This window comes from Kitasatospora sp. NBC_01539 (assembly GCF_045040525.1).
Classification (GTDB): domain Bacteria; phylum Actinomycetota; class Actinomycetes; order Streptomycetales; family Streptomycetaceae; genus Kitasatospora.
The window spans coordinates 1605378-1716935 of sequence record NZ_CP109390.1 but is presented as its reverse complement, the minus strand read 5'-3'; the positions used below and the strand labels follow the sequence as shown (position 1 = coordinate 1716935).

Genomic DNA, 111558 nt, shown 5'->3' with positions numbered 1-111558 from the left:
ACCGCATGGCCGACTGCGACGACACCGCCGACGGCGTGCAGGTCAGCTACCACCTCAACCGGCTCCTCGGCCTCGACACCGCCGAGGACTACCTCGTCACCCTCAACGAGGACCGCCACCCCGTCGCCGACGACCACGTCGTCTCCCGCACCGTCTACGAACACCCGATCTACACCGGCACGAGCGTCGCCGCCCAGCGCCGCCTGCCCGCCCTCTCCACCGGCCGCACCGCCTTCGCCGGCGCCTACCACGGCTGGGGCTTCCACGAGGACGGCTGCCGCTCCGGCGTCCAGGCCGCCGCCGCACTGCTCGCCGCGGGCCTCCGCACCGCCGACACGCACCACGCGGGCGTGCGATGAACCCCGCCCCGCCCGGCCCCTGGGGCGCCGCCCTCTACGAGTGCCGGATCACCCACGTCCGCACCACCCCGCTGCGGCACGCCTTCCGCCACCGCACCTACCTGTGGCTGATCGACCTCGACCGGCCGCCGCAACTGCCCCGGGCGCTGCGCCCGCTCGCCCGCTTCCGCGCGGCCGACCACCCCGGCGACCCCGCCGCCGGGCTGCGCGCCAACCTCGCCCGCCACCTCGCCGCGCAGGGCATCGACCTCGGCAACGGCCGGGTGCTGATGCTGACCCAGGCCCGCTCCCTCGGCCACGTCTTCAACCCGCTCACCGTCTACTGGTGCCGGGACGCCGACGGCCGGCCGCTGTGCACCGTCGCCGAGGTCCACAACACCTACGGCGGCCACCACCGCTACCTGCTGCACCCCGACGCGGACGGCCGGGCGGAGACCGCGAAGGAGTTCTACGTCTCCCCGTTCCTCCCCGTCGACGGGCGCTACCGGATGACCCTCCCCGAGCCCGCCGAACGGCTCGACCTGAGCATCCGGCTGGACCGCGACGGCGGCAGCCCGTTCCTCGCCACCGTGCACGGCCGCCGCACCCCCGCCGGACCGCTCGCCCTGCTGCGGGCCGCCGCCCGGCACCCCTTCTCGACCCTCGCGGTCAGCCTGCACATCCGCTACCAGGGCATCCGGCTGTACCTGCGCGGCCTGCCGGTGCACCCCCGGCCGCCGACCGGCCCCGCCCCCCGCACCACCGAGACCGACGTCCCCGCATCCCCCGAAGAGGTGTCCGCCCCGTGACCCGGCCCGCCCTCCAGACCGTCCCGACGACCGTACCGCCGCAGCCCGCGGCGCCCGCCGAGACCGCCACGCACGCCGTGGACCCGGACCGCTGGCCGGACGTCGCCCGGGTGCCCCGCGGCCCGCTGCGCGCCGCCGTCGCCGAACGCCTGCTGCGCCGTGTCGCCCGGCGTCGCGGCCTGCGCGTCGAGATGCCCGACGGCAGCCTCCTCGTGCCGGCCCCGGCCGACGCCCCCGTGCTGCGCCTGCACCGGCCCGAGGCCTTCCTGCACCGCGTCGGCGCCACCGGCCTGATCGGCTTCGGCGAGTCGTACCAGGCCGGCGACTGGGACGCCCCCGACCTCGTCGGCCTGCTCACGGTGCTCGCCACCGCGCCCGAGACCATCGTGCCGACCGGCGCCCAGTGGCTGCGCCGCCTCTACGTGCAGCGGCCCCCCGCCGAGGAGCTCGGCACCGCCGACAACGCCCGCCGCAACATCCACCACCACTACGACCTCTCCAACGACCTCTTCGCGCTGTTCCTCGACCGCACCATGACCTACTCCTCCGCGCTCTTCCCGGAGGACCCCGACGGCACCGTCACCGCCGCCTGGGACGGCCTGCCCGAAGCCCAGCACCGCAAGATCGACCGGCTGCTCGACCTCGCCGCCGTCGGCCCCGGCAGCCGCGTCCTGGAGATCGGCACCGGCTGGGGCGAACTCGCCCTGCGCGCCGCCGCCCGCGGCGCGACCGTCGTCAGCCTCACCCTCTCCGAGGAACAGCTCCACCTCGCCCGCCGCCGCATCGCCGACGCCGGCCTGGCCGACCGCGCCGAGGTCCGCCTCTGCGACTACCGCGCCGTCGAGGGCGAGTACGACGCCGTCGTCAGCGTCGAGATGATCGAGGCGGTCGGCCGGCCCTTCTGGCCCGTCTACTTCCGCACCATCGACCGCGTGCTCGCCCCCGGCGGCCGGGTCGCGATCCAGGCGATCACCATGCCGCACGACCGCATGATCGCCAGCAGCAACACCTACACCTGGATCCTCAAGTACATCTTCCCCGGCGGCCTGATCCCCTCCGTGCGGGCGATCGACCAGACCACCGCCCGGCACACCGCGCTGCGCGTCACCGGCGCCCACGGCTTCGGCCCGCACTACGCCGAGACGCTGCGCCTGTGGCGCGAGCGCTTCACCGAGCGCGCCGCCCCGGTCGGCGCGCTCGGCTTCGACCAGGTCTTCCGCCGCACCTGGGAGCTCTACCTCGCCTATTCCGAGGCCGGTTTCCGCACCGGCTACCTCGACGTCCAGCAGCTCCTGCTCACCCGCGAGGAGGACGCCCGATGACCGCCGCCGCGCTCCTCGCCCCGCTGCTCACCGACCTCCTCGGCGCGCCGCTGCCGTTCCGCCTCCGCGCCTGGGACGGCTCCACCACGGGCCCCGACGACGCCCCCACCGTCGTGCTGCGCAACCGCCGCGCCCTGCGCCGACTCCTCTGGCAGCCGGGCGAACTCGGCCTCGCCGACGCCTACATCACCGGCGAACTCGACGTCGAGGGCGACCTCGCCACCAGCCTCGGCGCCGTACGCAACGCCCTCGTCGGCCGCGGGCCCGTCCGCCCGTCCCCCGGCGACTGGCCGCGACTGCTCGCCGCCGCCGCCCGCCTCGGCGCGATCGGGCCCCGCCCCGCCCCGCCCGGCGGCCGGGCCGCCGTCACCGGCTCGCCGCACAGCCGCCGCCGCGACCGGGCCGTGATCAGCCACCACTACGACCTCTCCAACGCCTTCTACACGCTGCTCCTCGGACCGGCGATGGCGTACTCCTGCGCGTACTACACGGCCGACGGGCAGAGCCTGGCCGACGCCCAGGCCGCGAAGTTCGACCTGATCTGCCGCAAGCTCGGCCTGCGGCCCGGCGACCGGCTGCTCGACGTCGGCTGCGGCTGGGGCGCCCTCGCCCTGCACGCCGCCCGCCACCACGGCGCCAGGGTCACCGGCGTCACCCTGTCGAGCCGTCAGCACGCCTACGCCACGGCCGCGGTGGCCGAGGCCGGCCTCCGGGACCGCGTGGAGATCCGGCTGCGCGACTACCGCGACATCGCCGACGGCCCGTACGACGCGGTCAGCTGCGTCGAGATGGGCGAACACGTCGGCGACGCGCAGTACCCGGCGTTCGCCGCCCGCCTCTTCGGCCTGCTGCGCCCGCAGGGCCGGCTGCTCGTCCAGCAGATGTCCCGCGGGGCCTCCGCCCCGGGCGGCGGGGCGTTCATCGAGACGTACATCGCCCCGGACATGCACATGCGCCCGGTCGGCCGGACGGTCGACCTGCTGGAGGACGCCGGACTGGAGGTGCGCCAGGTGGAGGCCCTGCGCGAGCACTACGCCCGCACCATCGACGCCTGGCACGACACCCTCCGCGAGCGCGGCGCCGAGTTCACCGCGCTCGTGGGCGAGCCCACCGTGCGGCTGTGGCAGCTCTACCTCGCGGGCAGCTCGCTGGCGTTCGCCGAGCGGCGGATGGGCGTCGACCAGATCCTCGCCGTCCGGCCCGACGACACCGGCGCGGCCGGAGCACCCGCCACCCCGGCCGGCTGGTACGCGGCGGTGCCGACGTGAACGGCGCGGCCTTCGCGGTGAACCTCGCGGCGAGCCTGGGCGCCGTGCTGGTGGTGATGCTCGCGGCGTTCGCCGTCGGCGTCCGCACCGGCCGGCACCGGGGCGTGGACGTCGCCTGGGGCCTGGCGTACGCCGCCGTCGCCCTGACCGGGTACGGGCTCTCCGCCGGGCACGGCGACGACGGCCGGCGCCTGCTCGTCACCCTGCTCGTCGTGGTGTGGGGCTTCCGGCTCTCCGCGCACATCGGCCTGCGGGCCCGGGGCGCCGCGGAGGACCCGCGCTACGCCCGGATGCTCTCCCGCGCCCCGGCCGGGCGGCCGCGCACCTGGTTCGCCCTGCGCACGGTCTACCTGCTGCAGGCCGCGATCGTCTGGTTCGTGTCGCTGCCGGTGCAGGCCGCGCAGTACCTGCCCGACGCGCTCGGGCCGCTCGCCTGGGCGGGCACCGCGCTGTGGGCGGTCGGGCTGTTCTTCGAGGCGGTCGGCGACCGGCAGCTGACCCGCTTCAAGGCCGATCCGGCGCACCGCGGGCAGGTGATGGACCGCGGCCTGTGGCGTTACACCCGGCACCCGAACTACTTCGGCGACGCCTGCGTCTGGTGGGGCCTCTTCCTGCTGGTCGCGCAGGCACCGGTCGGCTGGGCGTTCGTGCCGAGCCCGGTGTTCATGACGTACCTGCTGGCCTTCGGCAGCGGCAAGCCGATGCTGGAGCGCCAGATGGGGTCGACGAAGCCCGGCTGGGACGCGTACGCGGCCCGGACGAGCGGCTTCCTGCCGCTGCCGCCGCGCCGCCGGTCCCGCGCCTGACCGGCCGCGCCCGGCAGGTCAGGGCCCTGCGGGTCAGGGCACGGTGCGGGCGAGTCGGCGGAAGGCCGCCGCGGTGCCGGCCGCGGCGGCCATGGCCGGGAGCGCCGCCTCCGGGACGCCCGCGGCCGCCAGGAGGACGCAGCCGGCGGTGGTCGCGGCCAGCGCGGCGATCACCGCGGCGAGTACGCGCGGCCGCCACAGCAGCAGGGCCGGGCGCCCGCGGTGGCGCCGCATCCTGCGGTCGAGCGCGGGGTCGGCGAGGCGGGCGCGGCGTTCGATCTCGGCCAGGGCCGACCGCTCCTGCGCGGTCAGAACGGCGACGGTCACGGCGGACGACCTCCTCGCGCCGCCCCGGACTTCCACGGACCGCCCCGGGCGGCGCCGGGATGTCCACCGCCCGGGGGGTTTGCCCCCACCGTCCGTCCGGGCCGCGCCGGCCGCGTCTCGCAGCGCCTGTGCACCGTTCGTGCGTGTTCCGCCCCGGCGGGGGTGCCGGCAGGCGTACGGTGCGGGCGTGGAGACTTCCAGCGACCTCTCGACCTCCCTGGCGGAGGCGAGCATCACGACCGGGGGAGTCGCCCGGCGGCTCGGCGTCTCGCCCACCACCGTGCGCTCCTGGGAGCGGCGGTACGGCATCGGGCCGACCGGTCACGAGGCCGGCCGGCACCGGCGGTGGAGCCCGGGCGACGTCGCCGTGCTGGAGGCGATGTGCCGGCTCACCGCCCGCGGGGTGCCGCCCGCCGAGGCGGCCCGGCTGGCCCTGGAGGGCTTCGCCCCGGCGGCTCCGGAGGGCACGGGCTCGGGCTCGGGCACGGGCGCGGGCACGGGCCCGGAACCGCGGGAGTCCGGCGGCAGCCGGGCGCTGCCGCTGGGCACCGTACGGCCCGAGTGCCGCGGACTCGGACGGGCCGCGGTGCGGCTCGACGCCCCGTCGGTCGAGCGGATGCTGGACCGGGCCGTCGAGGACCTCGGGCTCGTGACCGCCTGGGACGAGGTGATGATGCCCGCGCTGCGCGCGGTGGGCCGCAAGTGGCTGGCCGAGGGCGAGCGCTACGTCGAGGTGGAGCACCTGCTGTCCTGGCACGTCTCCGGGGCGCTGCGGCGGATCACCCGCTGCACGGATCCGGCGGTGCCGACGGCCCCGGTGCTCCTGGCCTGCATGCCGGGCGAGCTGCACTCGCTGCCGGTGGAGGCGGTGGCGGCGGGGCTGGCGGGCCGCGGGGTGCCGTTCCGGATGTTCGGGCCGGCGGTGCCGGCGGACGCGCTGACCGAGGCCGTCCGGCGGATCGGCCCGTCGGCGGTGCTGGTGTGGTCGCAGTCGCGGGGGACGGCCGACGTCCGGCTGGCGCAGCTCGCCGCGGCGACCGCCTGGGGGCCGCGCGGTGCGCGGGCGCGCCCGGCGGTGCTGCTGGCCGGTCCCGGCTGGGCGGGTACGGGCCGCATCGCCGGCACGGTGCGGCCGAGGACCCTCGCGGACGGGCTGGCCGTGCTGTCGTCCCTGGCGCTGTCCTGACGCGCGCCCGGTGGTGTCTCGACGTGCCCGGCGGACCTCGTGGTCCGGGCCGGCCGTTCAGCGGGCCGGTGCGCGGGCCGGGGGCACGAGCGCGAGCCCGTCGAGGGCCGTGGCGAGGCGGTCCAGCAGCGGGGTGTCGGCGACCGCCTCCAGCACGGTGAGCAGGGCGTCGACCCGGCGTCCGTCGCCGGTGCGCACCGCCCGGCATATGAGCTCCACGAGGGCCTCGCGGCCGGCGCGTGCGGTTCGTTCGTCCATCGTGTCCACCTCCCTTCCTCTCTCCTCGGAGCGGTGCCCGGGACCGGACCGGTGGGCGGCGCGACAGGCCGGAAACGATGCGCCACCGGTGCGACTGAGGCTTCGGGTGCGTGCCACTCAGGATGGTCACGGGACGGCGCGTCCCGCATCCCGAAGGGAGCACGGCCATGGATCTCCGCGACGAACTCCCCGTCGACCACCGGCTGGCACAGGTCTACCGCATCGGCGCCGGGCTCTGCGGAGCGGTGCTGCTGGTCTTCGGCTGCCTCGGCCTGGCCGACGGCCTGTCCTTCTTCAGCACCAGCGGCGAGCAGGTGGCCGGACTCTCCAGCAACGGCCTGCTGAGCCTGATCTCCGTGGTCTTCGCGGTGGTGCTCATCGCCGGCGCCGTGATCGGCGGCAACACCGCCTCGACGATCAACATCGTCGTCGGCGTGCTCTTCGTGCTCAGCGGCTTCGCCAACCTGGCGCTGCTCGACTCGGACGCCAACCTGCTGGCGTTCCGCATCCCCAACGTGATCTTCAGCTTCGTGATGGGCTTCGTCATCGCGACCTTCGGCATGTACGGCCGGGTGAGCAGCAAACTGCCGCACGACAACCCGTACTGGCGCACCCGCCACGCCGACACCGAGCACGCGGCGGCGGCGCGGGCCGCGGCCGGCCCGGCGGTGCCCCGGCTGAGCGGCCGCACGCCCTGACCGCACGCCCTGACCGCACGCCCCTGACCGCACCCCCTGACCGCCTCCGACCGCCGTACCCGGACCGCCTGCACCCCGGCCACCGCCGGGGTACAGGCGGTCCGGGCGGTTCAGGCGCCGCCGGTTCCGTGGACGGCGGGGGCCGGCCCCGCGGCCGTCGGCCGCGCGAGGTCGGCCAGCACCTCGCGGGCCGCCCGGGCGCCGGAGGCCATCGCCCCCTGCACCGAGCCCGTGCCCCGGTGGTCGCCGCACACGTACCGGCCGGGCCCCACCCGGGTCGTCCGGCTCAGCGGGTGCGGGGCCGGCATCGCGGGCAGCGCGTAGGGGATGTGACGGTCCGCCAGGTGCTCCCAGCCCGCGGTGTCCGTGCCGTACAGCTCCGCGAGGCGGGCCCGCACCCGCGGCTCGTCGGCCGGCCCGCCGAGCACCGAGGTCGACACCAGCGCCCGCCCGTCGGCCGAGTAGCCGGGCACCACCTCGGTGAGGACGACGGTGTCGAGCACGAGGCCGTCCGTGTCGACGACCAGGGTCGGCTCGGCCAGCGGGGACGCCGGGGCCGCGTGGTAGAGCGTGGTGACCGCCCGGCCCGGCGGCACCGGCAGGCCCGGCAGCAGCCCGGCCGCGGCGGGGGCGTCCGCGGCGACGACGACGCGCGGCGCCGCGACCTCCGAGCCGTCCGCGAGCAGCACCCCCGCGTCGGTCAGCGCGGCCACCGGCGCCTCCAGCCGCACCGTGCCCGGCGGCAGCGCGGCCGCGAGCTGCTCCGGCACGGCGCCGATCCCGGCCTGCGGCAGACAGAGGGTGCCGCGCAGCATGCTCCGCCACACGAGGTGGAAGACGCGGCCCGAGGTCTCCAGGCCCTCCTCCAGGAAGACCCCGGCCAGGAACGGCCGCAGCACCGCGTCGACGGTGGCGTCGGAGAGGCCCGCCGAGGTCAGGGCGGCGTGCACCGGCACGTCGCGGCCGCGCCGCAGCAGGGCGGCGGGCGCCAGCATGTCGCGGGCGCTCAGCAGACCGAGCGCCACGGTGTCGCGCAGCGGTGCGATCCGGCCCGGCAGCAGGTCGGCGGCCTGGCCGGGCCGGCGCGTCGGGTCGGCGAAGCGGTACCGGCCGCGGGAGCCCGCGAGCACGAAGCCGGGCGTGAACGCGTGCAGGCGCAGCGCCCGCAGGTCCGCACGCCGCCGCACCTGCGGGTAGGAGGTGTTGAACACCTGGAAGCCGCGGTCCAGCCGGAAGCCCCGCACCAGGTCGGTGCGCATCCGCCCGCCGACGCCGTCCGAGGCCTCCAGGAGGCGGACGCGCAGGCCCGCCGAGGTCAGGTCCTGCGCGCAGGCGAGCCCGGCGACACCCGCGCCGACGACGACCGCGTCCACCGAGGGCTCCGTCGCCACCGGTCCTCCTCTGTCCGTACGGTTGCGCGGCGTGCCGTGCACGTCCGCGGGTCGGGTGCGCGGGAGCGGTTGGGCTCCGTGGTCCCGGTGGCTCCAGTCATAGCGCCTCGGGCCCGGGCGGCGGGGTTGCCGCGCGCAGGGCCCGGCCCGGCGGGCACCCGGTCCGCGGCGAACGCTGCGCCATCGATGCGGGCTGCCGGTGCGCGGCGGCGGAGGCAGGCTGGCGGTGGGTGAGGGCCCGTACGGAGGGGCGCCGGCGCGCAGCGTCCGCGCCCTTCCCCCGGCAGCGGAGCCGGGTTTCCGGGACGGGTCCGGAAGTGGGTCGTACGGGCCCGCGCTGCGGATGGCGCGGGCCCGTTCCCGTGCGCCGGTGCGGGCGGTCCGGTGCGGTGGGGTGAGAGGCCGGGTCGGGAGCGGTTGGACGGGGTGGCGGGGGAGCGGCGTATGGTCTGTACCCGCTGCTCGCGCGGACCGGTCCCGGTACCGGTCCGCGCACCCGCTCCCGGCGGCGGGCTTCTGGAGGAAGCCTGCCGGTTGTGTTTACTGTGTGAAGGTATGGCAATCCTTCCGGGTGGATCGGGGTCGGGGTGTCTGAGCCCGAAAAGGCCGGGCACACGAGCCGCCGACGACCCCACGGAAGGAATGGCCATGGCAGTGATGAGTGAACGGTCCACGATCGCGCCCGGACCGACCCCGGCGGGTACGGGCTCCGACCACGCCGGCGCAGCCGTCCCGGCGCCGCGCGGACCCCGCATCGAGGACCCGTCGGCGGTCGCACCGGCCGACGCCAAGGCACTCTCGGCAAGCCTCTTCGCGCGCCTCCGCACCCTGGAGGAGGGCACCGCGGAGTACTCGTACGTCCGCGGCACCCTGGTCGAGCTGAACCTCTCGCTCGTCCGCTACGTCGCCAAGCGGTTCCGGCAGAGCAGCGAACCGATGGACGACATCGTCCAGGTCGGCACCGTCGGCCTGATCAAGGCGATCGACCGGTTCGACCCGGACCGCGGCGTGGAGTTCGTGACCCTCGCGGTGCCCACCATCCTCGGCGAGATCAAGCGCTTCTTCCGTGACACCACCTGGGCCGTCCACGTGCCCCGGCGGCTCCAGGAGCTGCGCCTGGCCCTCGCCAAGGTCGGCGACGACATGGAGCAGTCGCTCGGCCGCCCCGCCACGCCCGCCGAGCTCGCCGAACGCCTCGGCCTCACCGAGGACGAGGTGCGCGAGGGCATGATCGCCCGCAACGCGCACACCGCGGGCTCGCTCGACCTCGGCGCCGAGGGCGAGGACGGCGACGGCTCCCTGCTGCAGCGCCTCGGCCGCCCCGACCCCGGCCTGGAGAAGGTCGAGAACATCGAGGCGCTCAAGCCGCTCGTCGGCTCCCTCAAGGAGCGCGACCGCGCCATCCTGCACATGCGCTTCGTCGAGGAGCTCACGCAGGCCGAGATCGGCACCCGGCTCGGCGTCTCCCAGATGCAGGTCTCGCGCCTGCTCGCCCGCATCCTCGGCACGCTGCGGGAAGGCCTGCTCGGCGCCGACGCCTGATCCCCGACGCCTGATCCCCGACGCCCGCACCCGGACCGCGTTTGCACCCGGGTGGCGTCGCACCCGCACCACCCCGGTCCCCGGACGGCCCGCGCCGTCCGGGGACCGGCGCGTTCCCGGGCGGCGCGGGAGCCGGCGGTCAGAAGATCCGCCGCAGGAACTCCTCCGGCGTGGCCGGCCAGTCCACGTGGTCCGACTCGGTGCCGGGCGGCACCGCCAGGAAGGTGGACTCCAGGAACACGCCGAGATCGGCCGCGCCCAGCCGCACCACCTCGACCCCGCCGGACGAGAACCACTCCAGCACCACGCCGTCCGGCCCGTCCGGGCGCACCCGTACGTCGCCCTCGCCGGAGTACCGCCGCCGCCCGTCGGCGAGCAGGTCCCGGCCGACCGTCCAGCGCCGTCCGTCGTCGGCCGCGCCGCCGTCCGCGACGACCAGGTGCTCCGTCAGCCGCGCGGGCCCGGGGAAGCAGAGCCCGACCGCGTACGGGTCGTCCGTGCGGTAGCGCAGCACCACCCGGACCCTGCGGGGACGCAGCTCGCCGAGCCGTGCGGTCGTGTGCCGTTCGATGGTCTCCACCATGGCTGCCGTACTCCTCCGATGGGCGTGGCGGTGCGGGTTACCCCGGCGCCTGCCCGGGCCGTCCGTGTCCATGCGGTCGGTCCTCGCGCATCCCGGGCGGCGCCCGGAAACCGCCGGACCGACGCGTTTGCATCCGCCCGCAGCGGCAAGGCGGCTGACGAGCCGGCACCGCACGGTGCACGGCTCCGCACCCGGGACACCCGGAGCAGCCCGCAGGTACCCCGGACGAACCCGAAAGGGAAAGGAGCGCCCATGTCACCCGTGGTCATCGCCCTCGTGGCCCTCCTCGCCGTCGCCGCGCTCGCCGCGGTGCCGCCCGCCCGACGCCGGCTCAGGTCGCGCCGGCTGCGGGCCCGCTTCGGACCCGAGTACGACCGGGCCGTCAGCAGTCACGGCGGCGACGTCGCCCGCGCCGAGCACGAACTCGCCGACCGGCTCGCGCTGCACCGCGGGCTGAAGCTCACCGCCCTCCCGGCGGCCGAGCGCACCGCCGCCGAGGCGGAGATCCGCAGCCTCCAGAGCCTCTTCGTCGACGACCCGATGCGGGCCGCCGCCGAGGCCGAACGGCTGCTCCACCGCGTCCTCGACCGCATCGGCTACCCGGAGAAGGGCCGGATCGAGGCCCTCTCGGTCGACCACGCCTCCGGCGTCGCCGACTACCGGGCGGCCCGCGCCGCCTCCGGGACCCCCGCCGACACCGCGGAGGGCACCGCCACGGGCACCGAGGAGCTGCGGGCCTCGCTGCTCGCCACCCGCGCACTCACCCGCGAGGTCCTGGAGCAGGGCCACCTCCCCCGTCCGGCCGCCGGCCGGACGGACTCCCCGACCGCGGACGACGCGGCGCCGGGCGCCGCCGAGGCGACCCGCCCGGCGCCGGCCGCCCCGCGCGGCCGACGTCCCGTCACCCACTGACCACCCACCCCGCGCCGACCGAAGGAGCGACATGAACGACGACCGCTCGACCTCCGAGGAGACCGACCGCACCCGGACGCAGCCCGCACCCGGCCGCTTCGCCGAGGCCGCGAACTCCCGTACCGCCGACGGACGCACCACCGACCGTGCCGACCGCCCCGACCGTGCCGACCGCGCTGCCGGGAGCTCCGAGCCGACCGGGACCGGACGCGCCGACACCACGCGCGCCGACACCACGCGCACCGACGCCGAGCGCCATGGCGCGGGCCGTGACACCACCGGCCGTGGGGCCGTGGCCGATCCCGCCCGCCGGACCGCCGACGGCGCCGGACGGGAGACCGGGCCCGACGCCGCGCACGGTACGTCCCGGGAGGCCGAGCGGGTGCCGTCGCCCCGCGGGCCGGGCGCGGACTCGCCGTCGGCGGACCAGCCCCAGGCCACGGCCGCGCTCCGCAAGCCCGCTGTCGTGCCGGCCCCCCGCAGCCCCGTCACCGCGCCCGCCGCAGCCGCCGGGGCCACCGCGGCGACCGGGTCCACCGGGTCCACCGGGTCCGGCCGCTCCGCGATCGCCGTCGGCGACCGGCAGGACGGCCGCGGCTTCGGCGGCTGGCTCGACCCGGAGCGGGTCGACGTGATGTCCGCCGAGTGGGAGGCCGTGCAGTCCGGGTTCGTCGACGATCCGGCCGGTGCGGTCGAACGGGCCGACGCCCTGGTCGCCAAGGTCGCCGACCTCGTCACCGAGGCCGTCCGGCGCCGCCGCGAGAGCCTGCACGCGGAGGAGGGCGCCCCGGTCGGCACCGGGTCCGACACCGAAGAACTGCGGCTCGCCCTGCGCGACTACCGCACCGTGCTGGACCGCCTCCTCGCGGCCTGACCCGTCCGCGTTCCACCCGGCCCGCGTCCCCGGCACCGATCGCCGGGGTGCGCGGGCCGCCGCTACGAGAGGAGAACCATGCCGCTGTGGACCGTCCTCCGCCCGGTCGTCGTGCTGGCGGCGGTGGTGCTCGCCGTCGTCCTGCTCGACCGCGTCGTGCGGCTGCTCTCGCGCCGCCGTGCCGCCGGCCCGCTGCTCGGCCTGCTGCACCCCTGCCGGGTGCCCGTGCTGCTCACCGCCGGGGCCCTGCTGCTCCTCGCGGCCGAACCCGCCTCCGGCCTGCCGCGCGCCGTGCACGGGCCGCTGCGCCACGGGCTCGTGCTGCTCGCCATCGTCGCCGGGGCGTGGTTGCTGGCCCGCGTGGTCGCCCTGCTCATCGACACCTCGACCGCCCGCTACGCCACCGAGCGCCGCGACCCCGCGCGGATACGCCGCGTGCGCACCCAGACGGGCATGGTGCGGCGGCTCGCCGAGGCGGGCATCGCCGTGCTGGCGCTGGCCGCCGCGCTGATGACCTTTCCCGCGGTGCGCTCGGTCGGGGCGAGCCTGCTCGCGTCCGCGGGCATCCTCGGCCTGGTCGTCGGCGTCGCCGCGCAGAGCACCCTCGCCAACCTCTTCGCCGGCGTGCAGCTGGCCTTCGGCGACATGGTGCGACTCGGAGACGAGGTCGTCGTCGCGGGCGACTGGGGCACCGTCGAGGAGATCACCCTGACCTACGTGGTCATCGCCACCTGGGACGAGCGGCGCATCGTCATGCCGGTCTCGTACTTCGTCGGCAAGCCGTTCGAGAACTGGTCGCGTCGCGACCCGGCGATCACCGGCACCGCCCTGCTGCACCTCGACCACCGGACGCCGATGGGCGAGCTCCGCGCGGAGTTCGAACGGGCGCTGAAGGAGTGCGCCTGGTGGGACGGCCGGGGGAGTGCGCTGCAGGTCGTGGACACCACACCGAGCACGATCGTGGTGCGGGCCCTGATGACCGCGCGGAGCGCCTCCGACGCCTTCGAACTGCGCTGCTGGGTGCGCGAGCGCCTGATCGGCCACCTCCGCGAGCACTACCCGGAGGCGCTGCCGCGGGTGTCGCTCGACCGGGTCGACGCCTGATCCGCGCCGCCTGACCCGCGCTGCTGCACCCGCGCTGTTGCACCCGCGCACGACGGCCGGGGGCCGCCGACCGTCGTGGTCGGCGGCCCCCGGCCGTCGTCGTGCGGTTCCGCCGCCCGCTCAGGGGGCGGCCGCGGGCCCGGCCGCCGCACCCGCCTCCACGAACGCCTTGAAGTCCGCGAGGCCGTCCAGGGCCCGCCGGTGCACGAAGCCGAGCACGTCGCCGACCCGGTCGACCAGGCCGTGCGGCTCGACGTAGAGCTGGAGCATCAGCCTCGTGCGGTCGTCCTCCAGCTGATGGAACGTCACCACGCCGGCCTGTCGCAGATCGCCCGCCACGGACGCCCAGGCGACCCGCTCGTCCGGTATCAGCTCGGTGATCCTGGCGTCGAACTCCCGGGTCGACCCGCCCGCGCGGACCGTCCAACGGGTCAGGTCCGGCTCCGGCCGGTCGACCTGGAGGACGCCCCGGACGAAGAGCGGGAACTCCTCGAACCGCGTCCACCGGCCGAACACCACCGGCACCGGCGCGCCGACCTCGACGGACTCCTCGACCATCGTCATCCCTCGTCACCTCCGCACCACGCCTGCGGTCACCACGCGGTGACCGTCCGTCCGTCGTCTGTCCGCGCCCGCGCCGCGCACACCTCCCCGGCCCGTACGTCCCCGCGCCGCACCTCCGCGCCGTGCCTGCGCGCGCGCCGGAAAGGCCGGGATTTCCCGCGCACCGACCGGGTGCGGCCGCGGACCGGGGGTAGACGAGCCGCGCCGGCACGCCGCGGACGGCGGGCCGTACGGAGCAACGACGGAGGACACCACCATGGGTATCGGCGGATGCATCATCCTGTTCGCGGTCGGCGCCATCCTCACCTTCGGGGTGGACTGGCACCTCTCCGGCGTCAACCTGGACGTCATCGGCGTCGTGCTGATGGCGGCCGGACTCCTCGGCGTCGTCGTCTACGCCGGGGTGCTGCGCCGCCGCCGGCTCGTCGTCGGCCGCCCGCTCGACGAGACCCTCATCGAGGAGCGCCGCACCCGCGGCCTGTGACCCGCGGCGCCCCCGCCGCTCGGCCCGGGCACCCGGAGGAAGGACCACCGATGGACACCGAGAACCGTCCCGCCGCACGGTACGACCGCACCTTCGGCTGGCAGCTGCGCGCGGCCTGCCGGGAGCGCGACTCCGCACTCTTCTTCCACCCCGCCGGTGAGCGCGGCGAGCCGCACGAGGCCCGCGACGCCGCCGCCAAGACGGTCTGCACCCGCTGTCCCGTGCGCCGCCAGTGCCTGGAGTACGCGCTCGCCGCGGGCGAGCAGTACGGCGTGTGGGGCGGCACGACCGAGGACGAGCGCCGCGCCCTGCGCTCCCGGCGCCGGCGCGCCGCACGGACGGCGCCCGCGGCCGGGGCCCCGCCGCGCCGGTCCTGACGGTGCGCCCGCAGGCCGCGGCAGGCCGCCACGGGCCGCCACGGGCCGTCGCGGCCCGCCCGCCACGGGCGGGAACGGCGGCGCATGAAGGCGGCCGGCCGGGGCAGACGGTGGCCGTCCCCGAACGGAACAGGGACCGGATGAGAGGTGGAGTGACATGACGATCGTCTGGGCACTGGTCGCCGGCCTGATCGTGGGCCTGCTCGCGAAACTGGTCCTGCCGGGCCGTCAGCCCGTACCGCTGTGGCTGACCGTGCTGATCGGCGCCGTCGGCGCGCTGCTGGGCAACGCCCTGGCCTCGTACCTCGGGGTGCGGCACACCGGTGGCATCGACTGGGTGCGCCACCTGCTGCAGGTGGGTGTGGCGGCCGTGCTGATCGCCGCGGCGACGCCGATGTACAGCGGCCGCCGGCGCTGACACCGCCGGGCCGACCGGCACCGGGCGGGACGAAGGAGAAGAAATGGACAGGAACCTGTGGAGCCACAGCCCCGGGAGCGGCCACCGCGCGGGCGCCGATCTGATCGGCTACGCCGTGGAGGCCGTCGACGGCCCGATCGGCAAGGTCGACCGGCACTCCGTCGAGGTCGACGCCTCCTACCTGGTGGTGGACACCGGGCCGTGGATCTTCGGCCGGCAGGTGCTGCTCCCGGCGGGCACCGTGCTGCGGATCGACCACGACACCCGGGTCGTCCTGGTGGACCGGTCGAAGGACGAGATCAAGGGTGCGCCGGAGTTCGTCCAGGCGGAGTCCGCCGGCGTGGAGCCGGGATACCTGCACACGCTCGCGGGGTACTACGGCTTCGGCCGGATGATCTGACGCCCCGCCGGGGCGCAGGCGGGCCTGCGGCGGGGCCACGGCTCCGTCGCCGCCCGGCCGACGCGCCGTGGCCCCCCGGAGGTTCGGGCCCGGGCGTCAACGGGTACGGTGCAGGTCGGCCGGCGGGATCGTCGGCCGACCGTGGTGGGAATACCGACGACCGGCCGGCCGGAAGGCAGCCGGGGCGTCTGCGGAGGACCTGGAGACATGAGCAGCGGTGAGCTGGGTACGGGGTCGGCGGCCGACCGCCCCGCGGGCGCGGATTCGGCGCTGCGGACGGTGACCGGTCCGGACGGGGCGCTGATCTGCGCGCTGACCGGGGACCTCGACCTGGACAGCATGGTCGAGGTGCAGGGCCCGTTGCGGGAGGTCGTGGCGTCCGCGCCGGACCTGCTGTGCGTCGACCTCTCGGGCGTGGGGTTCTGCGACTCCACCGGTCTGAACCTTCTGCTCCAGCTCCGGCTGGACGCCGAACAGGCCGGGGTGCCGCTGGTGCTGGCGGAGCCGAACCCGCAGATGAGCAGGCTCTTCGAGCTGACGGGGGCCGGTGCGGTCTTCCGGGTGTTCGAGTCGGTGGAGGAGGCATGCGCTGCCGGGTGAGGACGGCCCAGGGCCGCTCCGGACGGACGGCCCGGGGCGGGGGCCGACAGGGACGTTCCGGAATTCCAGCAGGGTGAGGACATGAGCAGCAGTTGGCAGACCGCCGAAGGGCCCTTCGTGGGGCAGCGGCGTCGATGCGTCTTCGGCTCCACCGGCCAGGTCAGGCTCGGTCGGGAGTTCACCTCCAAGGTGCTCCTCGACTGGGGGCTGTCCACCGAGGAGCTCGTGGACGAGGACGTGCGCCTGATCGTCTCCGAGCTGGTCTCCAACGCGTGCCTGCACGCCGGTGGTCCGGAGGAGCTCGTCCTGGTGCTGGCGGAGGACCGCATCCGGATCGAGGTGCTGGACGAGGGGGAGGGCTGCCCGGAACCGCGCAGCCCGCACAACTCGTCGCGGCCCGGCGGCCACGGCCTGCACATCGTCGGGCGGCTCAGCGCCGACTGGGGGGTGACCCCGCACGAGGGCGGCAAGGCGGTGTGGGCCGAGGTGGAGCTCCCCCCGCGCCTGGGCTGAGACCCACGGGGCAGGACGCCCGGAGGGCGGGACTGTCCGGCTCGTGCATGCCGGGCCGGATCCGGGGCAGGCGGCGACCGACCGCTACGGACCTCCCCGGGAGACGAACGTGATCATCGCGCAGTCCGGTGCCGCCTCCATACCCGCCCCCGTCCCCGGTGTCGTGCCGATGGTGCTGCGCTACGACTCCGACGACCCCTACGCCGTGGTGCTGGAGTTCCCCGACCCGGCGGCCGACGAACCGGGCGGCGGAGACGCCCCGGTGCGCTGGCGGGTCTCCCGCGACCTCCTGCTGGACGGCCTCGCCGGGCCCGTCGGGGCGGGCGACATCCGCCTCGCCCCGCGCGACGGCCGGTACACCGAGGTCGAGTTCCACAACCGCAACGGCTCCGCCCTCGTGCAGGTCGAGACCGCCGAGTTGCGGGCCTTCCTCGGCGCCACCGCCGACGCGGTGCGGCCCGGTGAGGAGCGGGTGGCGCTGCCCGACACGCTGGAGGACTTCCTGCGGATGACGGACGCCTGACCCGGGCGCCCCGGCCGGTGCCGGACCCCGGGGTCCGGGGCCGGGGGTCCGCCGGGGCGCTCACCAGCCGGCGGTGCCGGGGCCGCCCTTGAACGGTCCGGCGACCCACGAGGTGATCCACCCGCCGTAGAAGTCGCCCTCCTGGGCGGTCACGACCTCGCCGTCGACGGTGCAGCGGTCGACCCGCGACGGGTGGAACGCCAGGTGGTCCCTGATCCGCTCGAACCCCGGCGACGGATCCGGATAGCTCCAGGCGGCCCCGGGGCAGCGCAGCCCGTCCACGACGAGGTCCCAGTACACGGCGGTGCCCTTCCACTCGCACCAGGTGCGGCGCCGGGCCGGCACCAGCAGGCCCGGGGTCACGGCCTCCATCGGCAGGTAGTACACCGGGGGGTGGTGCGTCTCCAGCACCCGGAGCGCGTCACGGGTGGAGGCGACCCGGCGGCCGCCGTGCCCGACCGTCACCCGCCGCCCGTCCGCCTCGACCCGCGGGGGCCGCGGGTAGTCGCGGACCGACTCCACCGCGGTGCCGGGGCCGTTCGTCGCCTGCCGCATCGCCGTCTCCTCTCCCCGGTGCCGGCATGCCGCCGACCCCTCTGCGATGCATTCGGAGCGGCGGGCCGTCCGGACGGCGGCACGGGCCGGCGGATCGCCCGCCCGGACCAGTCCGGCGGCCCGGCGGCTCCGAATACGGGACGTCGGACCCGGCCGGGCCCGCCCGTCCCGGGCGCCCGCACAGCGGAGAGGAAGAACGGCATGGTCGCCGTACGGAGGATCATCACCGTGGCACGCCCGGCGGACGCGGTGGCCGCCTACCTGGCGGACTTCGCCCGCACCGAGGAGTGGGACCCGGGCACCGTCAGCTGCACCCGCACCGACGACGGCCCGGTCGGCGTCGGCGCGCGATGGCGCAACGTCTCACGGTTCCGGGGCCGGACGACCGAGCTGTCGTACCGGCTCGTGCGGCACGACCCGGGCCGGCTGGTCTTCGTCGGGGAGAACCGCACGGTCACCGCGACGGACGACATCACGGTGACCGCCGACGGCCCCGGCACGGTCGTCGACTACCGTGCCACCCTGGAGTTCAAGGGCCTCGCCCGGCTCGCGGCGCCGTTCCTGCGCGCCGAGTTCGAGCGGCTCGCCGACGGCGTGGCCGAGCGGCTGCCGGAGGTGCTCGCCGCCCGCAGCCCGCGCGGCTGACCCGGCCGACGCGCCCGGGCCCGGTGCCGGCCGACCGCTGCACGAGCGGTGCGAGCAGGCACCGCACGGCGGCCCGGGGAAGGTTCCCCCCGAAGGAGGTGCGCCATGCCGAACGGCGGACCCGGACCGGGCACGACCCTGCCCGCCGACGGGCTCTTCGGGCCCGACAGCATCTCGTGGCGGGTCCACGCGGACCCGTCGATGGCCCTCGGCGGCCTGCGGGCCCTCCTGCTGCAGGCCCTGCACCCGCTGGCGATGGCCGGGGTGGCCCAGCATTCCGCGTTCCGCGAGGACCCCTGGGGCCGCCTCCACCGCACCGCCTCCTTCATCGGCGCGGTCACCTACGGCACGGGCCCGGAGGCACAGCAGGCGGTCGACCGGGTGCGGCGGGTGCACGTCCGCGTCCGCGGCACCGAACCCGTCACCGGCCTGCCCTACCGCGCCGACGACCCCGAGCTGCTCCTCTGGGTGCACTGCAGCGAGGTCGGCTCGTTCCTCGGCACCGCCCGGCGGGCCGGCCTGGCCCTCACGGACGCGGAGGCCGCCACCTACCTCCGCGAGCAGGCCGCCGTGGCCCGCCTCGTCGGTGTGCCCGGCACCGTGCCCGTCCCGGAGACGCCGGCCGAACTCGACCGGTACACCGCCCGCGTCCGGCCCCGGCTGCTCGTGACGCCCGCCGCCCGCGAGGCCGTCCGCTTCGCGTTCCTGCCGCCCCTGCACGGCCTCGCGCTCGCCGCCACCCCCGCCTGGGCCGGCCTCGCCGGGCTCGCCCTCGCCCTGCTGCCCGGCTGGGCCCGCCGGATGTACGGGCTGCCCGGCTGGGCCCTCACCGACCGCACCGCCACCCTGGAGGCCCGCGCCCTGCGCACCGCGGCCCTGCGCCTGCCGCGCTCCTGGCGGGAGGGCCCGCACCTGGTGGCCGCCCGCGAACGGCACGGCGTCTGACCGGGCACCCTGCGGCGACCGGGTGCGGGCGCCCGGTCCGGCAGAATGTGCGGCATGCCAGAGGAACACCGCATCCGGGGCCGCCGGGCCGCCGACATCGCCGCCGACGTCGAACGCGCCGTGGCGGACGGCTCCCTGGCCCCCGGCAGCGCCCTGCCACCGCTGCGGGACCTCGCCACCGAGCTCGCCGTCAACCCCAACACCGTCGCCGCCGCCTACCGCCTGCTGCGCGACCGCGGCGTCATCGAGACCGCCGGCCGCCGCGGCAGCCGGGTGCTCCCCCGGCCCTCGCACACCCCGCGCGAGCAGCGCCACATCGAGGTGCCCGCCGGGGCGCGCGACCTCGCCGACGGCAACCCCGACCCGGCCCTGCTCCCGCCGCTGGAGGAGGCCCTCGCGTACGCCGCCGCCGAGCAGCGCCGCGACCCCGTGCTCTACGCCCGCGCCACCGTGGACGAACGGCTGCTCGCGCTGGCCCGCGCGGACTTCGAGGCCGACGGGCTGCCCGCCGGCTCCGTCGCGGTGCTCTCCGGCTCGCTCGACGCGATCGAGCGGGTGCTGCTCGCCCGGCTGCGGCCCGGCGACTCCGTCGCCGTCGAGGACCCGGGCTGGGGCAGCCTGCTCGACCTGCTCGCCGCCCTGGGCCTGCGCACCGTCGCCGTCCGGGTCGACGACGAGGGCCCGACCGTGGCCGACACCGCGCGCGCCCTGGCCGGCGGCGCCGCCGCCCTCGTCGTCACCTCCAGCGCGCAGAACCCCACCGGCGCCGCCGTCAGCGCCCGCCGCGCGGCCGAGCTGCGCGCCGTGCTCGCCGGCCACCCCGGGGTGCTGCTCGTCGAGGACGACTTCGGGCACGCCATCGCCGACGAGCCCTACCAGCTGCTGTGCGTCGACGGCGCCGGCCGCCCGGTCGTCGACTCGTGGGTGCTCGTCCGGTCCGTCACCAAACTGCTCGGCCCGGACCTGCGGCTCGCCCTCGTCACGGGCGACACCGCGACCGTCGACCGGGTGCGCGGCCGGCAGCGCCTCGGCGCCGGCTGGGTGAGCCACGTGCTGCAGCGGGCCGTCGCGCAGCTGTGGTCCGGCGGCGCGGCCTCCCGCGAGCGGGCCGCCGCGCACTACGCCCTTCGGCGGGGCGCGCTCGTCAGCGCACTCGCCGGGCTCGGCGTGCCCGCGCACGGCCGCAGCGGCTTCAACGTGTGGGTGCCCGTCCACGACGAGACCGCCGCCGTGGTCGGGCTGCTGCAGCGCGGCTGGGTCGTGACGGCGGGCGCCCGCTTCCGCATCGCCTCCGGCCCCGGCATCCGGATCACCGTCTCCCGGCTGTCCGAGGAGGAGATCCCGAGGCTGGCCCTGGACATCGCCGCCGTGCTGCGCACCGACCTGGACGCCGCCCGCGGCGGCTGACCGGCCGTCAGGCCGCGTCGGCGTCCAGCAGGTCCCGCAGCCGGGCGAGGGTCTCGCGCAGGTTCGGCTCCCCGGCGCGGGCGAGCGCCTCGTCGACGGGCAGCCAGCGCAGCCGCGCCGCAGGGTTCTCCGGCCGTGCCGCGTCCGGTACGCCGGTGGCGAGCACGAACCGCAGGTCCGCGTGCTCGTGCGCGGGCTCCCGGTCGTTCGCGGGTACCGGCAGCACGGCGACGTGCACCAGCGCCTCGGCCGGCCAGAACACCAGGTCGGGCAGCCCGGTCTCCTCCCGCGCCTCCCGCAGCGCCACCGCCGACGGATCCGTCTCGCCCGGGTCGCCGTGCCCGCCGACCTGCAGCCAGTCCCGCATCCGCTCGTGCCAGCGCAGCAGCACCCGGCGCCGCGCCCGGTCGACCACCAGGGCCGACACCGTGAGGTGCAGCGGGAGCCCGCGCGTCCACGGGTCGTCGGCCGCCAGCAGCGGCAGGATGCGGGCGAGGTCGGCCGCCTCGGTGTCCGTCCGCGGCCGGTACCCGTCGAGCAGCTGTGCCGGTGTCGTCGCCATGGCGGCAGCCTAGGCGGCGGGCCCGGTCACGTCCTCCCGTTAAAGGCGTCCAGGATCTGCTGGGCGGCGAGCGTGGCGGTGAGCGTGCCTTCGCGGACCCGGCTCTCCAGCCCGGGTGCCAGGCTCCGTACGTCGGGGTGCTCGCGGAGCGCGGAGAGCAGTTGGTCGTGGACCATGGCCCAGGTCCAGTCGACCTGTTGGGTGCGGCGGCGTGCGTCGAGGGCGCCGGTGGCGTGGAGGGTCCGCCGGTGCTGTTCCAGGCGTTCCCACAGGGTGTCGAGGCCGGTGTTGTCGCGGCCGCTGCAGGTGAGGACGGGTGGGGTCCATTCGGCGTCCGGTGGCGTCAGCAGGCGGAGGGCGCCGGTGAGTTCGCGGGCGGCGGTTTTGGCGTCGTGTTCGTGGGGGCCGTCGGCTTTGTTGACGGCGATGATGTCGGCGAGTTCGAGGATGCCTTTTTTGATGCCCTGGAGTTGGTCGCCGGTGCGGGCGAGGGTGAGGAGGAGGAAGGTGTCGACCATGTCGGCGACGGTGGTTTCGGACTGTCCGACGCCGACGGTTTCGACGAGGACGATGTCGTAGCCGGCGGCTTCCATGATGATCATGGATTCGCGGGTGGCGCGGGCGACGCCGCCGAGGGTGCCGGAGGTGGGGGAGGGGCGGACGAAGGCGTTCGGGTCGGTGGCGAGTTTCTCCATGCGGGTCTTGTCGCCGAGGATGGAGCCGCCGGTGCGGGTGGAGGTGGGGTCGACGGCGAGGACCGCGACGTGGTGGCCGCGGCCGGTGAGCATGGTGCCGAGGGCTTCGATGAAGGTGGATTTGCCGACGCCGGGGACGCCGGTGATGCCGATCCGGGTGGCCGCGCCGCTGTGCGGCAGCAGGTCGACCAGCAACTGCTGGGCGAGCGCGCGGTGGTCGGGCCGGGTGGACTCGACGAGGGTGACGGCCCGCGCGATCCAGGCGCGCGAGCCGTCGAGCACCCCCTGCCGGTACTGGTCGGGGTCGATCGTCCGGGGTGGCATGGGGTCAGCGGCTCACAACTCGTGTCCGAGGTCGGCGGCGAGGGACTTCAGCAGGCCGTACGCCGCGTCCGGGATGACGGTGCCGGGTGGGAAGACGGCGGCGGCGCCCATGTCGAGGAGGGTGGGGATGTCCTGGGGTGGGATGACGCCGCCGACGACGATGGTGATGTCCTCGCGGCCGGCTTCGGCGAGTTCGGTTTTGAGTGCGGGGACGAGGGTGAGGTGTCCGGCGGCGAGGGAGGAGACGCCGACGATGTGGACGTCGGCTTCGACGGCCTGGCGGGCGACCTCGGCGGGGGTCTGGAAGAGGGGGCCGACGTCGACGGTGAAGCCGAGGTCGGCGAAGGCGGTGGCGATGACCTTCTGGCCGCGGTCATGGCCGTCCTGGCCCATTTTGGCGACGAGGATGCGGGGGCGGCGGCCTTCGGCCTCCTCGAAGCGTTCGACGAGTTCGCGGGTGCGCTGCACGCCTTCGGAGGGTCCTGCTTCGTCGCGGTACACGCCGGAGATGGTACGGATCTGGCCGGAGTGGCGGCCGTAGACCTTCTCCAGGGCGTCGGAGATCTCGCCGACGGTGGCCTTGGCGCGGGCGGCGTCAACGGCCAGCGCCAGGAGGTTGCCGTCCAGGGAGCCGCCGCCCGCGGGACCCTCCTGGGCGGAGCGGGTGAGGGCGTGCAGGGCGTTCTGGCAGGCGGCTTCGTCGCGTTCGGCGCGCAGTCGGCGGAGTTTGTCGATCTGCTGGGTGCGGACGGAGGTGTTGTCGACGGTGAGGACGTCGATCTGTTCGTCGGTGGCGGTGCGGTATTTGTTGACGCCGATGACGGGTTGGCGGCCGGAGTCGATGCGGGCCTGGGTGCGGGCGGCGGCTTCCTCGATGCGGAGTTTGGGGATGCCGGCGTCGATGGCTTTGGCCATGCCGCCGGCGGCTTCGACTTCCTGGATGTGCTGCCAGGCGCGGGTGGCGAGGTCGTGGGTGAGTTTTTCGACGTAGGCGGAGCCGCCCCAGGGGTCGATGGAGTGGGTGGTGCCGGATTCCTGCTGGAGCATGAGCTGGGTGTTGCGGGCGATGCGGGCGGAGAAGTCGGTGGGCAGGGCGAGGGCTTCGTCGAGGGCGTTGGTGTGCAGGGACTGGGTGTGGCCCTGGGTGGCGGCCATGGCTTCGACGCAGGTGCGGGTGACGTTGTTGAAGACGTCCTGGGCGGTGAGGGACCAGCCGGAGGTCTGTGAGTGGGTGCGCAGGGACAGTGATTTGGTGTTCTTCGGGTTGAACTGCTTCACCAGCTTCGCCCAGAGGAGGCGGGCGGCGCGGAGTTTGGCGATCTCCATGAAGAAGTTCGTGCCGATGGCCCAGAAGAAGGAGAGGCGGGGGGCGAAGGCGTCGACGTCGAGGCCGGTGTCGAGGCCGGCGCGGAGGTATTCGACGCCGTCGGCGAGGGTGTAGGCGAGTTCGAGGTCGGCGGTGGCTCCGGCTTCCTGGATGTGGTAGCCGGAGATGGAGATGGAGTTGTAGCGGGGCATCTTCTGGGAGGTGTAGGCGAAGATGTCGGAGATGATCCGCATGGAGGGCTGCGGGGGGTAGATGTAGGTGTTGCGGACCATGAATTCTTTGAGGATGTCGTTCTGGATGGTCCCCGCGAGTTTCTCCGGCGGTACGCCCTGTTCTTCGGCGGCGACGATGTAGAGGGCGAGGACGGGCAGGACGGCGCCGTTCATGGTCATGGAGACGGACATCTTGTCGAGGGGGATGCCGTCGAAGAGTTGGCGCATGTCGTAGATGGAGTCGATGGCGACTCCGGCCATGCCGACGTCGCCGGTGACGCGGGGGTGGTCGCTGTCGTAGCCGCGGTGGGTGGGGAGGTCGAAGGCGACGGAGAGGCCCTTCTGGCCGGCGGCGAGGTTGCGGCGGTAGAAGGCGTTGGATTCCTCGGCGGTGGAGAAGCCGGCGTACTGGCGTACCGTCCAGGGCTGGTTGACGTACATGGTGGGGTAGGGGCCGCGGAGGTAGGGGGCGATGCCGGGGTAGGTGTCGAGGAAGTCCAGGCCGGTGAGGTCGTCGGCGGTGTAGAGGGGTTTGACGCCGATGCCTTCCGGGGTCTCCCAGACCAGGTCGTCGACGTCCTTGCCGGTTTCCTGTTGCCAGGCCTGGCGCCACTGTGTGCCGGTCACCGCCGGGGCGGTGCCGTCCGGGTCCAGCCCGATCGTGGTGAAGTCGGGGATCATCGGGCCACTCCCATCTCGTCGAGCAGCGAGGTCAGGGTCGTGACGACGTCGACGCCCACGAAGACGAACTCGTCGACCCCGGCCTGCCGGTACCCATCCTCCGCCTCGCCGGGGCGGCCGGCCAGCAGCACCTTCACGGCGCCCGCGGCCTTCAGCGCGGCGGCCACGGCCTCCGCGTGCTCGGCGTACACCGGGTCGCTGGAGCACAGGCACGCCACGGTGGCGCCGCTCGCCGCGAACGCCTCCGCCAGCGCCGCCGGGTCGGTGCCCTCCGCGCCGGCCGTCGCGATGCCGCCGGCCTGGAACAGGTTGGCGGCGAAGGTCGACCGCGCGGTGTGCGCGGACGCCGACCCGAGGGAGGCCAGGAACAGCAGCGGACGGCTGCGGTGCACGGCCAGGTGCGCATCCGAGCGGGCACGGAGCTCCTCGTACGCGTCCGCGCGCCGCACCCGTGGCAGGCCGCCGCCGGGCGCGGCCGGGGCCGGCTTGCGGACCAGCGGCTGCTCGGCGAGGTTCGGGAATTCGCTGACGCCGGTGACGGGTTCGCGGCGCTTGGCGATCGCGGTCGAGCGTGCCGCCCAGGTCGCTGCGGTCTGTTCGGCGATCAGGCCGGAGGTGAGTGCGGTCCGCTGGCCGCCGGCCGCTTCGATCTCCTGGAACCATGCCCAGGCGGCGTGCGCGAGTTCGTCGGTGAGCCGCTCGACGTACCAGGAGCCGCCGGCCGGGTCGACGACCCGGGCGAGGTGGGACTCCTCCAGCAGGATCGACTGCGTGTTGCGGGCGATCCTGCGGGCGAAGGCGTCCGGCAGGCCGACCGCCTCGTCGAAGGGCAGCACCGTCACCGCGTCCGCCCCGCCCACCCCGGCGGCCAGGCAGGCCACGGTGGTGCGGAGCATGTTCACCCACGGGTCGCGGGCGGTCATCATCACACTCGACGTCACCGCGTGCTGGCGCTGCGCGGAGGACTGCGGCGCCACCCCGGACACCTGCGCCACCCGCGCCCACAGGCGGCGCGCGGCACGGAACTTGGCGATCGTCAGGAACTGGTCCCCGGTGGCCGCGAAGCGGAACTCCAGCTGGGCGGCGGCCGTGTCGACGGGCAGTCCGGCCGCGGTCAGCGCCCGCAGGTAGGCCACGCCCGTGGCCAGGGCGCAGCCGAGTTCCTGCGCGGGTGAGGCGCCGGCTTCGTGGTAGGGCAGGGCGTCGACGGTCAGGGCGCGCAGGCCCGGGTAGGTCTGCGCGCAGCGGGCCGCGAGTGCGGTGGCGTCGGCGAGCAGTGTGTCGGTCGGGTCGTCGTCGCCGGTGCGGGCGAGCAGGCCCAGCGGGTCGGCGCCGAGCGTGCCGGAGGCGGCGTCGGCGGGCACGTCGCGGGCGGTCAGCAGTGCGAAGAGCTGCTCGGCGGCGGCCCGGAACTCCGCTCCGGCGTCGAGGGCGACGGCGGCGAGGTCGAGGTAGACGCCTTCCAGCGCGTCCGGCAGTGCCGTGAGGGGCAGCCGGCCGGAGCCGAGCGCGAGCCAGAGCGAGGTGACGCCGTTCTCCAGGTCGGCGAGGACCGCCTCGTTGGTGCGGCGCGGGTCCGGGTCGGCGTGCAGCTGGCGCACGTCCCAGCCGGAGACCGTGGCTCCCTGGGGCCGGCCGCCGCGCACGAACGGCGGGAAGCCGGGGAAGCCGGCGTCGGCCGGGGCGTCCTGGGCGGTGTACAGCGGGCGGGCGCGGAGCCCGTCCTGGAGCTGGGTGGTGAGCGCGTCCTCGGCCTGCTCGCCGGTCACGGACTGCGAACCGGATTTGCGCAGCACGCCTTCGACAAGGCGCTGCCACTGCTCACGGGTCGCATCCGGGAACTCGGCGGCCAGAGGAAGCCCTTCGGGCGGGACCGTCATGAGGAGAGGTTAAGGGCCGTTAGCATCGCCGCAGCAGAGGACGCGGGTGTGATCTCCCACTCGTTGCACTTCACGCCCTGTGAGGTGCCGCACACGGCCGCCGGGGCCCGTCGGCAGGCCCCCGTTTCGGCGGCGCCGGAAGCGGTGAGAAGAGGAGGAGTGGCACGACGGGCCGACCCCGGGCAGTGCCGCGTGACACCTGGGCCGTGCCCGCCGGCCGCCGCCTGACGGGCACTCACGCCCCTCCACCGCACGGCGGGGGTTCGACGGGCGGGCCCGTGAGCCAGCAGGGTGAGGACATGAACAGCAGCGCGCAGACGGTCGGCGGCCCCGTCACGGGCCGGCGGCGCAGGCTCCGTCTCGCCGGACCCGGCCAGGCCCGGGCCGGCCGGGAGTTCACCGCCGCGGCGCTCCGCGGCTGGGGGATCGCCGACGGCGGGGAGTTCGGGAGCGACGTCCGCCTGGTCGTCTCCGAGCTCGTCGCCAACGCCTGCCGGCACGCCGACGGCGCGACCGGCCTGCTGCTCGTGCTCACCGACCGCACCCTGCGCATCGAGGTCGCCGACGAGGGCGCCGGCCTGCCGGAGCACCGCGCCCCGCACAGCCCTGACCGGCCCGGCGGCCACGGACTGCACCTGCTCGACCGGCTCGCCGACACCTGGGGCGTCGCCCCGGCCACCGTCGGCAAGACCGTCTGGGCCGAGATCACCCGCCCCGCATCGTCCGGCTGACCCCTCCCGCCGGACGATGCCGGAACCGCCGCGTGGAAACCGCGGCACCGGGTAGCCGAGCGGCGATCCCGCGACCGCGGGCACCGCGCCCCCAGGAGGGGACCATGCCGCTCATCGGTGACGCGCCCGTCGTTCGCGAACCCGCCGCACCCGCCCCGTACGCCGCACCGGACGCCGCACAGAGGGCCGCACGGCTGCGCCGCCGGCTGGAGCGCCTCATCGGCATCGCCGCCACCGAGGGCAACGCCCTGCAGCCGCTGCGCAACGGCGACGAGATCTTCCCCGCCATGCTGGAGGCCGTGGCAGCCGCCGAGCGCACCGTCGACATGATGACCTTCGTCTACTGGCGCGGCGCGATAGCCCAGCGCTTCGCCGAGGCGCTGGCCGAGCGGGCCCGCGCCGGGGTGCGCGTGCGCCTGCTGCTCGACGGCTTCGGCGCCCGGCTCATCGAGAGCCGGCTCCTCGACCTGATGGCCGCGGCGGGCGTCGACATCGCCTGGTTCCGGCGGCCGCTCCGGCTCTCGCCGTTCAAGCAGAACCACCGCTGCCACCGCAAGGTGCTGGTCGTCGACAGCCGGCTCGCCTTCACCGGCGGCGTCGGCATCGCCGAGGAGTGGTGCGGCGACGCCCGCGACGAGCGCGAGTGGCGCGACACGCACGTGCGGGTCGAGGGCCCGGCGGTCGACGGGATCGCCGCCGCCTTCGCCCAGAACTGGGCCGAGTGCCGGGAGGTGCTCTTCGACGGGGCCGACCTCTTCGACGGCCACCGGCCGGCCGGGAAGGCCGTCGTGCAGGTCGTCCGGGGCTCCGCGTCGGTCGGCTGGCAGGACCTGCAGACGCTGCTGCGGGTCGTGCTGGAGTCCGCCGAGGAGCGGGTCCGCCTGACGACGGCGTACTTCGTGCCGGACGAGTTCTTCGCGGGGCTGCTGGCCGCCACCGCCGAGCGGGGGGTGGAGGTCGAGATCCTGCTGCCGGGCCGGCACACCGACAAGCGGGTCTGCCAGGTCGCGGGGGAGCGCTACTACGAGCAACTGCTCGCCGCCGGCGTGCGGATCCACCACTTCGAGCCGACGATGATGCACGCGAAGATCATGACCGTGGACGGCGTGGCCGCGCTGGTCGGCTCGTCCAACCTCAACCGGCGCTCGCTCCAGCACGACGAGGAGGTGGTGCTCACCGTCCTCGACGAGGACTTCACCGCCGAGCTCGACCGGGACTTCGACCACGACCTCACACGGAGCACGCCCATCGAGGAGTCGCGCTGGCGGCACCGCCGCAACCGCCAGGTGCTGCTCGAACTCCTGACGGCGCCCGTCCGCCGGTTCCTCTGACCGCCCCGCCGCTCGGGCCCGCACCCCGGCAGGTGCCGGCCCGGCGGCTCAGGCGGCGGCAGGGCCGGCCGCCGGGCGGCCCAGCCGGACCGTGGCGTGCACGATCTTGCCGGGCCGGGCGGCGCGGACGCCCCACTCCTGGGAGACGGCCTGCACGAGCGCCAGCCCGCGGCCGGACACCGCCTCGGGGTCGGGGCCGCGCAGCACCGGGCTGCCGGGGCCGCCGTCCTGCACCTCGATGCGCAGGCTGCCCCCGGCGATGCGCAAGCGCAGCCGGACGGGCGGGCCGCCGTGCCGGAGCGCGTTGGTGACGAGTTCGGACACCGCCAGTTCGGCGTCCGCGACCGCGTCCGCGACGTCCGCCCCGGCCCCGCCCGCGCCCGTACGGCCGTCGGCCCCGGCGTCCGTACCGCGCAGGGCGGCGTCGACCGTCCGGCGCACCAAGGTCCGCGCCGCGTGCGGGGCCCACGGTGTCGCCGGCACCGCCACCGCGATCCGGCAGGCTCGTTGGTTCCTGGTCATCCCCGGTCCACCCTTCCCGTCGTGTCAGGTCTCCACGGGACTCTGCTTGCCGCGTTCCGGGGCCTCACACGTGCGCCGCACCGACCGGCTGCCGCGCCGTGCCCGCGCCGGGGTCCGGCCGGGCCGCCGCGGGGCCGGGGCCGGGGCCGTCAGGGGCGCCAGCCGAGGTGGAGGATGGCCAGGTCGTCGGAGTGGCGGCCGCGGTTCAGCGAGTCGGCCCGCAGCACCAGGTGGTCGAGCAGCCGGTCGGCCGGCAGCGGGCCGGCCGTGCCGATCAGGCCGAGCAGGCCCTCGGTGCCCAGGCGTTCGCGGCCCTCGTCGACGTGACCCTCGATCAGCCCGTCGGTGAACATCATCAGCGCGCCGTCCGCGGGCAGCCCCAGCCGGGTCGCCTCCCACTTGCCGAAGCCCGGCAGCATGCCGAGGGCGATGCCGTGCGCGGCGTCGGCCGTCGCCCAGGCCGTTCCGGTCCGCAGCAGCGGCGCGTGATGGCCCGCCAGGTGCACGGTGGCCGTGGTCAGGTCGGCGGAGAGGGTCAGGGTCGTGCAGGTCGCGAAGACGTCCGGTCTGGTCCGCTCGGCGACCAGCACCTCCTCCAGGAGGGCCAGCAGCTCGGTGTCGCGGTGCCCGGCGAGGGTGAGGGCGCGCCAGGTGATGCGCAGGCACACGCCGAGGGCGGCCTCGTCGGGGCCGTGCCCGCTGACGTCGCCGATGACGGCGTGCAGGCGGCCGTCGGAGGTCTGCACGACGTCGAGGAAGTCGCCGCCGAGCAGGGCCCGTTCACGGCCGGGCAGGTAGCGGCTCGTCACCTCCACCGCGGTCGAGGTGAGCAGCGGGGCGGGCAGCAGGCCGCGCTCCAGGCGGGCGTTCTCCTCCGCGCGGATCTGGTTCTCGCGGAGTTCGGCGGTGGCCCGTTCGGCCTGCTTGCGGTGCACGGCGTAGCGCACCGCGCGCTGCAGCAGCTGGGCGTCGACGCGTCCCTTCACCAGGTAGTCCTGGGCGCCCGTGGCGACCGCCCGGGAGCCGGCGCCGGCGTCGACCAGGCCGGTCAGCACGATGACGGCGGCGCCGGGCGCCGCCTGCTGCACGGCCGCGACCCCGCCGATGCCGGAGGCGTCGGTGAGGTGGAGGTCGAGCAGCACGCAGTCCGCCCGGTGGGCGGCGAGGTGCGCCCGGGCGGCGGCCATGGTGGTGCGGTGCACCAGCGTGTAGTGGAGGTCGCTGTCGGTGAGCATCTCCTCGACGAGGAGGGCGTCGCCGGGGTCGTCCTCGACGAGGAGCACCCGGTAGTGCTCCTCCTCGGGTGCGCTGCGCTGCGGCGGGGCGGCGGCGGCCCGGCGCACCTGCACGGGCAGCGTGCGGTCGCCCGGGGTCACCGCGGCACCCCCGCCCCGGCGGCCGCCGCGTCCGTGGCGCCCTCGGGCTGCAGGTCGTCCGCCGCGTCGTCCCGTGCGGGCAGGGTGAAGAGGATCCGGGTGCCGGGGGTGTGTCCGCGGTCGATGCCGATGGTGCCGCCGTGGAACTCGACGATCTTCTTGCACATCGCCAGCCCGATGCCGTTGCCCGGGTAGGCGTCGCGGGTGTGCAGGCGCTGGAAGATGACGAACACCTTCTCCTCGAACTCCGGCGCGATGCCGATGCCGTTGTCGGACACGGCGATCTCCCAGCTGCGGCCGGTCCGGGCGACCGAGACGTGGACCTGCGGCGGGCGGTCGGGGGAGCGGAACTTCACCGCGTTGCTGACCAGGTTCTGCAGCAGGATGCCGAGCTGGGTGCGGTCGCCCTGCACCGTCGGCAGCGGGTCGTGCGTCACCACGGCGCCGGCCTCCTCCACCTGCACGCCGAGGGTGTCCTCGGTGGAGCCGAGCAGCGCCTCCAGGTCGACCGGGCTGTGGCTCTTGTGGACGCGGCCCACCCGGGAGAAGTCCAGCAGGTCGTTGATGAGGGTCTGCATGCGGTTGGCGCCGTCCACCGCGAACGCGATGTACTGCCGGGCCCGGTCGTCGAGCTGCTCGGCGTACCGGCGCTCCAGCAGCTGGCAGAAGCTCGCCACCTTGCGCAGCGGCTCCTGGAGGTCGTGCGAGGCGACGTAGGCGAACTGCTCCAGCTCGGCGTTGGACCGCTGGAGGTCCGCGGCCTGGTCGGCGAGCCGGGCGCGGGCGCGGTCGGCGGAGGCGATCTCGTCGACCAGCCGGTGCCGCATCGCCTCGACGCTGCGGGCGAGCCTGCGCAGGTCCTCCGGGCCGGTCGCGCCGATCTCGCGGTCGAAGTCGCCGCCCGCGACGGCGTCGGCGTCCTCGTTGAGCCGGCCGAGCGGGCCGGTCACCCCGCGGCGCATCGCCTCGAACACGAGGGCGGCGAGTGCCACGATCACCGCGGCGATCGAGCCGAAGACGAGGTCACGCTGGGCGCGTACGTCGTCGAGCGCCCGCCGGTCGTGCACCCGGTCCTCCTGCAGCCCCGCCTGCAGCCGTCCGGTGGCCGCGCGCACGGCGTCGAAGGACCGCTTGGCGTCCTCCGCGGTCCGCCCGTCCACCGGCACCGGGGCGCCCGGCGGCGTGGCCGCCACCGGGACGGCCACCTGCCGCTGCCACGCGGCGGCGGCGCGGTCCAGCGCGTCCAGGACCGCCGCGTCGTCGTCGCCGGCCAGGAGGCCGCGCAGGGTGCCCTCCTCCTGCCGCTGGTCGGCGAGCCCCAGGGTGTACGGCTCCAGGAACTCGGAGCGGCCGGTCAGGCTGTAGCCGCGGATGCCGGACTCCTGGTCGACGAGGGCGGTCTCCAGCCGGCCGGCGGCGATCAGCGCGGGGGAGGTGCGGTCGACGAGGCGGGTGCTCACCTCGCCGGAGTGCACGAACGTGGCCGCGCCCAGCCCGGCGAGCGACGCGAGGACGGCCAGCGCGGCCGTGACGCCCACCCGCAGCCAGCGGCGGGTCGTCCACCTCCGTGCGTTCCCGGAGGACGTGTGGGGGTGACGTGCGTCACCGATGCCGCCGGCATCCGCACCCGAGGACTGGGCCAAAGCCGTTCGCCTTCCGATCGTCGCTCGCCCCGGGCCCGGGTGCGAGAGCCCCGCCGGCCGGTCCGGCGGCGCACCACACGTTAGCGCCTCGCCCGACGGCGCTTGTCGGGCGAGACGGTGGATCAATAGAGTTGCCGTATGCCGGGTACCCGCAGCGCTCGGATTCTCACGGGTCAACCCGGAGAAAAGATCGGCGGTACCGTTCGGGTACGGCGGCGCCCCGCACGGCGCCGTCCGGGGACGGACCGTCCGGCGCCACTCCCCGCGGCCTGGCCGGCCGGTGCCCCACCGCCGTCGGGGTGGACCCCCGCGCACCGCCCGCCGACCTCGGCCCCCGAACACCGGAGCAGACACATGACCGCCGCCGTGCCTTCCGCCCCCTACCATGTGCTGCTCGTCGAGGACGACGCCGCGGACGCCATGCTCATCGAGGACGCGCTCCTCGACGGCGGCGCCGTCCGCACCATCAGCCAGGTCTCCGACGGCATCGCCGCCCTCGACCACCTCCGCTCGGCGGACGAGGCGCGGCCCGACCTGATCGTCCTCGACCTCAACATGCCGCGGATGAGCGGCACCGAGCTGCTGTCCGTGCTGAAGAACGACGACGACCTGAAGACCATCCCGGTCGTCGTCCTCACCACCTCCGCCGCACCCGACGACGTGTCGACGGCCTACCGCCGGCACGCCAACGCGTACGTCACCAAGCCGGTCAACCTCGACGACTTCACCCGCGCCGTCCGCAGCATCGAGACGTTCTACCGCGAGACGGCGGTGCGCCCCGCGGACTGACCTGCACGCGCGGCCCGCCCGCACGCACGGCCCGCGCGCGATGGGCGGTGCGCGACGGGCCGGCGCCACGGCCACCCGATCGACCGGCCGCATGTGTGGAACCCGCAGGACCGGGCAGACGCGGTGTCGACCGCGGCCTGCCCGGGCCGCAGGAGAGAGGAGCCGACCATGAGTGGCAGCGACAAGGTCCAGAACCTCGCACAGAAGGCGAAGGGCAAGGCCGACGAGGCGACCGGCAAAGCCGTCGGCAACGAGCGGCTCACCGCCAAGGGCAAGGCCGAGCAGACCGGCGCGGACCTCAAGCAGGCCGGCGAGAAGGTCAAGGACGCCTTCAAGGACTGACACGCGGCACGGGCGGGGCGTCACCGGACGCGGTGGCGCCCCGCCGCCGTGCCCGGACCCCGGGCGGCCGCCGGACACCCGGTTCGGCCGGGCCGCAGAGGGTAGCCGAGACCCATGCTGACCCTGGGAGTCGAGGAAGAGTACCTGCTGGTGGACCCGGCGACCGGAGCACCGGTGCCGCGGGCCGAGGCCGTGCTGGGCGCGGCCGACCTGAGACCCGCGCTGCAGCCCAGCGAGGCCCAGCCCGAGCTGCTGCAGGTGCAGGTCGAGACCGCCACCCCGGTCTGCGAGGACCTCGCAGCGGTGCCCCGCCACCTGGCCCGGATGCGCGCCGCCCTCCAGGCGTCCGCGGCGCAGCACGGCTGCCGGATCGTCGCGGTCGGCGCGGCACCGTTCGGCACCGGCGGGCCCGTGCCCGTCACCCGCGGCGATCGCTACCGGACCGCCCGCAGCGAGGCCCCGCACCTCGTCGACGACCTCATGCTGAACGGCATGCACGTGCACGTCGGCATCGACGACGAGGAGGAACGCGTCGCCGCCCTGGTGCGGATCCGGCCCTGGCTGCCCGTCCTGGTGGCACTCTCGGCGAACTCGCCGCTGTGGCAGGGGACCGACACCCGCTTCGCGAGCTGGCGCACCGTGCACTTCGACCGGTGGGCGGTGAGCGGGCCGCCGCCCGCCTTCCACGACGCCGCCGACCACCGGCGGCGGCTCGACGCGCTGATCGCCTCCGGCGCCGTCCGCGACCTCGGCCAGCTGTACTGGCATGCCCGGCTGTCCGAGCGCTACCCCACCGTCGAGGTGCGGGCCGCCGACGTGCAGCTCACCGTCGCCGACGCCGAACTCGTCGCCGGGATCGTCCGCGGCCTCGTCACCACCGCCGTCCTCGACGAGCGCCGCGGCGCACCCCGCACCGACCCGCCCGAGGAGATGCTGCGCGCCGCGACCTGGCACGCCGCACGCACCGGCCTGCACGGCGAGCTCATCTCCCCCCTCGACGGCCGGGGCCACCCCGCGGCCCACGTCGTCGGCGAACTCCTCCACCACATCGGGCCCGGCCTGCGGGCCGGCGGCGACGAGGAACGCGTACGGGCCGGCTGGGCGCGGACCGCCGCCGAGGGCAACGGCGCCGACCGGCAGCGCGCCTGGTTCGCCGACGGCGGCCGCGACGGCCTGACGGCGGGCCTGCTCGCCGCGGCGGTGACGGGATGAGCCCGGACCCGCCGTGAACCGCCCGCCCGCCCCGCACACCCGCCCCGGGTCACCGCCCCGCCGGGCGGCCGGGGTGCTGCGGGCCGCGTGGCGGCGCGGCCGGCAGATCGAACTGCTGCACCGCTCGATGGCGTTCGCCGCCCTGTGCTTCGTCACCGTCGTACCGCTGCTCGTGGTCGTCGCCGCCGCCTCCCCGACCCGCGGCGCCGGCATCGCCGACCGGATCATCGACGGCCTCGGACTCTCCGGGGCGTCCGCCCGCGCCGTGGACGAGCTCTTCGTCTCCCGCCGGGAGGTGCTCAGCACCACCACCGCCCTCAGCCTGGCCGCCCCCGCCGTCTTCGGCGTCCCGTTCCTCGGCGCCGTGCAGAACGCCTACGAGCGGATCTGGCTGCGCACCCCCGGCACCTGGCACGCCGCCTGGCGGCAGGTCGTCGGCCCGGCCGCCTTCGTCGCCAACGCGTTCTCGTACGGCGTGATCGGCACCGTGCTGGTGGTGCAGTCCTGGCTGCTCGGCGTCGGCTTCTGCGTGTACGGCGGCGCCCTCGCCGGGCACGCCCTGCACGGCGCGGCCCGGGTGCCGCGGCGCCGCGGCCCGCGCTGATCCGCCGGTCCGGGGCGTGAGCCGGGCCGACCGGGGCAGACGGCCGACCCACGGGTGAGCGACCGCGCCGCCCGCGACGGAAGGGGACCACCGTGGCATCACTGCCGTTCGCCCGGGCCTCGCACGGAGGCCGGCCGTCCGCCGCCCCGGGCGGCCGGGACGCCCTGCGGGCCGCCGGCAAGGCCGGATTCGCCGCCCGCGGCGTCGTCTACGTCCTGGTCGGCCTGCTGGCTGTCGGGATCGCCGTCGGCCGGGAGGCCGACCAGGCCGACCGGCAGGGCGCCCTGCGGGAGATCGCCGCCCGGCCGTTCGGCACCGTCCTGCTGTGGCTGCTCGTCGCCGGGTTCGCCTGCATGACGCTGTGGCGGGCCTCTACCGCCGTCCGCGGCGAGGCCGGGGAGAAGAAGACCGGCAAGCGGCTGCTCAACGCCGGCCGCGCCGTGTTCTACGCCACCGTCTGCTGGGGCACCGCCGCCTTCGCGCTCGGCAGCGGCAAGCAGTCCAGCAGCGACAGCAACTCCAAGGACTGGACGGCCACCGCCCTCGGACTGACCGGCGGCCGGTTCCTCGTCGGCGCCGCGGGCGCCGTCCTGATCGGCGTCGGCACGGGCATCGCCGTCCGCGCCGTGCAGCGGAAGTTCCTCCGCAAGCTGCGCACCGGCGAGATGGGCCGCCGCACCCGCCGCGCCGTCACCGCCAGCGGCATCGCGGGGAACACCGCCCGCGGCACCGTCTTCGCCGCCGCCGGCGTGTTCCTGGTGGTCGCCGCCGTGCGCTTCGACCCGGACCGTGCCAAGGGCGTCGACGACACGCTGCGAAGCTTCGCCTCCACCCCCGCCGGACCGTGGCTGCTGATCGCCGTCGCCCTCGGCCTGCTGCTCTTCGGCGTCTTCTCCCTCGCCTGCGCCCGCTGGCGCCGCACCTGACCCACCCAGCACCCCGCGCCCACCGACCGGAGGCCCTCGCGTGTCCGTCCTCGTCCTGCTCCTCGCCCCGCTGCTCCTCGCCGGCATCCTCGCGCTCGGCGCACTGCGCCGCCGACCGCCCCGCTACGGGGCCGCCGGGCCGACCTCCGTCGGCGCGACCCGGCGCCGCCTCGCCCGCCGGCACGCCCGGCCCGACGGCGCACGGCAGGACCGGACCGCCCGCCCCTGAGCAGGCGCCCACCCACGACCCGTCCCGCACCGCCGGTGGCCCACCGGCGAACCGACCCACGGAGGACTCCCATGACCCGCCCCAGGATCGTCGTGGTCGGCGGAGGCTTCGCCGGCGCGGAGTGCCTGCACCGGCTCGAACGCCGGCTCGCCCCCGCCGACGCGGAGCTGACACTCGTCTCCCCGACCGACTACCAGCTCTACCTGCCGCTGCTGCCGCACGTCGCCTCCGGCATCCTCACCCCGCAGTCCGTCGCCGTGTCGCTCCGCCGCCGCCTGCGCCGCACCGGCATCGTGCCCGGCACCGCCGAGACCGTCGACACGGCCGCCCGCACCGTCACCGTGCTCCCGCCCGCCGGCGAACCCTTCGCCCTGCCGTACGACCACCTCGTGCTCGCCGCGGGCAGCACCACCCGCACCTTCGACATCCCCGGCCTGACCGACCACGCCTTCGGCATGAAGACCCTCGCCCAGGCCGCCTACCTGCGCGACCACGTGATCGCCCAGCTCGACCTCGCCGCGGCCGCCACCGACGAGGCCGAACGCGCCGCCCGGATGCGCTTCGTCGTGGTCGGCGGCGGCTACGCCGGCGTCGAGACCCTGGCCGCCCTGCAACGCCTCACCGCCGCCGCCACCGGCCGGTTCCCCCGGCTCGACCCGCACCTCCTCGCCTGGCACCTCGTCGACGTGGCGCCCGCCCTGCTGCCCGAACTCGGCGACCGCCTCGGCCGCAAGGCCCTCGACACGCTGCGCCGCCGCGGCGTCGAGGTCTCCCTCGGCACGTCCGTACGCCGGGTCGCCCCCGACGCCGTCGAGCTCACCGACGGCCGCACCCTGCCGACCCGCACGCTCGTCTGGACGGCGGGCGTCGCCGCGAGCCCGCTCGTCGCGACCCTGGGCACCGCGACCCTGCGCGGCCGCCTCGTCACCGCCGCCGACCTCACCGTGCCCGGCGCGGACGGCGTGCTCGCCGTCGGCGACGCCGCGGCCGTGCCCGACCTCGCGGTCGGCGGCGACGCCGTCACCCCGCCGACCGCCCAGCACGCACAGCGCCAGGGCCGCGCCGCGGCCGACAACCTCGTGGCCCTGCTCCGCGGCGCCGCCCCGGCGCCCTACCGCCACCGGGACCTCGGCCTGGTCGTCGACCTCGGCGGCACCGAGGCCGTCGCGAAGCCGCTCGGCGTGGAGCTCTCCGGGCTGCCCGCGCAGGCCGTCGCCCGCGGCTACCACCTGCTGGCGCTGCCCACCGTGACCGCCCGCACCCGCGTGCTGGTCAACTGGCTGCTCAACGCCACCACCGGCGACGACTTCGTGCGCACCGGCCTGCAGCAGGGCCGCCCCGCGACGATCCCCGACTTCGAGCCCACCGGCCGACCCGCCCGGCCCCGCGCCGCGGAGCAGCCCAGCGCCGACGGGCAGCCCCGGCCGGAGGAGCACGGGGAGACGGCGCCCGCCGCGGACCGGGACGATGCGGACCGGGCCGACGCGGACAGCACCGACCGGGCCTACGCCGGCCGGCCGTGACCGGCCCGCCGGCCGATCCGCCGGCCGATCCGCCGTCCGGGGCCCGGGGCGGGGCTTCCGGCCGGTGTGGCGGTCCGCCGTCCGGGGCGTCGCGGCCCGCATGATGCTGCGCAGCGGCGGGCCGTGACGCCTGGCACGGCGAACCGCCCGCACCCTTCGGAAGGCGGAGCGATGACCACCCTGCACGACGTCCTGGCCGCGCACGTCCGTCCGGGCGGCCCGCCCGGTGCGGTGGCCCTGGTCGCCCGCGGCGGCGCGGTGGAGGTGGCGGCCGTCGGCCGCACCGAGGCCGGCGGCCCGGTGCCGATGGCGCGGGACACGCTCTTCCGAGTGGCCTCGCTCACCAAGCCGGTGATGGCCGCCGCCGTGATGGTGCTCGTCGAGGACGGCGCGCTCGCCCTGGACGCGCCGGTCGCCGAGTGGCTGCCGGAGCTCGCGGCGCCGAGGGTCGTCCGCACGCCGTCGTCGCCGGTCACCGACACGGTGCCCGCCGCCCGGCCGGTCACCGTGGCCGACCTGCTCACCTCCCGCGCCGGGTACGGCTTCCCGGCGGACTTCTCGCTGCCCGCGCTGGCGCCGCTCTTCGCCGAGCTGAAGCAGGGCCCGCCGCAGCCGCAGGCCGTCGCGGCCCCCGACGCGTGGACGGCCCGGCTCGGCCGCGTCCCGATGCTGCACCAGCCGGGCGAGGCGTGGCTCTACAACACCTGCTCCGACATCCAGGGCGTGCTGGCGGCCCGGGCCTCGGGCCGCCCGCTGCCGGAACTGCTCGCCGGGCGGCTGTTCGGGCCGCTGGGCATGGCGGACACCGGCTTCGCGGTGCCGCCCGCGGAGCTCGGCCGGTTCACCGGCTACTACCGGTCGGGACCGTCCGGCGGTCTCGACCTGGTCGACGCCCCCGACGGGCAGTGGAGCAGCCCGCCGGCGTTCCCCTCCGGTGCGGGCGGCCTGGTCTCGACCGTCGACGACCTGCACGCCTTCGCCCGGATGCTCCTCGCGGGCGGCGAGGCCGCCGACGGCCGGCGGCTGCTGTCGGCGGAGTCGGTGCGGCAGATGTCCACCGACCACCTGACGGCGGCGCAGCGGGAGGCCGGGTCGCTGTTCCTGGAGGGCCAGGGATGGGGGTTCGGCGGTTCGGTCGACGTCGCGGCCCTGGACCCGTGGAACGTCCCGGGCCGCTACGGCTGGGTCGGCGGCACCGGAACGGCCCTGCACGTCACGCCCGCCACCGGCGCCGTCTCCGTGCTGCTCACGCAGCTGGAGCTGGCCGGGCCGACGCCGCCCGCGGTGATGCGGGACTTCTGGCGGTACGCGGCGGCCGCCTGAACGCCCCCGCGAAGGCCCGGCCCCGGCCCGACCGGGGTCCGGGCCGGTCCCGGCCCGGACTCAGGACGGCCCGGCGAGGCCGAACAACCGCTCCAGGACGGCCGCGACGCCCTCCTCGTCGTGGCCGGGTGCCACCTCGTCGGCGACGGCCTTCAGCGTGGGGTGCGCGTCGGCCATGGCGACGCCGTACCCGGCCCACTCCAGCATCGGGGCGTCGTTGGGCATGTCGCCGAAGGCGACGGTGTCGAGGCCCCGCAGGCCGAGCCGCCGGGCGGCGAACGACAGCCCGGTGGCCTTGCTGAGTCCGGCCGGGAGGATCTCGACCTCGCCCGGTCCCGCCGTCGTGATGCCGACGAGGTGCCCGGCGGCCTCCCGGGCGGCCGCGGCGAGCTCGTCCTCGCCGAGCCCGGCGCACTGGGCGTAGAACTTGCGCACCGGTTCCGCCCAGACCTCGTCGGCGTGCCGGGCGTGGACGACCGGCAGGCCGTCGGCCGGGTCCGGGCGGTAGCCGGGGGCGGCCACCACCCGGCCGTCCAGGCCGTCGCGGTCGGCGGCCAGCAGCAGCGGGCCGACCTCGGCCTCGATCCGGTCGACGGCGAGGCGGGCGAGCCGCCGGTCGAGGGTGACGGACGCGAGCTGCCGGTGCGCGGCCGCGTCGTACACCTGGCCGCCCTGCCCGCAGACGGCGAGGCCGGTGTAGCCGAGGTCGTCGAGCACGTGCCGGGTCCAGGCGACGGACCGGCCGGTGGCGACGACGTGCCGGGCGCCGCGCGCGGCGGCCCCGGCGAGGGCCGCCCTGGTGCGCGCTCCGACGGTGCCGTCGGAACGCAGCAGCGTGCCGTCGAGGTCGGTGGCGATCAGGGCGAACGGCGGCCGGAGGATGCCGGGGGAGGTCACCGGGTCACCCGCCCGTGCTCCGGTAGTGGCGGAGGTTCCAGTTCCACAGCCGCTTGGAGCCGAGGAACAGCAGCAGGCACACCGCCGGCGACCACTCGGCGAGCCAGGCGCCCGGTCCGTGCTGCGGCGCCCGGTCGAGCAGGACGAGCACGGGGAAGTAGGCGACGAACGCGAGCGGCAGCACGAAGGTGAACACCCCGCGCAGGGCGGCCGGGAGGATCGACAGCGGGTAGTTGCCGATCGTCGCCATGATGTCGTCGATCCACTTGCCGATGCCGTGCGCGAACGGCGAGCGCAGCAGCAGCGCCGCCAGCGGCAGTTGTACGGCGGCCTCCAGGAAGACGCCGCCGACGATCGCCGCGCACAGGTAGAGCACGTGCGCGAGGGTCCAGTCGACCGGCGCGGACGACACCGCCATCGCGCACACGGTGACGCCGACCGAGAAGTCGCCCAGGGCGTTGATGTTGAAGCGGCTGATCAGGATCTGCGTCAGCACCGACATCGGGCGCAGGAAGTACCCCTCGACGCGGCCCTCCTCGACCAGCTCCAGCAGCGCGTCGGAGAGGTTGCCGAAGACCATCGTGAAGAGCCCGTGCGACATCAGCCGCATGCCGACGATCAGCAGCACGCCGCCCGCCGGGAAGTCGCCCAGGCCGTTGAAGCGCATGAGCAGCACCGCGGCGAAGGCGAGGGTGGAGCTCTGCCACAGGATGCCGAAGACGATCTCGAACGCGAAGTCGCCCGGGTACTCCAGGCGGCCGCGGATGTTCACGGCCGTCGTCCGGAGCACGATCCGCAGGGTGCGCGCGGTGCGGGCCGCGCGGCCGCGCCGTACGGGCTGCCGAGGGCCGTCGAGGGTGGTGGTGGTCATGGCTCAGCCTCCTTGCGAGGTCACGCGCCGGGCCGCGCGCGACCAGACGAACTTGGTCAGGACGGCGAGGGCGACGACCCAGCAGAGCTCGCGGACCAGCGTCGCGGGGGCGTCCGAGAGCGGGATCCGTCCGACGTAGAGGGAGATGGGGTCGTTGATCGTCGCCGCGAAGGGCAGCACGGAGGCCGTCGTCAGCAGCCAGCCGGGCAGGAACCACAGCGGCACGAAGACCCCGGAGAGGAGGTCCTGCACGAAGCCGTACATGCGGGTCAGGCCGGTGTTGGAGACCAGCCAGAACGTCGCGAGGTCGACGAGCTGGCCGAGGTAGTAGAGGATCATCTGGCCGAGCACCAGGCTGACCGCGAACACCGCGCCGACCGCGGCCGAGGCGGGCGGCCGGACGACGCCGGTGGCCAGCACCACGAGGTAGCCGAGCAGCGCCCAGGCGGCGCCGTACCCCATGTCGCCGATCGCGCGGAACATGTAGTAGCGGCCCGGGGAGATCGGCCTGAGGAACCAGTAGATGATGGTGCCCTCGCGGGTGCGCTGCGGCAGCGAGTCCTTCGAGACCATGCGGTTCGTCCACCGGATGCGGCCGATCAGGATCGCCAGCGTCGCGTAGCCGACCGCCTGGTCGACGTCGAGGCCCGCGACGGGGCCCCGGCCGGCGTACACCGCCGTCCACAGCAGGTAGTAGATGTAGACCTGCACGCCGAGCATGAACGGCGCGAGGAAGAACCGGCCGCGGTAGGCGATCGTCTGGTAGAGCGGGATGATCCGCCAGATCCGCCAGGCGCGGCCGCTGCGGCCCGCCCGGGCGGGCGCGGGGGCGACGGCGGCGCTCATGCGAAGAGGCTTTCGTTCTTCGCCTCGTACGCGGCGCGCATCAGCTCCTCCAGGTCGGTCTCCTCGACGGTCAGCCCCACCACCGGGAACCGGGCGATCAGGGCCCGCACGACGTCCTCCGGGGTGTGGTCGCCCACCGGGGCGACCACCGCCTGCGCGCCCTCGTGCGACACCACCCGGGCGCCCTGCACCTCGACGCGGGCGACCGGCTCGCCGAAGGTGACGTGGACGACCCGCCCGGCGCCGTGCCGGCGCTTCATCTCGTCGAGGGTGCCGTCGAACATCAGCCGGCCGTGGTTGATCAGCAGGACGCGCTCGCACAGCCGCGCGACGTCCGTCATGTCATGGGTCGTCAGCACGACCGCCCGGCCGCGCTCGTGCACCTGCTGGAGGAGGAAGGCACGGGTGCGCTCCTTCGCCACGACGTCCATGCCGATCGTCGGCTCGTCGAGGAAGAGGATCGCCGGGTCGTGCAGCACCGCCGCCGCCATGTCGCAGCGCACCCGCTGGCCGAGCGACATCAGCCGGACCGGCGTGTCCCAGAACTCCGAGATGCCCAGCACCTGGTCGACGTCGCGCAGCTGCCGGGCGTAGTCGGCGGCCGGGATGTCGAAGATGTCGCGGATCAGGCCGAAGGAGTGCCGGGCGGGGAGGTCCCACCACAGCTGGGTCTTCTGGCCGAACACCGCGCCGATGGAACGGGCGTTCGCCGACCGGTCCTTCTGCGGCACCCGGCCGTCCACCCACACCTCGCCCGAGGTCGGGGTGAGGATGCCGGTGAGCATCTTGATCGAGGTCGACTTGCCGGCGCCGTTCGGCCCGAGCAGGCCCACCAGCTCGCCGCGGCCCACGGAGAGCGACAGGTCGGAGACCACGGTGAGCTCGTCGCGCGCCCGGTCGACGAGCGAGCGGACCGCGGCGAAACGCCCGGTCACCGGGCGCCTGACCCGGTACGTCTTCGTCAGGCCGCGGGTCACGATCGCGGCGGATGTGTCGGGCATTCCTGGTCCCTTCGAGTGCGGAGCCGGACGCGGATCGTCCGTGGGTACGTCAGCGCGCGTACAGCGAGCTCAGGGTGGGGATGTCCGGCAGCGCGTCCGGAAGGCCCGGACGCTCGACGGCGGCCAGACCGGTCTCCCAGGCCTCGCACGCCTCCCCGGCCGGGCCGGGCAGGGCCTCGGGCCCGGGGGGCTGTCTGCCGACGCCGTCCCAGGTGAGACCGTGGAACGGCAGGCCGAGCCGGGCGCAGACCGAGCGCACGGCGCTCTCCGCGGCGAGCGGCGCGAGCGTCAGCTTCGACGGGCTCGTCACCACCGCCCGTCCGCCGAGGAGGTCACGGCTGAACTCGTGCGCCACCGTGCCGCTGCTCGGCAGCAGGCCCGACTTGACGGCCGCGTACCCCGACACCGCCCGGACCTCCGCCAGCACCGGCGCGTCCACCACCCGGCGCAGCGTCGTCAGCAGCCGGTGCGCCCACCACCCGGCGAGCTGCCGGGGGTCGCGGTGGCCGCCGTCGAACGACTGGAAGTCGGAGACCAGCCAGGTGGTGCCCGCCGGGTGACCCGTACGGCTGGCCAGGAACAGGCCGTGCTCCTCCCGCTCCGGGAAGACCGCGCCGACCACCGGCAGCGCGCCGCGCAGCACCAGCATGAACGACCTGCGGCAGTACACGACCGGCGGCAGGCCCGACCGGGCCAGCAGGGCCGGTGACCCGGCGCCCGCCGCGACGACCACGGCCCGGCCGTGCACGGCGACGCTGGTGCCGTCCGGCCGGACGAGCTCCGCCCGCACCCCCGCCGGCTCCTCCGCGACCGCCGCGATCCGGCCCGGCACGGACGCCACGCCCGCGGCGGCGGTGCTGCGGCCCAGGCAGCGCAGGATGTGGCCGAAGTTGTAGGTGAGTTCGTCGCTGCGGAAGCACGAGGTGAAGCCCGGCCCGAGCCAGCCGGGGGCGGGCACCGGCCGGACCGGCAGCCCGGAGGCCTGCCAGTACCGCTCGGCCCGCAGCCGGGCCGCCTCGTTGGAGAACGCCACCGTCGCCCCCGCCGTCTCCGGCGCCAGACCGCCCGTCAGCTCCTGCCAGTGCGCGCGGGCGCGCCGGAACAGCGCCGGGAGCTGCGGCTCGTCCGGCCCGTACGCGTAGCCCTGGTGCAGGTAGCCGTGCGACTGCCCGGACTGCCCGCCGCCCAGCCGGTGCTGCTCGACGAGGAGCACGTCCAGCCCGCGCCCGGCCAGCGCGAGGGCCGTCAGCACCCCGGCCATGCCGGCCCCGGCGACCACGACGTCCGTACGGAGCGCCGCGGGTCGCCCCGGCACGACCGGACGCCCCTCAGCGGACGACATCGAGCGACTCCACCAGTCCGGACGCCTCGGAGATCCGCAGACGCCACCGCGCGCCGTCCGCGGTCTCCAGCAGCAGACCCGCCGGGCCGTCGGGCACGGCGGAGCGCAGCGGACCCAGCCCGGCCAGCAGCAGCCGCTCCCGCGAGCCGGCGGACGGCGCCACGACGTCGCCGGTGGCGAGGTCGACCCGGACGTCGATGAAGAGCGGGACCGCGACCTCCGCGGTGCTAGGCGGCATCGTCGTCCTCCCCGAGGAGCGCCAGGGCGGCGAGCGTCGCGGAGTCCTGGACGCCGCTGCGGCGCGCCAGGGCGAGCAGCTCGCGGCGGGTGAGCACCCGGACCGCCAGCCCCGCCTCGAACGGGTCGTCACCGGACGGGCCGGCCGCCCCGGAGAGCCCGTCCGCGCCGGCCGCCCCGCCGGCCGCCCCGCCGGCCGCCCCGCCGGACGGCTCGGCAGCGTCGGCCGTGAACACGTGGCAGGAGGTGGTCGCGAAGCCGTTGCTCTCCGCGAACGAGCCGCGGTGCCGCAGCCCGGTCACGTGCAGACCGGTCTCCTCCAGCGCCTCCCGGCGCGCGGCCTCCTCCGGCGACTCGCCCGCCTCGATCCCGCCCTGCGGGAACTCCAGGCCGGGCACGCCGCCGAACGTCGGCCGCCGCAGCTCGACGAGGACGAGACCGCCGCCGCGCCGCACGACGACCAGCACCGAGTCGGGCTTGCTGACCATGTAGTAGGGGTGCAGCCCGCCCGCCGGGTCCTCGTACCGCCGGCACACCACGGAGAACCACGGGTTGCGGTGCACGGTCTCGCTGTCGATCTCTCGCATGGCGGGCCGGCTCACGCCAGAGGGGTGAGGTAGGTCTTCGCGAGGGCGTGCTCGCCGCGGCACAGCCGGGCGTACTCCTCGGCGAGGGCGCGGGCGCAGGCGGCGCCCGGCCCGTGGCCGGCGGGGACGCCGTCGACGGTGTCGACCGGCCGCAGGCCCATCAGGGTGCCGACCAGCAGCACCTGGCTGCCGTGGAGTTCCTCGCGCAGCACGCCGCGCTCGGAGACGGCGTAGCCGAGTCCGCGGGCGAGGTCGAGGACGATCCGCTTGGTGATCGAGTCGAGGACACCGGTGTCGACCGACGGCACGAGCACCCTGCCGTCCCCGACCAGGAGGATGGCGGCGCCGTCCGCCTCGGCGACGTTGCCCCGGTCGTTGAGGATCAGCACGTGCTCGACGCCCCGCTCCAGCCGCTCGCGTTCGAACACCCGGAAGTCCAGGTACGAGCCGCCGGACTTCGCGCCGGCGCCGATCGGGCCGCCGTACCGCCGGTGGCTGCTGACGACCGCTCGCACCAGCGGCGGGCTGCTCGGGGCGTACGGGAAGCCGCCGATGTACATCGCGCCCTCGCTGTCGGCGGCGAGGGTCGAGCGGCCGCGTGCCGCGTAGAACGTCGGGCGGAGGTAGACGTCGGTGCCGGGCAGCTCCCGGGCGACCCCGGCGAGGGCCGCGCGGACCTCCTCCGCCGAGGCGGGCGCCGGGATGTCGGCCGTCCGCGCGGACCGGAAGAGGCGCTCCAGGTGCTCCTCACCGGCGAGGATGCGGTGCTGCCGCTCCGCGTCGTCCCAGAAGGCCGTGACGCCCTCGAAGACGTTGGCGCCGCGCAGCGCCAGTTCGTCCCAGACGTGGACCCGCGCGTCCTCCCACGGCACGCAGGCCCCGTCGAACCACATGATTCTCTTGCCCATGGCTCCACACCTCGGTGTCCGGGGCAGGCGGCGCCGTGCCCCCAGGGGATTCGGTCAGTGTTCGTCTTCGCGCGGCGGCAGCAGGCGGACCCTGCCGACGTCGAGGCGGGCCCGGCCCTCCGTCCACAGCTGGAACGGCACGTCGACGTGGTCGAACTCCATGCCCTCCGAAGCGAGTTCGGCGAGCGGGAACTCCAGCGTCGTCCACTCGCCGAACGGCTGCGCGCGCAGCCGGGCGGAGATGTCCAGCGCGGGCTGCTGCGGGTAGTCGTCGTGGCAGGCCAGGTGGAACGGCCCGGCCGGCGGCTCCACCACCCGCACGTCGAAGGCCAGTCGGCCGCCCGCCGCGACCAGGCCGCGCAGATCCCGGTGGCCCCCGTCGCGGGACTGCGTGTAGACGAACGTGCGGGTGCCCTTGAACGACAGCGACAGCGCGGCGCCGCCCGCCGGATGGCCCACCGGCTCGGCGGAGACGAACGAGGTCGAGGTGCTCCGCCCGCAGGGAAGATCGCGCGGGCCGTGGTCGGTCGCACGGACGCGCAGCACGTACGCCGGGCCCTCCGCCGGGCCCAGCTCGACCGGCGCGTCCACGGCGTACGGCACCGCGGACTCCGGGGCCCCGGACCCCGGCTCGTCGACGTCCGGCGGCAGGACGCCCAGCCGGGTGCCCGCCCCGTCGCCGCGCAGCGTCAGACCGTGACCGTACGGGAACAGCGGCTCGTCCGGCCCGGTCGGCGCGCTCTCGCCCTCCGGCACCACGTGGCCCGGGATGTGACGCGGCGTCCGGTTCACCGCGGCCGCGTGCCGCCGGCGCGGCCAGCCGAAGGACAGCCGGCCCCGGAAGTCGTAGGCCTCCGCGCCGTCCGCCGCCGCGAAGAGGAGGTCCGCGACGCCCGTTGCGTCCGGGCCGGGCAGCCACGCGGCGACGAACGCGTCGGAGAGGTTGATCTCCTCCGTCGTGTAGAGCGGCCGCCCGCCGTACATCACCGTGACGACCCGCACCCCGGCCGCCCGCAGCCGCCGCAGCGTCTCCAGGTCACGCGCGTACGACGGCTTCAGCGCCGCGTACGCGATGCTGCGCCACGGCCTGATGCTGCCGAACATCTCCGCGTACGCGTCCTCGCCGATCACCACCACGGCGACGTCGTGCGCCGCCGGGTCCGCGTGCTCCAGGAACGGGTCGACCGTGCACCGGTCGGCGCCGACGACCTCCGCCACCGCGGTCGCGAGGGTCGCGCCGCCGGGGAAGTCCTCGATGCCGATGTCGTCGCCCTGCCAGGTCACGGTGTAGCCGCCGGTCTGCTTCTGCACGGCGTCGGCCGCGCTGCCCGTCACCAGCACCCGCGCGGTGCGGGGGAGCGGCAGCGCGCCGTCGTCGTTCTTCAGCAGCACCAGCGACCTGCGGACGGCCTCGCGGGCCAGCGCCCGGTGCGCGGGCGCGCCGAGCACCGCCGCGTCGCCCGCCAGGGAACGGTCCTGCGGACGCGGCTTCTCCCACAGCCCGGCGCGCAGCTTGACCCGCAGCACGCGCAGCACCGCGTCGTCGACCCGCTCCATCGGGATCGCGCCCGACCGGATCTCGGCGAGCGCCGCCCGGTGCACGGCCTGCCAGTTCTCCCGCGCCGAGATCATCAGGACGTCGACGCCCGCCCGGATGACGTTGCCGGCCTCGCCGTCGCTGCACCCCTCGACGTACGGGTGGGCGTCCCAGTCGCCGATGACGATGCCGTCGAAGCCCAGGGCGTCCTTCAGCACGTCCGTCAGCAGGTAGCGGCTGCCGTGCATCCGGGGCTCGCTGCGCCCGGACCCCTCCCACCCGCTGTACGAGGCCATGACGGACTGCGCGCCGGCCTCGATGCCGGAGAAGAAGCCCATCGCGTGGACGTTGCGCAGCACGTCCTCGGTGCAGCGGGCGATGCCGCGGTCCTCGCCCTCGAAGGTGCCGCCGTCACCCACCCAGTGCTTGACGCACGCGAGCACCCGGGTGTCGGAGCGGAGCCCGGCGGTGTCGCCCTGCAGGCCCTCGACCATGGCGCGGGCGTACCGGTGGACGATCTCGGGGTCCTCGGAGTACCCCTCGTAGTGGCGGCCCCAGCGGCGGTCGCGCGGGGTGGTGACGGTGGGCGCGAACGTCCAGTCCATGCCGGTGGCGACGATCTCCCGGGCGGTGACCTCGCCGATCCGGCGGATCAGCTCCGGGTCGCGGGCCGCGCCGAGGCCGATGTTGTGCGGGAAGACGGTGGCGCCGTACACGTTGTTGTGGCCGTGCACCGCGTCGGTCGCCCACATGAACGGGATGCGGAACGGCCGGTCGCGGAAGGCCTCCTCGGACGCCTCCCAGAACGCGCCGACCGTCTCGGCCCACTCCCGCGCACCGGACCGCCGGTTGCCGCCCGGCCACCGGCCGGCGCCGTTCAGCGCGGAGCCGATGCGGTACGTCCGGACGTCGTCGGCGGTCAGCTCGACGAGGTCCGGCTGGATCATCTGCCCGAGCTTCTCCTCGGTGGTCATCTGCGCGAGGATGCCGCGGGCGGCCTCCTCGACGGCCGGGTCCCGGGGGACGTCCGACTGCAGCGCGGGCCATTCCGGAAGGTGGTCGAGCCGGATCACATGATCCTCCGTGACGTGCGGATCCGAGGGCGGGCGGTCGTGCGCGGGAGCCGCACCGGCGGGGTGCGGGCGGGGTGCGGGTGGGTGGGGGTTCGGGCGGGACGAGAGCGGGCACCGGTCGGGCACGGGGTGGCACGGGGCGAGGCGGGGTGGCACGGGCGGGGCGGATCGGGGCGGGTCGCGCGGACGGTGCGGGCGGTGCGGGTCGCGCGGGCGGTGCGGGTGCGTGCCGGCGGTGCTCCGGAGCCAGGGGAGTCGCCGCGACGGTGATCACCGTAAGGAGAGCGCTCTCCGGTCCGCGCTGAACCTTTGCACCCGACTGAAGGGCTGTCAACCCTGATACGGGGCCGGAGTAGGGGTGGAACTCCCAGGCCGGGGGCCCTGTTCCCCGGGCTGTCGAGGGTGTAGGGGAGAGCGCTCTCCTCCGGTCGTCCCGTTCCGCCGCGCGTGCCGCCACGCCCCGCGCGCGCCCGGCGCGCATGCCGGGTCCGGCCGTTCCGGGGGAGGCGGGAGAGGCCGGAGTCGTACCCCCATCCTCTTGACGGTGGCTTTTCTCACAGGTTAAATCATGGCTCGAAGTAACCCGGCGAGCCGCAAATCCGCCCGCCGGGAGCCTTCTTGATCAACCGTCAGTGACAGTGGTGCCGACCGGGCCGTCGGCAGATCGCCCCTGGTGGGGGGCGTGCACCGCTGGCGGCCGTCCCGTCCGCCCCGCCGTGCCGCCGTGCTGCGCGGCGCGTCCGGCGCCGGCGGATCCATCCCCCGAGCACCACCGACCGCCCGCACGACGGCCCCCCGCCGCCGCGCCGCGCACCCCGGAGAGCTCGCAGGTGCGCACCCGCCCACCCGCAACCCCCGGCTCCCCACCCCCGGGCTCCCACCCCGCCCGCCCCGGCGCCGTCCGCGGACCGCCGCGCCGGGCCCCGGGGACGTCCCCCGGACCCCGGCGGACGACGCTCCACGACCCCCTGATGAGAGGCACCTCGTGAACGACCTCAGCGCCTTCCCCGACGACTTCGTGTGGGGCGCCGCCACCGCCGCCTACCAGATCGAGGGCGCCGCCACGGAGGACGGCCGGGCCCCGTCCATCTGGGACACCTTCTCCCACATCCCCGGCAACGTCGACAACGGCGACACCGGCGACGTCGCCTGCGACCACTACCACCGCTGGCCGGAGGACCTCGCCCTCGCCAAGGAGCTCGGCCTCGGCGCCTACCGGTACTCCATCGCCTGGCCGCGCGTCGTGCCGCAGGCCGACGGCCGGGTCAACGAGGCCGGCCTGGCCTTCTACGACCGGCTCACCGACGCCGTCCTCGAAGCCGGCATGACCCCCTTCCCCACCCTCTACCACTGGGACCTCCCGCAGGCCCAGCAGGACCGCGGCGGCTGGCCCGTCCGCGAGACCGCCGAGCGCTTCGGCGAGTTCGTCGAGGTCGTCGCCGACCGCCTCGGCGACCGGGTGAAGCACTGGGCCACCCTCAACGAGCCGCTCTGCTCCGCCTGGATCGGCCACCTCGAAGGCCGGATGGCCCCCGGCCTCACCGACCTCACCGCAGCCGTCCGCGCCTCCTACCACCTGCACCTGGGCCACGGCTTCGCCGTCCGCGCGCTGCGCGAGCGCATCCCGGACGCGCAGATCGGCATCGTCAACAACCTCAGCCCGGTGCTGCCCGCCACCGACAGCGAGGCCGACCGCGCCGCCGCGCTGCGCGCCGACGGTCACATCAACCGCTGGTGGCTCGACGCGATCCACGGCCGCGGCTACCCCGAGGACATGGTCAAGCTCTACGGCGTCGAGCTGCCGATCCAGGACGGCGACCTCGACCTCATCTCCGCGCCGCTCGACTGGCTGGGCCTCAACTACTACTTCCGGCAGATCGTCACCGACGACCCGACCGGTCCCGCCCCCTACGCCCGCATGGTGCCCGGCCCCAACGAGGAGCGGACCGCCATGGACTGGGAGGTGCACGCCCCCGGCATCGAGCACCTCCTGCTCCGCCTCACCAAGGAGTACGGCGCGCAGAAGATCTACGTCGCCGAGAGCGGCGCGGCCTACCACGACACCGTTGCGCCCGACGGCAGCGTCCACGACCCCGAGCGCACCGCCTACCTGGAGAGCCACCTGGCGGCCTGCGCCCGCGCCGTCGCCCAGGGTGCCCCGCTGGGGGGCTACTTCGTGTGGTCCCTGATCGACAACTTCGAGTGGTCGTACGGCTACGACAAGCGCTTCGGCCTCGTGCACGTCGACTACGAGACCCAGCGCCGCACCGTCAAGAGCAGCGGCCGCCGGTACGCCGAACTCATCGCCGAGCACCGCCGCCGGACGGCCCGCTGACCGCAGCCCGTCCCCGCACCGGGGTGCCTCCCCGCACCCGGGCCCGTCCCCGCACCGTGTCCGAGGTGCGGGGACGGGCCCGTTCCCGTGGCGGCCGCGGCCGCCGGGAGTCCGGCTGCGGGCCACCCCCGCCCGCGCCGTGACCTCGCCGACGGTGAAATCGCCGTGTCCCCGCTCGGCCCCCGGATCGGTGACCGCCTGGTGCACCGCCGCTCGCACCCGGCCGCTGCGGCCTCCGGGCCTGCGCGGCCTCTGCGATGCCATCAGGTTAACGCAGCCGCTGATTGCGTTTGTGGCCCCGAGTGCCCTATCGTCACTAAGGCAGTCGACAGCTGCTTTAGGGGGCTCGGCGGGCCGGCCCCGGCGGGTCGGCGGTGAGCTGATCGTTCGAACCCCGTACGTCCGTCACCCGCAACCGCCGGGGCCGGAGGCCTCCAGGCCCGGCCTGCCACCCGCGTCCGCCCCGAGCCCGGCGGCGCCCTCACCGCCGCGGCCCCGGCCCGACCGCCTGCCCGCCCGACGACCGCCCGCCCGCCCGACGACCGGAGACATGATGAGCACCACGACCTCAGTGATCCACCGCATCGACGCCGCCCTCGACATGGCGACCGGGATCGTCGAAGGCACCACCCCCGAGCACCTGGCGACGCCGTCCCTCTGCCCCGGCTGGGACGTCCGTGCCGAACTGAACCACCTGGTGGGCGGCATGCGCGTCTTCGCCGCAGAACTCTCCGGCACCCACCCGGGCGCCGACCACCACGCCGACTGGCTGGGTGCAGACCACCACGCCGCCTTCACCGCCGCCGCCGTCCTCGACCGCGGCGCCTGGCACCGCCCCGACGCCCTCGGCACCACCGTGCGGCTGGGCTTCGGCCCTGTACCGGGCCCCTTGGCCGCACTGATCCACCTGACCGAGCTCCTCGTCCACGGCGCCGACCTCGCCGTCGCCACCGGCCAGGAGGGCATCGTCGACCAGCGGCAGTGCGCGGCCCTCCTGGCGACCATGCACGACATGGACTTCGACGCCTTCCGCCGCCCCGGGATGTTCGCCGCCGCACACCCCGCCCCGGCCGACGCCCCCGCCCACCGGCGCCTGCTCGCCTTCACCGGCCGCGACCCGGAGTAGCACCAACGCACCCGCGCGTGCGGCACCACCCGCCACGGCGGCGTGACGGGCCAAGACCCCGAGGCGGCCGCACAGCCCCCGCTCCGGCTGTGACGGTTCCACCCCGGGGGCGGACCGGCTCGGGCGTGCTCAGGCGGCCGGGCGGGGCCCGGTCACTGGCCCACCCTGCCGTCGACGCGTTCGCGCAGCAGGTCGGCGTGCCCGCAGTGGCGGGCGTACTCCTCGATCCGGTGCACCAGCAGCTCCCGGACGGCGATGCCGTCCTTTCCGAGCCGCTCGCCGAGATCGGGGTGTCCGGCCAGCGCGGCGTCGGTCGCGGCCTGTTCGCGCGCGAGTGCGGAGTACGCGGCGTCGACCACGGTCCGGTCGGCGACGGCTCCGTCGAAGTCCCCGTCACGCACGCCGTACAGCTTCGGCAGCGGGTCGCCGTCGGTGATCCAGTTGCGCCAGTCCCGTTCGACCTCGGCGAGGTGCCGGATCAGGCCGAGCAGCGACATCGTCGACGGCGGGACGGACCGGCGGGCCAGCTGCTCCGCGTCCAGGCCTTCGCACTTCATCCGAAGCGTCGCGCGGTAGTTCGTCAGGAAGTCCTGGAGCGTGTCGAGTTCGCCGTCCGGGCTGACCCCCTCGCTGTTGCGGGGGTCGTCGTCCGGGTCGGCCCACATGTCGGGGTAGACGGTGGCCTGGGTCCATCGCTCGGGTTGGTCGTTCATACGGTGCATGCTCGTCCGTGGGCGCCGGACCCGCCAGTGCTTTTCGGCTGGTGTGCGGCCCGCGGAGCCGCCGTTCCGCCGAGCCGCCGGCCCGCCGTTCCGGCCGGACGGCCGGACGCGGGCGTCGTCAGGCCCGCGCCCCACCCGGCGGCTCCTATGCTCGACGCATGGCCCCGAACGCTCGCGTGCCCGCCCCGGAACCCGTCACCGCCGACCCTGCACGGGCCGTGCCCGGCACGCTGCTCACCCAGTCGTGGCTCGACCTCACCTTCCTGCACTGGGCCGCGGACCCTGCCGACGTGGCGCCGCTGCTCCCGCCCCGCACCCGCCCGGACGTGCTGGGCGGGGTGACGTACGTGGGCCTGGTGGCGTTCCGGATGCACCGGGTGGGCTGGTTCCGGTTGCCGGGAGTGCCGTACCTCGGGACGTTCCCGGAGACGAACGTGCGGCTCTACTCGGTGGACGAGCACGGGCGGCGCGGCGTGGTGTTCCGCTCGCTCGAAGCGGCCCGCCTCGTCCCGGTGGCGATGGCCCGGCTGGGTTTCCGCCTGCCGTACGTCTGGGCCCGGATGGCGATCGACCGGCAGGGCGACACCCTCACCTACACCAGCCGCCGCCGCTGGCCCGGGCCGCGTGGCGCGCACAGCCGGATCTCCGTACGGATCGGCGGACCGATCGGCGAACCGACCGAGCTGGAGCACTTCCTGACCGCACGTTGGGGGATGCACAGCGCCTTCCTCGGCCGCCCGGTGTACCTCCCGAACACCCACCCGCGCTGGCCGCTGCACCGCGCCGAACTGGTCGGGTGCAGCGAGGACCTGGTGGCCGCCGCCGGGCTCCCGGAGCCGGTCGGGGCGCCGGTCAGCGTCCTGTACTCGCCGGGTGTGCCGGTGCGGTTCGGCGGCCCGCTGCGCCCGCCCGGCGCGCCGGCCTCCTGAACGGGAACGGCCCCGGGGTCCCGTGGTCGTGACCCGCGTGCCCGGTCGGCTCGGCTGCCGGGGTGACTGAAAGCGCTCTCTTTACGGGCCCTGACGAGCCGCCGGGCGGCGGTCGAAACCCCGTGGAGCGGCCGTTCTCCGCGGTGCCGGGCCGGGCGGGAGGTGATCGCCGACGGCCGGAGGGCCAGGGGTTCGTGCGGGGTGGGCGGTGGATTCGCTGGTCAGAGGCCCAGTCACCCGCGGTGGCGCGGCCGGTCGTCGTGGCGCCCGGGCCGACCGGGCGCCGTCCGCCCACTCCGGTGCGGTGCGGGCGGAGTCGGCCGGCCGGCCGGGGTACCCGCAGCCGAAGCGGCGCTGGGGCGGGAATCGGTCAGAACCCCTGGCCGGTAGGGAAGTTACGAGACAGAAGCACTGATGCGTTTCTCGTGCTGCCCCTTGGCCGCCCCGTCGGAGGCTGGTACCGTCCTGGAACTGAGAGCGCTCTCACCGTGCGCGTCGTGGCCCACCTCGCGCGCACCCGCACCCCCGCCCCGCACCGCCGAGCGCCCTCGCCCCACCCCCACCCACCCATCACTGCTTCGGCCCGCAGAGCCCACTGCGGCTCCGTGCCCGGACCGCCTCCACCATCGGTCCGCACGGATCCCGCCAGGGCCTGGCGCAGCGATGCACGTCACGAAGGAGAAGGCCGTGCCTTCCTTCACCCCGACCCCGGTCAGGACCGGAGTGCCGCCCGCCCGGTCGCGCCCCGCGACCGCCCGGAGGCCCCCGACGCCGTAGGCGTCCCACCGACCGGGGCTGCCGCCGCGCCCGCCCGGCTCCGTCCGGGCGTGGTCAGGCGTGCCCCGCGCGTGGCACCTGCCGGGGGCCCCTCCCGCCGTGCTCGTGCCGCTGCCCAGCGACCGCACCCATGGAGCAGCGCTCGCCCGTGTCCCGGACTCCGGCCCGGACCCTCAGGGGTCGGCCGGTGCCGTCCCGTGCCGTCGCACACCCCGCACCGCGATGAACAGGGAAGGACCACCCCACATGACGCTCCAACGAACTCTCCCGCGCCTGCCGCGGCCGCGGCAGGGCGCCCGCGGCATACCCCTGCTGCTGGCCGTCCTGGCGCTGCTGCTGAGCGGGCTCGGCCTCGTGCCGGCGGTCACGGCCGCCGCCGCGGACCCGGACTACACGCAGAGCGTGGCCGCGACCAGCACCACCCAGGCGAAGATCTCGTTCACGCCGACCACCGCGGCGGTCTACGTCGACGTGCACTACCTGGTCAACGCGGCCAACCAGCAGAACGTCCGGATGGTCAACGGCTCCGGCACCTGGACGCACACCGTCAGCGGCCTCGCCACCGGCAACGTCCTCGACTACTGGTTCACCTACGAGAAGAGCGGCCCCCAGTACGACACACCGCACTTCAGCTACACGCAGGGCGGGGGCGGCACCGGCGGCCAGGTCGCGCAGCCGACCTTCAGCCCCGCCGGCGGGCAGTACGCCACGGCGCAGACGGTGACGATCTCCGACGCCACCGCCGGGGCGACCATCCGCTACACCCGTGACGGCTCCACGCCGACCGGCAGCTCCACGGTGTACACCGGGCCGATCAGCGTCACCGCCACCAGCACCATCAAGGCCTTCGCCCAGTCGTCGGGGCTCACCGACTCCGCGGTGGCCACGGCGGCGTACACCATCGGCGGCACCCAGACCAGCTGCCCGGTGCAGTCGGACACGCCGAACTTCGGTCCCAACGTCCACATCTACGACCCCAGCATGTCCGCCGCCAGCATCCAGACGCAGCTGGACGCCCACTTCAACCAGATGAAGGACACGCTGTCGGCGCAGTTCAGCAACAACCGGGTGGCCGACCTGTTCAAGCCGGGCACCTACAACGTCAATGACAACGTCGGCTTCTACACCTCCGTGGCGGGCCTCGGCCAGAACCCCGGCGATGTGACCATCAACGGCAACATCACCGTCGACGCCTTCAACGCCTCGGACGCCGGCAACGCCACCCAGAACTTCTGGCGCAGCGCCGAGAACCTCGCCATCAACCCCGGCGGCGGCACCAACCGCTGGGCCGTGGCGCAGGCCGCGCCGTTCCGGCGGATCGACGTGCGGGGCAACCTCGCCCTCTACCCGGCCAGTTACGGCTGGGCCAGCGGCGGCTACGTCGCCGACAGCAAGGTCAGCGGCCAGATGGCCTCGATCTCCCAGCAGCAGTGGTACACCCGTGACAGCGGCCTCGGCAGCTGGGACGGCGGCGTGTGGAACATGGTCTTCTCCGGAGTCCAGGGCGCCCCGGCCAACACCTTCCCCACCCCGCCCGAGACGGTGCTCGCCACCACCCCGGTCTCCCGTGACGTCCCGTACCTGTACGTCGACAGCGCCAACCGCTACCGCGTCTTCCTGCCGAGCCTGCGCACCAACGCGACGGGCCCGAGCTGGGCCGGCGGCAGCACCCCCGGCAGCTCCCTGCCGATGAGCCAGTTCTACGTCGTCAAGGCCGGTGACACCGCCACCACCATCAACAACGCCCTCGCCCAGGGCTGCAACCTGTTCGTCACGCCCGGCGTCTACCACCTCGACCAGACGCTCAACGTCAACCGTGCCAACACGGTCGTCCTCGGCATCGGCTACCCGACGTTCGTCCCCGACAACGGCGTCAACGCCATGCAGGTCGCCGACGTGGACGGGGTCCGCCTCAAGGGCCTGCTCTTCGACGCCGGCACCACCAACTCGCAGGCGCTGCTGACCGTCGGCCCGTCCGGGTCGACCGCCGGCCACGCCGCCAACCCGACCACCGTCCAGGACGTGTTCTTCCGGATCGGCGGCCAGCTCGCCGGCAAGGCCACCAACAGCCTGGTCGTCAACAGCAGCAACACGATCATCGACCACATCTGGGCCTGGCGCGCCGACCACGGCAACGCCGGAACCGTCGGCTGGACCACCAACACCGCCGACACCGGCCTGATCGTCAACGGCAACAACGTGCTCGCCACCGGCCTCTTCGTCGAGCACTACCAGAAGTACGAGGTCGTCTGGAACGGCCAGGGCGGTCGCACCATCTTCTTCCAGAACGAGAACCCCTACGACGTGCCCAACCAGGCCGCCTGGAAGAGCTCGGCCTCGGTCAACGGCTACGCCGCCTACAAGGTCGGCAACAACGTGACCAGCCACGAGGCGTGGGGCCTGGGCAGCTACTGCTACTTCAACGTCAATCCCGCGGTGGCCAACTACCACGCCTTCGAGGTGCCCAACAACAGCGGCGTGCGCTTCCACTCGCTGCTGACCGTCTCGCTGAACTACCAGGGCACCATCACCCACATCATCAACGACACCGGGGCCGTCACGCCCACCGGCACCGCCCCGGTCAACCTGGTCTCCTACCCGTGACCTGACCTGACCTGGCCTGACCCCGGTCCGGCCCGGTTCGGTCCGAACCGCACAACGCAGCACCGCACAACGCAGCACCGCACTGCATGCACTGCATGCACTGCACACCGTCGTGCCGCTCCCGCGCTCCCGCGTGGGAGCGGCACCACCGCCGGCGGATGCCCGGCCCACCTCGGGGCGGGCCGGGCACCCGCCGTGCGGCGGCCGGGGGAGCAGCACCCGGCCCGGGCCCCGCGCGGTCAGGAGCGTCGACGCTCCTCGCGCCGGCGTACCAGCTCCTCGACCGCGCTCGGGAGGGTCGTCTCGAAGTCGATCAGCTTCGCCCACGTCGGTCTGACGACGATGCGGACCATGCCGTCGTAGAGCGAGCGGACCTCGGCCTCCCAGACGGTGCGCTGCTCGGAGGTCATCGCGTAGGCGCCGTTCGTCCGGAGGAACTCCTCCGGGATGCCCTCGACGACATCCAGCTCGGCCAGCCCCCGGACGAGCAGGAGTTTCGGCGGGTGCACCTCGGTGTCGATCGTCAGGGCGACCGCCGGGTTGCGGCGCAGGGCCGGCAGCTTCGGCGCGTTCCTCACGGTGCACATGACGATCTCCGCACCGTTCCAGACGAAGCCGATCGGGATCACCCGGGGTGTGCCGTCCTCGGCGACGTAGGCCAGGCGGGTCATGCCGCGGGCCAGGAGTTCCTGGCTGATCGGACGGTTCAGAACGTCGGTCGTCTCGCTCGGCTGCACGGTCGCACCCACCTCCAGCGGTAGTCCACCGGCCTTTCCAGCGTAGGAGGTCCGGGCGGCGGGCGCCTCGCACCGTCGCCGCCACCGGCGGGGGCGCGGCCGGGAACGGTGCACCGGCCCGTCAGGCCTCGGCGGTCCTCGGGCCGACCGCGGCGCGGGCGCAGTTCCTGTCGGCCGTCCTGGTGGCGCGGGTCGCCGGGGTGGCCCGGGGCTTTCCCCGTGCGCGCGGCCGGCGGGGTCCGGCCGGGTCGGGGGCGGGCTCCGGGGCCGGAGGGAGGCCGAGGAGGCGGGTGGCCGTCGCGGTGGTGTCCAGGGCGAAGAGTGCGCATGCCAGCGGGAGGCCGAAGAGGTCGGGGGCCGGTGATGCGCCGTGCGCGGGGCGTTCGGGTTCACCATGCATGGGAGAAGCCTCGCCGGGGTCGGTCGAGGGGTGATGGAGCCGGGCTGCACCCCCCTCACCGCACCCCCTTCACCGCACGCTTCACCGCACATGGTGTGCCGGCTCCCCGTCCGCTGCACCGGACCGGGCGTGCGACCGGGCCGGCGCGCAGGCCCGGAGCGCCCGTCCCGTCCGCGCAGGCCCCCGCCTGCGGTCAGTAGTTGCCCAGTCCGCCGCAGACGTTCAGGGCCTGGGCCGTGATGGACGCGGCGACGTCGCCGGCGAGGTACCCGACGAGGCCGGCGACCTCCTCGGGCGTCGAGTAGCGGCCGAGGGGGATCTTCGCCTCGAATCTCGTCAGCACCTCCTCCTCCGTGGTGCCCCAGTGTGTCGCGTAGCCCTGGCGTACCCGTTCGGCCATCGGCGTCTCCACGTAGCCGGGGCAGACCGCGTTGACGGTGATGCCGGAGCGGGCGAGCTCCTTGCCGAGTGCCTTCGTGAAGCCGATGACGCCGTGCTTCGACGCGGAGTACGGGGCGGCGAGTTCGACGCCCTGCTTGCCGCCCGTGGAGGCGATGCTGACGATGCGGCCGTGGCCGCGCTCCAGCATGCCGCCGCGGGAGAGCACCTCCCGGGTGATCCGGAAGACGCTGTTGAGGTTGGTCTCGATGACGGATTCCCACAGTTCGTCCGGGAGTTCGGCGGTGATCCCGCCGCCGCCGCGCCCCGCGTTGTTGACCAGCACGTGGATGGGGCCGAAGCGTTCCACGGCGGCGGCGACCAGGCGCCGGACGTCGTCCTTCGACGTGACGTCGGCGGCGGTGCCGTCGGCGTCCAGGCCGCGGCCGCGCAGCTTGTCGACGGTGGCGGCGACCGTGTCGGCGTTACGGCCGCACAGGAACACCGCGTGGCCCTGCTCGGCGAGCAACTCGGCGACGGCGAGACCGATGCCGCTCGTACCGCCGGTGACCAGGGCGGCCCGGCGGGCCCCCGCCTTCGCGTTCTCGTCCTGGGCGACTGCTTCTGCCACTGCCATGGTGGGTCCTTTCGGGACGGTTCTCACAGGAGGTCCGGTGCGGTTCGGTGCGTGGCGCGGTGCAGTACGTGCCGCAGGGCGCGCTCGATCTCGGCCGCGGGGTCCGGCCGTGCGCCCGCCGACCGCCACGCCACGAACCGGTCCGGCCGGACCAGGGCGGCCCCGTCGGCACCGATGCCGTACGCGGCGGCGAACACCCCTCCGCTGTCGGCCAGTTCGGTGCCGAGCCCGACGCGGTGCACGTCGACGGCGATCCCGAGGGCGGCCGCGGCCGTGGCGGCGCCGTCCGCCCAGGCCGCGCCGTCCGGACCGGTCAGCAGCACGAACGCACGGCCGAACAGGGCCGTGGTGGAGGTGGCCGCGCCGTCCGGGCGGGTGAGCGGCACGTACGGGGCGTGGGAGCCGGGCCGGCCGGTGGGCCGGGCCGGATCCTCGAACAGCTCCCCCGCGTCGCCAGGTTCGGTCAGGACGGCCCCGCGGGGGATGCGGTGGCCGAACGCGATCACCGGCGGCGGCAGCGGCGCGGCGAGCGAGTCGTCGGCGAGCTCGGGCGAGATGCGCTCCACGAGGTTGGTGAACTGCTGCTCCACCAGGGCCACGGCGTAGGGGCGGCGTTCGGTGTCGTGGCTGTCGAGCAGGGCCTCGCCGGCGGTGCCGTCCAGTACGGCCGCGAGCTTCCAGCCCAGGTGGAGACCGTCCAGGTACGCGGTGTTGCCGCCCATGCCGCCGGTCGGCGGCATGACGTGCGCGGCGTCGCCGACGAGCAGCACCCGGCCCTCGCGGAAGCGTTCGGCGACACCGCAGGAGATCTCCGTCGCGCCGATCTCCTCGATCTTCAGCGCGGTGCCCGGGATGCCGAGGTCGGCGCGGATCTGCGCGGCGACGGTCTCCTCGTCCTTCCACCAGCCGTCCGGGAGTTCGGGCGTGAGGTTGCGGAAGTACCCGTACAGGCCGGGGACCTCGGTGTTGAACAGGACCGCGTGCCCCACGTGCAGGGCGGTGAAGCGGCGGCCGTCCGCGGCGCCGTCCGTGTGCGACAGCGGCTCGGTCAGGTCGGCCTCGAAGAGCACGCGCAGCACCGTGCCGACCGTGCCGCGGCCGTGCACGGGGATGCCGAGGGACTGCCGGACGCCGCTGCGCCAGCCGTCCGCGGCGACGAGGTACTCCGCCCGGACGGTGCGTCGCTCGCCGGTGACCGTGTGCTCGGTGACCGCGGTGACGCCGTCCGGGTCCTGGTCGAGGGAGACCAGGCGGGTGGAGAAGTGCAGGTGCGCGCCGAGTCCGGTCGCCCGGTCGGCGAGCACGGCCTCCACGGTGGACTGGCTGGCGGTGCCCCAGTCCTCCGGCGACACGTGCCGCATGCTCAGCTGGTCGCCGCTCATCAGCGTGCGCAGCACCGGTCCCGCCAAGGTCTCCGCGACGACCAGGTGGAAGTCGCTGCGGTACGCGCGCCCCCGCTCGCGGACGGTCCCGGCGACGCCCGCGACGGCCAGGGCCTCCATCGTGTGCGGGTACTGGCCGGTGGCCTTCACCGCGGTCGACGTGCCCGGGTGGCGTTCGACCACCGAGGCCGCCACGCCGTGCAGGCCGAGGAAGACGGCGGTGCTGAGCCCGCCGGGTCCGGCCCCGACGACCAGGACGGGGACGGTCTCGTCGGGCTCCGGCGTGGAGCCGGGCTCCGGCGACGGCCGGCCGGCCGGGTCGGGCCGGTGCGCTGTCTGTGGCATGGGGCGGGCTCCCTCGGGTTCGGGCTCGGGGCTCGGGCAGGCCGGGTGCTCGGTGCTCGGTGCTCAGGGGAGGAGGACGACGCGGCCCGACTGCGACCGGCTCTCGATGACGCGGTGGGCCTCGGCTGCCTCGGTCAGCGGCAGTGCGGTGTGGACGGCGACGCGCAGGTCGCCGGACGCGACCAGCCGGACCAGTTCGCCGCGGGCCTCGGCGGCCCGCACCGGGTCCGCCTTCGCCCAGGCGTCGAGCGAGGTGCCCACCACGTAGGTGAGGCCGAGGAGTTCGGTCATGGCCACGGTCGCGACCCGGCCGCCGGCGCCGGCGAAGCCGTAGTAGACGAGCCGCCCGTAGGGCTTGAGCAGCCGCAGGCCGTCCTTGAAGACGGCGCCCTCGACGCTGTCGAGCACGACGTCCACGCCCTGGCCGCCGGTGAGTTCGCGGACGGTGTCCGCCCAGTCCGGCTGCCGGTAGTCGACCACGTCGTCGGCGCCGTGCGCGCGGACGAAGTCGGCCTTCGCGGGCGAGCCGACCGTGCCGATGACCCGGCCGGCGCCGCGCAGCTTCGCGAGCTGGGTGACGACGTGCCCGATCGCGCCGGCCGCCGCGTGCACGAGCACCGTCTCGCCCTTGGCGATGCGGGCCGCGTCGAGGACGCTCCACGCGGTCTGGGCGGTCGAGCCGAGCACGGTCGCGGTGGCCGCGTCGAGGTCCTCGGGCACGACGAGGGCGCGCTCGGCGTCGACGACGACGTGGTCCGCGTACGCGGCTGGTACGCCGTACGCCGCGACGCGGTTGCCGGCGGCGGGGCCGTCGGTGTCCGGGCCGAGCGCCTCGACCCGGCCCACCACGTCACCGCCGGGCCGGCCGGGCAGCGGGGAGGGGAACGGCGCGGTGTCGCCCCGCAGTTGTGTCTCGATGAAGTTGACGCCGACGGCTTCGGTGCGCAGCAGCAGCTGTCCGGGACCGGGCGTGGGTGCGGGCACGTCCTCGACGCGCAGGACGTCGGGGGAGCCGTGCTCGTGGTAGCTGATCAGTCGCATGGGGACCTCGCGGTGCGGTGACGGGGAGTGGTTCCGCGGCGCGGTGGCGCGGCGGCGTGCCGGTGCTGCCCGGCGGAGGACGGAGGACGGAGGGCGCGGGCGGCGGGTGCGTACGGTGCCCGGTGCCTGCCGCCGGAGGTGCCGCGCGGTCACATGGAGAGCACGATCCTGCCGTTGACCTCGCGGGAGTACAGGGCGTCGATCGCGCGCTGCGGGTCGGTCCAGGGCGTGAGCAGGCCCGGCGAGGCGGTGAGCTTCCCCGCGACGACCAGGTCGAGGAGGAGGGCGAGGTCGGCCGGTACGTCGCGCCGGGTGACCTCGTCGAGCAGGTACAGGTATTCGATGCGTACGCCGGGCCGGGCGTGGCCCCAGTCGGCGGGGAGCCGCAGCTCGGCCCGGACCGTGTTGCCGAAGACGGTCGCGACGCCGCCGGGCCGCAGGAGTCCGTAGCCGGTGCTGAACACGTCGCCGCCGACGCTGTCGACGAGGATGTCGACCGGTGCGGTGGGCGGCTCGTCGTAGCCGGTGACGACCTGCGCGCCGAGGTCGGCGAGGCCCTTGCCGCGGGCGGCCGAGCCGACCCAGGCGGTCACCTCGCTGCCGCCCGCGCGGGCGAGTTGCACGGCCGTGCGGCCGACGCCGCCGCTCGCGCCGGTGACGAGGGCGTGCTTGCCGAGCAGCCAGCCGGCCCGTCGGAGCGCGTACAGGGCGGTGAGGCCGGCGACGGGGAGCGTGACGGCGTCGGTGTCGGTGACGCCGTCCGGAATGACCGTCAGACGGTCGGCGCGGACCGCGGCGAGTTCGGCCCAGGCGTTGTTCGCCGCCAGACCGGTGACGCGGGCGCCCGCCGCGGGGCCGGTGCCGTCGGAGGCGGGGCGCAGGACCGTTCCGACGACGTCCAGTCCGAGGGGGGAGCCGGCCGGGCGGCGGGCCGCGAGGAGGAGGTCGGCCCTGTTCAGGGCGGTGGCGTGGACCTCCACGAGTACCTCGTCCGGGCGGGGGCGGGGGTCGGGTACGGAGCGCAGCTCCAGGGTGAGCGGGGCCGGTGCGGTGGTGACGAGTGCTTTCACGGTGTCCTCGGGTGCGGGCGGCTGTGGTGGCTTCCCCCAGGTGTAGGCGGTGCCGCTGGATTCCTGGTCCAACATCCATGGGGCGTGCGGCCTTCCGCTGCGGAGGGTGGTCCGGACGCGCGGAACCGGCCCGCCCGGGGGAGGTTCGGGCGGGCCGGTGACCGGAGGGCGCTCAGACGGGGGTGGACTCGGGGACGGCGCTCTCGTCCGTGCCGGCCTGCTGCGGGGGAGCCTCCGCGCGGAAGGAGCCGGGGAGGAGGAGCGCCGCGAGGGCCGCGACCACGCTGAACGCGATGATCACCCAGTACGAGCCGCCGTACGCCGCGGCCGGGTGGCCGTCGGTGCCGTCGAGCCGCGTCTGGAGGACGATGGCGATGACGGCGATGCCCAGGGCGCCGCCGATCTGGTTGACGATGAACAGCGCGCTGGTGGCCCGGGGCGCGCGGGCCTCGCCGACGGCCCGGTACATGAACGCCATGGTGCCGGGTGCGGTCAGGCCGATGCCGTAGCCGGTGAGGGCGAGTGCGACGGACAGCCAGGCCGTGTTCGTGCCCGAGCCGATCTGCGAGAAGGCGAGCGCGCCGGCCGCGGTGACCAGCATGCCGATCGTCGAGGTGAGCCGGGCGGTGACCCTGTCGGCCGTCTTGCCGGAGGTGATGGCGCCGGCCGCGCCCAGGATGCCGGAGGGGATCAGCAGCAGACCGGCGTGCAGGGCCCCGAAGCCGCGGGACTGCTGGTAGTACAGCGGGGTCAGGAGCAGCAGGGAGTTGGCGACGGCGCCGACGAAGAACATCGTGACGACGGCCATCGTGAAGCCGCGGGCGGTGAACATGCGGAGGTCGATGAGCGGTTCGACCCTGGTGCGCAGGGCGTGGACGGCGTACCCGGCGAGCAGCAGTGCGCCGCCCGCGAAGGAGACGATCACCCGGGGGGAGGCGGCGTCGCCGGAGTGCGCGGCGGTGGTGAGGCCGTAGACGAGTGCGGCGAAGCCGGGGGAGAGCAGCAGCAGGCCGAGGACGTCCAGGCGCTTGTCGGGGCGGCCGGCGTACCGGTCGGCGGGCAGGGTGCGCAGGGCGAGGAGTACGGCGACCAGGCCGATGGGCAGGTTGATCAGGAACATCCAGCGCCAGCTGACCGTGTCGACGAGGACGCCGCCGAGGACGGGGCCGAGGATCGGGCCGAGGGTGAGCGGCAGGGAGATCAGGGCCATGGCCTTGGCGACCCGGGAGGGGCCGGCGGTCGTGGCGAGGACGCTCTGGACGACCGGCACGATCATGCCGCCGCCGATGCCCTGGAGCACCCGGAAGGCGATCAGCGACTGGATCGACCAGGCGGAGCCGGACAGGGCCGAGCCGAGGACGAACAGCAGGACGGCGGTGAGCCACATCGTGCGGCCGCCGAAGCGGTCGACGGCCCAGCCCGCGAAGGGCGTGGCGGCGGCGACGGCGAGGAGGTAGCCGGCGGTGACCCACTGGACGGTCGCCAGCGGTGAGTCGAACTGTCCGCCGAGGGTGGTGAGGCCGACGTTGACGATCGTCTCGTCGAGCAGCGCCATCAGCAGGGCGAGCAGCAGGACGGCGGCCATGCGCAGGAACGCCGGGTCGAGGTCGCTGCTCGCCGCGGGGGTGGGCCCCGCCGTCGCCGGACCGGTCTGCGAGGGCGGTGCCGTCGTCTCGGAGGCTGTGAGGGGTTCGGGGGTTCCGCGGGTCATGGGTACCGCCTCGTGTCGGTGGGCAGTCGGGAGCAGGCGCCGACCGGCGTGCTCTTGGTTCTCTCACCGTAGAGGAAGAATGCAGGCGCCTGCATCTACTTCGGACGGATCCGCCCGTGCGCCTTGCCGAATTCCGCCCGCCTGGGGCAGGCTGGAGGTGCGGGCCGTTGAAAGTGTCTGCACAGACATGCATCTCGCATGGAGATGGCTATAGTGGAGGGGGAGCGAACGAAGGGGAGGCGGACATGTCGGCCGATGACCGCGCGGGGCGTTCCGGTGAGTTCGACCTGTGGCGCCGACTGGGGCTCATGGTCGGTCAGCTCAACCAGTCCCTGGAGAGGATGCTCGCGAGCGAGTACCAGATCTCGCTGCCCGAACTGGCGGTGCTGATCGAGCTGCGGCACGGCCACCTGCGCGGCACCCGGGTGCAGGAGCTGTCCACCGCGGTCGGGCTCGACCAGTCGTCCATGAGCCGGCTCGTCACCCGCCTGGAGAACAAGGGCCTCACGACCCGGGTCTCCTGCGAGCACGACCGCCGCGGCGTGTACTGCATGCTGACCCCCGCGGGGGCCGAGCGCGGCGAGCGGGCCGAAGCGCGCTGCCGCGAGGAGCTGACGGGGCTGCTCGACGTCGCCTCGTTCGACGACCGCTGGGCGTCGCTCGTCGCCCGCTTCCGGCACTCCGCCGCCGGCGCCGCCACCCCTTGATCGCGTCACCCCTCCTTCCGGCCCCGACCGAGAAGGAGACCAGCGTGAAGCTGTCCGTCCTGGACCAGTCCATCGTGCCGGAGGGATCGACCCCGGCCACCGCCCTGCACAACTCGCTCGACCTGGCGCGCCGCGCGGACGGCCTCGGCTACCACCGCTACTGGCTCGCCGAGCACCACGCCACACCCTCGTTCGCGGGCCCCGCACCCGAGATCATGGTGGCCAGGGTCGCGGCCGAGACCCGGCGCATCCGCGTCGGTTCGGGCGGGGTGCTGCTGCCCTACTACAGCCCGCTGAAGGTCGCCGAGACCTTCCGGGTGCTCAGCGCGCTCTCGCCCGGCAGGATCGACCTCGGCCTGGGCCGCGGCGTGGGGGCCGGCAGCATCGAGGCGCACGCCCTCTCGTCCGGTCCCTCCGCCGCCGGGGGCGAGGTCGGCTTCACCGGCAAGCTGGCCGAGCTGCTCGCCTTCCTGCACGGCGGCTTCCCCGCCGGGCACCCGTACCGGCCGATCGAGATCATGCCGGCCGCCGGCGCGCCGGAGATATGGCTGCTGGTCGCGAGCCCCGGGAGCGCCGAGGCCGCCGGACGGCTCGGACTGCCCATCTGCATCGCCCACTTCGGCCGCCCGCAGATCACCCGCACCGTCGTCGAGGCCTACCGCGGGGCCTTCGACGCCCGCGGCGGATCCCGGCCGCGCGTCCAGATCGGCATCGGCGTCTACTGCGGGCCCACCGAGGACGAGGCGCAGCGGGTCTTCGCCAGTCAGCGGCTGTTCCGCCTGCGTATGGGCCGCGGGCTGCTCCTGCCGCTGCCGTCCCCGGAGGCGGCACTCGACGGGCTGCGCGGCGAGGTGGAACCGCTGGCCGACGAGGAGGCGGAGTGGCCGAGGTGCGTCGTCGGCGACCCCGACCACGTGCACAAGGTGCTCACGTCGATGACCGAGGAGCTGGAGGCCGACGAGTTCATGGTGCTCTCGACGATCCACGCCCCCCGGGACCGCGTGCGCTCCTACGAACTGCTGGCGCACCGCTTCGGGTTGACGGCGGAGGGCGGCGACGAGGGTGCCGGCGAGGGGGTCGGCCGGACCCCTCCGCCGTGACGCGTGGCCGGCCCGGCCGTGGTCCGGCCGTGGTCCGGCCGCAACACGTCCGCTCCGCGGTGTGACCTGGATCACATGGCGGCGGCCCGTGTGCGGGCGCGTTCTATTGTGTCGCTGAGCACGACTGTGACGCTGGGCACAGTCGATCATGCACACGGCGACCGAACGGGCAGGTGTCCGCTTGAACGAGGAACACGCTCCGACCTACGACTTCCGGATACTCGGGCCCCTCTCCGTCCGCGCAGAGGGGCGGGAACTGCCCGTCTCGTCGCCCAAGCAGCGCGTGCTCCTCGCCTGCCTGCTGCTGCGGGCCGACCAGGTGGTCACGCCCGACGAGCTCATCCGCAGGCTCTGGGACGACCGGCCGCCACGGGACGCCCGCGCCGCGCTGCACGTCCACACCACCCGGCTGCGTGCCCTGATGCGCCGGCAGTCCGAACCCGGCGACCGCTCGGTCATCGAGACCCACCCGGGCGGCTACCGGCTCGCGACGGACCCTGCCGCCCTCGACCTGACCCGCTACCGCAGCGCGGCCGGCGAGGCCCGCGCCGCCCGCGGCAGGGGGCACGCCGAGGCCGAACTCGCCGCCCTCGAACGGGCCTTCACCGAGTGGCGCGGAGACCCCTTCGAGACGGTGCCCTCCGCCTCCCTGCAGACGGAGGTCGCACCGCAGCTCGTCGAGGAGCACCTCACCCTCGTCGAACGGCGCTTCGCCCTGCTGCTCGACCTCGGCGGCAGCGCCGACATCGTCCCGCAGCTGCGCGCCCTCACCGCCGAACACCCCGTACGGGAACGGCTGCGCGAGTACCTGATGCGGGCACTGCAGCGCACCGGACAGGTCGCCGCGGCCCTGGGGGAGTACCGCGACTACTACCGCATGCTCGACCGCGAACTCGGCATGCTGCCGGGACAGGAGCTCCAGGAACTGCACCGGACACTGCTCGCCGGGACGGGCGAACGTCACGGCCGCCGCGACGGCCCGCCCGCCGCCCCTCCCACGGCCGGGACCCACCCGCCCCACCGGCTCACCGGCACCAGGCCCGTCAACCCCGGCGCGCCCTGGGTGGTGCAGCGCCAACTACCGCCGGAGACAACCCATTTCGTCGGCCGGGAAGAGCTGTCGGAGAAGGTCGCCGCCGCGCTCACGCCGAGCCGGCGGGCGGCCGTGCCCCTCGTCAGCCTCATCGGGCCGCCCGGCATCGGCAAGACCGCGCTCGCGCTGCACGTCGCCCACCGGCTCACCACCGCCTACCCCGACGGGCAGTGGTACGTACGCCTCCGCGACGCGCGCGGCGGCAACCGGACCGTGCAGGACGTCATCGCCGAGCTGCTGCACGCCTCCGGCGCCGACGTCTCCGCGCTGCCCGCCGACCGGCACCAGCTCACCGGAGTCCTCCGCAGCCGGCTCGCCGACCGCAGGGTGCTCATCGTCATCGACGACGTCAACGACTGCGCACAGATCCCCGACCTGCTGCCCGGCTCGCCGAGCTGCGCCGTGATCGCCCTGCACCGCGAGTACCGGCCCGACCTCGTCGCCGTCCACGGCGCACGGGGCTTCACCCTCGACCTGCTGTCGCAGCAGGAGAGCGAGGAGGTCCTCACCGCCGTCCTCGGCCGGGCACCGGAGTCGCTCTCCCGGACGGCCGTCGCCGAACTCGTCACCCTGTGCGGCAGACTCCCGCTCGCCCTGCGCATCGCCGCCGGGCATCTCGCCGGACGCCCCTGGCGATCCGTCGAATCCTTCGCGGAGGCGCTGCGCGAGGGCGATCCGCTCGATCTCCTCGCCCTCGGCGACAGCCCCTCCACCGCCGTCCGGGCCGCGTTCGGCGTCGCCTACGAGTCGCTCCCGGCGCTGTCCCGCCGGTTCTTCCGCCAACTCGGCCTCGTCGACGACATGTCCTTCACCGCCCGCACCGCCGCCCGGCTCGCCGACTGCGAACCCCAGGTGGCCGACCAACTCCTCGACAAGCTCGCCGCGGCCCAGCTCGTCGAGGTCGCGTCGCCGGGCATCTACCGCTTCCACAACCTCATCGCCCGGTACGCGGCCGAGCGCGCCGTGAAGGAGGACGGGCCCGCGGACCGGCGGCAGGCCCTCAACCGGCTGTGCGACTGGTACCTGCGCCACACCGACGAGGCCGTGCAGTCCTGCTACCCGGGATTCCTGCGGGTGTTCCAGCCTGGTCCCCACGTGCAGCCGCGCCGGATCGGGCCCACGGCCGCGCAGGACTGGCTGCGCGCGGAACAGTCCAACCTCGTCGCCCTCGTCGTCCGGACCGCCGACGAGGAACTGGAGGAGGTGTGCGTCCACCTCGTGGACATGCTCCGGGGCTACTTCGCCCTCGGACGCCTCCAGGCCGACTGGCTCACCATCGCCCGGGCCGGGCTGCGCGCCGCGATCTCGATCGGCGACCCCGGGGTCGTCGCCGTCATGCGGCTCAGCGTCGGCACCGCCCTGCAGGGCCTCAACCTCCTCCCGGAGTCCGCCCGCGAACTCCGCACCGCGCACCGCACGTTCATCCGCCTCGGCATGCGGGACTTCGAGGCCGTCACCATCAACGCCATCGCGATGAACCAGCTCCAGCAGCCCACCAAGCACATCGACAGCGCCATCACCCTGCTGGAGCGCGGTCTGGGGATCAGCAGGCGACTGGAGCTGCGGCACGTCGAGGCCCGCGGGCTGACCTGCCTCGGCATGGCCCGGCACAGCCAGGGCCGACTGCGCGTGGCGGAGGCGCACTTCGGCCAGGCCGCCGAGATCCTGGACGGGAGCGGCGCCGAGCGCTCCCGCCCCGAGGTCCTGGCCCGCCTCGGCTCCGTCCGGGCCGACCTCGGCGAGTGGGACGCGGCCCTGGCCGACCTCAGCCTCGCCCTGTCCCTCGGCAAGGAGTTCGGGGCCACGCACACCATGGTCCTCGCCTCCTGCGGGCTCGCCCAGGTCCACGCGTGCAACGGCTCCGTCGACCTCGCCTACGAGTACGCGGAGAGCGCGGTCGCCATCGCCCGTGACCACGGCTACACGGCCCTGGAGGCCAACGCCCGCAACATCCTCGGCGGCCTGCACCTCATCCGGGACCGGCCCGCCGACGCACGTGAGGAGTTCGGCCGTGTGCTCGGCATCGCCGAACGCATCGGCCACCCCCAGTCCGAGGCGCACTCCCTCATCGGCCTGGGCCGGCTCGAACTCGCCGACGGGCGTGCCGCCGAGGCGTACGAGCTCGGCATGCGCGCCGCCGCCGTCGCCGACCGGTCCGGTCTGCTGCTGCTCCGCGCCCGGGCCGACGAGCTGTGCCGGCGCTCCGGCCGCGCACCCGGCGCGGCGACGGACGCGTCCGGGACGCCGGGAAGCGTCCGCACGCCGTTCCCGGAGTGTGCGTGAACCGCACACGGACGCCGCGGTCCTCCACGAAGAGGCGCGCAGGCAGGAGGTGACAGGGACGCTCCGCGCCGGGGTGCCCGTGGACCGTTCCGTGCGCGTTTCGTCAACACCGTGTTGCGCCTCGTGAAGATCCCGGCCCGCCGGGGCCGGCGAAAGGAGACGGCCGCTGCGGTGAAAGGCCGTCGCAAGGGCCAGGGCACACCATGGTGCCCGTACCCCAACCGGCCAGTCCTGGAGGCCAGATGTACGCACGGATCCTCGGCCCGCTCACCCTCACCGACGACCTCCGCACCGTCACCCCGCGTGCGCCGAAGCAGCGCCAGCTCCTGTCACTGCTGCTGTTCCACTCCGGGCAGGTCGTCACCGTCGACGAGTGCGTGGACGAGCTCTGGGCGGACTCGCCCCCGCACAGCGCCCACTCCACGCTCCAGACCTACGTGATGCAGCTCCGCAAGATCCTCAGAAGCGCCGCACCGGCCGCCGCCCCCGCGGAGATGAGCCTGGAGACCCGCGACCGCGGCTACCTCCTGGCCGTCGGCGCGGGCCGGCTGGACCTCCACCAGTTCGAGAGGTCCGTCGAGCAGGCGTCCGTGGCCCGGCTCGCCGGCGACCACGTCCGCGAGTCCGAACTGCTGCACCACGCCCTCGCCCTGTGGTCCGGCAAGGCACTGGCCGACGTCACCTGCGGACCGCTGCTGCGCACCCGGCTCAGCGGACTGCGCGAGACCTGGCTCGGCGCCCTGGAACAGCGCATCGACGCCGACCTGCGGATCGGCCGCCACCACCGGCTCATCGGCGAACTCAGCGTGCTCGCACGGCAGTACCCCACCTCGGAGAACCTGCACGCCCAGCTGATGATCGCGCTCTACCGGTCCGGGCGCACCGCCGACGCCCTGGCGGCGTTCGCCCGGCTCCGCCGCACCTTCGGCGACGAACTCGGCCTGGAGCCCTCGGCCCGGATGCGCGCCCTGCACACGGACCTGCTCAACTCCGCGCCCGTGGCCGAGTCCGTGTACCTGCCCGGGCCGGAGAGCACGCCCGTCTCCCTGCGCCCGGCCGGCTGACACCGCACGGCCACGTCGCCGGGCACCGCCACGTCGCCGCACCGCCACGTCGCCGCACCGCCGCACGGCCACGTCGCCGCACGGCCATGTCGCCGCACGGTCATGCCGCCGCACGGTCATGTCGCCGGGTGGAGCCGGACTCCACGCCCGCTCCACCGACCCCGGACAACCTGGCCCGGACCCCGGGCGCCCGACCGGCGCACCCGAACCACAGGAGGAAACCGTGACGCGGACCGCATCGCCGGACACCAGGACCGTGCCGGACTCGGACTACGCGGCCATCATCCAGTTCTACGCCGGGCACGCACAACTGCTGGACGCCGGGCGGGCGGAGGAGTGGGCCGAACAGTTCACCGAGGACGGCACCTTCGCCCAGAACGTCAGGCCCGGGGTCAAGCGCGGCCGGGCCGACATCGCCGCGGGCATGCGCAAGGGCATCGACGCGCTCGCCGCGCGCGGCCTCGTGCGCCGCCACTGGTTCGGCATGGTCGCCGCCGAACCCGACGGGCCCGACACCGTCCGCACCCGCTACTACGCCGTCGTGTTCGAGACCCCGCGCGGCGGTGAACCCCGCCTCTACCTCAGCACGACCGCCCACGACGTCCTCGAACGCCGGGACGGCACCTGGTCCGTGCGCAGCCGCTACATCAGCCACGACGGCGCCGAGACGATCACCGGCATCGAGGCCGTCGACGAGGCCGGCGCATGAGCGGCCTGTTCGACGCGGTCCCGCTGGGCGGCCGCGACCTGCCGAACCGGCTCGTCATGTCGCCGATGGGCCGCGGCCGCACCACCCCCGACGGCACACCACTGGCCGTCATGGCCGAGTACTACGCGCAGCGGGCCGCGGCCGGTCTCGTCATCAGCGAGGCCACGCACCCCAGCCCGATCGCCGTCGGCCACGCCCACAGCGTCCGGCTGCACACCGCCGAACAGGCCCGCGCCTGGGGCGGGATCGTCGACGCCGTCCACCGGGCCGGCGGACGCATCCACCTCCAGATCATGCACGCGGGCCGGATCAGCCACCCCGACCTGCACGGCGAGACACCCGTCGCGCCGTCCGCCGTCCGGCCGGAGGGCACCGCCCGGGTGTTCCACGGCACGCCCGCCTACCCGGTACCGCGGCCCCTGACCGGCGACGACATCGCAGCCACGGTACGGGACTTCGCGCGCTGTGCCCGCACCGCCGCCGACCTCGGCTTCGACGGTGTAGAGATCCACGGCGCCAACGGCTACCTGCTGCACCAGTTCCTGTCGTCGGCGACCAACCTGCGCGACGACGAGTACGGCGGCGACGCCGCGGGCCGCATCCGGTTCCCCGTCGAGGTCGCCCGGGCCGTCGCCGCGGAGATCGGGCCCGAACGCACGGGCATCCGGCTCTCCCCGGGCTTCCAGCTCAACGGCATCTCGGAGCCGGACCGCGCCGAGGTCTACCCCGCCCTGCTCGACCGGCTCGACGAACTCGGCATCGGCCACGTGCACTTCGTCGCCGGCAGCGACCCCGACCTCGTGCGCGGACTGAGCCGGCAGTGGCGGCGCACCGTCATCGTGAACCCCGGGACGGGTCCGCTCGACACCGACACCACGCTCGCCGCCGCCGACAGGGCCCTCGCCGACGGTGCGGACCTGCTCTCCTTCGGCCGGCAGTTCCTCGCCAACCCCGACCTGCCCGAACGGCTGCGCACGCGCGCCCCGCTCAACTCCTGGAACCCGCGGTTCTTCTACGAGGGAGGCGCCCAGGGCTACACCGACTACCCGGTCCTCGCCGTGAGCACGGCAGGGGCCGTCGACTGACCGGCGGCCCGCCCCGGGCGGGCCGCCCCGACCGCCCGCACACCACCACACCGGAGGAGCCACCATGGCCGTCGTGTTCGTCAACAAGCTCACCCTGATCGGCAGCGCCGAGGAGTTCGAGAACCTCTACGAGGCCGTCGGGGCCTTCATGGAGACCCAGCCCGGCCTCATCCGCTACTCACTCGTACGGTCCTCCAAGGACGCCGCGGTCTACTTCAACATCGCCGAGTGGGACGACGAGGAGACCTTCCGGACGGCCCTCGCGGAGCCGGAGTTCCGCCGCCGGCTCGACGCACTCACCGGACTCATCAAGGGCGAGCCGCACCTGAGCGTGCCGGTGCGGGAGGGCCGGGCCGCCCAGGTCTGAAGCCGGTCCGGCCCGGGCCGGACCGGCACCGCCGGGGGCGGGGCGGCGCAGCCGAGCGCACGGCACGCTCCGCTGCACCGCCCCGGGACGGTGCACCCTCAGCGCACCCCGCCGTCCACGTGCAGCACCTGCCCGTTGACGTAGGAACTCTCCGGCGAGGCCAGGAACAGCACCGCCCCGGCCACCTCGTCGCCCGTGCCCGGCCGCCCGGAGGCGAGCGAGGGGGCGAGCTTCGGCCACAGCGCCTCGTTGCCGATGAGGGCCCGGCCCATGCCGGAGTCGATGTAGCCGGGGGCCACACAGTTCACGGTGACCCCGTCCGCGGCCAGCTCCAGCGCGGCGACGGCGGTGAACGCCTCGACGGCCGCCTTCGACGCGCAGTACGCCGCGGCTCCCGCCATCGCACGCGAACCCAGTAGGGAGGACATGGTGATGACACGGCCGCCCGGTGTCCGCCGCACGTACGGCAGGGCCGCCCGCACGGTGTGGAACACGCCGTGCAGGTTCGTGTCGACGACCTCGCCCCAGTGCTCGACGGACAGTGCGGCGATCGGGCCCGGACGGCTCACGCCGGCGTTCGCGACCACGATGTGCGGGCCCCCGTACCGCTCGTGGACGGTGCGCATCAGCTCCGCCACCGAGTCGGGCGCCGTCACGTCCGCCTTCAGCGCGACCAGGCCCCCGCCCGGATCGTCCGGGACCTCCCGGGCCGCCACGACGACGGTGGCGCCGGCGCCGGCGAGCGCGAGCGCGACGTCCCGGCCGAGCCCCCGGGTGCCCCCGGTCACCACGGCGGTCCTTCCTCGCAGTCCCATCTTTCCTCCACAGCATCGGGTTCCGGACTCCGTCGAGACTGCCGGTCACGGCTCGCGGCCCGCCGGAGCAGCGCTGGAGACCCGCCCGGCGGCGGCACGGCGCCGCCGGACCGCCACCACCGTGCCGCCGCCCCGCGGACCGCGCCGGCGGTCAGGCCGCGCAGTGCAGGGGGCGTCCGCCGTTGAAGACGACCATCTCGCGCATCGCCGGCGCCGACTCGATGCGCGCGCCCGGCACTCCGCCCGCCGCCTCGTGGAACGCGCGGTGGAGGTTGCCGACCAGGCGTTCGCGGTCGAGCAGCGCCGCGAAGACGCCCTCGTCGGCGCGCAGGGCCGTCCGGAGCGGGTCCAGCCCGTCCGCGAGGCCCCGCTCGGCGAGAGCCGCCGTCCAGCGCAGGTACTCCTCGGTGGACGCGATCAACTCGGGCCCGCCGACCGGGCCGTGCCCGCCGACGACGACCAGCGGATCCAGCGCGCGCAGCCGCGCGAGCGCGGCGAGGGATCCGGCCAGGGAGCCCATCAGCACGAAGGGCGCGGCACCGGAGAACACCAGGTCGCCCGCGAACAGCACCCGCTGCTCGGGCAGCCAGACCGCCAGGTCGTCCGAGGTGTGCGCGACGCCGGGGTGGATCAGCTCCGCGACCGTGCCGCCGAGGTTCAGCGTGGCACCCCCGCGCACGGTCAGGGCGGGCAGCACGGTCGGGGTGTCGCCCCAGTCGACGTGCGGCCACATCGACTGCAGGGCCGTGCCTTTGCGCACCAGCTCGGCGGGGCCTGCCTCATGGCTGATCAGCAGCGTGCCGCGGCCGGTGAACACGTGGTTGCCGAAGGTGTGGTCGCCGTGGTGGTGGGTGCTCACCAGGATCCGGCGCCGACCGCCGGCCAGCCCGTCCACGGCCCGGCGCAGCGCCAGCGCCCGCTTCTCGGTGGCCGCCGTGTCGACGACGAGCACCGCCTCCTCACCGACCACGATCCCCGCGTTGTTCACGCACCACCCGCCGGGCTCCTGCACGTACGCGTGCACCCCGTCGGCGACCGTCACCGGTGTCCCTGCCATGGCGTCCCTCCAGCTCTCCCGCGCGGCCGCTGCCGCGTGCCCGCCCATTGGGCCGACACCTGCTGGAGCCCGGCTGGAGCAACTGCGGAAACCACCCCCGGACCGAAACCCGGGACCGAACCCCGGACCAGGCACGGCCGAGGCAACGAGAGGATCCACGATGGAGTTCGGCGTGTTCGGCGGGCTGTCCGTCGAGGACAGCGACGGCCCCCACCTGCCCACGGCGCCCAAGCAGCGCCAACTGCTGGGGCTGCTGCTGCTCCACGCCAACCAGGTCATGCCCGTCCGCACGCACGTGACCGAGATCTGGGGCGGGCACCCGCCGCCCAGCGCGGCCACCACCCTGCAGACGTACGTCATGCAGTTGCGCCGGCTGCTCGCCTCGATGCCCTCCGTCGGCTCCCGCGCGGCCGCCCACGACCGGCTCAGGACGACCGGGCAGGGCTACCTCGTCGTCGTACGGCCCGACGAGCTCGACCTGCTGCGGTTCGAGCGGTTCGTCGAACAGGCCGACCGGGCCGCGGGCGACGACGCCGCGGTCGCCCGACTGTTGCGTGCCGCGCTGGCCCTGTGGGACCGGCCCGTCCTCGCCGACGTGCGCACCGGGCCGGTGCTCCAGGCCGCCATCACCCACTGGGAGCAGCGCCGGCTCCAGGTCCACGAGACGTACCTCGACGCGCAGCTCCGGCTCGGACGGCACCGCGAGGTCCTCGCCGAGCTGGCGGTCCTCACCCGCCGCCACCCCGTCCACGAACCCCTGCACGCCCGCTACATGATCGCGCTCCACCGGACCGGCCGGATCGGCGACGCCCTCGGCGTCGCGTCCCGGCTCGGCGACCGGCTCGCCCGTGACCTGGGCGTCGCGCCCGGGCCCGCGATCGGCCGGCTGACGGCCGCGATCCGCCACGGGGGTGCCGTCACCGCCGCCTCCGCCCCACCCCGTCCGTCCGTCCTTCCGTCCGCACCCGGCCCGCGCCGGGCGTGAGGAGACCCCCGTGCCCGTACCCCTGCAACGCGACCCCGACGTGACCCGCGCCGCCCTCACCCGGTGGCTCGCCGCCCGCTCCGACGGGACCGGCGCCGTCGAACTCGGACCCGTCACCGTGCCCGAGGGCGCCGGGTTCTCCGGCGAGATCCTGCTGTTCGACGCCGAGTGGACCGAGGCGGGCAACCGCACGAGGCAGGCGCTCGCCGTCCGTGTCGCCCCGACCGGACACCGGGTCTTCCCCGAGGAGACCTGGGCCGCCCAGGTACGCCTGCTGAAACTGCTCGGCCACACCGGGCTGCCCGTACCGAAGGTGCTCGGGGACGAGCCGTCCGCCGACCACCTGGGCGCCCCGTTCCTCGTCATGGAGCGCATCGACGGGCGCGTCCCGGCCGACCTGCCGTCCTACCACCGGCAGGGCTGGCTCGCCGACCTGCCGCCCGCGGACCGCGCGGACGTGTGGAACGGCGGCGTGGACGCACTCGCCGCCGTGCACCGCCTCGACCCGAAGGAGACCGGCGCCGACTTCCTCGACCGGCCCGAATTCGGCCCCACCGGCTCGGCGCAGCTGCTCGGCCACCTCACGCACCACCTCGGGTTCTACGGGGTGGCCCCCGACAACACCGCCGCGGCCGCCGCACTCGACTGGCTGCGCGCCCACGTGCCCGACGACCGGGGCCCGGCCTCCCTGCTGTGGGGCGACGCCCGGCTCGGCAACATCGTCTACGCGGGTGTGCGGCCCGCCGCGCTGCTCGACTGGGAGACGGCCGCGCTGGGGCCCGCCGAGGCCGACCTCGCCTGGTACCTCCACATGGACCGGCACCTGAGCGAGGGCATCGGCGCGCCCCGGCTCGCCGGGCTGCCCGACAGGGCCGCGACCGTGGCCCGCTGGGAGGAGCGCACCGGGCGGACCGCCGAGAACCTGCCGTACCACGAGGTGTTCGCCGCTTACCGGTTCTGCGTCGTCACCGCGCGGGTGGCCCGGCTGCTCGACGAGAGCGGGATCCTCCCGCCCGGCACCGACTTCCCCCTGCACCGCAACGCGACGGCGCTGCTCGCGACGGTGCTCGCGGAGGCGTCGGGTGCGACGCGCCTCCAGCCGGCTTCCAGGAACCGTGGACCCGCACTCCAGCGCCCGGGGACAGCCTTGGCGACCGAGGGAGGAACAAACGACCATGGCGATCGATGACGAACTCTTCCGCGCGGTGTTCGGCGCGCACCCGGCCGGGGTCTGCCTGGTCACCGCAGCCGGCCCCGAGGGCCGGCCGAGCGGCCTGACGACCAGTGCGGTCATCCCCGCATCCATGGAGCCGCCGCTGCTCATCGTGGGCGTGGGCACCGGGTCACGGACCCTGCCGGCCATCCGGCACTCGGGCGGCTTCGCGGTGAACTTCCTGGCCGAGCACACCGAATGGCTCTCGCAGCGGTTCGCCGACAAGAGCGAGGACAAGTTCACCGACCTCGACTGGCAGGCCTCGGAGCACGCCGGCGGCGCTCCGCTGCTGCCCGCGCACCACCTCAGCGCGGTCGCCGAGTGCGTCGTGCACCAGGAGGTGCCGGCGGGGGACCACATCGTGTTCCTCGGCCGGATCGAGAGCGCGACCCTCCACGGCCGCGCACCGATGCTCTACCACAACCGCGCGTACGTCCACCTGCCCGTGCCCGCCCTGTCCGGAACCGCGACGGCCGACTGACCGGCGCGGTCCGGCGGACCGCCGCGGCGTCCCGGGCCTGCCGGACCGGCGCGGGCGGCGCACTCCGGCCGGCCATCACACCGAGGGACAACCATGAAGTTCGGCATCAACCTCTTCCCCACCGTGGGCCCCGCGGAGAAGTCCGCCGGACAGCACTTCGAGGAGTCGCTGCGGCTGGCCGAGCTCGCCGACGAACTCGGCTTCCATCACGTGAAGACCGTCGAGCACTACTTCCACGAGTACGGCGGCTACAGCCCCGACCCGGTGACCTTCCTCGCGGCCGCCGCGGCCCGCACCAGCCGTGTCCGCCTGGTCACCGGCGCCGTGCTGCCCGCGTTCACGCACCCGCTGAAGCTCGCCGGCAAGCTCGCCATGCTCGACAACATCTCGCAGGGCCGCCTCGACGTCGGCTTCGGACGGGCCTTCCTGCCCGACGAGTTCACCGCGTTCGAGGTCTCCATGGACGAGAGCCGGGCCCGTTTCGACGAAGGCGTCGAGGCCGTCCGCCTGCTCTGGGCGGAGGAGGACGTGGTGTGGAAGGGCACCTTCCACCGCTTCGGCCCGGTCACCATGCTCCCGCGCACCTGGCAGCGCCCCCACCCGCGGATCCTCGTGGCCACCGCGAAGACGCCCGCGTCCGCGGAGGCCGCGGGCCGGGCGGGGTACGGCGTGATGCTCGTACCGTCCATCAACCCGCGCGAACAGGTGCAGCAGGTGCTCGCCCTGTACCGCGACGCGGCCGCCTCGGTCGGCTTCGAACCCACCGAGGAGGACGTCCACATGAGCTACAGCGCCTACCTCGCCGAGGACGGGCCGACGGCCCGGACGAACGGCAGGCAGGCGTCCGACCGGGCCAACCGGGCCCTCGCCTCCGCGGTGTCCGCCTGGAGCGGCACCCGCAGCGCCGACTACCCCGGCTACGAGCGGATCGTGGAGAAGGCGGGCCGGGGCGACTTCGACCGTGCCGTCGCCGAACGCAAGGCGCTCGTCGGCACCCCCGAGGAGGTCCGGGCGGCGATCGACGAGATCCGCGGCTGGTTCGGCGACTTCACCATCAGCCTCCAGGTGATCTCCGGTGCCATGCCGTTCGACGAAGCGGCCCGCACGATGCGGCTGTTCGCCGAGCACGTCCTGCCGCACTACGCACCGAACGACTGAGAACGGACCACCCATGGTTTACCTGCGCACCCTCCAGGGCCGCACCGAGCGGATCCGCGCGGGCGGAGGCCGCGTCACCGCCGACGACCGGACACCCGCCCGCCGGGCCGCCGGGGACGGCGGACCCGGCCGTACGGGCCGCACCGGCGGCGCCCGCGGACCTGCCGGGCACGCGGCGGGCGGGGCCGACGCGGCGTTCGCCCGTCCCCGCCCGCGCCCCGCCCGCGGGGTGGCCGCCGCCGCGGGCGTCGTCCTGCTGGCGATGGCCCTCAACGCGCTCTTCACGAACGACGCGTTCCGCTGGGAGGTCGTCGCCAAGTACGTCACCGCCGACGCGATCCTCTCCGGACTCCTCACCACCCTGTGGCTCACCGCCGTCGCCTTCGCCGGCGGCTTCGCCCTCGGCACCGGGATCGCCGTGATGCGGCTGTCGGGCAACCCGGTCCTCGTGACGCTGAGCTGGGGCTACACCTGGCTGTTCCGGTCCGTGCCGATGCTCGTCCAACTGCTCTTCTGGTACAACATCTCGCTGCTGTACCCGAGGCTGTCCCTGGGCATCCCGTTCGGCCCGGCGTTCACCGACTTCTCCACCGAACAGATGATCAGCGGCCTCACCGCCGCGATCATCGGGCTCGTCCTGCACGAGGCGGGACAGCTCGCCGAGATCGTCCGGGCCGGGATCCTCTCCGTGAGCCGCGACCAGACCGAGGCCGCGGAGGCCCTGGGCCTCGGCGCCGGCCGGATCTTCCGCCGGATCGTGCTGCCGCAGGCCATGCCCGCGATCCTGCCGCCCGCGGGCAGCCAGATCATCGGCCTGCTCAAGGGCACGTCCATCGTCAGCGTCATCGCCGTCCAGGACCTCCTGTACGCGACACAGCTGATCTACAACCGCAACTACCTGGTCATCCCGCTGCTGCTGGTGGCCACCCTCTGGTATCTGCTGCTGACCACGCTGCTCAGCGCCGTCCAGCACGTCGTCGAACGCCGCTACGCCACGGGAGCCAGAGGATGATCGAGGCAGTGGGTGTCCGCAAGGCGTTCGGCGCGCTGACCGTGCTGGACGGCGTCTCGCTCAGCGTCCCCGAGTCGACCGTCACCTGTGTCATCGGCCCGTCCGGCTCCGGGAAGAGCACCCTCCTGCGGTGCGTCAACCGGCTCGAACGCATCGACGCCGGACGCATCGTCGTCGACGGCGAACTCGTCGGCCACGAGTGGCGCCGCGGCCGGCTCTACGAACGGTCGCGCCGAGCCGTCGCACGCCAGCGCACCCGTACCGGCATGGTCTTCCAGAACTTCCGGCTCTTCCCGCACATGTCGGTGCTCGACAACGTCACCGAGGCCCCGCGCGCCCTCCTCGGCGTGAAGCGGGCCGCGGCCGAGGAACGGGCCGGGGAACTCCTCGCCCGGGTCGGACTCACCGGCAAGGAGGCCTCCCGCCCGCACCAGCTCTCCGGAGGCGAGCAGCAGCGCGCCGCGATCGCGCGGGCCCTCGCCATGGAGCCGCGGGCGATGCTCTTCGACGAGCCGACCAGCGCACTCGACCCCGAACTCACCGGGGACGTGCTGCAGGCGATCCGGGAACTCGCCGACGGCGGGATGACGATGATCGTCGTCACGCACGAGATGCGGTTCGCCCGGGAGATCGCCGACCAGGTCGTCTTCATGGACAACGGCCGGGTCGTCGAGACCGGCCCGCCCGCCGAGGTCTTCGACGCCCCGCGCAACGAGCGCACGGCGCGCTTCCTGACCCGCACCTGACCCGCACCTGAACCGCATCCGGCCCGCGCCGTCCCCGCTGTGTCGGGGAACCCCGCCGCCACGCCCGCGCGCGGCCCGGGAGCGTGCCCCGCGCGCACCCCGTTCCACCCGTTCCCACCAGCTCGATCAGCTCGATCCGGCTCAACCGTGCCAAGGAGAAACCATGCCCGACACCCCGGTCGCGAACCGCACGTCCCCGCACGGAGGCCGGGTACGCCGCCTGCGGCTCGCCCCGCCCGCCGCCGCGGCGACCCTGCTCACCCTGCTCCTCGCGGCCTGCGGCTCCGGGACGGAGAAGATCCCCGAGGACACCAGAGCCGCCGACCTCGGCCGTGAGGACGTCGTCTCCGCGGTGCAGAAGGACACCGCCCTCGCCGCGAAGCTGCCCGCGGAGCTGCGCGCATCCGGGGTGCTGCGCATCGGGTCCGGCATCGGGGTGGTGCCCATCGCGTTCAGCCCGGAGGACGGCGGCCCGCCGCGCGGGCTCGACATCGACGTCTCCGAGGCCGTCGCGCGGCTGCTCGGCCTCAAGGTGGAGCGTACGCACGTCAGCGGGGCCACCCTCATCACGGGCCTGAACGCCGGCCGCTACGAGCTCGGCACCGCCAACCTCGGCGTCACCGAGGAACGCAAGCAGGCCATCGACTTCGTGCTCTACAAGACCGACGGCACCGGCTTCGCGGTGCGCAAGGACAGCACGCTGCAGAAGGTCGACGACCTGACGCAGCTGTGCGGCCTGAAGGTCGGCACGGGTACCGGCACCTCCTACGAGGCCGACCTCGCGAAGGCGACCAAGCAGTGCGCGGCCCAGGGCAGGCCGCCGATCACCGTCAACACCTACTCCGACGCCGCCGCGCACTTCCTCGCACTGCGCCAGGGGCACGTGGACCTGCTGATGACGACCTCCAGCGTGCTGCGCTACGCGGCGACCCAGCAGCCGGACCTGCGCTACCTCAACGAGCTGGAGCGCAAGAACGTCGGCCTCGCCGTCAAGAAGGGATCCCCGCTCGCGGAGCCCCTGAAGGACGCCGTGAACCTGCTCATCAAGGACGGCACGTACACCAGGATCCTGACGAAGTGGGGAGTGAAGGAGTCGGCCGTCCCGGCGTCGGTCGTCAACCCGCCGACCAGGCCCTGACCGCCGACGGGGCCGCCCCGGACCGGCCCCGGCCTCCCGCGACCGCGAGGGAGGCCGGGGCCGGTGGCGGTTTCGGTGGCGATGGCGAGGGCCGGTGCCGACGGGTGTGCGGGTGCCGTGGCGGTGGCCGGTGCGCCCGGCGCGTCACCTGTCGGCGTCCGGCGGCCAGGTCCGCGCCCGCCAGGTGATCGCGGGCACGTCCGGCACCGCGAGGGCCGCGTGGAGACCCGCCGGGACCGGCAGGGAGTGCACGCGCCAGCCCGCGGGCGTGCGGGCCGTGCGCGCGGACTCCGGGCGGGTCTCGATACGGCGCAGGTCCGTCGCGATCCCCGTGCCCATGGCCTTGGCGACCGCCTCCTTGCGGGTCCAGCAGCGGAACAGCAGCGCGGGTCCGGACGAGGCGACGAGCCGGGACTCGTGCGCCGAGAGGGCCCTGCGGGCGATCGCGTCGACGTCCACCGGCCTCTGCCGCTCCACGTCGACGCCCACGGGGAAGCCGGGCGCCACCGCCACCGTCCAGTGCGGGCCCGAACGGGACAGGCTGAACGTCGTGGGGACGGGCGGGTCGAGCAGGGCCGGCGGCCCGTGCTCCCGGCTGCCGCAGTGCGGGCAGGCGGACCTGCCGATGCGCAGCGACCCGGGGGCGGAACCGGTCCGCTCGGCGAGGATGCGCCGCAGCGCCGCGTGCGCCGAGGCCCAGCGGCGGGCGGCGAGGGGCCGTCGGATGCGGCGCATGCGTGCGAGCTCGGCTCCGGACAGCAGAGCCGTCTCCGGGGCCGGGCCGTCGTCCGCGACGCGGCCCGTCCACACCGTCACCCCGAGGCTCACGTGACCGCCGCCCCCGGGTTCTCACCCGTGAACTCCACGACCGCGCAGCTCCACGTGAAGCCGGCGCCGACGCCGAAGACCAGGCCCAGCTCCCCGGAGCGCACCAGGCCCGACCCGCCGAGGAGGGCGAGACCCGCGAACTGGTCGCCGGCCCCCAGGTGTCCCACCGAACGGCCCCACGGCCAGGTGGTCCTCTCCTCGGGGATGTTCCAGCGCCGCAGGAAGGCCGAGTTGAGCCTGCCCCGGCCGAAGTTCGGCAGGACGAACCAGGAGATCCCGTCGAGCGTGCAGTCCGCCTCGGCGAGCGCCCGCTTCAGCGTCTCGTCCTGCCCGGAGGTGATCCGGGCGACACTGTACGACCGGCCGGTGTCCTCGACGAACGCCTTCTGCAGCAGCCCCAGGTCGATGGGCCGGCGGACGGCGAACGGCACCGGCGAGAAGGGGTCGCGGCCCCGGTGCATCTGTTCCAGATCGGGGTCGGACACCGTCACGAGGCTGCGCAGCCGCGCGAAGCCCCCGGCCCCCCGGCCCAGGACGAGCGCGGTGCCGGCGTCGCCGTACACCGTGCCGGGGTCGCCGCGCCAGCGGTCGAAGCCGGGCGCGCCGAACACGTCACCCGTCGTCAGCAGCGCCGCCGTGCGGCCGGACGAACCGGCGAGATAGCCGGACGCGAGGTCCAGGGCCGCCATGCCGCCGTTGGACAGCTGCCGGATCTCGATCGCGGGGCACCGGTTGCCGACCGCGCACCGCTGGACGTACGAGGCGGCGGCCCAGAGGTCGTGCCCCTGGTACTGGACGGTCGCGTGCAGCAGCAGATCGATGTCGGCGGGATGCGTCCCCGTACGCTCCAGCACCGCGCGGGCCGCGCCGACCGCGAGCTCCGGCGCGGAGGAGCCCGCCGACACGGCGACGGAGGAGATGCCGGTCCGGGCCACGGTGCGTTCGTCGCACAGCCCGTCCCGCAGCGCCTCCTCCGCGCTGCAGCTGTCCTCCAGGTGCAGGACCGCTCCGGCGATGTACAGGTCGTCGAACCTCATTCCCGATGCCCTTTCACCGGCCCTGTCAGGACTGCCCCGTGGACGCCGACGGCCGCCGGTCCAGGGGGTGCCCGGTCCGGCGGCCCTCGAACGACCGCGGTGTGCCGGGGCGACGGGTCGCGTGCCTCCGGCTGGGATCCACCGTCCGGCCCGCCGGTGGACGAGCGGTCCAGAGCGACTGGAGAGCCACGGCCCGTCCCCGGCCGCGCACACCCGACGGCGGCTCGGGCGCGCGCGGGCCCCTGTGCCCGCGGTCGACCGAGGCTCCAGGCGTGGCGCGGAGCATGGCGGGACCGAGGAGAGGAGACCCGCCGTGACCGACCCGCCACCGGCCGCCCTGCTGTTTCCCGGGCAGGGCGCGCAGCAGCCCGGCATGGGCGTCGGCCTGTACCGCGCCCACCCGGGCTTCCGGACCCGCATGGACGAGGTCCTGGAGCTCTGGCGCCCGCACGGCTTCGACCTGCGCGCCGACTGGCTCGCCGCCCGCGGCGGCCCCGGGGACGACGCCGTGCGTGTCGCTCAGCCGCTGCTGTTCTCGCTGGGCTGGGCCGTCGGCCGCACGGTCCTCGACGCCGGGGTGCGGCCCGTCGCCCTGCTCGGCCACAGCGTCGGCGAGGTCGCCGCCGCCACCCTGGCCGGCGTCTTCGACCTGTCCGACGCGGTGGCCGTGATGGCGGACCGGATCGCCCGGATCGACGGCACCCCGCCGGGCGGCATGCTGGCCGTCCTGGCCGCCCCCGGCGACCTCGCCCCGTACACGACGGACGAGGTCGTCGTCGGCGCCGTCAACGCGCCGCGCCAGCTGCTGCTGTCGGGCCCGGAACCGGCCCTGGGCCGCGTCGAGGAGCGGCTGCGCGCCGACGGCTTCACCTGCCGCAGGGCCCGCGCGCTCAACCCCTTCCACAGCCCCGTGCTCACCGCGGCGGCCCTGCGTGCGCTGCCGCTGCTCGCGGCGGTGACGATCCGTCCGCCGGGGCTGCCGCTGCACTCCGCGTACGCACCCGGCCTGCTGACCCCCGAGCACCTCCACGACCTGCGGTTCTGGGCGCTCCAGCCGGCCCGCCCGGTGCTCTTCGGGCCGGCGCTGGACGCGCTGCTCGCCGAGCGTGACGTGGTGCTCGCGGAGGCGGGCCCCGGACAGGGCCTCACCGCGCTCGCCCGACGCCACCCCCGGGTCGCGAAGGGCGGCTCCCGGGTGGCGGCCCTGCTGCCCGCCCGGCCCGGCGCACCGGAGGCCGAGCGGGCGGTCTTCGAGAGGGCGATCGCGGAGCTCGCCGGCGCGCCCGCCGCCGTACCGGGGCGGCCGCCGGCCGCCGAACCGCACGTGCCCGGCCGGTCCGGTGAGCCCACCGGACCGGTGTCCAGGCCGATTCGAGCCGGTCTCCAGAACGGCTTGACACGGTCGCGGTCGGGGACCGGAGTGCCGGTCCCCGCCGACAGCGAGTGAGGATGCCCATGGAACGACGCGTCGTCATAACCGGCATCGGTGCGGTGGCGCCCGGGGGAACAGGGATCAAGCAGTACTGGGATCTGCTGTCGACCGGGCGGACGGCCACCCGCACGATCTCCCTTTTCGATGCCTCCCCGTACCGCTCCCGCGTCGCGGCCGAGGTGGCCTTCGACCCGGCGGCGGCCGGGCTGTCCCCGCAGGAGCAGCGCCGGCTCGACCGGGCGGGCCAGTTCGCGCTGGTCGCCGCGCGGGAGGCGATCGCCGACTCCGGCCTCGACCTCGCGGACCCGCTCGCGGTGACCACCGGGGTGTCGCTGGGCTGCGCGGTCGGCTGCACCACGTCGATGGAGAACGAGTACGTCGTGCTCAGCGACGGCGGCGCCCGGTGGCTCGTCGACCACGCGTACGCGGTGCCCCGGCTCTACGACCACTTCGTGCCGAGCTCGCTGGCCGCCGAACTCGCCCGCGAGGTCGGGGCCAGGGGGCCCGTGTCGCTCGTCTCGGACGGCTGCACCTCGGGCCTCGACGCCATCGGCCACGGTGCCGACCTGATCCGCGAGGGCAGTGCGGACGTCGTCGTCGCGGGCGGCACCGAGGCGCCGATCTCGCCGATCACGCTCGCCTGCTTCGACGCCATCAAGGCCACCACGCCCCGCAACGACGACCCGGAGCACGCCTCCCGCCCCTTCGACAACACGCGCAACGGACTCGTCCTCGGCGAGGGGGCGGCGGTGCTGGTCCTGGAGGAACTGGAGCACGCACGGCGCCGCGGTGCCCGGATCCACGCGGAGGTCGCCGGGTTCGGCACCCGGAGCAACGCGTACCACATGACCGGTCTGCGCGCGGACGGCGCCGAGATGGCCGAGGCGATCCGGGTCGCGCTCGCCGAGGCGCGGCTCGTGCCCGAGCAGATCGACTACGTCAACGCGCACGGCTCCAGCACCCGGCAGAACGACCGGCACGAGACCGCCGCGTTCAAGACGTCGCTCGGCGAGCACGCCCGCCGGGTGCCCGTCAGCTCCATCAAGTCGATGATCGGGCACTCGCTCGGCGCCATCGGGGCACTCGAACTCGTCGCGTGCGTCCTCGCGATGGAGCACGGCGTGATCCCGCCGACGGCGAACCTGCACGAGCCCGACCCGCTGTGCGACCTCGACTACGTGCCGAACACCGCGAGGGAGGCCCGCGTCGACTCCGTCCTGAGCGTCGGCAGCGGCTTCGGCGGCTTCCAGAGCGCCGTCGTCCTCGCCCGTCCCGAAAGGAGCCTCGCATGACGGACACCGCCACCCGTCCCGTGATCACCGGCATCGGCGTCGCCGCGCCCACGGGGCTTGGCGCCCGCGCGCACTGGTCGGCCACCGTGGAGGGCACGAGCGGCATCGGGGAGATCACCCGCTTCGACGCCTCCGGCTACCCGGTGCGGCTCGCCGGCCAGGTGCCCGGCTTCGAGGCCGCCGAGCACATCCCGAGCCGCCTGCTGCCGCAGACCGACCACATGACCAGGCTCGCCCTGTACGCCGCCGACGAGGCGCTGAAGGACAGCGGCCTCGACCTCGCCGCGCTGTCCCCGTACGAGGCGGGGGTCGCCTCGGCCTCGTCGATGGGCGGCTTCGAATTCGGCCAGCGCGAACTGCAGAACCTGTGGAGCAGGGGCGGCCGGTTCGTCAGCGCGTACCAGTCGTTCGCCTGGTTCTACGCCGTCAACACCGGTCAGATCTCGATCCGGCACGGGCTGAAGGGCCCCAGCAGCGCCGTCGTCACCGACCAGGCGGGCGGCCTCGACGCGATCGGGCACGCCCGGCGGCAGATCCGCAAGGGCACGAAGGTCATGCTCGCGGGCGGCGTCGACGGGGCGCTGTGCCCGCTCGGCCTGGCCGGGCAGCTCGCCTCCGGCCGGCTGAGCACCGCGGACCGCCCCGACCGCGCCTACCTGCCCTTCGACGAGGCCGCGTCCGGCCACGTGCCGGGCGAGGGCGGTGCCTACGTCGTCCTGGAGCACCCGGCGGACGCCGAGCGGCGGGGAGCGCACGTGTACGGCGAACTCGCCGGGTACGCGGCCACGTTCGACCCCGACCCGGGCGCCCCGGACGCCGACGGCCTGCAGCGTGCGATCCGGGCCGCCCTGGCGGACGCGGCCCTGGAACCGGCCGACATCGCCGTCGTGTTCGCGGACGCCGCGGGCGCACCCGCCGCGGACCGCGCCGAAGCCGCCGCGCTCGCCGCGGTGTTCGGCGCCCGCGGGGTGCCGGTCGCCGCACCGAAGGCGCAGACCGGCCGTCTCTTCGCGGGGGGAGCGACGCTCGACCTGGTCTCCGCGCTGCTCGCGCTGCGGGACGGCAGTGTCCCGCCGACCGCGCACGTCACGGCGGTCGCCGCGGACTGCCCCGTCGACCTGGTGACCGGCGGGCCCCGCCGGATCACCGGCGGCGGGGCCCTGGTCCTGGCCCGCGGGGAAGGGGGTTTCAACGCGGCCGCGGTCGTCACGGTCGTGGCCCCGGCCACCTCGACGGCCGGACCGACGACCTGACCCCCACGGCCTGACCCACGGCCGGACCCATGACCCGATCCCGACGACCTGATCCCGACGACCTGACCCCGGGGCCGATCCGGCCCCGGCGTCCGCCGCGGATCGGCACCGGAACGAACGAGAGGAAGGAACCCCTGCCATGAGCGCGAACGAGGCCACGGCTCTGAGCATCGACGAGTTCACCCGCATCCTGCGCGAGTCCGCGGGCGAGGACGAGGCGGTCGACCTGAGCGGCGACATCGCGGACGTGCCGTTCACGGACCTCGGCTACGACTCCCTCGCCCTGCTGGAAGTGGGCGGCCGCATCGCCCGCGACTTCGGGGTCGACCTCCCCGACGAGGACCTCGACGGCGTGGAGACCCCGAGGGCCTTCGTCGACCTGGTCAACGCGGTCCTGTCGGCCCGCTGAACGACACGTGCGGAGGGCGGGACCCGGATCTCCGGGTCCCGCCCTCCGCACGTCCGCCCCGGCGTCAGCGGGAGTCGTCCCGCTCCGCGGCCTCCTTGGCCAGGACGAGGGTGGCCGTGCTGTTCCTGCCGAGGGCGCCGCGGACGAGCTCACGGGCCGTGTCGAGCGTGGCGTCCGGCCCCAGCAGCTCCCGGACGCGCTCGGGACGCAGCACGACGGTGTGGTGCGAGGTGGCGCGCACGCCGTCCCCGTTCGGCCTGACCGTCCAGCGGCCGGTGTGCGCGGCCATCAGCGGCGGCACCTGGACCTGCTTGTAGACGAGCCGGTCCGGTGTGAAGCCGACCCGGACCGACTTCGTCGTGTGCACGGAACCGTCGGCGGCACGGGTGTCCATCTCCACCGTCTGCAGGTTCTCGCCGGGCTCGGTGAGCACGAGCCGGTCGACGTGCGGAAGCCGCTCCTCCCACAGGCCGGCCTGCCAGAGGAAGTCGAAGACCTTCTCCGGGGGGCCCGCGACGTCGACGTGGTCGGAGAACGACAGCAGCGTCCCCGGTTCGGCGGCCAGCGACTCGGCCGCCGCCTTCAGGGCGGCCAGTTCGGAGCCGCTGTTGGTGTCGACGGCGCGTTCCACCCACGCGCGTGCCGCCGGATCGTCGTCGACGACGGTGAAGTCGTGCAGCAGGACGACACGGCTGCCCCCCGGTGCGGCCTCGACGATCCACTCGCCGCCCATCGAGGCGACCGGGGCGGACGAGACCTCCTGGCGGAACGTCACCCGCAGCGCCTCCGGATCCAGCGTGCGGCGTGAGGTCCACGACCGCACCTCGCCGTTCGCGAACGCCCAGATCTGCAGCCGCTCCGACCGGACGCCCTCCTCCAGCGTCTCCACGTGCACGGTGGGCGGGAAGAGGTGCGGCCAGTCCTCCGCCCTCGCCACGAGGCCGTAGACGGCCTCGGGGGCGGCCGCCACATCGATCGCGTGCTCCGTCCTGACGACGCCTGAGTCCGACACGCCGTACCCCTCTCCTAGATGTCGCCACGAGTGTGCGGACCGGCGCTCCAGCGGTGGTCGAGACCGGCTCCAACGGCCTGGTGACCGGCGGTGCCTCCGTCGTACCGCGACGGCCGGTCACCCGGTGGGCGGCCCGGTCCGCGGGAGTGCCCGACCGGGCGTGGGGCGCCGCCCGGCGACCGGCGCGCCCGCCCCGCGGTCGAGGAGGGTTCTTTCGTCCGGCGCGCGGACCGGCGTGGCCGGGATCAGCCGGCGGCAGCGGTGACGACGGTCGTCAGGAGCTGGGCGGCGGTGTCGGCGACGGCCGCGCGGCCCGCCGCCAGGTAGCGCCGCGGGTCGACGACCCGCGGGTCGGCGTCGAGGTGCGCGCGGATCGCGCCGGTCATCGCGATGCTCAGCGCGGTGCCGATGTTGACCTTGCTGATGCCGCCGGCGACGGCCCGCCGCAGCTCGTCGTCGCCGACGCCGGAGGAGCCGTGCAGGACGAGGGGGACCGGGACCGCCTCGTGGAGCGCGGCGAGCCGGGCGTGGTCCAGCCGGGCGTCCCGCGAGGTCATCGCGTGGGAACTGCCGATCGCCACGGCGAGTGCGTCCACCCCGGTCTCCTCGACGAACCGCCCGGCCTCACCGGGGTCGGTGCGGGCACCGGGGGCGTGGGCGTCCAGGGGACCGGCGCCGTCCTTGCCGCCGACCTCGCCGAGCTCGGCCTCCAGCCACAGGCCGTGGGCGTGCGCCCACCGGGCGGCCTCCCGGGTGACGGCGACGTTCTGCCCGTAGGGCAGGTGCGCGGCGTCGAACATGACGGAGCTGAACCCGCAGTCGGCGGCCTGGTGGAGCAGCGCCTCGCTCCGCACGTGGTCGAGGTGCAGCGCCACGGGCACCGCGGCGGCGTGCGCGGCGCTCACGGCGGCGGTGGCGATCGCGTGCAGGCGGCCCGCCCGGAACTTCACGGCGTTCTCGCTCACCTGGAGGACGACGGGCTCGCCGACGGCTTCGGCGGCGGAGATGACGGCTTCGACGTGTTCCAGGGTGATGACGTTGAACGCGGCGACCGCGCCGCGCCGGGCGACGGCGTCGGCGACGAGTGCGCCGGTGGGGCTGAGAGGCATCGTGGTCCCTTGCTCGTGAGGGTGGTGGGTCAGGCGGGGACGACCCGCCCGCGCGCGGGCCGCACCGACTCGCCGTAGACGTCCGCCCGGTGGCTCGTGTGCGGCCGCAGCGACGGGAGGGTGCAGGTGGTGTCGGGCGCCGGGTCGGGCGTGACGGTGACGATCACGGCCGGGGTCAGGCGTCGGCGAGGATCACGGATCGCGTCAGGTTGCGCGGCCGGTCCGGGTCGAGGCCCTTGGCCTCGGCGACCGCCACGGCGAGGCGGTGCACCCGCACCAGCTCGGCCAGCGGGTCGAGCGCGCCCGCCACCCAGCGCGCACCGGTCGCCTGTATCTGCCGGGCCAGCCCGGCCGGCGCCTCGCCGAGCATCCAGGTCACGGTGGTGGGCGCCGCGATGCTGATCGGCCCGTGCCGGTACTCCATGGCGGGGTACGCCTCGGTCCAGGCGAGGGCCGCCTCGCGCATCTTCAGTCCGGCCTCGTTGGCCAGGCCGACGGTCCAGCCGCGCCCGAGGAACGTGAACTGGGTGCGGTCGACCAGCCCGGCGGGCAGCGGCTCGGCCAGGGCGCGCCGTCCGTCCTGCTCGACCGCCTCGGTGTGCAGGCCCAGGTGCGCGCGCAGGAGCGTCAGGGCGGTGGTGGCGAACCGGGTCTGGACGACCGACCGCTCGTCGGCGAAGTCCAGCACGACGAGGTCGTCGGCCAGGGACCTCACGGGAGTGTTCGGGTCCGCGGTGACGGCGACCGTCCGGACCGTGCCCCGCAGGGCCGCGACCACGTCCAGGACCTCGGTCGTGGTGCCCGACCGGGTCAGTGCGATCACCCGGTCGTAGGCGCGGGCCGACGGGAACTCGGAGGCGGCGAACGCGTCGGTCACCCCCTGCCCGCCCGACTCCCGCAGCGCGGCGTACGCCTGGCCCATGTACAGGGACGTCCCGCAGCCGACGATCGCGACCCGCTCGCCGTGCGCGGGGAGGACGTCCTGCCGGGTCGCCGCGAGGGCCGCCGCGCGGCGCCAGCAGTCCGGCTGGCTGGCGATCTCGGTCTCGACGTACGTCATGCAGGGCCTCCATGGTGACTGCTTGATCGAATCTGATGCTTGATTGCGCTATTCAATCATCTGTGAGCATTCATGGATAGCCGCCGGTGCTCGAACGTGTCGCGGCGCGCCTCCGTGGAGGTCGAAGCGGGGCGGGGCGGGTGGCCGCCCCGGGTTCGGGCCGGAGCGGACCGGCGGGCGGGGCGTGGCGGCGGTGCCGGGTACGGCGGCGGCGCCGGGTGCGGCGGGGGGTTCCCGGCCGTCCGGCCGCCGACCGCGGGATGCCTGCGGTGCCGGCGGATTCGACGCGTCCGGGGGTGTCGGCCGCCCGGCTCCGATCCGCGCCCGGCCTCGGGGGAGCCGGACCCGCCTCTGCGCACCTGATCGAACATGATGACATATAGCTCATTCGATCAAAAAGGAGCACATAGTCTGGCGGTTCCGTCACCTTGTCCGCGATACGCTTCACATGCCGACACGACACGTAAGGAGAGGCCATGGGGACGCACGAGAGGTGGACGCGTCTGCTGGAGATCCTCGGGGACAAGGGACGGATCGAGGTCGGCGAGGCCGTCGAGCTGCTCAAGGTCTCCGCGGCGACCGTGCGTCGCGACATGGACGAGCTCGCCAACCAGCAGCTGCTGGTGCGCACCCGTGGCGGCGCGGTGCTGAGCGGTGTCGCGTACGACCTGCCGCTCCGCTACAAGACCGCGCGCCGTGCGGACGAGAAACTGAGGATCGCGAAGGCCGCCGCCGCGCTGATCCCGCCCGGTGCGGTGGTCGGCCTCAACGGCGGCACCACCACGTCGGAGGTCGCACGCGAGCTCGCGACCCGTGCCGACCTGGCGGAGCACACCGGCGGCACGGCGCTGACCGTCGTCACCAACGCGATCAACATCGCCAACGAGCTGGCCGTCCGGCCGTACGTGAAGACCGTGGTCACCGGGGGAGTGGCCCGCCCGAACTCCTACGAGCTGACCGGCCCGATGGCCACCATGGTGCTCCAGGGCATCGCGCTGGACTTCGCCATCCTGGGCGTCAACGCCGTCGACCCCAAGAACGGCGCCGCCACCCACGACGAGGGCGAGGCCAGCGCCAACCGCGCCATGGCGCTGCGGGCGGACAAGGTGATCGTCGTCGCCGACGCGACGAAGATCGGCCGCCGCGCCTTCGCCCAGGTCTGCGCCGTCCACGAGTTCTCCGTCCTCGTCACCGACAAGGACGCCCCGGACGAGGTCATCGAGCAGTTCGTCGCCCAGGGCACGGAGGTCCACTGCGTGTGACCCCGGGTCCGCGCAGCCCGCCGGCACGAGGCCGGCGACCCCACGAGCCGGACGGCCACCGGCCCGCCCCCGCCCTGCCCCGACACCGCCGGCCGCAGAACCACCCCCGAACGGAGACGGCATGAGGACCGCACCACAGCCGCTGCTGCTGCCGGACGGCTCGCCCGCCGCGCACGCCTGGACGCTGGATCCCGCCCTGAAGCACCTCAACCACGGGTCCTTCGGCGCCGTCCCGCGGGCGGCACAGCAGGAACAGCAGCGGCTGCGCACCGAGATGGAGCGCGCACCGGTGCTCTGGTTCCCGGGCCTGGCGCAGCGCGTCGCGGCCGCCCGGGCGACGGTCGCCGACTTCCTGCGGGTCGACGCGGCCGATCTCGCCCTCGTGCCCAACGCCAGCGGTGGGGCCAGCGTCGTCTACGGCAACCTGCCGGCCCGGCCCGGCGGGGAGATCCTCGTGACCGACCACGGCTACGGCGCGGTCACCATGGGCGCCGAACGGCTGGCCCGCCGCTGGGGCGGCAGCGTGCGGACGGCACGGGTACCGCTCGACGCCACCGCCGAGCAGGCCTGCGCCGCGGTGCTCGCCGGCATCACCGACCGGACCGCGCTGATCGTCCTCGACCACATCACCTCGGCGACCGCCCGCTGGATGCCCGTCGCGCAGATCGGTGCGGCCGCCCGCGCGCGGGACATCCCGCTCCTGGTCGACGGCGCCCACGTGCCGGGCCTGGCCGAGGACCCCCTGGCCGGGCTGGAGTTCGACGCCTGGGTGGGCAACCTGCACAAGTTCGGCTGCGCCCCGCGCGGCGCCTCGGCGCTGGTGGTCCGCAGCGAACTCCGGCACGAGCTCCACCCGTTGATCGACTCCTGGGGGGCCGGGGAGCCCTTCCCCGAACGCTTCGACACCCAGGGCACGCTCGATGCCACCGGCTACCTCGCCGCCCCCGCCGCACTGGACTTCGTCGAACAGACCTGGGGATGGAAGGCCGCCCGCGGCTACATGCACGACCTGGCCGACTACGCCGAGCGGATCGTCGGCGAGGCCTTCGCGGAGCTGACCGGCGAGTGTGCCGCGGTCGACGTCGGCATGCCGGTGAACGCCCTGCGGCTGGTCCGGCTCCCCGCCGGCCTGGCGGGCACCCGCGCCGAGGCAGACGCCCTGCGCGACCGGTTCGCGGCGGAGCTCGGTGTCGAAGCCGCCTTCACCAGCTTCGGCGGTGTCGGCTACGTCCGGCTGTCGACCCACGTCTACAACACCGCGGCCGACTTCGAGCACTTCGCCGAGCACTGCGTACCCGTGCTCGGCGCGTGGGCGCGCACCGCCCGCAGCGGCGCGTAGCGCGGCCGGGGCCCGGGACGCCGTGTCGGACGAAGCCGGTCCGGCGGAACCCGGCACTGTATTCTGTGCCCCGCACACCCTGGAGGCACACCATGGCGGAGCCCGAGCCCCGCGCCGTCATCACCGTCCAGGAGCGGCTGCGCGACCAGGTCGCGCACGCGCTGCGCGCGGCCCTGATCTCCGGCGAGCTGCGCCCCGGGGTCGTGTACTCGGCGCCCGCGCTCGCCGTCGACTTCGGGGTCTCCGCCACCCCGGTCCGCGAGGCGATGCTCGACCTCACCCGTGAGGGCCTGGTCGAGGCCGTCCGCAACAAGGGTTTCCGGGTCACCGAGCTCAGTGACCGCGATCTCGACGAGTTCACCGAGATCCGGGCGCTGATCGAGGTCCCCACCGTCGGGCGGGTCACCCGGACGGCCACCCGCGAGCAGCTGGAGGCGCTGGGCGGCGCGGCCGCGGCGATCGTCGTCGCCGCCCGGGCCCGCGACCTGATCGCCTGTCTGGAGGCCGACCGGCGTTTCCACCTCGGACTGATCGCCCTGGCCGGGAACGCCCGACTGGTGGAGACCGTCGGCGAGCTGCGCAAGCGCTCCCGGTTGTACGGCCTCCGGCGGCTCGACCGGCGCGGTGAACTGGTGCGTTCGGCCGAGGAGCACCTCGAACTCCTCGATCTGATGATCGCGGGCGACGCCGAGGCCGCCGAGGCGTGCATGGCCCGTCATCTCGGCCACGTCCGCTCGCTCCGGGCGACCGGCCCGGACGACGGGGACGAGGACGGCACCCGGTAGCCGTCCGCCCGCGCCGGATGCTTCCGCCCCCGACCCTTCCCGACCCTTCCCGAGCCGCCGTCGACGCCGTCCACGGCCGCGATCACGTGCGCTCGCCTGCTTGCCGGTCACCGATTCGGGCGGCTTCGCGCAGCGCCGGGGAAGCCGGGGTGCGGGGCCGTGGTGCGCGGTGCGCGTGCGGAGGAGGGGGCCTACCGTCGTCGGGGGGACCCGAGGAGTGGGAGGACGCCATGCCGGAGCAGAAGATCACCACCTTCCTGTGGTTCGACGACCAGGCCGAGGAGGCGGCGCGGTTCTACACCTCGCTGTTCCCGGGATCCCGGATCACCGAGGTGCAGCGGTACGGGGAGGTGGGTCCCGGCGAGGCGGGCTCGGTGATGACGGTGGCGTTCGAGCTCGCCGGGCAGCAGTACGTCGCGCTCAACGGCGGCCCGTTGTTCCCGTTCACCGAGGCGGTCTCGCTCCAGGTCGGCTGCGACGACCAGGCGGAGGTCGACCGGCTCTGGGCCGCTCTCACCGACGGCGGGCAGGAGAGCGACTGCGGCTGGCTGAAGGACCGCTACGGGCTGTCCTGGCAGATCACCCCCCGGCGGCTGATCGAGCTGCTCGGCGCCCCTGACCGGGTCGGGGCCCAGCGGGTGATGCGGGCGATGCTGCAGATGCGGAAGATCGACATCCGAGTGCTGGAGGACGCCTACGCCGACGGCGGCGGGACGGGCGCGTCCTCGTAGGGCGCGTCACCGCCCGCGCCCGGCGGCCCGCGCTCCCGCCCGGTGACGCCGCCGCGGGCGCGGGGCCGGTACCGACAGGCCGAGCCGCGGGCCCGGGGTGTGCCGGGCCCGTTGCCTACGGGACGACCGCGCGGCCTTCGCCGCCGGTCTCCCTGATGTGCCGCGCGAGCAGCGGAACGTCCACCGGGCGGGTCGTGTCGACGTGGTGCACCGGCCCGAGGCCCAGTGGTCCGGCCGTGCGGCTCCACGACTCCCACTGCTCGTCGGAATCCGGGTGGCCGTCGAGGTGCACGGGGTGCCTGCTCGCGGCCCGCGCGGCGAAACGGTGCCGCACGACCTCCAACGGCACGTCGCACCAGACCTCCTGGACCTCGGCCACACCGGCTCGGGCAAGTCCCGCGATCGCGAACTTCCGTGCACGGCCCGGCCACGGGCTCTCCAGCACGGCGCCGTCGGGCGCGTGCGCCAGCAGCGTCCACAGCGTCTCCGCCGCGGCGCGGCCCAGGTCGTTGCTCCACTCGCGTGCGGTGGTGCCGGCCGCGGGTTCCACCCCGAGCACGTCGGCCAGGGTCTCCTTGATCGAGTCCTTGCTGAACAGCGGCAGTCCCAACTCCTGGGCCAGGGCCCGAGCGAGGGTGGTCTTCCCCGCGGCCGGAAGTCCGTTCACCAGTACGGTCACCATGCGGCGATCGTAGACCGCACGGCACGAACGACCTCGGCGTGAACGGCTTCAGCGCGAACGGCATCCGCGCGAACGGCGGCCCGACGGCACCGGGAACGGTCGGCACGACCGCTGCACCGAGCGGCGGAACCCGGCGTCCGTGCCGGCGTCAGCGGGTCGGAGCGGCCGGTGTCTGCTCGACGAGGGTGGCGGTGGCGCGGTCGAGGAACTCGCAGAACCGGCGGTGCTCGTCGGCGTCGAAGCGCTCGGTCAGGGCGCGTTCCAGCACGATGATCTCCTGGTAGGCGCGGTCGAGCAGGCCGCGGCCGGTGTCGGTGAGGGTGGTGATCATGACCTTCGCGTGGGTCGCGGAGGCGTTGCGGTCGATGAGCCCCTTGGTCTGCATGCCGTTCAGGACGGTGGCCATGCTCTGCTGGGAGACGCCGCAGGCGCGGGCGAGCTGGGCGCCGGAGCGGCCGTCCGTGCGGGAGAGGGCGAGGAGCGCCGCGTACTGGGTCATGGTCAGCCCGTAGGTGCGCAGCACCGCTTCGTGGTGGGCCATCAGCGCCTGCTCGGCGCGGCGGATGCGCGTGCACAGGTATTCCTCGACGGGCACCTCGGCCATGTCTCAACCTTCTTACTTGACTCAACTATCTGATACTCACTACGGTCGTCAGTATCAGGTTACTGAGTCGACGCAGAAAGTTGAATGCCATGAAGGCTGTTGTCCTGGGTGCCGACGACCACTTCCGCCTGACCGAGGTCGCCGAGCCGGTGCCCGGGCCCGGCGAGGTGGCCGTCCGGGTCGCCTACGCGGGAGTGCAGTGGGGTGACGTGCTGGTGCGGGACGGGCACTTCCCCGTCCCGCGACCGTTCGTGCCCGGCTTCGAGGCGGCCGGCCGGATCGCCGCGGTCGGCGACGGTGTGGACGGGAGCCGCATCGGCGAGCAGGTCGTCGCGCTCGTCGGCGGGGGCGGCTACGCGCAGGTCGTGGTGGTGCCGGCCGCACTCGCGATCGGCGCGGAGAACGTCGACCCGCGGACCGCGGCCGGAGCCGGGTGGGTCGCCCCGACCGCCTACGACCTGATCAACACCGTCACCGGGACCGGCCCCGGGGACAGCGTGCTGATCCACGCCGCATCCGGCGGGGTCGGCACCCTGGCGGCGCAGTTCGCCGCCGCCTCGGGGGCCCGGCGCATCGTCGGCGTGGCCGGCAGCGCCGACCGGGCCGACTACGCCCGCCGGTTCGGGTACGACCGGGTGCTGGCCCGTCAGGAGTTCCCCGGAGCCCTCGGCGAGGAGACCTTCGACGTGATCCTCGACCCCGTCGGGGGCGCGACCCGGCTCGCGAACCTGGCACACCTGGCACCGCACGGCCGACTCGCGGTCTACGGCAACATCGCCACCTTCGAACCGGTCGCCGTCTCGACGAACGACCTGCTCATGAACGGGCAGTCCCTCATGACCTACAACAGCAACCTCCTGAGCCGCACCGCCCCCGCCCGGCTGGCCGCCGCCGCCACCCGCGCCCTGGCACTCGTGGCGAACGGCACGGTACGCGTCGACATCACCGCCGAGCACGAGCTCGCGGACGCGGGCACCGCCATCGACAACCTGGCGACCGGTGCCACCTGCGGGAAGAGCATCCTCCGCGTCCGGTGACCACGGCCACCGACCCCGCCCGGCAGGCCGATCCGGGCGGCGCCGGTCCCGACCGGTCGACGGGGGCGGTGTCCGGAGGCCGAGAGCCCGAACCGCGGTGCGGGTGCGGCATGATGGGCCGGTGGACTTCGAACAGTACCGGGGTGAGCTGGTGGCGTTCTGCTACCGGATGCTGGGTTCGTTCCACGAGGCCGAGGACCTGGTGCAGGAGACGATGCTGCGCGCCTGGAAGGCCCGTGACCGGTACGACCCGGCGCGGGCGTCGCTGCGGACCTGGCTCTACCGGATCGCGACCAACGTGTGCCTGACCGCGCTCGACGGCCGCGGGCTGCGGCCTTTGCCGTCCGGGCTGGGGGCGCCCGGCGACGACCTCGGGGCGCCGCTGGTGCCGGCACTCGACGTGCCCTGGATGGAGCCGTTCCCCGACGCGCGGTTCGACACGGAGGTGCGGGCCGACCTACGGCTCGCGTGGGTGGCGGCGGTGCAGGTGCTGCCGGCGCGGCAGCGGGCGGTGCTGGTGTTGCGTGAGGTGCTGGCGTTCTCCGCGGCCGAGGTCGCCGAGCAGTTGGGGACCACGGTCGCAGCGGTCAACAGCGCACTTCAGCGGGCGCGTTCGGCCCTCGCCCGGGTGGGGGACGCCGGTACGGTCACCGAGCCGGACGATCCCGAGGTGCGGGCCGTGGTGCAGCGGTACGTGCGGGCGTTCGAGGCGGCGGACGTGCCCGCGCTGGTGCGGCTGCTGGCCGACGACGCGGTCCTGGAGATGCCGCCGGTGCCGCTGTGGTACCGCGGCCGCCGCGACTACGGCCTGTTCCTGGAGCGGGTGTTCCGGCTGCGGGGGACGGGCTGGGCCGTGCGGGAGCTCACCGCCAACGGGCAGCCCGCGCTCGCCGCTTACGCACCGGAGCCCGGCGGTGGACACCGGCTGCACAGCCTGCAGGTCCTCACCGTCGCGGCGGGCCGGGTCGCGTGCAACGTCGTGTTCACCGACCCGCGCGTCCTCGACGCCTTCGGGCTGCCCGGCGGGCCTCCCGCCGGCGAGGTGCGCCGGGCGCGGTGAGCACCGGCGGTGCCCACCGGTGCCCTGGCGCACGGGCCTCCTGCCGTCCGGGTGTTCCGGCCCGGGCGCGGCGCGTGGTGCCACGTGGTGCCGCCCCGCCCTCACGGTCGGGGTGGGACTCCGCCGCGGAGTGCGTCGAACAGTCGCTCGGTGCGTGCGCGGTGGTCGTCCACCACGGCGTCCGGCGGCTCTCCCGCGGTGAGGCGGCGGGCGGTCTCCACCAGCACGGTGCTGTAGCCGGCGACGAAGAAGGCGGCGAGCAGGGTCCCGTCGCCCTCGAAGGCCGGATCGTGGGTGAGTTCCTCGGTGAGGGTCCGCTGGAGGTCGGCGGCGATCTCCCGTGCGCGGGCGATCAGTGCGGGTGACGCCGCGACGGTCCGGAAGAAGGGGGCGGATCGGCCGTCGACGCCCGAGAGCGGGTGGCGGGTGTCGACGAGGCGGAGGACCGCCTCGCGCAGGGACGCCTGCACGTCGACGCCCGGGGCGCGGTCGTGCACCGCCGAGCGCAGGAGTTCGACCGCGTCGACCGAGCGGTCCAGGAAGAGGTCCTCCTTGCGCGGGAAGTGCTTGAAGACCGTCACGCTCGACACGCCGGCCTCCCGTGCGACCTCGGCGACGGTGACCGCGTCGAACCCGCGTTCGAGGAACAGTCGCGTCGCGGCCTGCGAGATCTTCGCGCGCGTCTGGGGCCCGCCCCGCTCTCCGGTCCTGGGCATCCGATCTCACTTCCTTGTGTAACTAAACTTAGTCACGTAACTTAGTGGCATGTCCTACGAACAGACCACGGTCATTGTCGCCGGGGCGGCTGCCGCCGCCGTACGCGCCGCCCCGGCCGCCGCCGTACGCGCCGCCCCGACTGCCCCCGCCGATGTGACCGACCGCCGCGGGCAGCCGGCCCCGGCGCGGGACCACGACGCGAAGGGAGCGCCCGGTGTCTGAGGAAACGGCAGGTCGGCCCCCTGGTTCCCCCCGATTGCTGCGGGAGGCGTGGGTGGCCCTGGCGGGACTCTCCGCGGTGTTCCTCTTCGAGATGCTCGACAACTCGATCCTCAACGTCGCACTGCCCACGATCGGACGCGAACTGCACGCCTCGACGACCGAGCTGCAGTGGGCGACGGGTGCGTACGCGGTCGTCTTCGGCGGGCTGATGCTCGCGTTCGGTGCCGTGGCCGACCGGTTCGGCCGGCGACGGATCATGCTCGTCGGGCTCGTCCTGCTCGGCGCGGCGAGCCTGGCGACCGCCCTCGTCTCCACCGCGGAGCAACTGATCGCCGTCCGCGTGGCGCTGGGGGTCGCCGCCGCCATGACGACACCGGGATCGATGGCGCTGGCCTTCCGGCTGTTCGACGAGGACGGCCTCCGCGTCCGTGCGACCACCCTCATCACGACCGTCGGGCTGGTCGGCCTCGCGATCGGCCCGACCGTGGGCGGCTTCGTGCTCGTGGTCGCGCCGTGGCAGGTCCTGCTGCTGGTGAACGTGCCGATCGCGGTGCTCGCGATCATCGGCGTGCGGTTCGGCATCGCGCCGGACCTCGCGGCTGACCTCCACCGCGACCCGGTCGACGTCGCCGGCGCGGTGCTGGTCACCGCGACGATCGTGCCGGCGCTCGTCGCACCGACGCTGTTCGTCGACGAGGGCGCCGGATCGTGGGTCCCGTGGGCGGCCACGGCGGCCGCCGGGCTGGGGGCGGTCCTCTTCGTCCTCCGCGAGCGTTCGGCACGCCACCCGCTCCTCGACCTCGCCCTCGTCGCGCACCCCCTGGTGTCGAGCGGCCTGGCGTTCAAGGCCGCGGCCGGGCTGGCGACCGCCGGCCTCGGCTACCTGGCGACGCTGCAACTGCAGCTCGACTGGGGATGGACCCCCGGCCTCGCCGCCGTGGGCATGCTGCCGCAGGTCGTCGTCCTCGTCGCGGGCGGCGCGTTCGTGGGCCCGTTCGTGCGACGGGTCGGGCTCGACCGGGCCGCCTGGCTCAGCGCCGCGGCGGTCGTGCTCGGACTCGCCGTCTACGGCCTGCTGAGCCGCTACGGATACGTGTGGGTCGCCGTCGCCCTCGTGCTCGTCGCCGCCGGGATGCGCGTGGTCGGCGTCGTCGCCGGGGTCAACGTGCTCCGCGGCCTGCCGAAGAACCGGACCACGATCGGCGCCGCCCTCGTCGACACGGCCACCGAGGTCACCTCCGGCGTCGGCATCGCCGTCACCGGCACCGTCCTCGCGGCGCTGTTCACCGGCACCGTCGCCACGTCGAACTGGACCCCGCAGCAGACCACGGAGTTCCGGGACGCCGTCACGATCGCGGGCCTCGCCCTCACCGCCGTCGCCGCGGCACTCGTCGGCTGGGGGATCGCCCGCGCCCGGCGCGGCGCGAACGGCCGGGCGAACGCACCCGCCGCCGCCGGGACGGTCCCCGAGCCCGCCTGACACCCACCTGACAGTGCGCCACGAAGGCTGCGGGGAACGGCGCGCGGCTCCCGTCCGCCACCGGGTGTGAGGCCCGCCACGGCGGGGCAGGCGCCGAACGTCGGAGACGGTCACGCGGTGGCGGCGGAGGTGGCGACGGATGATGTCGGCTCGGGAACGGCAGGTACTGGCGGAGATCGAACGCGAGTTGGGCCGGGACAGGCGCCTGGCCCGCCGGCTCGCCCGGGGCGTGGCCCCGTGGTGGCGGCGGACGGGCGGGTTGGCCGCCGCCGCGGCCGTGCTCGTCGCGGTGGGGGCGGCGGCCGCAGTGGTGGGTGCGACGACCCACGTCCCGGCCATGTGGTGGGTGCTCGCCGTGGCGAGCACCGCGGCCGCGGGCTGCGTGGTGGGCTGTGCGCTCGTCACCTACCCGCCGAGCACCGCGGAGCGCGGAACCGGCGGAACCGGCGCGGCGCGGTCCGCGCAGGGGAGCGCGAAGGAGATCCGGGGCGTCCTGCGCTCCCGGTGGCTGCACCCGTAGCCCGTACGGGCGGAGGAGCGCAGCCGTACGGCCACCTCGGCGGCCCCGCTCGCGGGGGTGCGGCGGGCGCTGGTGCCGCGGCCGGTGTACCTGGACGCGATGGTCACCTGTCGCCGCGTCAACAGCCGGGGCACGAGCACCGCCGTCGAGGTCAGCCTCACCGCCCCCTGACACCAGGCCCCCTGACACCGCGCCGGACCGGACGCGGGGACGGGCCGCCCCCGCTGCGGCGCCGTCACCGTCCGTCCGTCCGTCCGGCCCGTCGTCCCTCTGCCCCTCCGCGGGCCGGAGGTCCCCGTGCACCGGGACCTCCGACCCGGGATCCGCACCGCCCGGCCCGGTATTCTGGGCGGTGAGCACGCATGCGCCGCGGGTCCTCCGACCGTCGGCTTCGCGTGCCGCGCCCGTCGCCCGGGATCGCGATCCGCCCCGGTGCTGCGGGTCCGCCGTCGTGCGCCGCTGCCCCGGGGACGGGAGAGGGAGGACATCGCGTGAGGAACTCCGACTGGGCCACGAGCAGCTTCTACCGCTGGCTGCCGGTCGCCGCGATGTGCGCGGTCGTCCTGGCGGACCACATGACCTGGCAGGACACCTCCCTGCTGCCGCTCTTCGCGGTCGGACCGGCCCTCGCCGCGGCAGCCGGCCCCCGCCTCCGGGTCGCCTCCGCCACCGCGATCGCCGTCGGCCTGTGCGCCGTCACGGCCGTCCAGCACGACCGGTTCGGCAGCACCCGGTTCCTGGTGGCGCTCACCGCGATCGTCGTCGTCGCGGTCGCCTCCTGGTTCGTGGCGACGCTGCGCCTGCGCACCGAGAAGGAACTCACCGACGTCAGAGCGGTCGCGGACACCGTGCAGCAGGTGCTGCTCGGCCCGGTGCCCGCACGGACGCGCGGCGGCAGGCTCGCGGTGTCGTACACCTCGGCGGCCAACGAGGCCAGGATCGGCGGGGACCTGTACGAGGCGCTGCCGCTCGCGGACGGCAGCGTGCGGATCATCGTGGCCGACGTCCAGGGCAAGGGCCTTCCCGCGGTCCGTACGACCGCGGTCGTCCTCGCGGCGTTCCGCGAGGCCGCGCCCTACGCCGACGGCCTCGACGACGTGGGCCGGCGCATCGAACGGGCCCTGGGCCGGCGTACCGAGAACGACCGCTTCGTGACCGCCGTCCTCGCCGAGATCGCGGCCGACGGGTCCGTCGAGCTCCTGAACCACGGACACCCCGCGCCGCTGGTCCGCCGCGGCGACGGACTGCTGGAGACGGCCGAACCGCACCGCCCCGGCCCGCCCCTGGGCCTCGACGGCCTGACGGACACCGGGCCCGGCCGCCACCGGACCACCCTGGAGGCTGGCGACCGGATCCTCTTCCACACGGACGGCCTCACCGAGGCACGCGACGCCGCGGGGGAGTTCTACCCGGTGCTCGACCGCGCCGGCGCCGCGCTGGCCGAACCCGACCCGGACGAGGCGCTCGCCGGTCTGCGGCGGGACGTCGCCCGCCACACCCGGGCCCCGCTGACCGACGACTCCGCGTTCCTCCTCTACCAGCACGCCCCTCCCGTACGGGCACCGCGTCCGGCAGGCCACCCGCGGGCGGAGCGGGTGGCCTGAGCCCGCGGCCCGCAGGTACGCGGGCTGCACCAGCGCCCGGGTCCGGGCCGGACGGCTGCGGGTGACCGTCACGGCGCCCGACGAGCTGTGGCCCACCGCTTCCGCACTGCGACTCGCCCGCCCGGGCGGCGACGCGTGGGGCGACACGCGCCCCGCGCAGGCCGGGGGTGGTTCGGGCCGGGGGCGGTTCAGGTCGGGAGTGCCTGTTCGGCCCAGATGGTCTTGCCGCTGACGCCGTACCGGCTGCCCCACCGGCCGGCGAGCTGGGCGATCAGGAAGAGCCCGCGGCCGCCCTCGTCGGTGGTGCGGGCACGGCGCAGCCGGGGCTGGGTGTTGCTGGGGTCGCTGACCTCGCAGACGAGCACGGTGTCGCGGATGAGGCGCAGCCCGACGGGGCCGCCGGCGTAGCGGATGGCGTTGGTGACGAGCTCGCTGACGATCAGTTCGGTGGTGAAGGCGAGTTCGTCCAGGTCCCACTCGGCGAGTTTCACGGCGGCGACGGACCGGGCGGTGGCGACCGCCGCGGGGTCGGCCGGGAACTCCCAGTGGGCGAGGGCCCCGGCCCTCAGGGCGTCGGTGCGTGCGAGCAGCAGGACGGTGTCGTCACGGACCGGCAGGTGCGCCCCTTCGGCGACGAGGGCGCGGCCCAGTGCGTTCAGGGACCGCTCGGAGCGGCGGAGGTCGGTCAGCCGGGTGGCGATGCGGTCGACGTCGCTGCCGTGGCGCGCGGTGAGGCCGTCGGTGTAGAGGGCGAGGAGGCTGCCGGGACGGAGGTCGACGGTGGTCGTCTCGAAGGGCAGGCCGCCCACGCCGAGCGGGGGGCCGGGGCGTACCGGCACCGGCGCGGCGACGCCGTCCGGGGCAGCGAGGAGCGGTGGCGGGTGGCCCGCGGAGGCCAGGGTGCACTGGCCGGCCACCGGGTCGTGGACCACCACCAGGCAGGTCGCGCCGATCGTGTCGCGGTGGGCCGGGTCGGCCTCGGCGGCGAGGCGGGCCACCAGGCCGTCGAGGTGGGTGAGCAGTTCGTCGGGGGCGAGTTCGAGGTCGGCGAGGGTCTGGACGGCGGTGCGGAGCCTGCCCATGGTGGCGGTGGCGTGCAGACCGTGGCCGGTGACGTCCCCGACGACCAGGGCCGTGCGCAGCGAGGGCAGGGCGATCACGTCGAACCAGTCGCCGCCGATCTCGGCGCCGCCCGCGGCGGGAAGGTAGTGGCCGGCGGTCTCCAGGGTGGCGGTGCGGGTGGTGGCGCGCGGGAGGAGGCGTTGCTGGAGGGCGGCGGCGGCGCGGTGCTCGCGGGTGTAGCGGCGGGCGTTGTCGACGGCGAGCGCGGCGTGCGCGGCGATCTCGGTCAGCAGCTCCGTGTCCCGCCGGTCGAACGGTTCGGGGCGCTCGGTGCGCCAGACGCCGGCGACGCCCAGCACCACGCCGCGGGCGAACAGCGGGGCGACGGCGAGGGAGTGTCCCGCGTCGGGTGCGGCCGCGCGGAGGAAGACGGGGTCGGTGAGTGCGCGCTCCAGGTCCGCCCGGTCGGCGACGACCGCGCGGCCCTCCTGGAACAGCCGGATCAGCGGGCTGTCGGGGAACGGGGGGATGACCGCTCCCTCCGGGAAGAGGTTCGCGGGCCAGTCGCCGTGCGCGGTGCGCACGGCGGCGCGGCGCAGGTGCAGGTCGCCTCCGCCGTGGGCCTTCGGCGGGTCGTCGCCGACCATTACGGGCTCGGCGAGGTCGATCCAGGCCAGGTCGCCGAAGGCGGGCACCAGGACGTCGGCGATGTCCTGGGCGGTCCTGCCGACATCCAGCGAACGTCCGATCGCGGTGGACACCCGGTGGCGCAGCTCCAGGCGGCGGGCCGCCTCGAAGTGCGCCGTGGCGTCGGTGAACATCACGGCGACCCCCGCGGGCCGGCCGCGGGCGTTCTCCAGCCGGAGGGCGGACACCGAGAACGACCACTCCTTGGCCGGGTTGCCGCGCGTGGTGGCCCGCAGCTCGCGGGCCACCACCGGCTCACCGGTCTCCAGCAGGTCGCGCAGGGCGGTCTCGGCCTTCACGGCGTCCTGCGCCTGCACCCCTTCGGGCAGGCGGCTGCCGGTCGCGAACGGCAGGCCCTCGAAGGCGGCGGCGTCGAGATTGCTGCGCACGATGGCGAGTTCGGTGTCACGCAGGACGAACCCGATGCCGTCCTGGGCCAGCAGGGCGCGCAGCAGGGCGGTTCCCTCCTCCGCCCGGGCGTCCCGGTCGGCGGCGACGGCCAGGACGAGGAAGCGGGCAGGGGATGCCGTGGGCAGGACGCGGTACCGGACGGCCACCGCCCGTCCCGACCCGCCGGTCAGCCGGGCCGTGCGGGTGCCGGGAGTGTCGCCCGCGGCGGGGAGGGCCGTGGGGCGCTCGGCCGGGTCGGCGAACAGCCGCAGGACCGAGCGGCCGCGGATCCCGCCGGCCGGGCGGTCCAGCAGGCCGGCGGCCGCCGGGGAGCACCACAGCACGACACCGCGGGCATCGACCAGGGCAGCCGCGACATCGGCGAGAACGCCGTCGTCGCTGGTGGAGAAGGCACTCATCGTGCTGCTCACCGCCTGTGGTGTCGTGCTTGCCGTGCGAGGCCCTTCCCTGTCCCGGTTACGACTGATTCTCCCTGATACGCGCACCTCCGGCTCGGCTGTTCGTGCCGGAGGTCGTGCCGGTGGTCGAGTCGGTGCACGAGTCCGCCGAGGGCGTTCTGTCCGGCCGGGCCGCCGGCCCGCGGTGGCGGGGACCACTGCCGGACCGCCGGAGGAGGGCAGGGCGGGACCGTGCAGGGCCCGGGCGCACTGTCAACACTTTGCGGCCACTTCGAAGGAGTCGGGTCCTTCTCGCGCGCCTGGGTTCGGCGTCGAGGGCCGGGTTGCGGCGCGGGTCGGTCGGGGGTGCCGGTGAAAGTGTCGGCAGAGTCGCCGGCGGCGTCGGATACGGTGGGGGTGCAGTCCGTCCGTGCAGTCCGTTCGTGCGGTTCGGGGGGCTGCCGGGAATCCTGTGGGAAAACGTGAGAGGCCGGCGTGCGATGACAGCACTGTCAGTTGAGGTGGCGGACAAGTCGGCGCATCCCGACGAGGTGAGCAGGGCCCATCACACGCTGCGGCGTGCGATCATGCACGGTCGGCTGCGGGCGGGTGATCCGTTGTCGCAGGTCGAGCTGGCCCGGCAGCTCGGGGTGAGCCGGGGCCCGTTGCGGGAGGCGTTGCGGATTCTGCAGCGCGAGGGCTTCGTCCAGCAGGAGTCCCAGCACCGCGCGCGGGTGGCGGCCTTCAGCGACGAGGACCTCGACGAGCTCTACGCCATGCGGATCACCCTGGAGTCGCTGGCGATCGGAATCGCCGTGCCGCGGATGACCGAGGAACACCTGCAACGGCTGGACCAGCTGCTGCTGGAGATGGACGACAAGGCGCGTGCCGGGGACGTCGAGCAGTGGGAGTGCCCACACGAGGAATTCCACCGCGCCCTGGTCCACCCGTCGGGCCCGCGCATGGAACGCGAACTCGCCCTCCTGTCGGACCACGCCACCCGCTACCGCCTGGCCTTCGTCTCCTGGAACCCCCTCGAATGGCAGGCCGGCACAAGCGAACAGCACCGCACGATCGCCCAAGCGGTCACAACACGCGACGCAAACGCCGCCGCCCACGCCCTGGCTGCGCACCTCGGCCGGACCGCCCTCGTCGTCCTCTCGATGGCCTCGCCCACGTACGAACCGGTACGTGTCCGCAAGGCCCTCGCCACCGCCTACGGCAGGTAGCCGCACCGCGTCGTCCTTTTCCACCTTCCACCTCCACCCTCCACCTCCGGCCGGCGGACCGGATCCGCCCGGACACGGCCCGGCCGTGCCGGGCGGAGCCGTGTCCGGGCAGGTCGGTGGTGGTCAGTCCTGGGGGGTGGTGGGGAGTTGGGCTTGGATGAGGTTCATGACGGAGGAGTCGGCGAGGGTGGTGGTGTCGCCGATCTCGCGGTTTTCGGCGATGTCGCGCAGGAGGCGGCGCATGATTTTGCCGGAGCGGGTCTTGGGGAGTTCGTTGACGACGAGGATGCGCTTGGGTTTGGCGATGGGGCCGAGGGTGCGGGCGACGTGGGTGCGGAGTTCGTCGACGAGGGCGGCGTCGGTGGTGTCGGTGTTGGTGGGGTTGGTGGGGTTGGTGGTGGTGCGGAGGATGACGAAGGCGACGATGGCCTGGCCGGTGGTGGGGTCGGTGGCGCCGACGACGGCGGATTCGGCGACCTTGGGGTGGCCGACGAGGGCGGATTCGACTTCGGTGGTGGAGATGTTGTGGCCGGAGACGAGCATGACGTCGTCGACGCGGCCGAGGAGCCAGATGTCGCCGTCGTCGTCCTTCTTGGCGCCGTCGCCGGCGAAGTAGCGGCCGGGGAAGCGGGACCAGTAGGTGTCGATGTAGCGCTGGTCGTCGCCCCAGATGGTGCGGAGCATGGAGGGCCAGGGTTCGGTGAGGACGAGGTAGCCGCCGGCGCCGTCGGGTACTTCGTTGGCGTCGTCGTCGACGACGGTGGCGGTGATGCCGGGCAGGGCGCGTTGGGCGGAGCCGGGTTTGGTGGTGGTGACGCCGGGCAGGGGGCTGATCATCATTGCGCCGGTCTCGGTCTGCCACCAGGTGTCGACGATGGGGGTCTTGCCGGCGCCGATGTGTTCCCGGTACCAGATCCATGCTTCGGGGTTGATGGGTTCTCCGACCGATCCCAGGACGCGCAGGCTGGAGAGGTCGTACTGGGCGGGGATGTCGTCGCCCCACTTCATGAAGGTGCGGATCGCGGTGGGGGCGGTGTAGAGGATGGTGACGCCGTATTTCTGGATGATTTCCCAGAAGCGGCCCTGGTGGGGGGTGTCGGGGGTGCCTTCGTAGATGACCTGGGTGGCGCCGTTGGCGAGGGGGCCGTAGACGATGTAGGAGTGTCCGGTGACCCAGCCGATGTCCGCGGTGCACCAGTAGACGTCGGTGTCGGGTTTGAGGTCGAAGACGGCGTGGTGGGTGTAGGCGGTCTGGGTGAGGTAGCCGCCGGTGGTGTGGAGGATGCCCTTGGGTTTTCCGGTGGTGCCGCTGGTGTAGAGGATGAAGAGGGGGTGTTCGGCTTCGTGGGGCTGGGGGGTGTGGTGGGTGGGCTGGCGGTCGACGGTTTCGTGCCACCAGAGGTCGCGGCCCTCGGTCCATGCGGTGTCCTGGCCGGTGCGGCGTACGACCAGGACGTGTTCGACGCGGGGGCAGGTGGTGAGTGCTTCGTCGATGGCGGGTTTGAGGGCGGTGGGCTTGCCCCGGCGGTGGCCGCCGTCGGCGGTGATGACGAGGGTGGCGTCGGCGTCCTGGATGCGGGAGGCGACGGCGTCGGCGGAGAAGCCGCCGAAGACGACGGAGTGGGTGGCGCCGATGCGGGCGCAGGCGAGCATGGCGATGACGGCTTCGGGGATCATGGGGAGGTAGATCGCGACGCGGTCGCCCTTGCGGATGCCGAGTTCGAGCAGGGCGTTGGCGGCGCGGGAGACCTCGTCCTTGAGCTGGGCGTAGGTGATGGCGCGGCTGTCGCCGGGTTCGCCCTCGAAGTGGAGGGCGACGCGGTCGCCGTTGCCTGCTTCGACGTGGCGGTCGACGCAGTTGTAGGCGACGTTCAGGGTGCCGTCGGCGAACCAGGTGGCGAACGGCGGGTTCGACCAGTCCAGGGTCCGGGTCGGTTCGGTGGACCAGGTGAGGCGGCGTGCCTGCTCCGCCCAGAAGGCCAGCCGGTCCTCCGAAGCCTGCCCGTACGCCCCGGCCGTGACGTTGGCGGCCGCCGCCAGATCGGCCGGGGGAGCGAACCGCGGCCCCGGCTTCCCCGTGCCGGCGATCGAGGCGCCGACACCGGCTGCTCCGCCGTCCCGTGATGCAGACATATCTACCCTCTTCTTCCCTCAAGTCCCTGCCCGGGTCGTCCTGCGCGATGCAGGGACCGCGGTCTGCCCGGCCCTGCGGCGGCGCGCAGCGCGTCGTCCGGGGCGCACACGGCGCCGCCCGGACGACGCTGCGGGGCGCTGCGGGAGGTCCCGGCCTGGTCGGCGGACGTCACGCAGGGCCGCGTGGCCACGGGAACCCCGTGCCCGCCCGTGGACGGCGAGGCCGGCTCCCCGCTCTCGCGCGGGGGACATGGCCTCCTGCCATCTCTGATGCGTGACATGTTGGTTAATTTACTTTGTAATCGAGTTTCAGTCCAGACATCGGATGCTCCGGAGACGGCTCCCCCGGGAGGGCCTGCCCCTCTCCGGCGAATCCGTGTCGTACGCCACACGTCGCGCGGTATCGTGCCCGTTGACCGGCGGAGGGGTGGGGACGGCCGACGGCAGGGCCTCGGCGGGAGCCGGACGCCCGTGACCTGCGGGGTCCGCCCCGGCAGCGTGTGGCCCGGCGGCGCGCGGCCCGGTGGACCGGAACTCGCGTACAGAGTAAATTGCCGATCATGTCAAGTGCCACGGAGCCGTCGAGCGGTCACGTTCCCCAGGCGATCATCGACGCCACCCTGCGGGCCGCGCACGCACGCCGGGTGCCCGTGGCCGACGTGACGCTGCGCGACATCGCGCACGAGGCCGGGATCTCCCGCAGCACCCTGCTCCGCCGGCTGGGCGGCACCCGGCTCGCCCTGGACGAGGCGCTGCGCGCCGCGGGCGTCGAACCCGGAGGGCGCAAGCCGGTCCGCGAGCGCGCGATCGAGGCCACGGGCACCCTGATCAGCGAGCACGGACTGGGCACGGTCACGTTCGAGCGCGTGGCGGCCGCGGCCGAGTGCTCCGTGCCCAGCCTCTACGTCACCTTCGGCGGGCGTGACGAACTCCTCCGTGCGGTGTTCGACCGGTACAGCCCCATCGTCGACGTCGAGACGTTCCTGGCCGCGCCGCACGGCGACCTGGAGGACACCGTCCGCCGCCTCTACCGGCTCCTGGCCGACGCCCTGGAACGCGAGCCGCGCGTGCTGCCGGCCCTCCTGGCCGAGGTCTTCGCCCGCCCCGGGGACGAGAACGTCCAGCTCGCCTTCCAGAGCCTCACGCCCCGGCTGCTGGCCGGCCTCGGGCAGTGGCTCGCCGGGGAGGCCGCGGCCGGCCGCATCCGGGACCTCTCCCCGATGCTGCTCATCCAGCAGATGACCGGTCCGGTCTTCCTGCACTTCCTGCTGCGTCCCGTCACGAGCCGGTTCGCCGGGGCCGACCTGCCCACCAAGGAGGAGGCCGTCGAGACGTTCACGCACGCCTTCCTCCATGCCGTCGCGGTGCCTGCGGCGGGCGACGGCGGCCGACGGGGGCAGTCCGAGGGCTGAGCGGCCGCCTCGCGCGCCTCGCGGGCGGGGCACGCGAGGCGGCCGCCCCCTGCCCGGGGTCGTCGTGGGCCGGTGCGTGGTCGTGGTGGTGTGGTGGTGGCGGCGAGGTCGGCCGCGAGGGGAACCGTAGGAGCAGCTGCCGCAAACTGTCAACATTTTGGTCCGGCCCGCCGGGCTTGGCCGGTCGGGCGCCGGGAGGGCCCTGCGTCGACCCGCCCGTACGCGCGCCTCCGGTGGCCTTGTCCTTCCGGACGGACCCGCAGGTGGAGAGGTTGAGGAGTCGAGATCGGGCCCGGGGAGGGGTATCCAGCCGTCCCGGTGACTCCGCGCCGACCTGGGCGGCGACCAGGGTGACGATCGGGACAATGGCCGCCCAACTCGACGCAAAGTGTTGACATCCTTTCCGTGACTCCTGATGATGATGCCCAAGTCCGCCACCTCGTCCGTCGGCCCGGTGCCGTCGGCGGCGCGACGGGAGACGATCCGGATGCCGGACGGACGAGGTGGACGGACCGCCGGCGCCGTCACCCGCCGGTCGACTCCGGACGGATGCCGCGGGCACGCCGACACGTGCCTCCGCGGCCACACGCCGTGGAGCCGCGCGGCGTGCCCGACCGGTACGGAGGAGCGGTGCTCCTCCGCGGACGCACCTCCCGCCCCGACCCCGTGTCGCCTCCGTCAGGGGGGCGTCGCCGGTGCGAATGTGACGCGATGAACGAACGCCTCCGCTGCGAGCGGGGGTCCCCACCCACTGGCGAGTTCGTCAGAAGAGGAGCGCAATCATGTCTGACCTGGACAAGGCTGCCGTCATCGAGGTCCTGAACCTCTACGGTCTCGCACTCGACGCCCACCGATGGGACCTGTTCGACCGGGTGTTCACGGAGGACGTGACGGCGGAGTTCGGTCCGGCCGGTGCCGCGTGGAAGGGGCTCGCCGAGTTCAAGCGCTCCTTCGCCGAGTTCCACGAGGGGCTCGACAGCCACCAGCACACGATGATGGGCCACGTGGTGCACGTCGACGGCGACAGGGCCAACGCCTTCAGCTACGGCAACTGGCTCCTCGTGCGCGACTCGGCCGACGGCGGCCCGTCCTGGCAGGGCACGGGCTGGTACGACGACGAGCTCGTCCGGACCGACGGCGGGTGGCGCATCCAGCACCGTGTCTGCCGGCTGATGTCCTGGACCG

General features: G+C 74.8%; 109 protein-coding genes (2 of these 109 running past the window's edge). 66 read left to right on the top strand and 43 right to left on the bottom strand.

What is annotated here, in order from left to right; all coding sequences use genetic code 11:
• The 5 genes in view from OG335_RS07230 to OG335_RS07210 are tightly spaced (at most 56 nt apart) and all read left to right on the top strand, a layout consistent with a single transcriptional unit that may run on beyond the window.
• A protein-coding gene (locus tag OG335_RS07230; protein ID WP_405015327.1) for an NAD(P)/FAD-dependent oxidoreductase crosses the window boundary here: on the top strand, window positions 1–359 show its final stretch. The gene continues 997 nt to the left of window position 1, outside the view; only the last 359 of its 1356 coding nucleotides appear in the window; its start codon lies beyond the left edge, outside the window; the stop codon is at window positions 357–359.
• On the top strand, window positions 356–1147 hold the full coding sequence (locus OG335_RS07225) for a DUF1365 domain-containing protein (protein ID WP_405010184.1): 792 nt from the start codon (window positions 356–358) through the stop codon (window positions 1145–1147). Before OG335_RS07230 ends, OG335_RS07225 begins: the two co-directional genes overlap by 4 nt.
• Complete coding sequence (locus OG335_RS07220) at window positions 1144–2469, top strand: class I SAM-dependent methyltransferase (RefSeq protein ID WP_405010183.1); 1326 nt, start codon at window positions 1144–1146, stop codon at window positions 2467–2469. The genes OG335_RS07225 and OG335_RS07220 overlap by 4 nt, the downstream gene beginning before the upstream one ends.
• Window positions 2466–3737 carry a class I SAM-dependent methyltransferase gene (locus tag OG335_RS07215; RefSeq protein ID WP_405010182.1) on the top strand — a complete coding sequence of 424 codons (1272 nt, stop codon included), beginning with the start codon at window positions 2466–2468 and terminating at the stop codon, window positions 3735–3737. Before OG335_RS07220 ends, OG335_RS07215 begins: the two co-directional genes overlap by 4 nt.
• Window positions 3738–3793: 56 nt before the next feature.
• Complete coding sequence (locus tag OG335_RS07210) at window positions 3794–4543, top strand: DUF1295 domain-containing protein (protein ID WP_405015326.1); 750 nt, start codon at window positions 3794–3796, stop codon at window positions 4541–4543.
• Window positions 4544–4576: 33 nt separating this feature from the next.
• Here OG335_RS07210 and OG335_RS07205 read toward each other — a convergent pair whose 3' ends face one another.
• Complete coding sequence (locus OG335_RS07205; RefSeq protein WP_405010181.1) at window positions 4577–4870, bottom strand: DUF3040 domain-containing protein; 294 nt, start codon at window positions 4868–4870, stop codon at window positions 4577–4579.
• Between the two features lie 187 nt (window positions 4871–5057).
• On the opposite strand from OG335_RS07205, the gene OG335_RS07200 reads away from it, so the two are divergent.
• Window positions 5058–6056, top strand: a complete 999-nt coding sequence (locus tag OG335_RS07200) for a MerR family transcriptional regulator (RefSeq protein ID WP_405010180.1) — start codon at window positions 5058–5060, stop codon at window positions 6054–6056.
• A 57-nt stretch (window positions 6057–6113) separates the two neighbouring features.
• On the opposite strand, the gene OG335_RS07195 is transcribed toward OG335_RS07200, so the two are convergent.
• A complete protein-coding gene (locus tag OG335_RS07195) occupies window positions 6114–6314 on the bottom strand; it encodes a hypothetical protein (RefSeq protein ID WP_405010179.1) in 201 nt (66 codons plus the stop codon).
• A gap of 167 nt (window positions 6315–6481) precedes the next feature.
• On the opposite strand from OG335_RS07195, the gene OG335_RS07190 reads away from it, so the two are divergent.
• Entirely contained in the window at window positions 6482–7012 is a 531-nt protein-coding gene (locus OG335_RS07190) for a DUF4383 domain-containing protein (protein WP_405010178.1), read from the top strand.
• A gap of 110 nt (window positions 7013–7122) precedes the next feature.
• Here OG335_RS07190 and OG335_RS07185 read toward each other — a convergent pair whose 3' ends face one another.
• Window positions 7123–8403: an FAD-dependent oxidoreductase gene (locus OG335_RS07185; protein ID WP_405010177.1), complete on the bottom strand. Its 1281-nt coding sequence runs from the start codon at window positions 8401–8403 to the stop codon at window positions 7123–7125.
• A gap of 648 nt (window positions 8404–9051) precedes the next feature.
• Here OG335_RS07185 and OG335_RS07180 point away from each other — a divergent pair.
• Window positions 9052–9945 carry an RNA polymerase sigma factor SigF gene (locus OG335_RS07180; RefSeq protein WP_405010176.1) on the top strand — a complete coding sequence of 298 codons (894 nt, stop codon included), beginning with the start codon at window positions 9052–9054 and terminating at the stop codon, window positions 9943–9945.
• Between the two features lie 139 nt (window positions 9946–10084).
• Here the strand turns inward: OG335_RS07180 and OG335_RS07175 are convergent, their stop codons facing one another.
• The gene (locus OG335_RS07175; protein WP_405010175.1) at window positions 10085–10528 is read right to left on the bottom strand and encodes an SsgA family sporulation/cell division regulator; all 444 of its coding nucleotides are present in this window, start codon (window positions 10526–10528) and stop codon (window positions 10085–10087) included.
• Between the two features lie 252 nt (window positions 10529–10780).
• Between OG335_RS07175 and OG335_RS07170 the strand changes: the two genes are divergently transcribed.
• From OG335_RS07170 to OG335_RS07160, 3 genes are all read left to right on the top strand, one after another.
• Window positions 10781–11440 (top strand): hypothetical protein, encoded by a 660-nt coding sequence (locus OG335_RS07170; RefSeq protein ID WP_405010174.1) that lies wholly within the window; start codon window positions 10781–10783, stop codon window positions 11438–11440.
• Window positions 11441–11471: 31 nt separating this feature from the next.
• A complete protein-coding gene (locus tag OG335_RS07165; RefSeq protein ID WP_405010173.1) occupies window positions 11472–12314 on the top strand; it encodes a hypothetical protein in 843 nt (280 codons plus the stop codon).
• Between the two features lie 78 nt (window positions 12315–12392).
• Window positions 12393–13418, top strand: coding sequence for a mechanosensitive ion channel family protein (locus OG335_RS07160; protein ID WP_405010172.1), 1026 nt, complete (start codon window positions 12393–12395; stop codon window positions 13416–13418).
• A gap of 120 nt (window positions 13419–13538) precedes the next feature.
• Here OG335_RS07160 and OG335_RS07155 read toward each other — a convergent pair whose 3' ends face one another.
• Complete coding sequence (locus OG335_RS07155) at window positions 13539–13982, bottom strand: SRPBCC family protein (protein ID WP_405010171.1); 444 nt, start codon at window positions 13980–13982, stop codon at window positions 13539–13541.
• A gap of 256 nt (window positions 13983–14238) precedes the next feature.
• On the opposite strand from OG335_RS07155, the gene OG335_RS07150 reads away from it, so the two are divergent.
• The 7 genes from OG335_RS07150 (at window position 14239) to OG335_RS07120 (ending at window position 17297) form a co-directional block, all read left to right on the top strand.
• On the top strand, window positions 14239–14466 hold the full coding sequence (locus OG335_RS07150) for a DUF6458 family protein (protein WP_405010170.1): 228 nt from the start codon (window positions 14239–14241) through the stop codon (window positions 14464–14466).
• Between the two features lie 50 nt (window positions 14467–14516).
• Window positions 14517–14843 carry a WhiB family transcriptional regulator gene (locus OG335_RS07145; RefSeq protein ID WP_405010169.1) on the top strand — a complete coding sequence of 109 codons (327 nt, stop codon included), beginning with the start codon at window positions 14517–14519 and terminating at the stop codon, window positions 14841–14843.
• Between the two features lie 157 nt (window positions 14844–15000).
• On the top strand, window positions 15001–15261 hold the full coding sequence (locus OG335_RS07140) for a GlsB/YeaQ/YmgE family stress response membrane protein (RefSeq protein ID WP_405010168.1): 261 nt from the start codon (window positions 15001–15003) through the stop codon (window positions 15259–15261).
• A 43-nt stretch (window positions 15262–15304) separates the two neighbouring features.
• Complete coding sequence (locus OG335_RS07135; protein WP_405010167.1) at window positions 15305–15661, top strand: PRC-barrel domain-containing protein; 357 nt, start codon at window positions 15305–15307, stop codon at window positions 15659–15661.
• Between the two features lie 207 nt (window positions 15662–15868).
• Window positions 15869–16261 (top strand): STAS domain-containing protein, encoded by a 393-nt coding sequence (locus OG335_RS07130; protein WP_405010166.1) that lies wholly within the window; start codon window positions 15869–15871, stop codon window positions 16259–16261.
• 81 nt (window positions 16262–16342) lie between these two features.
• Window positions 16343–16774: an ATP-binding protein gene (locus tag OG335_RS07125; protein ID WP_405010165.1), complete on the top strand. Its 432-nt coding sequence runs from the start codon at window positions 16343–16345 to the stop codon at window positions 16772–16774.
• Between the two features lie 109 nt (window positions 16775–16883).
• Window positions 16884–17297: an SsgA family sporulation/cell division regulator gene (locus OG335_RS07120; protein WP_405010164.1), complete on the top strand. Its 414-nt coding sequence runs from the start codon at window positions 16884–16886 to the stop codon at window positions 17295–17297.
• Window positions 17298–17357: 60 nt separating this feature from the next.
• On the opposite strand, the gene OG335_RS07115 is transcribed toward OG335_RS07120, so the two are convergent.
• The gene (locus tag OG335_RS07115; RefSeq protein WP_405010163.1) at window positions 17358–17852 is read right to left on the bottom strand and encodes a DUF427 domain-containing protein; all 495 of its coding nucleotides are present in this window, start codon (window positions 17850–17852) and stop codon (window positions 17358–17360) included.
• A 201-nt stretch (window positions 17853–18053) separates the two neighbouring features.
• Here OG335_RS07115 and OG335_RS07110 point away from each other — a divergent pair, with 201 nt between their 5' ends.
• The 3 genes from OG335_RS07110 to OG335_RS07100 all read left to right on the top strand — a co-directional run bounded on the left by OG335_RS07110 (window position 18054) and on the right by OG335_RS07100 (window position 20849).
• A complete protein-coding gene (locus OG335_RS07110; protein ID WP_405010162.1) occupies window positions 18054–18497 on the top strand; it encodes an SRPBCC family protein in 444 nt (147 codons plus the stop codon).
• A 105-nt stretch (window positions 18498–18602) separates the two neighbouring features.
• Complete coding sequence (locus tag OG335_RS07105; RefSeq protein WP_405010161.1) at window positions 18603–19442, top strand: oxygenase MpaB family protein; 840 nt, start codon at window positions 18603–18605, stop codon at window positions 19440–19442.
• A gap of 54 nt (window positions 19443–19496) precedes the next feature.
• The gene (locus OG335_RS07100; protein WP_405010160.1) at window positions 19497–20849 is read left to right on the top strand and encodes an aminotransferase class I/II-fold pyridoxal phosphate-dependent enzyme; all 1353 of its coding nucleotides are present in this window, start codon (window positions 19497–19499) and stop codon (window positions 20847–20849) included.
• Between the two features lie 7 nt (window positions 20850–20856).
• Here the strand turns inward: OG335_RS07100 and OG335_RS07095 are convergent, their stop codons facing one another.
• Genes OG335_RS07095 through mutA form a run of 4 tightly spaced genes read right to left on the bottom strand, consistent with a single transcriptional unit; the run spans window position 20857 to window position 26530 of the window.
• Window positions 20857–21411, bottom strand: coding sequence for an NUDIX hydrolase (locus OG335_RS07095; RefSeq protein WP_405010159.1), 555 nt, complete (start codon window positions 21409–21411; stop codon window positions 20857–20859).
• Window positions 21412–21437: 26 nt separating this feature from the next.
• Complete coding sequence (gene meaB, locus OG335_RS07090; protein WP_405010158.1) at window positions 21438–22430, bottom strand: methylmalonyl Co-A mutase-associated GTPase MeaB; 993 nt, start codon at window positions 22428–22430, stop codon at window positions 21438–21440.
• Between the two features lie 12 nt (window positions 22431–22442).
• A complete protein-coding gene (scpA, locus tag OG335_RS07085; protein WP_405010157.1) occupies window positions 22443–24650 on the bottom strand; it encodes a methylmalonyl-CoA mutase in 2208 nt (735 codons plus the stop codon).
• Entirely contained in the window at window positions 24647–26530 is a 1884-nt protein-coding gene (mutA, locus tag OG335_RS07080) for a methylmalonyl-CoA mutase small subunit (protein WP_405010156.1), read from the bottom strand. Before mutA ends, scpA begins: the two co-directional genes overlap by 4 nt.
• Window positions 26531–26829: 299 nt before the next feature.
• Between mutA and OG335_RS07075 the strand changes: the two genes are divergently transcribed.
• Both OG335_RS07075 and OG335_RS07070 read left to right on the top strand, forming a co-directional pair.
• On the top strand, window positions 26830–27261 hold the full coding sequence (locus tag OG335_RS07075) for an ATP-binding protein (protein WP_405010155.1): 432 nt from the start codon (window positions 26830–26832) through the stop codon (window positions 27259–27261).
• Window positions 27262–27365: 104 nt separating this feature from the next.
• A complete protein-coding gene (locus OG335_RS07070; RefSeq protein ID WP_405010154.1) occupies window positions 27366–28592 on the top strand; it encodes a phospholipase D-like domain-containing protein in 1227 nt (408 codons plus the stop codon).
• A 48-nt stretch (window positions 28593–28640) separates the two neighbouring features.
• Here OG335_RS07070 and OG335_RS07065 read toward each other — a convergent pair whose 3' ends face one another.
• From OG335_RS07065 to OG335_RS07055, 3 genes are all read right to left on the bottom strand, one after another.
• Window positions 28641–29114, bottom strand: coding sequence for an ATP-binding protein (locus tag OG335_RS07065; protein ID WP_405010153.1), 474 nt, complete (start codon window positions 29112–29114; stop codon window positions 28641–28643).
• A 149-nt stretch (window positions 29115–29263) separates the two neighbouring features.
• Window positions 29264–30457 (bottom strand): PP2C family protein-serine/threonine phosphatase, encoded by a 1194-nt coding sequence (locus tag OG335_RS07060; RefSeq protein ID WP_405015325.1) that lies wholly within the window; start codon window positions 30455–30457, stop codon window positions 29264–29266.
• Between the two features lie 29 nt (window positions 30458–30486).
• Complete coding sequence (locus OG335_RS07055; RefSeq protein WP_405010152.1) at window positions 30487–32028, bottom strand: ATP-binding protein; 1542 nt, start codon at window positions 32026–32028, stop codon at window positions 30487–30489.
• Between the two features lie 459 nt (window positions 32029–32487).
• On the opposite strand from OG335_RS07055, the gene OG335_RS07050 reads away from it, so the two are divergent.
• From OG335_RS07050 to OG335_RS07015, 8 genes are all read left to right on the top strand, one after another.
• Window positions 32488–32922, top strand: coding sequence for a response regulator (locus OG335_RS07050; protein WP_405010151.1), 435 nt, complete (start codon window positions 32488–32490; stop codon window positions 32920–32922).
• Window positions 32923–33090: 168 nt separating this feature from the next.
• Window positions 33091–33264, top strand: a complete 174-nt coding sequence (locus tag OG335_RS07045; protein WP_405010150.1) for a CsbD family protein — start codon at window positions 33091–33093, stop codon at window positions 33262–33264.
• A gap of 114 nt (window positions 33265–33378) precedes the next feature.
• Window positions 33379–34476, top strand: a complete 1098-nt coding sequence (locus OG335_RS07040; protein ID WP_405010149.1) for a glutamate--cysteine ligase — start codon at window positions 33379–33381, stop codon at window positions 34474–34476.
• Window positions 34477–34489: 13 nt separating this feature from the next.
• Window positions 34490–35080 (top strand): hypothetical protein, encoded by a 591-nt coding sequence (locus OG335_RS07035; protein WP_405010148.1) that lies wholly within the window; start codon window positions 34490–34492, stop codon window positions 35078–35080.
• Between the two features lie 101 nt (window positions 35081–35181).
• Window positions 35182–36006 carry a DUF1206 domain-containing protein gene (locus OG335_RS07030; protein WP_405015324.1) on the top strand — a complete coding sequence of 275 codons (825 nt, stop codon included), beginning with the start codon at window positions 35182–35184 and terminating at the stop codon, window positions 36004–36006.
• Window positions 36007–36046: 40 nt separating this feature from the next.
• Window positions 36047–36235 carry a hypothetical protein gene (locus tag OG335_RS07025; protein WP_405010147.1) on the top strand — a complete coding sequence of 63 codons (189 nt, stop codon included), beginning with the start codon at window positions 36047–36049 and terminating at the stop codon, window positions 36233–36235.
• A 71-nt stretch (window positions 36236–36306) separates the two neighbouring features.
• Window positions 36307–37758 (top strand): NAD(P)/FAD-dependent oxidoreductase, encoded by a 1452-nt coding sequence (locus OG335_RS07020; protein ID WP_405010146.1) that lies wholly within the window; start codon window positions 36307–36309, stop codon window positions 37756–37758.
• 171 nt (window positions 37759–37929) lie between these two features.
• Window positions 37930–39081, top strand: a complete 1152-nt coding sequence (locus OG335_RS07015; RefSeq protein ID WP_405010145.1) for a serine hydrolase domain-containing protein — start codon at window positions 37930–37932, stop codon at window positions 39079–39081.
• A gap of 60 nt (window positions 39082–39141) precedes the next feature.
• On the opposite strand, the gene OG335_RS07010 is transcribed toward OG335_RS07015, so the two are convergent.
• From OG335_RS07010 to OG335_RS06970, 9 genes are read right to left on the bottom strand one after another with little or no spacing between them, the layout of a single operon-like run.
• Window positions 39142–39978 carry an HAD family hydrolase gene (locus tag OG335_RS07010; RefSeq protein ID WP_405010144.1) on the bottom strand — a complete coding sequence of 279 codons (837 nt, stop codon included), beginning with the start codon at window positions 39976–39978 and terminating at the stop codon, window positions 39142–39144.
• Between the two features lie 4 nt (window positions 39979–39982).
• Window positions 39983–40849 (bottom strand): ABC transporter permease, encoded by an 867-nt coding sequence (locus tag OG335_RS07005; protein WP_405010143.1) that lies wholly within the window; start codon window positions 40847–40849, stop codon window positions 39983–39985.
• A 3-nt stretch (window positions 40850–40852) separates the two neighbouring features.
• Entirely contained in the window at window positions 40853–41695 is an 843-nt protein-coding gene (locus OG335_RS07000) for an ABC transporter permease (protein ID WP_405010142.1), read from the bottom strand.
• On the bottom strand, window positions 41692–42696 hold the full coding sequence (locus tag OG335_RS06995; RefSeq protein ID WP_405010141.1) for an ATP-binding cassette domain-containing protein: 1005 nt from the start codon (window positions 42694–42696) through the stop codon (window positions 41692–41694). The genes OG335_RS07000 and OG335_RS06995 overlap by 4 nt, the downstream gene beginning before the upstream one ends.
• Window positions 42697–42745: 49 nt before the next feature.
• Window positions 42746–44038, bottom strand: a complete 1293-nt coding sequence (locus tag OG335_RS06990) for an NAD(P)/FAD-dependent oxidoreductase (protein ID WP_405010140.1) — start codon at window positions 44036–44038, stop codon at window positions 42746–42748.
• Window positions 44025–44276 (bottom strand): hypothetical protein, encoded by a 252-nt coding sequence (locus tag OG335_RS06985; protein ID WP_405010139.1) that lies wholly within the window; start codon window positions 44274–44276, stop codon window positions 44025–44027. The genes OG335_RS06990 and OG335_RS06985 overlap by 14 nt, the downstream gene beginning before the upstream one ends.
• Window positions 44266–44862 carry an NUDIX domain-containing protein gene (locus OG335_RS06980; protein WP_405010138.1) on the bottom strand — a complete coding sequence of 199 codons (597 nt, stop codon included), beginning with the start codon at window positions 44860–44862 and terminating at the stop codon, window positions 44266–44268. The genes OG335_RS06985 and OG335_RS06980 overlap by 11 nt, the downstream gene beginning before the upstream one ends.
• An 11-nt stretch (window positions 44863–44873) precedes the next feature.
• On the bottom strand, window positions 44874–45770 hold the full coding sequence (locus OG335_RS06975; protein WP_405010137.1) for an aminotransferase class IV: 897 nt from the start codon (window positions 45768–45770) through the stop codon (window positions 44874–44876).
• 54 nt (window positions 45771–45824) lie between these two features.
• Complete coding sequence (locus OG335_RS06970) at window positions 45825–48380, bottom strand: glycoside hydrolase family 3 N-terminal domain-containing protein (protein ID WP_405010136.1); 2556 nt, start codon at window positions 48378–48380, stop codon at window positions 45825–45827.
• 985 nt (window positions 48381–49365) lie between these two features.
• Here OG335_RS06970 and OG335_RS06965 point away from each other — a divergent pair.
• Together OG335_RS06965 and OG335_RS06960 are read left to right on the top strand one after the other, a co-directional pair.
• Entirely contained in the window at window positions 49366–50715 is a 1350-nt protein-coding gene (locus OG335_RS06965; protein WP_405010135.1) for a GH1 family beta-glucosidase, read from the top strand.
• A gap of 553 nt (window positions 50716–51268) precedes the next feature.
• Window positions 51269–51841 (top strand): TIGR03086 family metal-binding protein, encoded by a 573-nt coding sequence (locus tag OG335_RS06960; RefSeq protein WP_405010134.1) that lies wholly within the window; start codon window positions 51269–51271, stop codon window positions 51839–51841.
• 152 nt (window positions 51842–51993) lie between these two features.
• Here the strand turns inward: OG335_RS06960 and OG335_RS06955 are convergent, their stop codons facing one another.
• Window positions 51994–52563 (bottom strand): DinB family protein, encoded by a 570-nt coding sequence (locus OG335_RS06955; RefSeq protein WP_405010133.1) that lies wholly within the window; start codon window positions 52561–52563, stop codon window positions 51994–51996.
• 158 nt (window positions 52564–52721) lie between these two features.
• Here OG335_RS06955 and OG335_RS06950 point away from each other — a divergent pair, with 158 nt between their 5' ends.
• Together OG335_RS06950 and OG335_RS06945 are read left to right on the top strand one after the other, a co-directional pair.
• Window positions 52722–53492, top strand: coding sequence for a YqjF family protein (locus tag OG335_RS06950; RefSeq protein ID WP_405010132.1), 771 nt, complete (start codon window positions 52722–52724; stop codon window positions 53490–53492).
• Window positions 53493–54515: 1023 nt separating this feature from the next.
• Window positions 54516–56873, top strand: a complete 2358-nt coding sequence (locus tag OG335_RS06945) for a chitobiase/beta-hexosaminidase C-terminal domain-containing protein (protein ID WP_405010131.1) — start codon at window positions 54516–54518, stop codon at window positions 56871–56873.
• Window positions 56874–57112: 239 nt separating this feature from the next.
• Here OG335_RS06945 and OG335_RS06940 read toward each other — a convergent pair whose 3' ends face one another.
• The 7 genes from OG335_RS06940 to OG335_RS06910 form a co-directional block, all read right to left on the bottom strand.
• On the bottom strand, window positions 57113–57610 hold the full coding sequence (locus tag OG335_RS06940) for a pyridoxamine 5'-phosphate oxidase family protein (protein WP_405010130.1): 498 nt from the start codon (window positions 57608–57610) through the stop codon (window positions 57113–57115).
• 121 nt (window positions 57611–57731) lie between these two features.
• Entirely contained in the window at window positions 57732–58010 is a 279-nt protein-coding gene (locus tag OG335_RS06935) for a hypothetical protein (protein WP_405010129.1), read from the bottom strand.
• Between the two features lie 193 nt (window positions 58011–58203).
• A complete protein-coding gene (fabG, locus tag OG335_RS06930; protein ID WP_405010128.1) occupies window positions 58204–59025 on the bottom strand; it encodes a 3-oxoacyl-ACP reductase FabG in 822 nt (273 codons plus the stop codon).
• A 23-nt stretch (window positions 59026–59048) separates the two neighbouring features.
• Entirely contained in the window at window positions 59049–60752 is a 1704-nt protein-coding gene (locus tag OG335_RS06925) for an FAD-dependent monooxygenase (protein ID WP_405010127.1), read from the bottom strand.
• A gap of 63 nt (window positions 60753–60815) precedes the next feature.
• The gene (locus OG335_RS06920; RefSeq protein WP_405010126.1) at window positions 60816–61793 is read right to left on the bottom strand and encodes a zinc-binding alcohol dehydrogenase family protein; all 978 of its coding nucleotides are present in this window, start codon (window positions 61791–61793) and stop codon (window positions 60816–60818) included.
• Window positions 61794–61942: 149 nt separating this feature from the next.
• The gene (locus OG335_RS06915; protein WP_405010125.1) at window positions 61943–62938 is read right to left on the bottom strand and encodes a zinc-binding dehydrogenase; all 996 of its coding nucleotides are present in this window, start codon (window positions 62936–62938) and stop codon (window positions 61943–61945) included.
• 97 nt (window positions 62939–63035) lie between these two features.
• Window positions 63036–64574: an MDR family MFS transporter gene (locus tag OG335_RS06910; RefSeq protein WP_405010124.1), complete on the bottom strand. Its 1539-nt coding sequence runs from the start codon at window positions 64572–64574 to the stop codon at window positions 63036–63038.
• Window positions 64575–64819: 245 nt separating this feature from the next.
• On the opposite strand from OG335_RS06910, the gene OG335_RS06905 reads away from it, so the two are divergent.
• The 7 genes from OG335_RS06905 to OG335_RS06875 all read left to right on the top strand — a co-directional run bounded on the left by OG335_RS06905 (window position 64820) and on the right by OG335_RS06875 (window position 72982).
• A complete protein-coding gene (locus tag OG335_RS06905) occupies window positions 64820–65281 on the top strand; it encodes a MarR family winged helix-turn-helix transcriptional regulator (protein WP_405010123.1) in 462 nt (153 codons plus the stop codon).
• 44 nt (window positions 65282–65325) lie between these two features.
• Window positions 65326–66381, top strand: coding sequence for an LLM class flavin-dependent oxidoreductase (locus tag OG335_RS06900; protein ID WP_405010122.1), 1056 nt, complete (start codon window positions 65326–65328; stop codon window positions 66379–66381).
• Between the two features lie 181 nt (window positions 66382–66562).
• Window positions 66563–69757, top strand: a complete 3195-nt coding sequence (locus tag OG335_RS06895; RefSeq protein ID WP_405010121.1) for an AfsR/SARP family transcriptional regulator — start codon at window positions 66563–66565, stop codon at window positions 69755–69757.
• Between the two features lie 242 nt (window positions 69758–69999).
• Window positions 70000–70821 (top strand): BTAD domain-containing putative transcriptional regulator, encoded by an 822-nt coding sequence (locus OG335_RS06890; protein WP_405010120.1) that lies wholly within the window; start codon window positions 70000–70002, stop codon window positions 70819–70821.
• A 223-nt stretch (window positions 70822–71044) separates the two neighbouring features.
• Window positions 71045–71530 (top strand): nuclear transport factor 2 family protein, encoded by a 486-nt coding sequence (locus tag OG335_RS06885; RefSeq protein WP_405010119.1) that lies wholly within the window; start codon window positions 71045–71047, stop codon window positions 71528–71530.
• Entirely contained in the window at window positions 71527–72615 is a 1089-nt protein-coding gene (locus OG335_RS06880) for an alkene reductase (protein WP_405010118.1), read from the top strand. The genes OG335_RS06885 and OG335_RS06880 overlap by 4 nt, the downstream gene beginning before the upstream one ends.
• 64 nt (window positions 72616–72679) lie before the next feature.
• The gene (locus tag OG335_RS06875; protein ID WP_405010117.1) at window positions 72680–72982 is read left to right on the top strand and encodes an antibiotic biosynthesis monooxygenase family protein; all 303 of its coding nucleotides are present in this window, start codon (window positions 72680–72682) and stop codon (window positions 72980–72982) included.
• A gap of 98 nt (window positions 72983–73080) precedes the next feature.
• Here the strand turns inward: OG335_RS06875 and OG335_RS06870 are convergent, their stop codons facing one another.
• Together OG335_RS06870 and OG335_RS06865 are read right to left on the bottom strand one after the other, a co-directional pair.
• Entirely contained in the window at window positions 73081–73770 is a 690-nt protein-coding gene (locus OG335_RS06870) for an SDR family NAD(P)-dependent oxidoreductase (RefSeq protein ID WP_405010116.1), read from the bottom strand.
• 178 nt (window positions 73771–73948) lie between these two features.
• Window positions 73949–74854 (bottom strand): MBL fold metallo-hydrolase, encoded by a 906-nt coding sequence (locus OG335_RS06865; RefSeq protein WP_405010115.1) that lies wholly within the window; start codon window positions 74852–74854, stop codon window positions 73949–73951.
• Between the two features lie 160 nt (window positions 74855–75014).
• On the opposite strand from OG335_RS06865, the gene OG335_RS06860 reads away from it, so the two are divergent.
• The 7 genes from OG335_RS06860 to OG335_RS06830 all read left to right on the top strand — a co-directional run bounded on the left by OG335_RS06860 (window position 75015) and on the right by OG335_RS06830 (window position 81587).
• Complete coding sequence (locus OG335_RS06860; RefSeq protein WP_405010114.1) at window positions 75015–75839, top strand: BTAD domain-containing putative transcriptional regulator; 825 nt, start codon at window positions 75015–75017, stop codon at window positions 75837–75839.
• Between the two features lie 10 nt (window positions 75840–75849).
• On the top strand, window positions 75850–77028 hold the full coding sequence (locus OG335_RS06855) for a phosphotransferase family protein (protein ID WP_405010113.1): 1179 nt from the start codon (window positions 75850–75852) through the stop codon (window positions 77026–77028).
• Window positions 77015–77533, top strand: a complete 519-nt coding sequence (locus OG335_RS06850; protein WP_405010112.1) for a flavin reductase family protein — start codon at window positions 77015–77017, stop codon at window positions 77531–77533. The genes OG335_RS06855 and OG335_RS06850 overlap by 14 nt, the downstream gene beginning before the upstream one ends.
• A gap of 93 nt (window positions 77534–77626) precedes the next feature.
• Window positions 77627–78691: an LLM class flavin-dependent oxidoreductase gene (locus tag OG335_RS06845; RefSeq protein ID WP_405010111.1), complete on the top strand. Its 1065-nt coding sequence runs from the start codon at window positions 77627–77629 to the stop codon at window positions 78689–78691.
• 13 nt (window positions 78692–78704) lie between these two features.
• The gene (locus tag OG335_RS06840; protein ID WP_405010110.1) at window positions 78705–79703 is read left to right on the top strand and encodes an amino acid ABC transporter permease; all 999 of its coding nucleotides are present in this window, start codon (window positions 78705–78707) and stop codon (window positions 79701–79703) included.
• Window positions 79700–80449 carry an amino acid ABC transporter ATP-binding protein gene (locus OG335_RS06835; protein WP_405010109.1) on the top strand — a complete coding sequence of 250 codons (750 nt, stop codon included), beginning with the start codon at window positions 79700–79702 and terminating at the stop codon, window positions 80447–80449. Before OG335_RS06840 ends, OG335_RS06835 begins: the two co-directional genes overlap by 4 nt.
• 163 nt (window positions 80450–80612) lie before the next feature.
• Window positions 80613–81587 (top strand): ABC transporter substrate-binding protein, encoded by a 975-nt coding sequence (locus OG335_RS06830; protein ID WP_405010108.1) that lies wholly within the window; start codon window positions 80613–80615, stop codon window positions 81585–81587.
• Window positions 81588–81731: 144 nt separating this feature from the next.
• Here OG335_RS06830 and OG335_RS06825 read toward each other — a convergent pair whose 3' ends face one another.
• Both OG335_RS06825 and OG335_RS06820 read right to left on the bottom strand, forming a co-directional pair.
• Complete coding sequence (locus OG335_RS06825; RefSeq protein ID WP_405010107.1) at window positions 81732–82415, bottom strand: 4'-phosphopantetheinyl transferase family protein; 684 nt, start codon at window positions 82413–82415, stop codon at window positions 81732–81734.
• On the bottom strand, window positions 82412–83452 hold the full coding sequence (locus tag OG335_RS06820; RefSeq protein WP_405010106.1) for a ketoacyl-ACP synthase III family protein: 1041 nt from the start codon (window positions 83450–83452) through the stop codon (window positions 82412–82414). The genes OG335_RS06825 and OG335_RS06820 overlap by 4 nt, the downstream gene beginning before the upstream one ends.
• A 313-nt stretch (window positions 83453–83765) precedes the next feature.
• Between OG335_RS06820 and OG335_RS06815 the strand changes: the two genes are divergently transcribed.
• The 4 genes from OG335_RS06815 (at window position 83766) to OG335_RS06800 (ending at window position 87838) form a co-directional block, all read left to right on the top strand.
• Complete coding sequence (locus tag OG335_RS06815) at window positions 83766–84899, top strand: acyltransferase domain-containing protein (protein WP_405010105.1); 1134 nt, start codon at window positions 83766–83768, stop codon at window positions 84897–84899.
• An 8-nt stretch (window positions 84900–84907) separates the two neighbouring features.
• The gene (locus OG335_RS06810) at window positions 84908–86176 is read left to right on the top strand and encodes a beta-ketoacyl-[acyl-carrier-protein] synthase family protein (protein ID WP_405010104.1); all 1269 of its coding nucleotides are present in this window, start codon (window positions 84908–84910) and stop codon (window positions 86174–86176) included.
• Window positions 86173–87429, top strand: coding sequence for a ketosynthase chain-length factor (locus OG335_RS06805; protein WP_405010103.1), 1257 nt, complete (start codon window positions 86173–86175; stop codon window positions 87427–87429). The genes OG335_RS06810 and OG335_RS06805 overlap by 4 nt, the downstream gene beginning before the upstream one ends.
• Before the next feature lie 139 nt (window positions 87430–87568).
• A complete protein-coding gene (locus OG335_RS06800) occupies window positions 87569–87838 on the top strand; it encodes an acyl carrier protein (protein WP_405010102.1) in 270 nt (89 codons plus the stop codon).
• A 64-nt stretch (window positions 87839–87902) separates the two neighbouring features.
• Here OG335_RS06800 and OG335_RS06795 read toward each other — a convergent pair whose 3' ends face one another.
• The 4 genes from OG335_RS06795 to OG335_RS06780 form a co-directional block, all read right to left on the bottom strand.
• The gene (locus OG335_RS06795; RefSeq protein ID WP_405010101.1) at window positions 87903–88850 is read right to left on the bottom strand and encodes an aromatase/cyclase; all 948 of its coding nucleotides are present in this window, start codon (window positions 88848–88850) and stop codon (window positions 87903–87905) included.
• A gap of 245 nt (window positions 88851–89095) precedes the next feature.
• Entirely contained in the window at window positions 89096–89959 is an 864-nt protein-coding gene (locus OG335_RS06790) for a ketose-bisphosphate aldolase (RefSeq protein ID WP_405010100.1), read from the bottom strand.
• Between the two features lie 29 nt (window positions 89960–89988).
• On the bottom strand, window positions 89989–90126 hold the full coding sequence (locus OG335_RS06785; RefSeq protein WP_405010099.1) for a hypothetical protein: 138 nt from the start codon (window positions 90124–90126) through the stop codon (window positions 89989–89991).
• A gap of 8 nt (window positions 90127–90134) precedes the next feature.
• Window positions 90135–91019 (bottom strand): SIS domain-containing protein, encoded by an 885-nt coding sequence (locus OG335_RS06780; protein ID WP_405010098.1) that lies wholly within the window; start codon window positions 91017–91019, stop codon window positions 90135–90137.
• A gap of 476 nt (window positions 91020–91495) precedes the next feature.
• Here OG335_RS06780 and OG335_RS06775 point away from each other — a divergent pair, with 476 nt between their 5' ends.
• The 4 genes from OG335_RS06775 to OG335_RS06760 all read left to right on the top strand — a co-directional run bounded on the left by OG335_RS06775 (window position 91496) and on the right by OG335_RS06760 (window position 95136).
• Window positions 91496–92281 (top strand): DeoR/GlpR family DNA-binding transcription regulator, encoded by a 786-nt coding sequence (locus OG335_RS06775; RefSeq protein WP_405010097.1) that lies wholly within the window; start codon window positions 91496–91498, stop codon window positions 92279–92281.
• A 121-nt stretch (window positions 92282–92402) separates the two neighbouring features.
• On the top strand, window positions 92403–93620 hold the full coding sequence (locus OG335_RS06770; RefSeq protein ID WP_405010096.1) for an aminotransferase class V-fold PLP-dependent enzyme: 1218 nt from the start codon (window positions 92403–92405) through the stop codon (window positions 93618–93620).
• 92 nt (window positions 93621–93712) lie between these two features.
• Complete coding sequence (locus OG335_RS06765) at window positions 93713–94405, top strand: GntR family transcriptional regulator (RefSeq protein ID WP_405010095.1); 693 nt, start codon at window positions 93713–93715, stop codon at window positions 94403–94405.
• Window positions 94406–94635: 230 nt separating this feature from the next.
• Window positions 94636–95136, top strand: coding sequence for a VOC family protein (locus OG335_RS06760; RefSeq protein WP_405010094.1), 501 nt, complete (start codon window positions 94636–94638; stop codon window positions 95134–95136).
• A gap of 115 nt (window positions 95137–95251) precedes the next feature.
• Here the strand turns inward: OG335_RS06760 and OG335_RS06755 are convergent, their stop codons facing one another.
• Entirely contained in the window at window positions 95252–95818 is a 567-nt protein-coding gene (locus OG335_RS06755) for an AAA family ATPase (RefSeq protein WP_405010093.1), read from the bottom strand.
• A gap of 148 nt (window positions 95819–95966) precedes the next feature.
• Window positions 95967–96422: a MarR family winged helix-turn-helix transcriptional regulator gene (locus OG335_RS06750; RefSeq protein WP_405010092.1), complete on the bottom strand. Its 456-nt coding sequence runs from the start codon at window positions 96420–96422 to the stop codon at window positions 95967–95969.
• Between the two features lie 89 nt (window positions 96423–96511).
• Here OG335_RS06750 and OG335_RS06745 point away from each other — a divergent pair, with 89 nt between their 5' ends.
• Complete coding sequence (locus tag OG335_RS06745; RefSeq protein ID WP_405010091.1) at window positions 96512–97459, top strand: zinc-binding alcohol dehydrogenase family protein; 948 nt, start codon at window positions 96512–96514, stop codon at window positions 97457–97459.
• A gap of 103 nt (window positions 97460–97562) precedes the next feature.
• Window positions 97563–98519 carry a sigma-70 family RNA polymerase sigma factor gene (locus OG335_RS06740; RefSeq protein ID WP_405010090.1) on the top strand — a complete coding sequence of 319 codons (957 nt, stop codon included), beginning with the start codon at window positions 97563–97565 and terminating at the stop codon, window positions 98517–98519.
• Window positions 98520–98620: 101 nt separating this feature from the next.
• On the opposite strand, the gene OG335_RS06735 is transcribed toward OG335_RS06740, so the two are convergent.
• Window positions 98621–99235, bottom strand: coding sequence for a TetR/AcrR family transcriptional regulator (locus OG335_RS06735; protein WP_405010089.1), 615 nt, complete (start codon window positions 99233–99235; stop codon window positions 98621–98623).
• A gap of 49 nt (window positions 99236–99284) precedes the next feature.
• Here OG335_RS06735 and OG335_RS06730 point away from each other — a divergent pair, with 49 nt between their 5' ends.
• The 4 genes from OG335_RS06730 (at window position 99285) to OG335_RS06715 (ending at window position 103062) form a co-directional block, all read left to right on the top strand.
• A complete protein-coding gene (locus OG335_RS06730) occupies window positions 99285–99458 on the top strand; it encodes a hypothetical protein (protein WP_405010088.1) in 174 nt (57 codons plus the stop codon).
• 52 nt (window positions 99459–99510) lie between these two features.
• Window positions 99511–100938 (top strand): MFS transporter, encoded by a 1428-nt coding sequence (locus tag OG335_RS06725; protein ID WP_405010087.1) that lies wholly within the window; start codon window positions 99511–99513, stop codon window positions 100936–100938.
• 142 nt (window positions 100939–101080) lie between these two features.
• Window positions 101081–101458 carry a DUF3040 domain-containing protein gene (locus OG335_RS06720; protein WP_405010086.1) on the top strand — a complete coding sequence of 126 codons (378 nt, stop codon included), beginning with the start codon at window positions 101081–101083 and terminating at the stop codon, window positions 101456–101458.
• 491 nt (window positions 101459–101949) lie between these two features.
• Window positions 101950–103062, top strand: a complete 1113-nt coding sequence (locus OG335_RS06715) for a PP2C family protein-serine/threonine phosphatase (protein WP_405010085.1) — start codon at window positions 101950–101952, stop codon at window positions 103060–103062.
• A 188-nt stretch (window positions 103063–103250) separates the two neighbouring features.
• Here the strand turns inward: OG335_RS06715 and OG335_RS06710 are convergent, their stop codons facing one another.
• The gene (locus OG335_RS06710) at window positions 103251–105620 is read right to left on the bottom strand and encodes a SpoIIE family protein phosphatase (RefSeq protein ID WP_405015323.1); all 2370 of its coding nucleotides are present in this window, start codon (window positions 105618–105620) and stop codon (window positions 103251–103253) included.
• A gap of 530 nt (window positions 105621–106150) precedes the next feature.
• Between OG335_RS06710 and OG335_RS06705 the strand changes: the two genes are divergently transcribed.
• Entirely contained in the window at window positions 106151–106828 is a 678-nt protein-coding gene (locus OG335_RS06705; protein WP_405010084.1) for a GntR family transcriptional regulator, read from the top strand.
• Between the two features lie 123 nt (window positions 106829–106951).
• Here OG335_RS06705 and acs read toward each other — a convergent pair whose 3' ends face one another.
• Window positions 106952–108961 (bottom strand): acetate--CoA ligase, encoded by a 2010-nt coding sequence (gene acs, locus OG335_RS06700; protein WP_405010083.1) that lies wholly within the window; start codon window positions 108959–108961, stop codon window positions 106952–106954.
• A 560-nt stretch (window positions 108962–109521) separates the two neighbouring features.
• On the opposite strand from acs, the gene OG335_RS06695 reads away from it, so the two are divergent.
• Together OG335_RS06695 and OG335_RS06690 are read left to right on the top strand one after the other, a co-directional pair.
• The gene (locus tag OG335_RS06695) at window positions 109522–110373 is read left to right on the top strand and encodes a TetR/AcrR family transcriptional regulator (RefSeq protein ID WP_405010082.1); all 852 of its coding nucleotides are present in this window, start codon (window positions 109522–109524) and stop codon (window positions 110371–110373) included.
• 782 nt (window positions 110374–111155) lie between these two features.
• On the top strand, window positions 111156–111558 hold the 5' portion of the coding sequence (locus OG335_RS06690) for a nuclear transport factor 2 family protein (protein WP_405010081.1). It continues 119 nt past the right edge of the window; only the first 403 of its 522 coding nucleotides appear in the window; the start codon lies at window positions 111156–111158; its stop codon lies beyond the right edge, outside the window.

Excerpts from the sequence above, each read along its gene's own strand:
- OG335_RS07225 (WP_405010184.1), top strand. The coding sequence starts at position 356 with ATGAACCCCGCCCCGCCCGGCCCCTGGGGCGCCGCCCTCTACGAGTGC.
- OG335_RS07215 (WP_405010182.1), top strand. The coding sequence starts at position 2,466 with ATGACCGCCGCCGCGCTCCTCGCCCCGCTGCTCACCGACCTCCTCGGC.
- OG335_RS07210 (WP_405015326.1), top strand. The coding sequence starts at position 3,794 with ATGCTCGCGGCGTTCGCCGTCGGCGTCCGCACCGGCCGGCACCGGGGC.
- OG335_RS07195 (WP_405010179.1), bottom strand. The coding sequence starts at position 6,314 with ATGGACGAACGAACCGCACGCGCCGGCCGCGAGGCCCTCGTGGAGCTC.
- OG335_RS07190 (WP_405010178.1), top strand. The coding sequence starts at position 6,482 with ATGGATCTCCGCGACGAACTCCCCGTCGACCACCGGCTGGCACAGGTC.
- OG335_RS07180 (WP_405010176.1), top strand. The coding sequence starts at position 9,052 with ATGGCAGTGATGAGTGAACGGTCCACGATCGCGCCCGGACCGACCCCG.
- OG335_RS07175 (WP_405010175.1), bottom strand. The coding sequence starts at position 10,528 with ATGGTGGAGACCATCGAACGGCACACGACCGCACGGCTCGGCGAGCTG.
- OG335_RS07170 (WP_405010174.1), top strand. The coding sequence starts at position 10,781 with ATGTCACCCGTGGTCATCGCCCTCGTGGCCCTCCTCGCCGTCGCCGCG.
- OG335_RS07165 (WP_405010173.1), top strand. The coding sequence starts at position 11,472 with ATGAACGACGACCGCTCGACCTCCGAGGAGACCGACCGCACCCGGACG.
- OG335_RS07160 (WP_405010172.1), top strand. The coding sequence starts at position 12,393 with ATGCCGCTGTGGACCGTCCTCCGCCCGGTCGTCGTGCTGGCGGCGGTG.
- OG335_RS07155 (WP_405010171.1), bottom strand. The coding sequence starts at position 13,982 with ATGACGATGGTCGAGGAGTCCGTCGAGGTCGGCGCGCCGGTGCCGGTG.
- OG335_RS07150 (WP_405010170.1), top strand. The coding sequence starts at position 14,239 with ATGGGTATCGGCGGATGCATCATCCTGTTCGCGGTCGGCGCCATCCTC.
- OG335_RS07145 (WP_405010169.1), top strand. The coding sequence starts at position 14,517 with ATGGACACCGAGAACCGTCCCGCCGCACGGTACGACCGCACCTTCGGC.
- OG335_RS07140 (WP_405010168.1), top strand. The coding sequence starts at position 15,001 with ATGACGATCGTCTGGGCACTGGTCGCCGGCCTGATCGTGGGCCTGCTC.
- OG335_RS07135 (WP_405010167.1), top strand. The coding sequence starts at position 15,305 with ATGGACAGGAACCTGTGGAGCCACAGCCCCGGGAGCGGCCACCGCGCG.
- OG335_RS07130 (WP_405010166.1), top strand. The coding sequence starts at position 15,869 with ATGAGCAGCGGTGAGCTGGGTACGGGGTCGGCGGCCGACCGCCCCGCG.
- OG335_RS07125 (WP_405010165.1), top strand. The coding sequence starts at position 16,343 with ATGAGCAGCAGTTGGCAGACCGCCGAAGGGCCCTTCGTGGGGCAGCGG.
- OG335_RS07115 (WP_405010163.1), bottom strand. The coding sequence starts at position 17,852 with ATGCGGCAGGCGACGAACGGCCCCGGCACCGCGGTGGAGTCGGTCCGC.
- OG335_RS07110 (WP_405010162.1), top strand. The coding sequence starts at position 18,054 with ATGGTCGCCGTACGGAGGATCATCACCGTGGCACGCCCGGCGGACGCG.
- OG335_RS07105 (WP_405010161.1), top strand. The coding sequence starts at position 18,603 with ATGCCGAACGGCGGACCCGGACCGGGCACGACCCTGCCCGCCGACGGG.
- OG335_RS07100 (WP_405010160.1), top strand. The coding sequence starts at position 19,497 with ATGCCAGAGGAACACCGCATCCGGGGCCGCCGGGCCGCCGACATCGCC.
- OG335_RS07095 (WP_405010159.1), bottom strand. The coding sequence starts at position 21,411 with ATGGCGACGACACCGGCACAGCTGCTCGACGGGTACCGGCCGCGGACG.
- meaB (WP_405010158.1), bottom strand. The coding sequence starts at position 22,430 with ATGCCACCCCGGACGATCGACCCCGACCAGTACCGGCAGGGGGTGCTC.
- scpA (WP_405010157.1), bottom strand. The coding sequence starts at position 24,650 with ATGATCCCCGACTTCACCACGATCGGGCTGGACCCGGACGGCACCGCC.
- mutA (WP_405010156.1), bottom strand. The coding sequence starts at position 26,530 with ATGACGGTCCCGCCCGAAGGGCTTCCTCTGGCCGCCGAGTTCCCGGAT.
- OG335_RS07075 (WP_405010155.1), top strand. The coding sequence starts at position 26,830 with ATGAACAGCAGCGCGCAGACGGTCGGCGGCCCCGTCACGGGCCGGCGG.
- OG335_RS07070 (WP_405010154.1), top strand. The coding sequence starts at position 27,366 with ATGCCGCTCATCGGTGACGCGCCCGTCGTTCGCGAACCCGCCGCACCC.
- OG335_RS07065 (WP_405010153.1), bottom strand. The coding sequence starts at position 29,114 with ATGACCAGGAACCAACGAGCCTGCCGGATCGCGGTGGCGGTGCCGGCG.
- OG335_RS07050 (WP_405010151.1), top strand. The coding sequence starts at position 32,488 with ATGACCGCCGCCGTGCCTTCCGCCCCCTACCATGTGCTGCTCGTCGAG.
- OG335_RS07045 (WP_405010150.1), top strand. The coding sequence starts at position 33,091 with ATGAGTGGCAGCGACAAGGTCCAGAACCTCGCACAGAAGGCGAAGGGC.
- OG335_RS07040 (WP_405010149.1), top strand. The coding sequence starts at position 33,379 with ATGCTGACCCTGGGAGTCGAGGAAGAGTACCTGCTGGTGGACCCGGCG.
- OG335_RS07020 (WP_405010146.1), top strand. The coding sequence starts at position 36,307 with ATGACCCGCCCCAGGATCGTCGTGGTCGGCGGAGGCTTCGCCGGCGCG.
- OG335_RS07015 (WP_405010145.1), top strand. The coding sequence starts at position 37,930 with ATGACCACCCTGCACGACGTCCTGGCCGCGCACGTCCGTCCGGGCGGC.
- OG335_RS07005 (WP_405010143.1), bottom strand. The coding sequence starts at position 40,849 with ATGACCACCACCACCCTCGACGGCCCTCGGCAGCCCGTACGGCGCGGC.
- OG335_RS07000 (WP_405010142.1), bottom strand. The coding sequence starts at position 41,695 with ATGAGCGCCGCCGTCGCCCCCGCGCCCGCCCGGGCGGGCCGCAGCGGC.
- OG335_RS06995 (WP_405010141.1), bottom strand. The coding sequence starts at position 42,696 with ATGCCCGACACATCCGCCGCGATCGTGACCCGCGGCCTGACGAAGACG.
- OG335_RS06990 (WP_405010140.1), bottom strand. The coding sequence starts at position 44,038 with ATGTCGTCCGCTGAGGGGCGTCCGGTCGTGCCGGGGCGACCCGCGGCG.
- OG335_RS06985 (WP_405010139.1), bottom strand. The coding sequence starts at position 44,276 with ATGCCGCCTAGCACCGCGGAGGTCGCGGTCCCGCTCTTCATCGACGTC.
- OG335_RS06980 (WP_405010138.1), bottom strand. The coding sequence starts at position 44,862 with ATGCGAGAGATCGACAGCGAGACCGTGCACCGCAACCCGTGGTTCTCC.
- OG335_RS06975 (WP_405010137.1), bottom strand. The coding sequence starts at position 45,770 with ATGGGCAAGAGAATCATGTGGTTCGACGGGGCCTGCGTGCCGTGGGAG.
- OG335_RS06960 (WP_405010134.1), top strand. The coding sequence starts at position 51,269 with ATGAGCACCACGACCTCAGTGATCCACCGCATCGACGCCGCCCTCGAC.
- OG335_RS06955 (WP_405010133.1), bottom strand. The coding sequence starts at position 52,563 with ATGCACCGTATGAACGACCAACCCGAGCGATGGACCCAGGCCACCGTC.
- OG335_RS06950 (WP_405010132.1), top strand. The coding sequence starts at position 52,722 with ATGGCCCCGAACGCTCGCGTGCCCGCCCCGGAACCCGTCACCGCCGAC.
- OG335_RS06945 (WP_405010131.1), top strand. The coding sequence starts at position 54,516 with ATGACGCTCCAACGAACTCTCCCGCGCCTGCCGCGGCCGCGGCAGGGC.
- OG335_RS06935 (WP_405010129.1), bottom strand. The coding sequence starts at position 58,010 with ATGCATGGTGAACCCGAACGCCCCGCGCACGGCGCATCACCGGCCCCC.
- fabG (WP_405010128.1), bottom strand. The coding sequence starts at position 59,025 with ATGGCAGTGGCAGAAGCAGTCGCCCAGGACGAGAACGCGAAGGCGGGG.
- OG335_RS06925 (WP_405010127.1), bottom strand. The coding sequence starts at position 60,752 with ATGCCACAGACAGCGCACCGGCCCGACCCGGCCGGCCGGCCGTCGCCG.
- OG335_RS06920 (WP_405010126.1), bottom strand. The coding sequence starts at position 61,793 with ATGCGACTGATCAGCTACCACGAGCACGGCTCCCCCGACGTCCTGCGC.
- OG335_RS06915 (WP_405010125.1), bottom strand. The coding sequence starts at position 62,938 with ATGTTGGACCAGGAATCCAGCGGCACCGCCTACACCTGGGGGAAGCCA.
- OG335_RS06910 (WP_405010124.1), bottom strand. The coding sequence starts at position 64,574 with ATGACCCGCGGAACCCCCGAACCCCTCACAGCCTCCGAGACGACGGCA.
- OG335_RS06905 (WP_405010123.1), top strand. The coding sequence starts at position 64,820 with ATGTCGGCCGATGACCGCGCGGGGCGTTCCGGTGAGTTCGACCTGTGG.
- OG335_RS06890 (WP_405010120.1), top strand. The coding sequence starts at position 70,000 with ATGTACGCACGGATCCTCGGCCCGCTCACCCTCACCGACGACCTCCGC.
- OG335_RS06880 (WP_405010118.1), top strand. The coding sequence starts at position 71,527 with ATGAGCGGCCTGTTCGACGCGGTCCCGCTGGGCGGCCGCGACCTGCCG.
- OG335_RS06875 (WP_405010117.1), top strand. The coding sequence starts at position 72,680 with ATGGCCGTCGTGTTCGTCAACAAGCTCACCCTGATCGGCAGCGCCGAG.
- OG335_RS06865 (WP_405010115.1), bottom strand. The coding sequence starts at position 74,854 with ATGGCAGGGACACCGGTGACGGTCGCCGACGGGGTGCACGCGTACGTG.
- OG335_RS06860 (WP_405010114.1), top strand. The coding sequence starts at position 75,015 with ATGGAGTTCGGCGTGTTCGGCGGGCTGTCCGTCGAGGACAGCGACGGC.
- OG335_RS06850 (WP_405010112.1), top strand. The coding sequence starts at position 77,015 with ATGGCGATCGATGACGAACTCTTCCGCGCGGTGTTCGGCGCGCACCCG.
- OG335_RS06845 (WP_405010111.1), top strand. The coding sequence starts at position 77,627 with ATGAAGTTCGGCATCAACCTCTTCCCCACCGTGGGCCCCGCGGAGAAG.
- OG335_RS06840 (WP_405010110.1), top strand. The coding sequence starts at position 78,705 with ATGGTTTACCTGCGCACCCTCCAGGGCCGCACCGAGCGGATCCGCGCG.
- OG335_RS06835 (WP_405010109.1), top strand. The coding sequence starts at position 79,700 with ATGATCGAGGCAGTGGGTGTCCGCAAGGCGTTCGGCGCGCTGACCGTG.
- OG335_RS06830 (WP_405010108.1), top strand. The coding sequence starts at position 80,613 with ATGCCCGACACCCCGGTCGCGAACCGCACGTCCCCGCACGGAGGCCGG.
- OG335_RS06820 (WP_405010106.1), bottom strand. The coding sequence starts at position 83,452 with ATGAGGTTCGACGACCTGTACATCGCCGGAGCGGTCCTGCACCTGGAG.
- OG335_RS06810 (WP_405010104.1), top strand. The coding sequence starts at position 84,908 with ATGGAACGACGCGTCGTCATAACCGGCATCGGTGCGGTGGCGCCCGGG.
- OG335_RS06805 (WP_405010103.1), top strand. The coding sequence starts at position 86,173 with ATGACGGACACCGCCACCCGTCCCGTGATCACCGGCATCGGCGTCGCC.
- OG335_RS06800 (WP_405010102.1), top strand. The coding sequence starts at position 87,569 with ATGAGCGCGAACGAGGCCACGGCTCTGAGCATCGACGAGTTCACCCGC.
- OG335_RS06790 (WP_405010100.1), bottom strand. The coding sequence starts at position 89,959 with ATGCCTCTCAGCCCCACCGGCGCACTCGTCGCCGACGCCGTCGCCCGG.
- OG335_RS06780 (WP_405010098.1), bottom strand. The coding sequence starts at position 91,019 with ATGACGTACGTCGAGACCGAGATCGCCAGCCAGCCGGACTGCTGGCGC.
- OG335_RS06775 (WP_405010097.1), top strand. The coding sequence starts at position 91,496 with ATGGGGACGCACGAGAGGTGGACGCGTCTGCTGGAGATCCTCGGGGAC.
- OG335_RS06770 (WP_405010096.1), top strand. The coding sequence starts at position 92,403 with ATGAGGACCGCACCACAGCCGCTGCTGCTGCCGGACGGCTCGCCCGCC.
- OG335_RS06765 (WP_405010095.1), top strand. The coding sequence starts at position 93,713 with ATGGCGGAGCCCGAGCCCCGCGCCGTCATCACCGTCCAGGAGCGGCTG.
- OG335_RS06760 (WP_405010094.1), top strand. The coding sequence starts at position 94,636 with ATGCCGGAGCAGAAGATCACCACCTTCCTGTGGTTCGACGACCAGGCC.
- OG335_RS06755 (WP_405010093.1), bottom strand. The coding sequence starts at position 95,818 with ATGGTGACCGTACTGGTGAACGGACTTCCGGCCGCGGGGAAGACCACC.
- OG335_RS06750 (WP_405010092.1), bottom strand. The coding sequence starts at position 96,422 with ATGGCCGAGGTGCCCGTCGAGGAATACCTGTGCACGCGCATCCGCCGC.
- OG335_RS06745 (WP_405010091.1), top strand. The coding sequence starts at position 96,512 with ATGAAGGCTGTTGTCCTGGGTGCCGACGACCACTTCCGCCTGACCGAG.
- OG335_RS06735 (WP_405010089.1), bottom strand. The coding sequence starts at position 99,235 with ATGCCCAGGACCGGAGAGCGGGGCGGGCCCCAGACGCGCGCGAAGATC.
- OG335_RS06730 (WP_405010088.1), top strand. The coding sequence starts at position 99,285 with ATGTCCTACGAACAGACCACGGTCATTGTCGCCGGGGCGGCTGCCGCC.
- OG335_RS06720 (WP_405010086.1), top strand. The coding sequence starts at position 101,081 with ATGTCGGCTCGGGAACGGCAGGTACTGGCGGAGATCGAACGCGAGTTG.
- OG335_RS06710 (WP_405015323.1), bottom strand. The coding sequence starts at position 105,620 with ATGAGTGCCTTCTCCACCAGCGACGACGGCGTTCTCGCCGATGTCGCG.
- acs (WP_405010083.1), bottom strand. The coding sequence starts at position 108,961 with ATGTCTGCATCACGGGACGGCGGAGCAGCCGGTGTCGGCGCCTCGATC.
- OG335_RS06695 (WP_405010082.1), top strand. The coding sequence starts at position 109,522 with ATGTCAAGTGCCACGGAGCCGTCGAGCGGTCACGTTCCCCAGGCGATC.